The organism is Nonlabens sp. Asnod3-A02, from assembly GCF_045063755.1.
Taxonomy (GTDB): Bacteria; Bacteroidota; Bacteroidia; order Flavobacteriales; family Flavobacteriaceae; genus Nonlabens; species Nonlabens xylanidelens.
This window is the reverse complement of sequence record NZ_JBEFOC010000005.1, coordinates 57,672-173,014: the sequence shown is the minus strand read 5'-3', so window position 1 is coordinate 173,014 and position 115,343 is coordinate 57,672. Positions and strand designations below refer to the sequence as shown.

At 34.1% G+C, this 115,343-nt stretch carries 105 protein-coding genes (2 of these 105 cut by a window edge); 76 read left to right on the top strand and 29 right to left on the bottom strand.

Going from position 1 to position 115,343, the window contains the following annotated elements; all coding sequences use genetic code 11:
- Positions 1 to 1,464 carry the 3' portion of a methylmalonyl-CoA mutase gene (gene scpA, locus ACJJVN_RS00840; RefSeq protein WP_405376773.1) on the top strand. Its footprint begins 663 nt before the window's first position, so only the last 1,464 of its 2,127 coding nucleotides appear in the window; its start codon lies off the left edge, out of view; it ends in the stop codon at positions 1,462 to 1,464.
- A gap of 183 nt (positions 1,465 to 1,647) precedes the next feature.
- The gene (locus ACJJVN_RS00835; protein WP_405376771.1) at positions 1,648 to 2,772 is read left to right on the top strand and encodes an OmpA family protein; all 1,125 of its coding nucleotides are present in this window, start codon (positions 1,648 to 1,650) and stop codon (positions 2,770 to 2,772) included.
- Here ACJJVN_RS00835 and ACJJVN_RS00830 read toward each other — a convergent pair.
- From ACJJVN_RS00830 to ACJJVN_RS00815, 4 genes are all read right to left on the bottom strand, one after another.
- Positions 2,769 to 3,560 (bottom strand): hypothetical protein, encoded by a 792-nt coding sequence (locus tag ACJJVN_RS00830; RefSeq protein WP_405376769.1) that lies wholly within the window; start codon positions 3,558 to 3,560, stop codon positions 2,769 to 2,771. The two genes, ACJJVN_RS00835 and ACJJVN_RS00830, sit on opposite strands and share 4 nt — an antisense overlap.
- Complete coding sequence (locus ACJJVN_RS00825) at positions 3,544 to 4,254, bottom strand: hypothetical protein (protein ID WP_405368272.1); 711 nt, start codon at positions 4,252 to 4,254, stop codon at positions 3,544 to 3,546. Before ACJJVN_RS00825 ends, ACJJVN_RS00830 begins: the two co-directional genes overlap by 17 nt.
- Before the next feature lie 68 nt (positions 4,255 to 4,322).
- Entirely contained in the window at positions 4,323 to 5,039 is a 717-nt protein-coding gene (locus ACJJVN_RS00820) for a DUF6503 family protein (protein ID WP_405376768.1), read from the bottom strand.
- A gap of 124 nt (positions 5,040 to 5,163) precedes the next feature.
- Complete coding sequence (locus ACJJVN_RS00815) at positions 5,164 to 5,514, bottom strand: 4Fe-4S dicluster domain-containing protein (protein WP_104515965.1); 351 nt, start codon at positions 5,512 to 5,514, stop codon at positions 5,164 to 5,166.
- A 35-nt stretch (positions 5,515 to 5,549) separates the two neighbouring features.
- Between ACJJVN_RS00815 and ACJJVN_RS00810 the strand changes: the two genes are divergently transcribed.
- The 8 genes from ACJJVN_RS00810 to ACJJVN_RS00775 all read left to right on the top strand — a co-directional run bounded on the left by ACJJVN_RS00810 (position 5,550) and on the right by ACJJVN_RS00775 (position 12,419).
- On the top strand, positions 5,550 to 6,668 hold the full coding sequence (locus ACJJVN_RS00810) for an acyl-CoA reductase (protein WP_405376766.1): 1,119 nt from the start codon (positions 5,550 to 5,552) through the stop codon (positions 6,666 to 6,668).
- A 75-nt stretch (positions 6,669 to 6,743) separates the two neighbouring features.
- Complete coding sequence (gene serC / locus ACJJVN_RS00805) at positions 6,744 to 7,805, top strand: 3-phosphoserine/phosphohydroxythreonine transaminase (protein WP_104515963.1); 1,062 nt, start codon at positions 6,744 to 6,746, stop codon at positions 7,803 to 7,805.
- A 156-nt stretch (positions 7,806 to 7,961) separates the two neighbouring features.
- Positions 7,962 to 8,915: a D-2-hydroxyacid dehydrogenase gene (locus ACJJVN_RS00800; RefSeq protein ID WP_104515962.1), complete on the top strand. Its 954-nt coding sequence runs from the start codon at positions 7,962 to 7,964 to the stop codon at positions 8,913 to 8,915.
- A gap of 394 nt (positions 8,916 to 9,309) precedes the next feature.
- Positions 9,310 to 9,966, top strand: a complete 657-nt coding sequence (locus ACJJVN_RS00795; RefSeq protein ID WP_405376764.1) for a DUF937 domain-containing protein — start codon at positions 9,310 to 9,312, stop codon at positions 9,964 to 9,966.
- A gap of 153 nt (positions 9,967 to 10,119) precedes the next feature.
- On the top strand, positions 10,120 to 10,533 hold the full coding sequence (locus tag ACJJVN_RS00790) for a DUF6146 family protein (RefSeq protein ID WP_405368263.1): 414 nt from the start codon (positions 10,120 to 10,122) through the stop codon (positions 10,531 to 10,533).
- A gap of 14 nt (positions 10,534 to 10,547) precedes the next feature.
- Positions 10,548 to 11,051, top strand: coding sequence for a DUF6787 family protein (locus tag ACJJVN_RS00785; protein WP_104515957.1), 504 nt, complete (start codon positions 10,548 to 10,550; stop codon positions 11,049 to 11,051).
- A 121-nt stretch (positions 11,052 to 11,172) separates the two neighbouring features.
- Entirely contained in the window at positions 11,173 to 11,670 is a 498-nt protein-coding gene (locus ACJJVN_RS00780; protein ID WP_405376762.1) for a DUF1456 family protein, read from the top strand.
- A gap of 29 nt (positions 11,671 to 11,699) precedes the next feature.
- Positions 11,700 to 12,419: a hypothetical protein gene (locus ACJJVN_RS00775; protein ID WP_405376760.1), complete on the top strand. Its 720-nt coding sequence runs from the start codon at positions 11,700 to 11,702 to the stop codon at positions 12,417 to 12,419.
- A 38-nt stretch (positions 12,420 to 12,457) separates the two neighbouring features.
- On the opposite strand, the gene ccsA is transcribed toward ACJJVN_RS00775, so the two are convergent.
- Positions 12,458 to 15,787: a cytochrome c biogenesis protein CcsA gene (gene ccsA / locus ACJJVN_RS00770; protein ID WP_405376758.1), complete on the bottom strand. Its 3,330-nt coding sequence runs from the start codon at positions 15,785 to 15,787 to the stop codon at positions 12,458 to 12,460.
- Positions 15,788 to 15,874: 87 nt separating this feature from the next.
- Here ccsA and ACJJVN_RS00765 point away from each other — a divergent pair, with 87 nt between their 5' ends.
- From ACJJVN_RS00765 to ACJJVN_RS00750, 4 genes are all read left to right on the top strand, one after another.
- Entirely contained in the window at positions 15,875 to 16,633 is a 759-nt protein-coding gene (locus ACJJVN_RS00765; RefSeq protein WP_405376756.1) for a Rossmann-like and DUF2520 domain-containing protein, read from the top strand.
- On the top strand, positions 16,623 to 17,156 hold the full coding sequence (locus ACJJVN_RS00760) for a KdsC family phosphatase (RefSeq protein ID WP_405376755.1): 534 nt from the start codon (positions 16,623 to 16,625) through the stop codon (positions 17,154 to 17,156). Before ACJJVN_RS00765 ends, ACJJVN_RS00760 begins: the two co-directional genes overlap by 11 nt.
- Positions 17,157 to 17,272: 116 nt before the next feature.
- Complete coding sequence (locus tag ACJJVN_RS00755; RefSeq protein ID WP_405376753.1) at positions 17,273 to 18,193, top strand: geranylgeranylglycerol-phosphate geranylgeranyltransferase; 921 nt, start codon at positions 17,273 to 17,275, stop codon at positions 18,191 to 18,193.
- A 5-nt stretch (positions 18,194 to 18,198) separates the two neighbouring features.
- Complete coding sequence (locus ACJJVN_RS00750; RefSeq protein ID WP_405376751.1) at positions 18,199 to 18,780, top strand: Maf family nucleotide pyrophosphatase; 582 nt, start codon at positions 18,199 to 18,201, stop codon at positions 18,778 to 18,780.
- Positions 18,781 to 18,892: 112 nt separating this feature from the next.
- On the opposite strand, the gene ACJJVN_RS00745 is transcribed toward ACJJVN_RS00750, so the two are convergent.
- On the bottom strand, positions 18,893 to 19,312 hold the full coding sequence (locus tag ACJJVN_RS00745) for a nucleoside-diphosphate kinase (RefSeq protein ID WP_405376749.1): 420 nt from the start codon (positions 19,310 to 19,312) through the stop codon (positions 18,893 to 18,895).
- A 139-nt stretch (positions 19,313 to 19,451) separates the two neighbouring features.
- Here ACJJVN_RS00745 and ACJJVN_RS00740 point away from each other — a divergent pair, with 139 nt between their 5' ends.
- From ACJJVN_RS00740 to ACJJVN_RS00700, 9 genes are all read left to right on the top strand, one after another.
- Positions 19,452 to 20,477 carry a bifunctional oligoribonuclease/PAP phosphatase NrnA gene (locus ACJJVN_RS00740; RefSeq protein WP_405376747.1) on the top strand — a complete coding sequence of 342 codons (1,026 nt, stop codon included), beginning with the start codon at positions 19,452 to 19,454 and terminating at the stop codon, positions 20,475 to 20,477.
- A complete protein-coding gene (gldI, locus tag ACJJVN_RS00735) occupies positions 20,461 to 21,012 on the top strand; it encodes a gliding motility-associated peptidyl-prolyl isomerase GldI (protein ID WP_104515947.1) in 552 nt (183 codons plus the stop codon). Before ACJJVN_RS00740 ends, gldI begins: the two co-directional genes overlap by 17 nt.
- A gap of 74 nt (positions 21,013 to 21,086) precedes the next feature.
- Entirely contained in the window at positions 21,087 to 22,223 is a 1,137-nt protein-coding gene (locus tag ACJJVN_RS00730) for a peptidylprolyl isomerase (RefSeq protein ID WP_405376745.1), read from the top strand.
- A gap of 138 nt (positions 22,224 to 22,361) precedes the next feature.
- Positions 22,362 to 22,760, top strand: a complete 399-nt coding sequence (locus tag ACJJVN_RS00725; protein WP_104515945.1) for a Rid family detoxifying hydrolase — start codon at positions 22,362 to 22,364, stop codon at positions 22,758 to 22,760.
- Position 22,761: 1 nt separating this feature from the next.
- A complete protein-coding gene (locus tag ACJJVN_RS00720; protein ID WP_405376743.1) occupies positions 22,762 to 23,631 on the top strand; it encodes a nucleoside phosphorylase in 870 nt (289 codons plus the stop codon).
- Positions 23,632 to 23,917: 286 nt separating this feature from the next.
- Positions 23,918 to 25,969 (top strand): polyphosphate kinase 1, encoded by a 2,052-nt coding sequence (gene ppk1, locus ACJJVN_RS00715; RefSeq protein ID WP_405376741.1) that lies wholly within the window; start codon positions 23,918 to 23,920, stop codon positions 25,967 to 25,969.
- A 25-nt stretch (positions 25,970 to 25,994) separates the two neighbouring features.
- Entirely contained in the window at positions 25,995 to 26,876 is an 882-nt protein-coding gene (locus tag ACJJVN_RS00710; RefSeq protein WP_405376739.1) for a substrate-binding domain-containing protein, read from the top strand.
- A 104-nt stretch (positions 26,877 to 26,980) separates the two neighbouring features.
- On the top strand, positions 26,981 to 27,928 hold the full coding sequence (locus ACJJVN_RS00705; RefSeq protein ID WP_405376737.1) for a tRNA dihydrouridine synthase: 948 nt from the start codon (positions 26,981 to 26,983) through the stop codon (positions 27,926 to 27,928).
- 83 nt (positions 27,929 to 28,011) lie between these two features.
- Positions 28,012 to 30,213, top strand: a complete 2,202-nt coding sequence (locus tag ACJJVN_RS00700) for a B12-binding domain-containing radical SAM protein (protein ID WP_405376735.1) — start codon at positions 28,012 to 28,014, stop codon at positions 30,211 to 30,213.
- A 312-nt stretch (positions 30,214 to 30,525) separates the two neighbouring features.
- Here ACJJVN_RS00700 and ACJJVN_RS00695 read toward each other — a convergent pair whose 3' ends face one another.
- Positions 30,526 to 31,608 (bottom strand): oxidoreductase, encoded by a 1,083-nt coding sequence (locus ACJJVN_RS00695; RefSeq protein ID WP_104515938.1) that lies wholly within the window; start codon positions 31,606 to 31,608, stop codon positions 30,526 to 30,528.
- A 137-nt stretch (positions 31,609 to 31,745) separates the two neighbouring features.
- On the opposite strand from ACJJVN_RS00695, the gene ACJJVN_RS00690 reads away from it, so the two are divergent.
- From ACJJVN_RS00690 to ACJJVN_RS00630, 13 genes are all read left to right on the top strand, one after another.
- Complete coding sequence (locus ACJJVN_RS00690; RefSeq protein WP_405376733.1) at positions 31,746 to 32,954, top strand: RsmB/NOP family class I SAM-dependent RNA methyltransferase; 1,209 nt, start codon at positions 31,746 to 31,748, stop codon at positions 32,952 to 32,954.
- Positions 32,955 to 33,014: 60 nt separating this feature from the next.
- On the top strand, positions 33,015 to 34,106 hold the full coding sequence (locus tag ACJJVN_RS00685; RefSeq protein ID WP_405376731.1) for an endonuclease: 1,092 nt from the start codon (positions 33,015 to 33,017) through the stop codon (positions 34,104 to 34,106).
- Between the two features lie 142 nt (positions 34,107 to 34,248).
- Positions 34,249 to 34,623 carry a hypothetical protein gene (locus ACJJVN_RS00680; RefSeq protein WP_405376729.1) on the top strand — a complete coding sequence of 125 codons (375 nt, stop codon included), beginning with the start codon at positions 34,249 to 34,251 and terminating at the stop codon, positions 34,621 to 34,623.
- 190 nt (positions 34,624 to 34,813) lie between these two features.
- Complete coding sequence (locus ACJJVN_RS00675; RefSeq protein ID WP_405376728.1) at positions 34,814 to 38,797, top strand: chemotaxis protein CheB; 3,984 nt, start codon at positions 34,814 to 34,816, stop codon at positions 38,795 to 38,797.
- 162 nt (positions 38,798 to 38,959) lie between these two features.
- A complete protein-coding gene (locus ACJJVN_RS00670) occupies positions 38,960 to 39,421 on the top strand; it encodes a response regulator (RefSeq protein ID WP_405368229.1) in 462 nt (153 codons plus the stop codon).
- Positions 39,422 to 39,580: 159 nt separating this feature from the next.
- Positions 39,581 to 40,813 (top strand): acyloxyacyl hydrolase, encoded by a 1,233-nt coding sequence (locus tag ACJJVN_RS00665; RefSeq protein ID WP_405376727.1) that lies wholly within the window; start codon positions 39,581 to 39,583, stop codon positions 40,811 to 40,813.
- Positions 40,814 to 40,949: 136 nt separating this feature from the next.
- A complete protein-coding gene (locus ACJJVN_RS00660; protein WP_405376725.1) occupies positions 40,950 to 42,170 on the top strand; it encodes a hypothetical protein in 1,221 nt (406 codons plus the stop codon).
- A 117-nt stretch (positions 42,171 to 42,287) separates the two neighbouring features.
- Positions 42,288 to 45,929, top strand: coding sequence for a phosphoribosylformylglycinamidine synthase (purL, locus tag ACJJVN_RS00655; RefSeq protein ID WP_405376723.1), 3,642 nt, complete (start codon positions 42,288 to 42,290; stop codon positions 45,927 to 45,929).
- 124 nt (positions 45,930 to 46,053) lie between these two features.
- Positions 46,054 to 46,692, top strand: coding sequence for a hypothetical protein (locus ACJJVN_RS00650; RefSeq protein WP_405376722.1), 639 nt, complete (start codon positions 46,054 to 46,056; stop codon positions 46,690 to 46,692).
- A 90-nt stretch (positions 46,693 to 46,782) separates the two neighbouring features.
- Entirely contained in the window at positions 46,783 to 47,127 is a 345-nt protein-coding gene (locus ACJJVN_RS00645; RefSeq protein ID WP_405368222.1) for a hypothetical protein, read from the top strand.
- A complete protein-coding gene (locus ACJJVN_RS00640) occupies positions 47,128 to 48,021 on the top strand; it encodes a restriction endonuclease (RefSeq protein WP_405376720.1) in 894 nt (297 codons plus the stop codon).
- Between the two features lie 271 nt (positions 48,022 to 48,292).
- Positions 48,293 to 48,862 (top strand): Crp/Fnr family transcriptional regulator, encoded by a 570-nt coding sequence (locus ACJJVN_RS00635; RefSeq protein ID WP_405376718.1) that lies wholly within the window; start codon positions 48,293 to 48,295, stop codon positions 48,860 to 48,862.
- Between the two features lie 61 nt (positions 48,863 to 48,923).
- On the top strand, positions 48,924 to 49,922 hold the full coding sequence (locus ACJJVN_RS00630; RefSeq protein WP_405376716.1) for an NAD-dependent epimerase/dehydratase family protein: 999 nt from the start codon (positions 48,924 to 48,926) through the stop codon (positions 49,920 to 49,922).
- 185 nt (positions 49,923 to 50,107) lie between these two features.
- On the opposite strand, the gene ACJJVN_RS00625 is transcribed toward ACJJVN_RS00630, so the two are convergent.
- On the bottom strand, positions 50,108 to 51,487 hold the full coding sequence (locus tag ACJJVN_RS00625; RefSeq protein WP_405376714.1) for an NAD-dependent succinate-semialdehyde dehydrogenase: 1,380 nt from the start codon (positions 51,485 to 51,487) through the stop codon (positions 50,108 to 50,110).
- A gap of 223 nt (positions 51,488 to 51,710) precedes the next feature.
- Here ACJJVN_RS00625 and ACJJVN_RS00620 point away from each other — a divergent pair, with 223 nt between their 5' ends.
- Positions 51,711 to 52,760 carry a hypothetical protein gene (locus ACJJVN_RS00620; RefSeq protein WP_405376712.1) on the top strand — a complete coding sequence of 350 codons (1,050 nt, stop codon included), beginning with the start codon at positions 51,711 to 51,713 and terminating at the stop codon, positions 52,758 to 52,760.
- Between the two features lie 61 nt (positions 52,761 to 52,821).
- Here ACJJVN_RS00620 and ACJJVN_RS00615 read toward each other — a convergent pair whose 3' ends face one another.
- Positions 52,822 to 53,691, bottom strand: a complete 870-nt coding sequence (locus tag ACJJVN_RS00615) for an AraC family transcriptional regulator (RefSeq protein ID WP_104515927.1) — start codon at positions 53,689 to 53,691, stop codon at positions 52,822 to 52,824.
- Between the two features lie 208 nt (positions 53,692 to 53,899).
- On the opposite strand from ACJJVN_RS00615, the gene ACJJVN_RS00610 reads away from it, so the two are divergent.
- The 3 genes from ACJJVN_RS00610 to ACJJVN_RS00600 all read left to right on the top strand — a co-directional run bounded on the left by ACJJVN_RS00610 (position 53,900) and on the right by ACJJVN_RS00600 (position 56,960).
- Complete coding sequence (locus tag ACJJVN_RS00610) at positions 53,900 to 54,460, top strand: DUF3244 domain-containing protein (protein ID WP_170034608.1); 561 nt, start codon at positions 53,900 to 53,902, stop codon at positions 54,458 to 54,460.
- Between the two features lie 563 nt (positions 54,461 to 55,023).
- Positions 55,024 to 55,584 carry a hypothetical protein gene (locus ACJJVN_RS00605; protein ID WP_146080419.1) on the top strand — a complete coding sequence of 187 codons (561 nt, stop codon included), beginning with the start codon at positions 55,024 to 55,026 and terminating at the stop codon, positions 55,582 to 55,584.
- Between the two features lie 77 nt (positions 55,585 to 55,661).
- Positions 55,662 to 56,960, top strand: a complete 1,299-nt coding sequence (locus ACJJVN_RS00600) for a nitrate/nitrite transporter (RefSeq protein ID WP_405376828.1) — start codon at positions 55,662 to 55,664, stop codon at positions 56,958 to 56,960.
- 90 nt (positions 56,961 to 57,050) lie between these two features.
- Here ACJJVN_RS00600 and ACJJVN_RS00595 read toward each other — a convergent pair whose 3' ends face one another.
- Positions 57,051 to 59,495 (bottom strand): zinc-dependent metalloprotease, encoded by a 2,445-nt coding sequence (locus ACJJVN_RS00595; protein ID WP_405376710.1) that lies wholly within the window; start codon positions 59,493 to 59,495, stop codon positions 57,051 to 57,053.
- A gap of 146 nt (positions 59,496 to 59,641) precedes the next feature.
- Between ACJJVN_RS00595 and ACJJVN_RS00590 the strand changes: the two genes are divergently transcribed.
- The 10 genes from ACJJVN_RS00590 (at position 59,642) to ACJJVN_RS00545 (ending at position 70,879) form a co-directional block, all read left to right on the top strand.
- Positions 59,642 to 60,367, top strand: a complete 726-nt coding sequence (locus tag ACJJVN_RS00590) for a phosphodiester glycosidase family protein (RefSeq protein ID WP_405376708.1) — start codon at positions 59,642 to 59,644, stop codon at positions 60,365 to 60,367.
- 107 nt (positions 60,368 to 60,474) lie between these two features.
- Positions 60,475 to 62,676 carry a bifunctional (p)ppGpp synthetase/guanosine-3',5'-bis(diphosphate) 3'-pyrophosphohydrolase gene (locus ACJJVN_RS00585; protein ID WP_104515921.1) on the top strand — a complete coding sequence of 734 codons (2,202 nt, stop codon included), beginning with the start codon at positions 60,475 to 60,477 and terminating at the stop codon, positions 62,674 to 62,676.
- A gap of 3 nt (positions 62,677 to 62,679) precedes the next feature.
- A complete protein-coding gene (locus ACJJVN_RS00580) occupies positions 62,680 to 63,144 on the top strand; it encodes a Fur family transcriptional regulator (protein ID WP_104515920.1) in 465 nt (154 codons plus the stop codon).
- Between the two features lie 2 nt (positions 63,145 to 63,146).
- Positions 63,147 to 64,418, top strand: coding sequence for an adenylosuccinate synthase (locus tag ACJJVN_RS00575; RefSeq protein ID WP_104515919.1), 1,272 nt, complete (start codon positions 63,147 to 63,149; stop codon positions 64,416 to 64,418).
- A gap of 71 nt (positions 64,419 to 64,489) precedes the next feature.
- Complete coding sequence (locus ACJJVN_RS00570; RefSeq protein WP_405376706.1) at positions 64,490 to 65,449, top strand: DUF368 domain-containing protein; 960 nt, start codon at positions 64,490 to 64,492, stop codon at positions 65,447 to 65,449.
- On the top strand, positions 65,450 to 66,469 hold the full coding sequence (locus ACJJVN_RS00565) for a DUF368 domain-containing protein (protein ID WP_405368203.1): 1,020 nt from the start codon (positions 65,450 to 65,452) through the stop codon (positions 66,467 to 66,469).
- Entirely contained in the window at positions 66,444 to 67,235 is a 792-nt protein-coding gene (locus ACJJVN_RS00560; protein ID WP_405368202.1) for a shikimate dehydrogenase family protein, read from the top strand. Before ACJJVN_RS00565 ends, ACJJVN_RS00560 begins: the two co-directional genes overlap by 26 nt.
- A gap of 64 nt (positions 67,236 to 67,299) precedes the next feature.
- The gene (locus tag ACJJVN_RS00555; protein WP_405376704.1) at positions 67,300 to 69,465 is read left to right on the top strand and encodes a DUF349 domain-containing protein; all 2,166 of its coding nucleotides are present in this window, start codon (positions 67,300 to 67,302) and stop codon (positions 69,463 to 69,465) included.
- A 79-nt stretch (positions 69,466 to 69,544) separates the two neighbouring features.
- Positions 69,545 to 70,246 (top strand): hypothetical protein, encoded by a 702-nt coding sequence (locus tag ACJJVN_RS00550; RefSeq protein ID WP_405376702.1) that lies wholly within the window; start codon positions 69,545 to 69,547, stop codon positions 70,244 to 70,246.
- A gap of 117 nt (positions 70,247 to 70,363) precedes the next feature.
- Positions 70,364 to 70,879 carry a CIA30 family protein gene (locus ACJJVN_RS00545; RefSeq protein ID WP_104515913.1) on the top strand — a complete coding sequence of 172 codons (516 nt, stop codon included), beginning with the start codon at positions 70,364 to 70,366 and terminating at the stop codon, positions 70,877 to 70,879.
- Positions 70,880 to 70,959: 80 nt separating this feature from the next.
- On the opposite strand, the gene ACJJVN_RS00540 is transcribed toward ACJJVN_RS00545, so the two are convergent.
- The 3 genes from ACJJVN_RS00540 to pfkA all read right to left on the bottom strand — a co-directional run bounded on the left by ACJJVN_RS00540 (position 70,960) and on the right by pfkA (position 74,024).
- Complete coding sequence (locus tag ACJJVN_RS00540) at positions 70,960 to 71,826, bottom strand: N-acetylglucosamine kinase (protein WP_104515912.1); 867 nt, start codon at positions 71,824 to 71,826, stop codon at positions 70,960 to 70,962.
- A 70-nt stretch (positions 71,827 to 71,896) separates the two neighbouring features.
- Positions 71,897 to 72,901: a type I glyceraldehyde-3-phosphate dehydrogenase gene (gene gap / locus ACJJVN_RS00535; protein WP_104515911.1), complete on the bottom strand. Its 1,005-nt coding sequence runs from the start codon at positions 72,899 to 72,901 to the stop codon at positions 71,897 to 71,899.
- 136 nt (positions 72,902 to 73,037) lie between these two features.
- On the bottom strand, positions 73,038 to 74,024 hold the full coding sequence (gene pfkA / locus ACJJVN_RS00530) for a 6-phosphofructokinase (RefSeq protein ID WP_104515910.1): 987 nt from the start codon (positions 74,022 to 74,024) through the stop codon (positions 73,038 to 73,040).
- Between the two features lie 116 nt (positions 74,025 to 74,140).
- Here pfkA and ACJJVN_RS00525 point away from each other — a divergent pair, with 116 nt between their 5' ends.
- From ACJJVN_RS00525 to ACJJVN_RS00465, 13 genes are all read left to right on the top strand, one after another.
- Complete coding sequence (locus ACJJVN_RS00525) at positions 74,141 to 75,883, top strand: sodium:solute symporter family protein (protein WP_104515909.1); 1,743 nt, start codon at positions 74,141 to 74,143, stop codon at positions 75,881 to 75,883.
- A 294-nt stretch (positions 75,884 to 76,177) separates the two neighbouring features.
- Positions 76,178 to 76,720, top strand: a complete 543-nt coding sequence (locus ACJJVN_RS00520) for a nucleoside monophosphate kinase (protein ID WP_405376700.1) — start codon at positions 76,178 to 76,180, stop codon at positions 76,718 to 76,720.
- 55 nt (positions 76,721 to 76,775) lie between these two features.
- On the top strand, positions 76,776 to 77,114 hold the full coding sequence (locus tag ACJJVN_RS00515) for a hypothetical protein (RefSeq protein WP_405368196.1): 339 nt from the start codon (positions 76,776 to 76,778) through the stop codon (positions 77,112 to 77,114).
- Between the two features lie 6 nt (positions 77,115 to 77,120).
- Positions 77,121 to 77,534, top strand: coding sequence for a hypothetical protein (locus ACJJVN_RS00510; RefSeq protein WP_405368194.1), 414 nt, complete (start codon positions 77,121 to 77,123; stop codon positions 77,532 to 77,534).
- 29 nt (positions 77,535 to 77,563) lie between these two features.
- Positions 77,564 to 77,929, top strand: coding sequence for a hypothetical protein (locus ACJJVN_RS00505; RefSeq protein ID WP_405368192.1), 366 nt, complete (start codon positions 77,564 to 77,566; stop codon positions 77,927 to 77,929).
- Between the two features lie 18 nt (positions 77,930 to 77,947).
- Complete coding sequence (locus tag ACJJVN_RS00500) at positions 77,948 to 78,208, top strand: hypothetical protein (RefSeq protein ID WP_405376698.1); 261 nt, start codon at positions 77,948 to 77,950, stop codon at positions 78,206 to 78,208.
- Positions 78,209 to 78,354: 146 nt separating this feature from the next.
- Complete coding sequence (locus ACJJVN_RS00495) at positions 78,355 to 78,957, top strand: TetR/AcrR family transcriptional regulator (protein ID WP_405376696.1); 603 nt, start codon at positions 78,355 to 78,357, stop codon at positions 78,955 to 78,957.
- A 55-nt stretch (positions 78,958 to 79,012) separates the two neighbouring features.
- The gene (locus ACJJVN_RS00490) at positions 79,013 to 79,810 is read left to right on the top strand and encodes a haloacid dehalogenase type II (RefSeq protein WP_104515906.1); all 798 of its coding nucleotides are present in this window, start codon (positions 79,013 to 79,015) and stop codon (positions 79,808 to 79,810) included.
- 8 nt (positions 79,811 to 79,818) lie between these two features.
- Complete coding sequence (locus ACJJVN_RS00485; RefSeq protein ID WP_405376694.1) at positions 79,819 to 80,556, top strand: SDR family oxidoreductase; 738 nt, start codon at positions 79,819 to 79,821, stop codon at positions 80,554 to 80,556.
- A 149-nt stretch (positions 80,557 to 80,705) separates the two neighbouring features.
- On the top strand, positions 80,706 to 81,467 hold the full coding sequence (locus tag ACJJVN_RS00480) for a hypothetical protein (protein WP_405376692.1): 762 nt from the start codon (positions 80,706 to 80,708) through the stop codon (positions 81,465 to 81,467).
- Between the two features lie 157 nt (positions 81,468 to 81,624).
- Positions 81,625 to 82,404, top strand: coding sequence for a HipA family kinase (locus ACJJVN_RS00475; RefSeq protein ID WP_104515903.1), 780 nt, complete (start codon positions 81,625 to 81,627; stop codon positions 82,402 to 82,404).
- Positions 82,394 to 82,777, top strand: coding sequence for a DUF3037 domain-containing protein (locus ACJJVN_RS00470; RefSeq protein ID WP_104515902.1), 384 nt, complete (start codon positions 82,394 to 82,396; stop codon positions 82,775 to 82,777). The genes ACJJVN_RS00475 and ACJJVN_RS00470 overlap by 11 nt, the downstream gene beginning before the upstream one ends.
- A 393-nt stretch (positions 82,778 to 83,170) precedes the next feature.
- The gene (locus tag ACJJVN_RS00465; protein ID WP_405376689.1) at positions 83,171 to 85,015 is read left to right on the top strand and encodes a cystathionine beta-synthase; all 1,845 of its coding nucleotides are present in this window, start codon (positions 83,171 to 83,173) and stop codon (positions 85,013 to 85,015) included.
- Between the two features lie 83 nt (positions 85,016 to 85,098).
- Here ACJJVN_RS00465 and ACJJVN_RS00460 read toward each other — a convergent pair whose 3' ends face one another.
- A complete protein-coding gene (locus tag ACJJVN_RS00460) occupies positions 85,099 to 86,139 on the bottom strand; it encodes a flavin-containing monooxygenase (RefSeq protein WP_405376826.1) in 1,041 nt (346 codons plus the stop codon).
- Between the two features lie 320 nt (positions 86,140 to 86,459).
- Between ACJJVN_RS00460 and ACJJVN_RS00455 the strand changes: the two genes are divergently transcribed.
- Together ACJJVN_RS00455 and ACJJVN_RS00450 are read left to right on the top strand one after the other, a co-directional pair.
- Positions 86,460 to 87,479: an SPFH domain-containing protein gene (locus ACJJVN_RS00455; protein ID WP_405376688.1), complete on the top strand. Its 1,020-nt coding sequence runs from the start codon at positions 86,460 to 86,462 to the stop codon at positions 87,477 to 87,479.
- On the top strand, positions 87,480 to 88,397 hold the full coding sequence (locus ACJJVN_RS00450; protein WP_405368180.1) for a sugar kinase: 918 nt from the start codon (positions 87,480 to 87,482) through the stop codon (positions 88,395 to 88,397).
- A 41-nt stretch (positions 88,398 to 88,438) separates the two neighbouring features.
- Here ACJJVN_RS00450 and ACJJVN_RS00445 read toward each other — a convergent pair whose 3' ends face one another.
- The gene (locus tag ACJJVN_RS00445; protein WP_405376686.1) at positions 88,439 to 90,835 is read right to left on the bottom strand and encodes a zinc-dependent metalloprotease; all 2,397 of its coding nucleotides are present in this window, start codon (positions 90,833 to 90,835) and stop codon (positions 88,439 to 88,441) included.
- A gap of 103 nt (positions 90,836 to 90,938) precedes the next feature.
- On the opposite strand from ACJJVN_RS00445, the gene ACJJVN_RS00440 reads away from it, so the two are divergent.
- A complete protein-coding gene (locus ACJJVN_RS00440) occupies positions 90,939 to 91,337 on the top strand; it encodes a hypothetical protein (protein ID WP_405376684.1) in 399 nt (132 codons plus the stop codon).
- Between the two features lie 430 nt (positions 91,338 to 91,767).
- On the opposite strand, the gene ACJJVN_RS00435 is transcribed toward ACJJVN_RS00440, so the two are convergent.
- Entirely contained in the window at positions 91,768 to 92,940 is a 1,173-nt protein-coding gene (locus ACJJVN_RS00435; protein WP_405376682.1) for a GlmU family protein, read from the bottom strand.
- A 96-nt stretch (positions 92,941 to 93,036) separates the two neighbouring features.
- On the opposite strand from ACJJVN_RS00435, the gene ACJJVN_RS00430 reads away from it, so the two are divergent.
- From ACJJVN_RS00430 to ACJJVN_RS00415, 4 genes are all read left to right on the top strand, one after another.
- Positions 93,037 to 94,095 (top strand): DUF3810 domain-containing protein, encoded by a 1,059-nt coding sequence (locus ACJJVN_RS00430; protein WP_405376680.1) that lies wholly within the window; start codon positions 93,037 to 93,039, stop codon positions 94,093 to 94,095.
- Between the two features lie 215 nt (positions 94,096 to 94,310).
- The gene (locus ACJJVN_RS00425; RefSeq protein WP_405376678.1) at positions 94,311 to 97,271 is read left to right on the top strand and encodes an amidohydrolase family protein; all 2,961 of its coding nucleotides are present in this window, start codon (positions 94,311 to 94,313) and stop codon (positions 97,269 to 97,271) included.
- A gap of 1 nt (position 97,272) precedes the next feature.
- Entirely contained in the window at positions 97,273 to 98,586 is a 1,314-nt protein-coding gene (locus tag ACJJVN_RS00420; protein ID WP_405371216.1) for an amidohydrolase family protein, read from the top strand.
- A gap of 71 nt (positions 98,587 to 98,657) precedes the next feature.
- A complete protein-coding gene (locus ACJJVN_RS00415; protein WP_405376676.1) occupies positions 98,658 to 99,248 on the top strand; it encodes an NUDIX domain-containing protein in 591 nt (196 codons plus the stop codon).
- An 82-nt stretch (positions 99,249 to 99,330) separates the two neighbouring features.
- Here ACJJVN_RS00415 and ACJJVN_RS00410 read toward each other — a convergent pair whose 3' ends face one another.
- From ACJJVN_RS00410 to rpsF, 4 genes are all read right to left on the bottom strand, one after another.
- Positions 99,331 to 99,825 carry a DUF6495 family protein gene (locus tag ACJJVN_RS00410; protein WP_348114971.1) on the bottom strand — a complete coding sequence of 165 codons (495 nt, stop codon included), beginning with the start codon at positions 99,823 to 99,825 and terminating at the stop codon, positions 99,331 to 99,333.
- A 78-nt stretch (positions 99,826 to 99,903) separates the two neighbouring features.
- Entirely contained in the window at positions 99,904 to 100,353 is a 450-nt protein-coding gene (gene rplI, locus ACJJVN_RS00405; protein WP_104515893.1) for a 50S ribosomal protein L9, read from the bottom strand.
- Between the two features lie 18 nt (positions 100,354 to 100,371).
- Positions 100,372 to 100,668, bottom strand: a complete 297-nt coding sequence (rpsR, locus tag ACJJVN_RS00400; RefSeq protein ID WP_104515892.1) for a 30S ribosomal protein S18 — start codon at positions 100,666 to 100,668, stop codon at positions 100,372 to 100,374.
- A gap of 3 nt (positions 100,669 to 100,671) precedes the next feature.
- Complete coding sequence (gene rpsF, locus ACJJVN_RS00395) at positions 100,672 to 101,016, bottom strand: 30S ribosomal protein S6 (RefSeq protein WP_104515891.1); 345 nt, start codon at positions 101,014 to 101,016, stop codon at positions 100,672 to 100,674.
- 438 nt (positions 101,017 to 101,454) lie between these two features.
- On the opposite strand from rpsF, the gene ACJJVN_RS00390 reads away from it, so the two are divergent.
- Positions 101,455 to 102,159: a LytTR family DNA-binding domain-containing protein gene (locus ACJJVN_RS00390; RefSeq protein WP_104515890.1), complete on the top strand. Its 705-nt coding sequence runs from the start codon at positions 101,455 to 101,457 to the stop codon at positions 102,157 to 102,159.
- Positions 102,160 to 102,304: 145 nt separating this feature from the next.
- On the opposite strand, the gene priA is transcribed toward ACJJVN_RS00390, so the two are convergent.
- Positions 102,305 to 104,758, bottom strand: coding sequence for a primosomal protein N' (priA, locus tag ACJJVN_RS00385; RefSeq protein ID WP_405376674.1), 2,454 nt, complete (start codon positions 104,756 to 104,758; stop codon positions 102,305 to 102,307).
- 213 nt (positions 104,759 to 104,971) lie between these two features.
- Here priA and ACJJVN_RS00380 point away from each other — a divergent pair, with 213 nt between their 5' ends.
- Positions 104,972 to 105,382: a glyoxalase gene (locus ACJJVN_RS00380; protein ID WP_405376672.1), complete on the top strand. Its 411-nt coding sequence runs from the start codon at positions 104,972 to 104,974 to the stop codon at positions 105,380 to 105,382.
- On the opposite strand, the gene ACJJVN_RS00375 is transcribed toward ACJJVN_RS00380, so the two are convergent.
- The gene (locus ACJJVN_RS00375) at positions 105,377 to 106,042 is read right to left on the bottom strand and encodes a DUF2461 domain-containing protein (protein ID WP_405376670.1); all 666 of its coding nucleotides are present in this window, start codon (positions 106,040 to 106,042) and stop codon (positions 105,377 to 105,379) included. The genes ACJJVN_RS00380 and ACJJVN_RS00375 overlap by 6 nt on opposite strands.
- Before the next feature lie 385 nt (positions 106,043 to 106,427).
- Here ACJJVN_RS00375 and dnaN point away from each other — a divergent pair, with 385 nt between their 5' ends.
- Complete coding sequence (dnaN, locus tag ACJJVN_RS00370; protein ID WP_104515886.1) at positions 106,428 to 107,543, top strand: DNA polymerase III subunit beta; 1,116 nt, start codon at positions 106,428 to 106,430, stop codon at positions 107,541 to 107,543.
- Positions 107,544 to 107,614: 71 nt separating this feature from the next.
- Here the strand turns inward: dnaN and ACJJVN_RS00365 are convergent, their stop codons facing one another.
- From ACJJVN_RS00365 to ACJJVN_RS00350, 4 genes are all read right to left on the bottom strand, one after another.
- The gene (locus tag ACJJVN_RS00365) at positions 107,615 to 108,163 is read right to left on the bottom strand and encodes a type 1 glutamine amidotransferase domain-containing protein (protein ID WP_405368168.1); all 549 of its coding nucleotides are present in this window, start codon (positions 108,161 to 108,163) and stop codon (positions 107,615 to 107,617) included.
- A 119-nt stretch (positions 108,164 to 108,282) separates the two neighbouring features.
- Positions 108,283 to 108,804 carry a DinB family protein gene (locus tag ACJJVN_RS00360; RefSeq protein WP_405376668.1) on the bottom strand — a complete coding sequence of 174 codons (522 nt, stop codon included), beginning with the start codon at positions 108,802 to 108,804 and terminating at the stop codon, positions 108,283 to 108,285.
- Positions 108,804 to 109,277 carry an Lrp/AsnC family transcriptional regulator gene (locus ACJJVN_RS00355; protein WP_104515883.1) on the bottom strand — a complete coding sequence of 158 codons (474 nt, stop codon included), beginning with the start codon at positions 109,275 to 109,277 and terminating at the stop codon, positions 108,804 to 108,806. Before ACJJVN_RS00355 ends, ACJJVN_RS00360 begins: the two co-directional genes overlap by 1 nt.
- An 83-nt stretch (positions 109,278 to 109,360) precedes the next feature.
- Positions 109,361 to 110,446 carry a M14 family zinc carboxypeptidase gene (locus ACJJVN_RS00350; RefSeq protein WP_405376666.1) on the bottom strand — a complete coding sequence of 362 codons (1,086 nt, stop codon included), beginning with the start codon at positions 110,444 to 110,446 and terminating at the stop codon, positions 109,361 to 109,363.
- Positions 110,447 to 110,826: 380 nt separating this feature from the next.
- On the opposite strand from ACJJVN_RS00350, the gene ACJJVN_RS00345 reads away from it, so the two are divergent.
- From ACJJVN_RS00345 to ACJJVN_RS00335, 3 genes are read left to right on the top strand one after another with little or no spacing between them, the layout of a single operon-like run.
- Positions 110,827 to 111,282, top strand: a complete 456-nt coding sequence (locus ACJJVN_RS00345) for a helix-turn-helix domain-containing protein (RefSeq protein ID WP_405368165.1) — start codon at positions 110,827 to 110,829, stop codon at positions 111,280 to 111,282.
- Positions 111,283 to 111,320: 38 nt separating this feature from the next.
- Entirely contained in the window at positions 111,321 to 111,692 is a 372-nt protein-coding gene (locus tag ACJJVN_RS00340; protein ID WP_104515880.1) for a DNA topoisomerase IV, read from the top strand.
- A 13-nt stretch (positions 111,693 to 111,705) separates the two neighbouring features.
- Positions 111,706 to 112,521, top strand: coding sequence for a TerC family protein (locus ACJJVN_RS00335; protein ID WP_104515879.1), 816 nt, complete (start codon positions 111,706 to 111,708; stop codon positions 112,519 to 112,521).
- A gap of 82 nt (positions 112,522 to 112,603) precedes the next feature.
- Here the strand turns inward: ACJJVN_RS00335 and ACJJVN_RS00330 are convergent, their stop codons facing one another.
- The 3 genes from ACJJVN_RS00330 to ACJJVN_RS00320 all read right to left on the bottom strand — a co-directional run.
- Positions 112,604 to 112,912, bottom strand: a complete 309-nt coding sequence (locus ACJJVN_RS00330; RefSeq protein ID WP_405376664.1) for an EF-hand domain-containing protein — start codon at positions 112,910 to 112,912, stop codon at positions 112,604 to 112,606.
- Positions 112,913 to 113,085: 173 nt separating this feature from the next.
- Positions 113,086 to 114,381 carry a hypothetical protein gene (locus ACJJVN_RS00325; protein ID WP_405376662.1) on the bottom strand — a complete coding sequence of 432 codons (1,296 nt, stop codon included), beginning with the start codon at positions 114,379 to 114,381 and terminating at the stop codon, positions 113,086 to 113,088.
- A 322-nt stretch (positions 114,382 to 114,703) separates the two neighbouring features.
- Positions 114,704 to 115,343: the end of a hypothetical protein gene (locus tag ACJJVN_RS00320; protein ID WP_405376660.1), read on the bottom strand. 1,976 nt of this gene lie beyond the right edge of the window; the window shows 640 of its 2,616 coding nt (coding positions 1,977–2,616); its start codon lies beyond the right edge, outside the window; it ends in the stop codon at positions 114,704 to 114,706.

Genomic DNA, 115,343 nt, shown 5'->3' with positions numbered 1-115,343 from the left:
TTCAACTCGATTTCCATATCTGGTTATCACATGTATGAAGCAGGCGCGACTAGTGATATAGAACTAGCCTACACACTTGCAGATGGTCTAGAATATGTACGCAAAGGACTAGCTGCAGGAATGGACATCGATACCTTTGCTCCTCGCCTATCTTTCTTTTGGGCAATAGGAATGAATCATTTCATGGAAATTGCCAAAATGCGTGCGGCACGTATGCTTTGGGCAAAAATGATCAAACAATTTAAGCCTAAAAATGCTAAATCTCTTGCATTAAGAACACACTGTCAGACATCTGGTTGGTCACTTACAGAGCAAGATCCATTTAACAACGTGGCTAGAACTGCTATTGAGGCTAGTGCAGCCGCATTCGGTGGTACACAAAGTTTACACACTAATGCGCTGGACGAGGCAATTGCTTTACCTACGGATTTCAGTGCACGTATAGCTAGAAATACACAGTTATTTTTACAAGAAGAAACAGGAATTACAAAAACCGTAGATCCATGGGCAGGTTCTTATTATGTAGAATCCCTTACAGATCAAATTGCTGATAAGGCTTGGGAACTTATTGAAGAAGTAGAAGAACTAGGTGGAATGACTAAAGCCATAGAGGCAGGAATTCCTAAAATGCGCATAGAAGAAGCCGCTGCAAAGAAACAAGCACGTATAGATTCTGGAATAGATACCATTGTAGGAGTGAATAAATACCCTAGCCCAGACGAGGATAACATAGACACTCTAGAGGTAGATAACGCCGCAGTACGTATTGAGCAAATCGATAGGTTAACCGATATTAAAGCCACGAGAGACACTCAAAAAGTAGAAAAAGCTTTAAAAGCGCTGACAAATTGCGCTAGAACTAAAGAAGGTAATTTACTAGAACTTGCTGTAAATGCGGCAAGAGAACGAGCAACTCTAGGCGAAATTTCAGATGCTTTAGAAGAGGTTTACGGTCGTTATAGAGCGACTATAAAAAGTGTACAAGGAGTATATAAGAAAGAGATTATGAATGATTCCGCTTTCGCGAAAGCGCAACAACTAGCAGACCAATTTGCCAAAATCGAAGGACGTAGACCTAGAATAATGATCGCAAAAATGGGTCAAGACGGACACGATCGAGGCGCCAAAGTAGTCGCTACTGGTTATGCAGATGTAGGTTTTGACGTAGATATAGGTCCATTGTTTCAAACACCAGCAGAAGCAGCTAAACAAGCCGTAGAAAACGATGTACACGTTTTGGGTGTTTCTTCTCTTGCAGCAGGTCACAAAACACTTGTGCCGCAAGTAATGGAAGAGCTTAAGAAATATGGCCGTGAGGACATCATGATAGTAGTTGGTGGCGTTATACCGAGAAAAGATTATCAGTTTCTCTTTGATGCTGGAGTAGCCGCAGTCTTCGGCCCTGGAACTAAAATTAGTGAGGCAGCGATTGATATTTTAGGATTATTGATGCCAGAAGAATAATTCTCATTAAAAACAACATTGAAATTTTTAGACCAATAGATCATCAAATTATTGAAAAGCCAAGTATTACGCTTGGCTTTTTGCATTCTTATAGCCAGCATTATTAAACTTTGAATATTAAATAGTAGCTTTAAACAATATTTTTTCAAAATCCACTTTATAAAAGTAACCAACCTTTATCTCTTGAAATCTAACCTCGCATCTGTCCTATTTGTTTTTTTGATAACTAACATTTGCTTCTCACAAAACCTTGTTTTAAATGGAAGTTTTGAGGAGTTTGAAAAATGTCCAGATGATTACTCCCAATTTAAGGGTAATGTAAAAGATTGGATAGTTCCTACCCTAGCAACTCCAGACTTCTATTCGTCATGTAATAAATTTAGTCCTGCTGGCGTGCCTAATAACGTTAGCGGATGGCAAAAAGCAAAAGAAGGAAATAGCTATGCAGGTATAATTTTATTAAACCACCAAAATTATAGAGAATATATCACTGGTTCTTTGCAAAAAAAATTAATCGAAGGTCAAAATTACAAAATAAAGTTTTTTATCTCACTCGCAGAAAAGTCAGGACTAAGCACAAACTCTATAGGGGTCTTATTTAACTCAAATCGAGAAAACTTTACTACCTATAAAAATTTTGATGGATTAACAATTACAGAAACCAAAAACAGTGTAAATAATATTGACTTTAATGAACAAAAGAAAAAAGATGATTTTTCTTACCTAGTAGACTTATCAACGGTAGAAACTTTCAAAGATTCTAAAAACTGGACCTTAGTTGAAACTGAATTCATAGCAAATGGAACAGAAAAATATTTTACTATAGGTAACTTTAAAAGCAACCTAGAAACTAAATATAAACTGACTAGATCAAGAGTTGAAGGACCTTCATCTTATTATTATATAGATGACGTAAGTATAGAAGAAATAGAAGAGGAAATAAAAGTTGAGAATACTTTTAAACTCAATTCCATCTACACCTTAAAATCAGTGCTTTTTGATTTTGATAAAGCAACATTGATTGAGAAAACTACTCAAGAACTAGATGAACTAGTAACTTATTTAAAATCACATCTTGATTTAAAAGTGACTATAAACGGTCATACCGACTATTTAGGAAACGCTGCATACAATCAAAAACTATCTGAAGACAGAGCAAAAAGTGTTGCAAACTATCTCATCAATAAAGGAATATCAAAAGACAGAATCAATTACAGAGGCTATGGAGAATCACAACCCATCGATCCTAACGAGCCAGAAGATGCGCAAGCAAAAAATAGACGTGTGGAGTTTGTGTTGAGTAATTAATTATTCCTTCTTCTCTCACGTCGCAATCTTCTAGCTTCTTTTTTCTTTAAAAAATAAAGTTTTCTTTTCTCTGAAATACTTAAATCATCACGATCTCTATTTTGCAAATCAATAAGTTCTTGATTATCGGCATCTTTAAGAGGTACATTTCTATAATCTCTAACGTTAAAACGGATACCTAAAGCTAGATTTATAAATTTACCTTTATCAAAAGTATCTACTAATGCTGGAGCACTATTTATATTATAGGAGATAGATTCATAACTAGGGCTTAAATACAATGATGTAGCACTAGATAGGTTGTATTCTATGCTAGTCGTTATTCTAAATACATTTCCAGTATCTCTAAATTTACCACCACCTTGTTCTGTACTTTGTCTATTCTTATTTTGACTGTATCCATAACCTAAATCTGCAGTGATATTCCAGTCGTCATTTAATTGATAATCATAACCTAGAAACAGATAAGCATTGAACTTAGTAGCTCTATTAAACTCTCCTATCACATCTGTATTTTTTACACTGAAAAAGTCTTGACTCAGTGCACCTCCTACATAAATGTTTTTATAAATGTCAAATTGCATTCTTATTCCGTAGCCAGTACCGTCAGATAATCCGTTACCTATGAAGTTATCGCCGCTAGGCAAAGCACGTTGCAAATAAAAATCTACTGCAAAAACACGATCTGGTAAGCTATGAGACTTTTCTGTTGTATTTTCTTGACTATAAGAATAGTAACTTGATAAAACAGTTACTATAATAAGCACTATTCTAGTAATTAATCTCATAACGCTCTGTAGGATTGTTAATGGTAAATTGTTCATTTACTTCGTTTCCGGCAGCATCTCTATAATTCACATCTATAACAGATGGATAAAAGGCTCTAAATTCAAATAAACCATCATCTGTTGTTTGATTTACCAAATCGATGATCTCATCTTCAAACTCACAATTTTCATCTCTTACAAAAGAGTTATTCTCGTACAATTCGTCACAATAAATCGCAAAATAATTAATGGTTACATCATAAACACTTGTAGTACCTGATGTGTTTATAAACTCTAATTCCACATTTGCAATATCTGTCATAGTAATTAATGGAATATCTAGAGTAAGATCTTGATTAAAACTATCACTTGCTACAGCTAGTATTTTACTAGAATCATCAACTCCTTTTATATGAACATAATATCTATAGGCAGTATCAAATAACATGGTAAAAGAAACGGCTCCATTCTCATCGGTTGTTCCCTTGCCTAGTAAAAAATCTCTGTCAGGCTCTGAAGTTTTTGTTAGATTCTGTCCGTTAATTAAAAAGAAATCATAAGATCTATAAGTCGTTACCTCTACCGAGGCGTTGACAAGTGGCAAACCACTAGAATCAACTATTCTAGTTTTAAAAAATGCACGCTTATCGTCGTCTAATCTGGCCTCGCAAGAAATTAAAATAATGGGCAGTAACAGAAAAAGTAACTTCTTCATCTAGGTTGGTTTATAGATAGATGTAGAAGTCTAAAAAAGGTTGCTTATCATTATAAAGAAAAGTTCAATTATTTTGTAATCACGTCTGCACCTAGAAATTTATCATCTTTGTTATAATACCATTTACGTACTTTAGGCATGTGTATTCCATTGATTAAATGGCTATCAGATAATAAAATGTACTCTCCAGAATCAGGTTTTATATTACCTTTTTCATCTGTTCTAAAAAATTGATAGATTTCCATTTTATAAGAAATTGGATCAAAATAAAAGAACCACACATCGCTTCCTACCGCTTCATTATAAGAAGCTTTTACTACTAAGTATTCTTTGCCTTTAAAGGTTTTACGTTCTACTTTAGGATCTATATGAGTTCCTTCATCCTTTAATTTCATCGGTAAACCGTACAAATAGGTATAATAATTCTTCATAAAAACAGCTCTTTCATTGTCTTTATCAGTACTCACCGCTTTAGTTTCAGGAGATCTCAAATCCTTTTTATCTACTGAGGTATTTTCTTTATTTACCTTGTAGACAGTCGTTACACTATCACGAGTAGCAGCTACACTAAATTTTTGAGCAGGTAAGTCTATTAAAATGTCACTCACACGAGCTGGTTTATCTGGCGTAGACATCGTAACCTGTAAATTTCCTTTAAAACTATTCCAGTTTCCACTAGGGTCATGAACTTTGATTGCTTTATCCAGTAGTTGCTGTCCTGTAATTTCTTGCGCAACTCCATTAAAAAAAGCTCCTATAAATAAAAGTGAGAAAAGATATTTCATGGCTATAAATTTTAAGCTAATATAACTAATAACCAGTTTCTCCATAAAATCATAAATACAAAAAACTCCCAAAAGCGATGGCTCTTGAGAGTTTTGAAAATTGTAATTATCGTTTAAATATAACTTAGTCTTTATGCATAAAAGCCTGCTTTTCTAACAGCACTTCTTTAGTCTCTACGACGTCATCATCTGGCACACAACAATCTACCGGACATACCGCAGCACATTGTGGCTCTTCATGAAAACCTACACACTCGGTACATTTATCTGGGACTATATAATAAAACTCGTCACTTACTGGTTCTTGCGTCTCATTAGAATCGACTTCTTTACCGTTAGGTAAAACAACATTTCCATCTAAATCTGTACCATCTGCATAGCGCCAGTCATCTGCTGCTTCATAAATTGCCGTGTTAGGACACTCAGGTTCACACGCTCCACAATTAATACATTCGTCTGTTATGATGATTGCCATAGCTTTTCTTTACTTTTGTGCAAAAATAGTGCCTTGTGAACACATTGTCAATAAATACCACGTTAAATGATCGTATTTCCGCTTTCGCGAAAGCGGGATCTCAACTATCTTCTTACCTAAAAGGTACCCTAGAGTCTCTCACAGACTCAGGTGCTAGCTGGCAAGATATCATAAAACAAAGACTGGAACTAGCAGAACGTAAGAACTCTTGGTTTACAGAAGACACTTTACATTTTTCCATTCAGGAATGGGCAAATGCCTTAACCGTAGAGAATCTAACTAACTGGACACAAGCCTATGAGCTAGAAAAAATAAGCTCTAAAAATGTAGCGCTTATTACCGCTGGTAACTTACCTCTAGTAGGTTTTCATGATGTATTATGTGTCATTATCTCAGGCCATCATGCGATGATTAAAAATTCTAGCAATGATGACGTACTCACTCCTTTATTACTAGAAATAGCAACTTCTTACTGTCCAGAACTGGCTACGTCCTACTCTTATGCAAACGGTAAATTAGAAAATTATGACGCGGTAATCGCTACCGGAAGTAATAATACAGCTCGATACTTTGAACATTATTTTGGTAAAAAGCCTAATATCATACGTAAAAATAGAAATAGTGTTGCCGTTTTAACAGGAAATGAAACACTAGAACAAATGGAAGCGCTTAGTAAAGATGTGTTTCTTTATTTTGGCTTAGGTTGTAGAAGTGTGAGTCATTTAAAAGTGCCCAAAGGATATAATTTTGATCTGTTTTTTAATGGCATGTTTGTTAGAAAAGAACTTATTAAAAATGAAAAATACCTAAATAACTACGACTACAACAAAGCCGTTTATTTAATGAGCGAGTTTGATTTATTAGATAACGAGTTCTTATTAATCAAAGAAGAAAATGACAGCTACTCCTCTCCTATTGCTAGTTTAGGCTATAGTTATTACGATAATTTAGAAGACCTGGCGACAGAGTTTCAAGAAAATGCAGATAAGTTACAATGCGTTGTAGCATCTGGACCAGCAGCCAGTACTGTAAGTAATTTATTAGGAAAAATGACTGCACCACAGACAGTAGAATTCGGTACTACACAAACACCTGGATTACAGGACTATGCAGACGGTGTGGATACTATTCAATTTTTGTTGACATTATCTTAAAAACCTTATCGATTATATAACATAATTTGGCGTTCTATTTTGCATTTTTGTAATTCATTCAAAAGATGACACACAATGCTTAAGCACAATTTTAGCGCAGGACCATGCATACTGCCACAAGAAGTTTTTAAAAAAGCAGCGGCAGCTGTTCTTAATTTCAACGATTTAAGTATCCTAGAAATTTCCCACCGTAGTAAAGATTTTGTTTCGGTCATGGAAAAAGCTCAATCCCTAGCGCTAGAACACTTAGGTTTAACTGGCAAAGGTTATAAAGCATTATTCTTAGGTGGTGGAGCAAGTATGCAGTTTTTAATGGTTGCTTATAACCTTTTAGAAAAAAAAGCAGCTTATTTAAACACAGGAACTTGGGCCGACAAAGCTATTAAAGAAGCAAAAATGTTTGGTGAGGTTATAGAAGTAGCTTCTTCAAAAGCAGATAATTATAATCACATTCCTAAAGGTTATGTAATCCCTGAAGATGTAGATTATTTCCATTTTCAGACTAATAATACCATTTTTGGTACTCAAATGCAGTACACTCCAGATGTGTCTGTTCCATTAATTTGTGATATGAGTAGTGATATATTTTCAAGACAACGTGATTTTGAAAAATACGATTTGATTTATGCAGGTGCTCAAAAAAATATGGGTCCAGCAGGAACTACTTTAATCGTTGTAAAAGAAGATATTTTAGGTAAAGTCTCTAGACAAATACCTTCTATGTTAGACTATAGAACACATATCTCAAAAGATTCTATGTTCAATACTCCACCAGTATTTCCTATTTATGTAAGTATGCTTACACTAGAATGGTTAAAAGAAAATGGCGGTATAGATGCTATAGAAAAATTAAATAACCAGAAAGCCGCATTAATCTATAATGAAATAGATCGCAATGAGTTGTTCAATGGTTTTGTAAAAGAGAAAGAAGACAGATCTGCTATGAATGCTACATTTGTTTTAAATGATAGCGCACACACTGCAGCATTTGATGCTATGTGGAAAGAAGCAGGAATCAATGGTTTAAACGGTCATAGATCTGTAGGTGGTTATCGTGCAAGCATGTATAACGCATTAACTCTAGAGAGCGTACAAACTCTTGTAGATGTAATGCAGCAGTTAGAAAAAAATGCTTAAGAATTAATAATCATAGATTTTTAATAACGAAATCTTTTCTCCAACCTTAAAGGGTGAGATTTCATTAGAACTTAAATTTGACTCAAAGTTTAATATAATAAGTCAACTGTTTCTGCACCCTTTTAAGGTTAGGAAACGGAAACAAAAGAAACTAAAATGAAAATACTAGCAAACGACGGTGTCTCACAAAGCGGAATTGATAAATTAACCGCAGCTGGTCACGAGGTAATTACTACTAATGTCGCACAGGGACAATTAGAAGAATATATAAATAAAAATGAAGTAGCAGTACTTTTAGTAAGATCTGCAACTACGGCTCGTAAAGAGTTAATTGACAACTGCCCAAGTCTTAAGATTATAGGACGCGGTGGTGTTGGTATGGATAATATAGATGTGGCTTATGCACGTGAAAAAGGACTTAAAGTAATTAACACTCCTGCGGCAAGTAGCGCCAGTGTGGCCGAGTTAGTTTTTGGTCACCTTTACGGTGGTGTAAGATTCTTATATGACGCAAACAGAAACATGCCCCTAGAAGGAGATAGTAACTTCAAAGGTTTAAAGAAAGCATATGCAAAAGGTTCTGAATTACGTGGTAAAACTTTAGGAATTATAGGTATAGGTCGCATAGGGCAAGAAGTTGCAAAAATTGCAGCAGGTGTAGGTATGAAAGTAGTTGCTCATGATAGTTTTGCCGATAAGGCTCCTACTGTATCTTGGGATCTTTTTGATGGACAGACAGTACAAGTAGAAATTCCTCTTGTAGAAAAAGAAGAATTGCTTAAAACTGCAGACTTCGTTACTATTCATGTTCCTGCACAAGAGAATTATGTGATAGGCGCAGAAGAATTAGCACAAATGAAACAAGGAGCTGCTATAGTTAATGCTGCTCGTGGAGGTGTTTTAGACGAGGTTGCTCTAGTAAATGCGCTAGAGACAGAGCATATTTCTTTTGCTGCACTAGATGTTTTTGAAAAAGAACCACAACCAGAAATAGTCTTGTTAATGAATGATAAACTTTCATTAAGTCCACATATAGGCGCTGCAACTAATGAAGCACAGGACCGTATAGGAACTGAGCTGGCTGATCAGATTATTGAGATACTGGGATAACAAATCTTAGATAAATCATACTTTTTAAAACCGCATTCTAACCGATTGCGGTTTTTTTTGATTAAAAAATTAAATCTTCAAACAGTCAGTGGGATCTATTATATCTGACCAATATGTGACTTTAATACCTTAATACTGCTCAGATAAGCGTACTTAAAACTAATTAAGATCGATAAGAAACTTAGAAAAACTCTATGTTTATGCATGATTTTGATCGTGCCGTACTCAGAAATCGCAAAATGACAGAATCCATAAAAATGTATTATACCGATTAATTAAGGTTATTGGTCGGTAATAATTGCGCTTTCGCGAAAGCGAAACTAAAATCTAGCCTTTTTTAATACTACCAATAAAATTATGTAAATTGTGCTGTAATTAAAATAAACAACTACTTATGTCATCAATACTAGACTTACTACAATCTGATACTGGAAAAACTTTAATACAAGGACTTTCTCAAAAAACAGGACAATCAGCAGACCAAACTTCTGGTCTATTATCTCAAGCAATGCCTCTTATTTTAGGAGCTATGCAACGTAATGCTGCTACTCCTGAAGGTGCAGAATCTCTTAACAATGCATTAAACGACCCACGTCATAGCGGTGGTGGTGTAATGGATATGTTGGGTGGTATTTTTGGTGATGGTGCAGGTAGCCCAGAGCAATTAGAGTCTGATGGTGCTGGGATATTAAATCATGTTTTAGGTTCTAAACAAACTCAAGTAGAAAATGCTTTATCACAAACAAGTGGTATGGACATGGGATCTGTAAGTCAAATTATTAAAATGGCTGCTCCTGTAGTTATGGGTGTACTTGCAAAGCAAAATCAATCTCAAGCAACTGCTTCTGGATCTAATGGTATAGGTGACCTTATAGGTTCTGTTCTAGGTGGTCAGTCTGGTGCTGCAGCAGGAGAACAAAGCTTTATTGAAAAAATTCTAGATGCAGACGGTGATGGTAGCATTATAGACGACGTTGCTGGAATGGTTCTAGGTGGTGATAAAAAACAAAGTGGCGGTATAGGTGGTATTTTAGGAGGTTTATTCAAATAAGAATCCCAACTCTTTATTATTATAAAAGCGATCACTCCTTTAGTGATCGCTTTTTTTGTACCTTTAATGTAGTAAGTACTTGTTTACTCAACGAGTTGCATCGTTAACTCATTCTTACTTCATTTAAGGAAACAAGCACTCTATTTTTATCCTATGAAAACATTTATATACAGCATTTTTGTGATAGTAGCTATCGTAGGATGCAGCACCATGGATACAGGAAAAAATAAAAAACTGACTTCTAATAGTTCTGTAAAAAACGACACAATACGTATCGTAAACGATAGTCTAGAATACGAGATTATAATTTTTGAACCTGGATTTAATTCTTGGTTAGGTACACAACCACCTAGAGGTTATTATTCTCAATCTGCTATGGAAATAAGTAATGCTTTAAAAGTTACTACTTATAATATTAGATCTAGAAACCCTATAAAATATGGCAGTCATCTTTACCCATTTGCCATAGATTACAATCGTAGAACAGATTATGGCTATGAGGTGAATTATTTACTGTACAACTACTTCCTTTTCTTTGAACAAAAATATAATCAGAAGTTGAAGTAACTTATTTTTGCAATATGCAAAAACTAAAAAAGAATTGGGAGATTACCCAAAACTGGCAATTCATTTACATCCTTTTAGGAATAATAGGTTTACTAGCATGTGGTTATTTTATAGCCGTGCGCATTTTACCTACCACATTTGAAGACATTACCTACGAGTATGCTTTTACCATAATCGTGACTTTAATTCTAGCCTATATATTTTACAAAATAACCATGTGGTTGTTTTCAAAATTAAAAACCAGATGGGAAGTTACATATAGATGGGAATTAATTGCCATGTTTATAGTATTTGCCATCACTGGTTCCTTATCTGCACGTTTATCAGGCCCATTTATGGAATACATAGGCTTGAGCAGAGAATCTATGTCTGGATGGCTATTCTGGCCGTTGCGTATACTTATACTCTTCCCTATTTATCAAATTTTATTAGTAGCAATGGGCTGGTTATTTGGTCAATTTGACTTTTTTTGGAAATTTGAAAAGAAGATGCTCTCAAGATTTGGTATTAAATTATAAAAGTAAAAGCATTATTAATTGATTTCTGCTTACGCAAAAGTGGAACAAACCCAATAAAATAATCTTAAAGGCAATCATAATCGTACCTTTGTAGCCTTAAACTAGTCTATAAATAAAAGAAATGGATAACAACGATATATTAAGAAGATTGAGATTTACTCTAAACTTGAGTGATGATGCGATGATAGATATATATGCCAAAGGTGGTGAACCTGTTTCTAGAGCAGAAATAAGCAACTGGCTCAAAAAAGAAGAAGATGAAGACTTTGATGTAGTCGTAGATGAAAATCTAGCTGTTTTTCTTAATGGACTTATAGTTAACCATAGAGGTAAAAAAGATGGTCAAATTCCTGTCGCAGAGACAGAACTAGATAATACCATTATCCTACGTAAACTTAAAATTGCCTTTAATTTTACATCTAAAGAATTACTCTATATCTGGAAAAAGGCAGATGTTGTGATAAGTGAAACAGAATTGAGTGCCTTCTTCAGAAAAAGAACACATCCTAAATTCAAATATTTAAATGATCAGTATTTACGTAAATTCTTAAAAGGTTTCCAGATACAACGTAAAACACAACGTGAGAAAGAAGCTTTCAGGAATTCATTTAAAGACTAAAGTTATCTAACTATCAGCATAATAATTAAATGAATCAAGAGCAACTTCTTAAACTATATGCCGATTTTTCTGATCGAGAATTGATTCATATTCTTACTATAGATAAAGAAAAATATACTCCAGTCGCCTGGAATGCCGCACAAATTACCTTAGAAAAACGATCCGTAGATGCAAATCAATGGAAAGAATTAAGAGAGTATGACAATGCGTCTAAACACAAATCTGTTAATGAGAAAAGCTCTCTACTAGACGAACTCTATGCAGACGAGCAAGCTAGACTGAGAGAAGAATCTACTTTTGAACAACAGAAAAAGCACAGCTTAGAAACCTCAAGAAAACAACTTCATTTAAATGATGAAGATTTACTTAATCAATTCACATCCATAATTGATGTCTTTTTAAAGAATAAAGAAGACCATCATAACACAGATCAGTTTTCTAAAGAAGAGTTTCTAGCACTATTTGCAGGTATTTATGATCGTGATCTACAAATTCCTCATTCTTACAAAGCTAAAGTTATAGAAGTATTAGACTCGATCCTTAAAAAGATGAAATCTAGGAGAAATATAATGATCTTATTAGGTTTGCTATTAGCTGTAATAGGTATATCTACTACTCTAGCTACTAATATTTCATTAATATTTTATGGTGCAATTATAGTAGGTTGCGGTATGATAATTAAAGCAATAGCAAACTATAGCATGAGCAAAGATTCTATCAAAAAATTAAAGCTCTATACAGATAAATAAATCTATATAGAGCTTTAATGAAAACGGCAGTTGTACTACTATTTCTTTTTACCGTAAATTTTATTCTCTCTGTATCTAGCAATAGCCGCTAGAACTAAAATCACTGATAACGATATCATTGCAAATTTGTAAGAGATAATTTGATCTCCACTGGCATAACTGTGTAATCCTGATAAATAGAAGTTTACACCAAAATAGGTCATCAATACACTAGCAAATGCAAGCACAGACCATAAACTGAAGGTCCATCTACTCTTTAAACCTGGAACAAGCCTTAAGTGCAATACAAATGCATAGATAAATATAGTTATCAATGCCCATGTTTCTTTAGGATCCCAACCCCAGTAACGTCCCCAAGATTCATTTGCCCACATACCTCCTAAGAAGTTACCTATAGTAAGCATGATAAGACCTACAGTAAGAGCTATTTCATTGATATAAGTAAGCTCTTTGATATTAAGATCCATAATCTTCTTATTCTTTTTTGTGGAGAATATCATAAGAATCATAGTCACTAGACCTAAAATCATTCCTAACGCAAACGGACCGTAACTACCTACGATTATAGAAACATGTATCATTAACCAGTAAGAATCTAGAACAGGTTGTAAATTACCTATCGATGGGTCTAACCAGTTCAACTGTGCTACCCATAGAATAATAGCCACTACAAATGCCGTACTAGCTATAGTCATATGACTCTTTCTACCGAACATGAGTCCAAAGGACATCGTTGCCCATGCTACATAAATTAACGACTCATAAGCATCTGACCATGGTGCATGACCACTTAAGTACCATCTCATGATTAACGCAGCTGTATGTACTAAGAATAATCCAAAAATGACCCATTTATGAAATTGAATAGTCCATCCTATCTCTTTCATCGGTTTAATGATCTCTACTATTAAAAGAATCAACATCATCACACCGAACCATGCATACCATTTATACAAGCTCTTAAAGACATTGAACTTATTGTAAAGGATCTCTGCTTCGATCTTGTCCTCGGTTGGAATTATATCAACACCATAAACTTTTTGAAACTCCATCAAACTATTGAGAGCTGCATTTGCGTTTACATAATTGCCATCTGCTTTTCCTCGTATTAATAACGTACTATACGCACCAAGGAAATCTCTTACAAAACGTTTCTGCTCATCATTAAAACCTGCTTCTTCTGCATCTACAGAAGCATACCACTTGTTATTTTCTGCTTGATACTTAGGAAATATTTTAAAAATAGAACCTGTTAAGACTTGGTCTAATAACCCAACAGCATAATTAATATCTATAAAACCTTGATGTATGCTCGACTTCACATCTGCTGCATTTGCTTCGTCTAAATATGGGCTTATTTTATAACTGCCTATCGTATTATCTTCTCTTCTTATAAAGTCCATACCACGAGCATAACTGGTACTTTTATCCACACCTATAATGGTCTTTAAAGAATCATTCTTATAATTCAATTTAATCAACGGTACGTCAAACCATAGATCTCTAAATTGAATCATACTTATCATCGTTTGCTCTGGTGTTAACCTCACAACGCTATCCCCTACTTTAGCTTCATAAAAATCTCTCTTGGAAATCTTACGTAATATCTCACTAGATAAGGTAGACATAGGCTTCATACGTCCATTATCCTGTACTACTATTCTACCGAAACGTTCTGCTTGTACAAGTGGTACCATATTAGCCACTATAATACTATCTGCTAGTTTTAATGGTATAGGTGGCAATTTAGTATCTGCGACATCTATCTCAGGTTTTGTAGTATCAACAACAGCGTCATCCTGATTTGTACTTACACCTTCTCTACTCTCTATAGCTGTAGAATGCTCTCCTGCAGCATGATTATGCCCAGTATGATCTTCTTGTTTTACTTGCGCACCAGCTATACTTATAGAAAACAACATAGCAATCATTACTAGCTGTTTTGCCTTGCGTTTTTTAACACGGTTAATTAATCTTCTTAACTCACCAAATCTGGTATTAGGATCAAATAGCAATGCCATAAGACCTAAATAAAGAAGAAAGTAACCTATATAAGTAACCGTTTTACCCCAGAAATCATGATTAACAGATAAGTGTGTACCTAATTCATCTGGATCAAAACCTGCTTGAAAAAAACGATAACCTTCTTTGTCTAATACGTGATTCATATAAATGCGTTCTGGTGTTTTACCCATAGAATCTATAACAGTAACTTCACTTGCAAAAGCAGAGTACGACTTTTCTGTTCCTGGTTGTTTACTAGCTATAAAATCATTTAATTGTATACTAAAAGGTAATTCTCTCGCAATAGAGCCATACTTTAAATATAACTTAAGGCCATTAATATCGATGTCTTTAAAATTTGATATAATCCCTTTACCGCCTAATAATTCTATTTTTTGAGATTCTTCACCACTAGTTACCGTAGCGAGAATACCGTGTGCCTTTGCCTTAGTAGGTTCAGGGCTTTTAATTATTCCTACCTCACCTTGGGTAACAGGCTCAGGAATCACAAATTGCATTCCAGCAAGAGAATACAATGATCTTAATTTTAATTCTTGTATAGAATCTCCAAAAACTTCTCCTTCTAGCTGGTCTGCCATGCGCAAGTAATTTCCAGCATATGGAGTCTGTATCGTATAACCGTTCCAATTTTCTGTGATATTAATAAGACCTTTTTGGGCAGCCACCACAGGATCTATATTCACACCGAAAAGTACGTTGTGAATACTCGCCTCTTCTCCATCTTTAATTAAATGATCATGTCTCGTTCCCTCACCAGCTTCTACGATCTTTAAATAACGATCGCTATTTTCATCTCCAGGTTTTAAGCCCTCTACAGCATCGTAAATCATGCTGTCTATAGTTACTTTTATATTCTTATCATAGAAATCAAAATCTCTAGAAGTCTTATAATCATATTGCGAGACTAATAATCTTTCTTTTACACTACGTTGCATAGGATTACCGTTTTCATCCTCACCTTGAATAATAGCACTGAAATAAGTCTCGTCACTCAAAAAAGTATTTGCAGTTTGTCCTTCACGTATCAACATCATTCCCTCAAAAGAAATATAACGTGTTATTCCTGCTCCTATAATGATTAGAACCCATGACAAGTGTAAAGTAAGCGTCGCCCACTTTTTCCACTGTAATAAATCATAACGTTTTATGTTCCCTATAAAATTGATCATTAACCAAAACATGATTAATGAAAACCACCACTCATTATATACCCAAAGCTTAGAAGTAGGTGTATCATAAGAGTTTTCTATAAATGTTCCCGCCGCCATACTTGCTGCAAATGCTAGCAGCAAAAATGTCATTGTACGAGTACCAAAAAGCAAGGCAATTAATCTATCTTTCATAGGACTTTTTTACAGGCCGCAAAGATACTTCACAAAAGCCGCAACACCATGTATTGTGAGTCGCTTTGAAGTACGTATTTTTACATTATGATTAAGATTATTATTATAGGAACCGGTAATGTAGGAATGCACTTATGTCATGCCTTTGAAAAAGCTACTTTATCAAATAAAATTTCTCTTGTAGGATATTATAATAGAGCTCAAAAAAAGCTATCAGATATAAAAGCCCCTTTACTTTCTCAAATAGCAAATTTGCCCGCTTGCGATCTTATTATACTTGCAGTACCAGATGATGCCGTAAATAAAACAGCAAACCTATTACCTACCTCACAAGCCATTATAGCACATACCAGCGGTAGTGTATCTATTACAGCCTTAGAAAAACATGAGCGTCACGGCGTTTTTTATATGCCACAAAGCTTTAGTAAAACTAGAAAACCTAACTTTGGGGACATTACTTTATGTTTAGAATCTAACAGTGAGGCTGTAAATGATGTGTTAGAGCAGGTGGCTGTTACGCTTTCGCGAAAGCGAGAACAAATCAATTCTAATCAACGTAAAAAGCTCCATCTTGCAGCTGTTTATATGAATAACTTTGTAAATCACTGTTATACTAAAGCTGACCAAATAATGCAAGACGCAGCCATGGACACGCAGTTGCTAAATGCATTAATGCAAGAAACTCTAGTCAAAGCAATAGATTTATCTCCTCAAAAGGCACAAACCGGTCCAGCGATGAGAAACGACATAAAAACTATAGAAAAGCATCTAGAAATGCTTGATAATGAAGATCGCGATATGTACCGATCTATTACTAACTCCATACAAAAAACACATGGCAACTAGCTATAAAGAATTACTACACGATATCACAACTTTTATTCTAGACGTAGACGGCGTCCTTACCGATGGTCGCATGCTTATTTCTGAATCTGGAGAACTTTTACGTACCATGAATGCAAGAGATGGTTATGCTATGAAAACAGCTCTTAATAATGGATTTAACGTATGTATTATTACAGGCGGTAGAAATGAAGGTGTAAAATCTAGACTAGTAGGTCTAGGCATTACAGACGTTTTTCTAAATGCCAGTGATAAGATGGTGCAAATGCACGAATATGTTGCAAAACATAATTTAAAGCCTCAAAACATAGTCTACATGGGTGATGACATGCCCGATGTACCAGCACTAGAATTTGCTGGTGTGGGCTGTTGTCCACAAGACGCAATTCCTGAAGTAAAAGCGGTAAGTCAATATATATCTCATAAAAACGGTGGCGATAGTTGTGTACGTGACATCATAGAACAAGTCATGAAAGTACAAGGTAAATGGAACGTACAAGATGGTAAAAGCATTAAGTCTACTTAATAAACTTAGAATTTAAAAGATCAAACACAAATACATAAGTTGACATCGTGATTCCGCTATAGAGCGGAATCACTTAGTTTTACCTCAATAGCTTTAAAATTTTCCTTCTATTTAAAATGACTGTTTTCCTTAAAATTATACGCTGGCCCAACGTATTAATGACTATTATAACGCAACTAGTCATTATATACGGCATGCTTATACCATCTAATGTGGTACCTGCTTTAAACTGGTGGCAATTGCTTCTATTAATAGCAGCGACTGCCCTACTCACCGCAAGTGGCAATGTCATTAATGATATTCATGACGTAGAAATAGACAAAGTCAATAAACCAGAAAAGCTACTAGTAACAAAAAGTATCACAGAAAAGAATGCTTATAATTTATACTTTGCTCTTACCATTACTGCTGTTATTTGTGGATTTGTTTTATCAAACAGTTTAGGGAAACCTGTGCTTTCTAGTGTATTTATTGCAGTGGCTTTTGTACTTTACCTTTATGCGAGCTCGCTTAAATCTATTCTACTAGTAGGTAATATTATCATCTCTATATTAGTTGCATTGGTCCTATTAATCACTGGAGTATTTGAAATGTTTCCTGTCATCACTCCAGAGACACAAGTTGCTTTTAGATTTATCATGGCACGCTTATTAGAATTTGCCTTAATGGCATTTTTAATCAATCTAGTTAGAGAGTGGGTTAAGGATTGTGAAGATGTAAACGGAGACAAATCTGGCGGTAGAAACACTCTAGCCATTGCTCTAGGTAGAACTCGTGCAGCAAGGTTTACCTCTATTTTCATAATAGCTATTCTAGTTCTATTAGGCTGGTACGTTTATGAATATATTTACTTAAATGAAATTGCTACCTATTATTTCATATTCTTAATCATGGGACCGTTAATGTATGTCATGATCAAATTATGGACAGCTGCGTCTCAAAGAGAATTTCATATACTGTCTACTATACTCAAGGTAGTTTTACTATTAGGAATACTATCTATAGGAATTTTTAGAATCAATTATTACTTCAATTAACAGCTATGCTAGCAAATAAATTTAAAGATACAGAGATCATTCTCGCGTCTCAATCACCACGTAGACAAGAGCTTTTAAAAGGTTTAGATATAGATTTTAAAATAGAAACCAGACCTGTAGACGAGGTTTACAGTGACCGTTTAAAAGGTCATGAAATCACAGACTACCTTTCTATTCTAAAAGCTAGCGCCTTTAAAAATGATTTAAAGGAAAACGAATTATTAATAACTAGTGACACCATAGTATGGTTTAATGACGCTCCATTAGAAAAGCCTAAAAGTGCTACACATGCTAGAGAGATGTTAAACTCTATGAGTGGGGATTTTCATGAAGTTTACACATCTGTTTGCTTTACAACATCGCAACGTCAGCATGTTATTAATGATGTTACTAAGGTACATTTTGCACCTCTTAGTGAAGAAGAAATAGACTACTACGTTACTAATTACAAACCCTTTGATAAAGCTGGCGCCTATGGTGTACAAGACTGGTTAGGATATGCAGCCGTTACACGTTTAGAAGGTTGCTATTATAACGTCATGGGACTGCCCTTACCTAAAGTGTATAAATTTTTAAAAGAATTTTAATTGTTTCGCTTTCGCGAAAGCGATAAAAACAACCAACAAAAAAAAGCCACTTCTTATGAAGTGGCTTTTCTATATAATTTAAAGTAGTAAACTACTATAAAAAGTCTGTTTCTTAGAACATTTCACGACCAGAGAAGTGGAATGCACTTTCTATAGCAGCGTTCTCATCACTATCACTACCGTGAACAGCGTTTTCACCCATACTCTTTGCAAACATCTTTCTAATAGTACCTTCGGCAGCATCAGCAGGATTTGTAGCACCTATCAAAGTACGGAAATCTGCAACAGCGTTATCTTTTTCAAGAACTGCAGCTACTATAGGACCACGGCTCATGAATTCTACTAATTCACCATAAAATGGACGCTCACTGTGTACTTCATAAAATGCCTGTGCATCTGCAACAGTCATTTGAGTTTTTTTCAAAGCAACGATTCTAAAACCGCTTGCTGTAATCTTATCAAGTATAGCACCTGTGTGACCGTCTTCAACGCCATCAGGCTTAATCATTGTAAATGTTCTATTAGTAGCCATTTTTATATTTTTTAAAATGCGCTGCAAAAGTAATACTTTGACATAAAATTATACCTCCTAAATAAAAAATAAAACTGTCCTCTAGCTTAATGACCATTATACTTGTTAAAGCCTGAGAAAACTTTACTTTTGTTACCCTATGAATAAAGATCAAATTGAAGGCCTGAAAAAAGAGCTTTCCTCTCCTAGAAATATTGTTATTGTACCACATAAAAATCCAGATGGTGACGCTGTAGGTTCTGTAACTGCGCTTTACGGTTATTTAATCCAGCTAGGTCACAAGGTAACTATGATAAGTCCTAACGATTTTCCTACCTTCTTAAAATGGATGGATTACAGTGATTTATTTGTCAATTACGAACAAGAAAGTAAAAAAGCAGATGCTCTTATCAAAGAAGCCGATCTTATTTTTAACCTAGATCACAACGCTTTTCACCGCGCAGGAAATATGGAAACTATTCTTAGCGAGGTAAAATCTACCTTTGTTATGATAGACCATCACCAGCAACCAGATGATTTTGCTACCTATATGTATAGTGACACCGCAATGAGTTCTACCTGCGAGATGATTTATCACTTTCTAGAAATGCTAGGCGACACTGAAAAAATAACTCCTGCCATGGCTACTGCTATGTACACAGGTATATTAACAGATACTGGTAGTTTTAAATACCGTTCTACCACTTCTACTACCCTACGTGTTGCTGCAAATCTGGTAGATAAAGGAGCAAATAGTGAAGGTATAAATCGCAAGATTTATGATGTAAACACACCTTCTAGAATGAAGTTACTAGGTGTTGCACTTAATAACATGGTTATTTTAGAAAAATACCGCACTGCTTTTATCACTCTTACTCAAAAAGAACTGGATGACAATAACTTTAAAAAAGGTGATACAGAAGGTTTTGTAAACTATGCATTAAGTCTAGACGGTATTGTATTTGCACAAATATTAATCGAGAAAAAAAGCGAGTCTATCATTAAAACATCATTAAGATCTAAGGGTGACTTTGATGTGAATCAACTAGCACGAGATAACTGGGAAGGTGGCGGCCACAAAAATGCAGCCGGTGGTAAATCTGATCTTTCTATGGACGATACAGTGAAAAAATTAATTAGTATCTTGCCCTCTTATGAAAAAGAGCTCCATGAAGTGGTTATATAAAACGGTTTTAGTAGTTGTTATTCTAGTTTCTTTTTACGGTTGTAGTAAAAAAGTAGAACCTAGAAAACCTATTACTAACACGACTAGTTCTACCATACAAGAATCTATTGAAATTAATAAAAAACTATACGCTGCCGAAGAGGAAGCGATAGAAACCATTATTAAGGATCTAGATCAACAGTTTGAGCGCGGTTCAACTGGGTTTTATTACATGTTTACTAAAAAAGATTCTGTAAGCGGTATCCAGCCTAAATTTGGTGATCGAGTTACTTTTGAATATGATGTTACCTCTTTAAATGGAGAGGTTATTTATAATAAAGAAGACCTATCTCCTATCACAAAGAGCCTAGAGCAAGAATATGGTGTTTTTAGAGGTATGAGAGAAGCGTTAAAGTTAATGCAAACCAATGAGGAGATGATCGTATTTTTCCCATCTTATGCAGCTTATGGCTATTATGGAGACCAAAATCTAATAGGACCTAACACACCTTTTAAAAGTCGTGTAAGATTATTAGGTATAAATGTAGAAAACTAAAAGTGGGATAAGTGTTCCGCTTTCGCGAAAGCAAAATCCAAAGTAATTTTAAACAAAAAAAATAAATTAGTAAAATGAAAAAAATCCACGGACTACTTGCAATACTTGCCCTAGTATTTATGGCATCTTCTTGTGAAGACAAATATCCAGACGTTAAGGATGGTGTATATGCCGAAATTCAAACGAATAAAGGAACCATGTTTGCAGAATTGTATTACAAGGATGCTCCTGTGTCTAGTGCTAACTTTGTCGCTCTCGCTGAAGGTAAACACCCATTAGTGAACGATTCTCTTAAAGGTAAACCTTTTTATGATGGTCTTATTTTTCATAGAGTTATTAAAGACTTTATGATACAAGGTGGAGATATTACTGGTACTGGAAGTGGTGATGTAGGTTACAAATTTGATCAAGAAGTAAGCGATTCTTTAAAGCACGATTCTAAAGGTATCCTTTCTATGGCAAATGCTGGACCAGATACTAACGGTAGCCAGTTCTTTATCATGCACAAAGAAAACCCTAAACTGGATATGCGTTATAACGTATTCGGTAAAGTGGTAAAAGGTCTTGAAGTTGTTGATTCTATTGCTACTACTCCAGTAAACGGACAGAAGCCTGTAGAAGATATGATCATGCAAAAAATATCTATAATCCGTAAAGGTAAAGAAGCTAGAAAATGGGATGCTGTTAAAACATTTGAAGACGCATTAAGTGCTGCAAAAGCAAAAAGAGAAGAAGCAGAAAAGATTGCTGCCGAAAGAAAAGCTGCTGCACCTGCAAATAAAGCGGCTAAAGCAACTGACCTTGCTGCTCTAAAACTTAAAGCTACTAAATTACCTAATAGCGATGTAATGGTTTATGTAAAGAAAGCAGGAAGCGGTGAAAAACCAGCTGATGGCGTTTCTGTAATGATGGATTATAGTGGTTTCTTTATGGACGGTACTTTATTTGACTCTTCTGTATTAGAGATAGCTCAAAAATATGATAACGTAAACGAGAGAAAAGCACAAATGAATGCTTATGCCCCTATGCCAGTTCAATACAGTTCTTCTGTAGGTATGGTTCAAGGATTTAAAGACGCTATGTTATCTATGAATTACGGTGACGAGATAGTAGCATTTATACCATCTGACCTTGCTTATGGTGAGCGTGGCGCTGGTGGTGTTATACCTCCTAACACTGATCTTGTTTTTGAAATGAAGATCACAAAATAAATCATATAGAACTTAAAGTTCCATATTTAATAGAAAGCGCGTTGTTTTACACAACGCGCTTTTTCATTTAACATAATCTTAAATAAAAACTTATTATACAGTTTCAAGAAGCTCTTTAATAAGTCTTAAATTAGTATCATGAAAAAAATTATCTACACAGACCTTGCTCCTAAGCCTATAGGTCCCTACAATCAGGCTGTATATTACAGTAATGATTTTGAAAAGACATTATACACTAGCGGTCAGATTGCGATAGATCCTGCCACTGGAGAACTTAAAATAGACGATCTTAAAGAAGAGACTCATCTAGTAATGAAACATCTAGAGAGCCTTCTTAAACAGGTAGACATGACTTTTGAAAACGTACTTAAAACAAGTATTTTTTTAAGTGACATGGGCAACTTTGCTACGGTTAATGAAGTTTATGGAAGTTACTTTAAAGAAGAAACAGCTCCTGCTAGAGAAACTGTAGAGGTAGCAAACCTGCCTAAATATGTGAATGTAGAAATTTCACTCATCGCAAAACACGATTTTTAATATGCCTATAGCAAATTCAGAGCTTATCATAAATCCAGATGGTAGCATCTATCATTTAAATTTAAAACCACATCAACTGGCAGACACTGTAATCACAGTAGGTGATCCAGAGCGTGTCAGTGAAGTCTCAAAATACTTTGACGTTATAGAGTTAAAAGTAGGAAAACGCGAGTTTCACACCCATACTGGTGTTTATAAAAACAGACGCATTAGCGTGGTTTCTACCGGTATAGGAACGGATAATATAGACATCGTTTTTAACGAGTTAGATGCGTTAGTAAATGTAGATTTTAAAACTAGAGAAGTAAAAGAAGAGCTTAAATCTCTAGATATCATACGTGTAGGAACAAGTGGTGCCGTACAAAGTGATATTCCCATAGACAGCTTTTTATTATCACAACGCGGGATAGGTTTTGATAGTTTAATGCACTGGTATAAAAGTGATGGTGGCGATCTCGCTTTTGCGAAAGCGGTTACCCAACAAATTCCACGATCAAAATTACACTCTACCCCTTACATAGTAAACTGCGATGCAGACCTTGCAAAGAAATTTCAGACCGTAGAGATGATTAATGGAAATACCATTACTAATGTAGGATTTTATGGGCCACAAAGTCGTAAAATAAGATTACAACCTGCAGAAAATGATTTGAATCAACACATTGCAGACTTCAATTTTGAAGGACATAAAATAACTAATCTAGAAATGGAAACCGCTGGTATATACGCCATGTCAAAGTTATTAGGCCATAGAGCTGTGTCATTAAATGCTATTCTAGCAAATAGAGCTACTGGAGAATTTTCTACAAAACCTAAAGAGTTAGTAGAAAAACTAATTAAGTTTACCCTAGATAGCATCGTCGCACAATAGTCATATTTTCAATAATAATAACTTGTTATCTAGTAGTAAAAACATCATTCAAATAACTTTTTAGAAGGTTCTTTGAATGGTGTTTTTTTACTTGATTACTTAATTAAAACACTTCTTTAAATACCGATTAGTCTTTCATACCTATCACACAACCTTCGTCTTCCATTATTGAACATTCTCAAAGCTTATTTAAAAAATTATTAAAAAATGTCTTTCTAAGTAATACTTACGTTTTTTTAACGCTAGTTTGATAAAATGCACTGCTCGATTTGTGTAAATTTAACAGATGGAGAAACCTCAAAAATATCCTTACCAGCATAGAGACATCAACTGGTTAAGTTTTAATGACCGCGTGCTACAAGAAGCTGCAGATAAAAGCAACCCTCTTTATGAGCGTCTTAAATTTATCGCTATTTTCTCATCAAATCTAGATGAGTATTTTAGAGTAAGAGTTTCTCAAATGCGTCAGCTTAAAAGAGTTGATAAAAGCATTAGAAAAAAACTAGCGTTACGTCCTTCTAAGTTTGTAAAGCAATTACTGGTTAAAGTAAAATCTCAACAAGAAGAGTTAGGTACGATTTTCTTTGATCATATAGTCCCTGAATTAAAGGATAACAACATCCACTTATTAGATCTCAAAACTCTTAAAAACAACCACCTACAGCTAGCCAATGAATATTATAAAACACATCTCAAAAAGATATTACATACCGATATCGTAGAGGCTTCAAAGTCCAGTGATATATTTTTAGAAAACCAACACCTCTATTTATTAGTAACCTTTCAGGATGAAAAAAAATACGGTATTGTAAATATCCCATCATCAGAAACTAGTCGTTTTATAGAACTTAAAAAAGAAGATGATCAACATGTTATAACCTTTTTAGATGATATCATAAAAGCTAATATTGAAGATATTTTCCCTGAAAATATAATATCAAACACCTACTCTATTAAACTATCTAGAGATGCAGAATTATATCTAGATCAAGAGATAGACGGCACTCTGGCAGACTTGATTCACAAATCTTTATCGCAACGTGAGGTAGGACAAGCTACTAGATTGCTCTATGATGAGAGCATGCCTAAAGATGTTAGGAAAAACGTAAGAAAAAGTCTAGGCTTAGGTAAAATAGATATGGTAGCTGGTGGTACGTATCATAACTTCCATGACTTCTTTGGTTTCCCTAACCCAACTAAAAACAAAGAGCTACAGGCAGCTCCTTTAAACACTATAAAGCATAAAGTATTAGAAAAGGAAAGTTCTTACTTTGAAGTAATTGCAAAAAAAGATCAGCTCGTACATTTTCCTTTTATGTCCTTTGATTATGTGCAACGATTTATAGACCAAGCATCACAAGATGAGCAAGTAGAAGAAATAAAAATATCTTTATATCGCGTTGCAAACGAATCTGCGCTTACAGATGCATTATTAAGAGCACTTAAAAACGGTAAAAAAGTAACCGTATTTGTAGAAGCAAAAGCTAGATTTGACGAAGAAAACAATATCAAATGGGGACGGATATTTGAAAAACACGGCGCTCGTGTTATTTATAGTTATCCACGTATAAAAGTACATAGCAAAGTGCTTCTTATCTTACGTAGAGAAAACGATAAGAAAAAAAGATATGCTTACATAGGTACCGGTAATTTTAATGCCAAAACTTCTAAAAACTATTGTGATCACGGATTATTTACCGCAGATAAAAAAATAACTAAAGACCTTTTAAGAACCTTTAAAGTCTTGCAAGGTGATTTAATTATACCACGTGCCAGTAGCCTGCTTATAAGCCCATTTACTACCAGAAGTACTTTTGAATCATTAATACGTCAAGAAATAGAACATTCTAAAAACGGTAAAGGTGGCTACATCACAGCAAAGATGAATCAGCTAGAAGATCGTGGCATGATTCATCTATTGTACCAGGCCAGTCAGGCTGGTGTACATATACGTCTTATAGTACGAGGATTCTCTAGTCTCGTGCCGCAACTTAAAGGTATAAGTGAAAATATAGAAATCACTTCTATAGTAGACAGATTCCTTGAACATGGTCGTATTTATAAATTTCACAATGCAGGAGATCCTATCATGTACACTGGTAGCGCAGACTGGATGAGTCGTAACCTAGATCGTAGAATAGAAGTGTTAACACCTATCAATGATCCAGATATATATGCAGAGCTTGATGATATTCTAGACCTTCAATTGAGAGATAATGTAAAAGCACGCATACATACGCCACAAGAAAACAACCCAATGGTGCAAGCCAAGGATGGGGAGAAGAAAATTCGCTCACAAGAAGAAATTTATAAATACCTAGAACAAAAGCATAGTTAACGCTTCTGTGCTATATTTGTAAGCTATGGAAAAAAAGATAACCATAAAAATAGGCGGTGTACCAGAGCATTTTAATTTGCCATGGCACCTAGCAATTGAGGATAACGCTTTCGCGAAAGCGGGAATAGATCTACAATGGCAAGACGTACCAGAAGGAACTGGTCGCATGAGCAAACTATTGCGTGAAGAGCAACTAGACGTAGCCTGTATTCTAACCGATGGAATCGTAAAAGATATTATCGCTGGGAATAAGTCGCGTATTTTACAAGTATATGTATCCTCTCCTCTACTATGGGGCGTGCATGCACCTGGTAATATAGAAGCAGATAGAACAGAGCAACTAGAAGATGGTAAAATAGCCATAAGTCGCTATGGAAGTGGCTCTCATTTAATGAGTTATCTACTAGCCAAAAGACATGGTTGGGATACCGAAGACATAGAATTTGAGTTAATTAACACGCTCGATGGCGCTGTAGAAGCTCTTAGTGCAAATAAAGCGCAACTCTTTCTTTGGGAACGTTACATGACGCAACCTATAGTAGATCAAGGTATTTTTAAACGCCTAGAAACTATAGCCACACCATGGCCTAGTTTTGTCATCGCTGCTACAGAAAGCTGCATCAAAGAGAAAGAAGAAGCACTTTCAAAAATGCTTCATATTATAAATACCTACACATCAGACTTTAAACATATACCTAGTATAGATCGCACTATTGCATCACATTATGACCTGCAAGTAGGCGATGTGCAGCAATGGCTGTTGCGTACAGAGTTTAGTGATGACCAATTATGGAAAAGTACAGTAGATAAAATCATTGAAGAATTTACTGCTGTAGGCATCATAGAAAAAAAGGTAGACCTAGAAGATTTAGTCTACAACCTTCCTAAAATAGACGAAGAGGAATAAAAGACATAAGTGTCCTAGTTGTGAAACTTGAGCTAATTTAATATTAGTAGAAAGCTATATTTTCTACTTGCGCAAACACTAACTTTGCACTGCAATTATAACACATGTCATTTACCCTACTTTCTTCTCCATTACAAGGTTTTACAGAGTTTAGATTCCGTAATGCGATACACAAATACTTTGGCGGTATCGATACGTATTATGCCCCATATATAAGGTTTAACAACAAACCTGTAATAAGCAGCAAGTATCAACGTGACTTGCAGTTAGAAAATAACGAGGTGCCAGATTTAATACCTCAGGTAATGACTAACGATGCAGACGAGTTTCTTATCGCTGTAGAATACATAAGATCATTAGGTTACAAAGAATTAAATTGGAATCTAGGTTGCCCTTATCCTATGGTAACTAAAAAAGGTATGGGTTCTGGACTTATTTGTGATCCAGAAAAAATAGACCATATACTTGCACGCGTCCATGCAGAAACGGATGTAATAGTCTCGATGAAAATGAGAATGGGATACCTAGAGCCTACAGAGATTTTAGGCACCTTCCCTATTTTAGAAAAATACCCAATTAAAAACATCGCTATACACGCCCGTATAGGCAAGCAACTATATAAAGGTGGTGTAGATCTCGAGTCGTTTCAAAAGTGTCTAGACACTTCAAAACACAAGCTCTATTACAATGGAGATATTACAAGTGTCGCTGGTTTTAGAGCCATGCAAGAGCAATTTCCTAAAATAGATCACTGGATGATAGGTCGCGGCCTCATAGCCGATCCTTTTTTACCCAGTATGATTAAAGCTGATACCGAGATATATCCAGAAAACCGCTGGGAAATCTTTAGAGAATTTCATGACACCATTTACCAACAGTATGATGAATTTTTACAAGGCCCAACGCCTATAAAGATGAAAATGCAAGGGTTTTGGGAGTACTGGTCAGAGACATTTCCTAATCCACAAAAAGCTTTTAAAGCCATTAAAAAAGCAAATAACCCTCGCGCCTATCAACAAGCAGTTAATGATAATTTGAAAACGGTGTCTTAACTGTTATAAGTTTTAGAATAAGAATTCCGCTTTCGCGAAAGCGGAACAACCACAAACCTTAAATTTGCATTCCATAAATATCCATGCAAAAAGATCTACTTCTATTCACGCCACCTTTTACCCAACTGAATACACCGTATCCAGCAACGGCATATATAAAAGGTTTTTTAAATACTAAGGAGATCGCATCCTATCAAATGGATTTAGGGATAGAGGTCATTTTAGAGCTTTTTTCTAAAAAAGGAATGACGCAATTATTTGAATATGCCATAGGTAAAGGCAGTATTCTAAGTGAGAACAGTCAGCGTATTTATGCCTTAAAAGATCACTATTTACAACCACTTGATGAAATCATTTCTTTTCTACAAGGACATAATGATACGTTTGCAAGACAGATTTGTATTGATAATTTCTTACCACAAGCATCTCGTTTTGATCAGGTAGATGATCTAGACTGGGCATTTGGAAATATGGGATTACAGGACAAGGCAAAACATCTAGCCACTTTATATCTTGAAGACCTTTCTGATTTTATAAAAGAATGTATAGATGACAACTTCGGTTTCAGCCGCTATGCAGAGCGTTTAGGGATGAGTGCCAATAGCTTTGACCAGCTATACAACGCACTTCTTGAGCCTTTATCATATATAGATAAGATAACCGTTGCTATTTTAGACGCGCAATTAAAAGAAACGCAGCCTAAACTGGTCGTAGTTTCCATACCATTTCCTGGTAATTTATACAGTGGTTTAAGATCCTGTCAGTATATTAAAAAACACTTCCCTCATATTAAAATAGCCATGGGTGGTGGTTTTCCTAATACAGAATTAAGATCTTTAAAAGATGCACGTGTTTTTGAATTTGTAGATTTTATATGTCTCGATGACGGTGAGTTACCTCTAGAATTGGTAACTGATTATGTATTAAATCATCCTGCAAAACCTAGTCAAGAAATTGAATTAAAAAGAACCTTTGTTCTTGAAAATGATACCGTAGTTTATAAAAATAATGCCACTCAAGCAGATTACAAACAGTTACAGGTAGGCACACCAGATTACAGTGATTTATTACTAGATAAATATATATCTGTAATAGAAGTAGCAAACCCTATGCACAGTTTATGGAGCGATGGACGCTGGAATAAACTGACGATGGCACATGGTTGTTACTGGGGTAAATGCACGTTTTGTGACATCTCACTAGATTACATAGCGCTTTATGAACCGGTTGCGGCAAACGTTCTTGTAGATCGTATGGAGCAATTGATAGAGCAAACAGGAGAACGTGGCTTTCATTTTGTGGATGAGGCTGCACCACCAGCTTTAATGCGCTCTGTAGCATTAGAAATTCTTAAAAGAAAACTTACCGTAACCTGGTGGACCAACATACGTTTTGAGAAAAACTTTACTCAAGATCTGTGTCATTTATTAAAAGCATCTGGTTGTATAGCTGTTTCTGGAGGTCTAGAAGTAGCTTCAGATCGATTATTGAAACTTATTGACAAAGGTGTAACTGTAGAACAAGTAGCCCAAGTAACTAGAAATTTTACTGCTTCTGGAATCATGGTTCACTCCTATCTCATGTATGGCTATCCTACACAAACTATTCAAGAAACTGTAGACAGTCTAGAAATGACTAGACAGTTATTTGAATTAGGTATTATTCAAAGTGGTTTCTGGCATCAGTTTGCTCTTACTGCACATAGTCCCGTAGGTATGAATACGCAGGATTATGGAGTAACACCACATTTAAAAGAAATCACGTTTGCAAATAACGATGTGCAATTTGCCGATTCTACCGGTATAGACCACAGTAAATTTAGTGATGGTTTAAAGAAATCGCTATTTAATTACATGCACGGTATCGGTTTTGATCTATCCTTAGAAGAATGGTTTGACTTTAAAATACCTAGTACTTCTATCGCTCCTTTTTATATTGAAGACTGCCTCAATAAAGAAAATTTTAAAGCCATGAAGTCCAATTCTAAAATAGTGTGGTTGGGTACTTTTCCTCTAGTAGGCTCTTTTACCAAAGTAAAAAAAGGTGTAGAAGTTCCTTATCTAGATCTCATATTTCATGATAAATCGACATCTTTTAATATAGAACTGCCAGAAGACCTCGCAAACTGGCTACTAGATCAACTAGAATTATGGGATCCTAGTCTTAAAATACAAACGTTTTCTCAAGTAAAAGCTTCTTATGAAAATTTATTTGATGCCTTTGATCCTTTCTGGTATGGAGAAGAAATAGAAACTTTGAGAGCAAATGGATTATTAGTTCTATAAAATTATAGAGGGCTATTCAAAAAATAAATTAGAAAATAAATCATCATTTAAGTTTAGCGCAAAAAAAAAGAGAGGACTCCTCCTCTCTTTTTTAAGCAGTCTCCACCGCTTTATTTTTAATAAACAACTTGTCTTTATAACTGCTTGCTTATTTACTTAAACCGTGTTAAAAGTAGTACATACTTCTAGGTTTAAAAAAAATAAAAACACTTTTAAGTGATCTTTTTACCGATTAAAAGTTAAATGATTAATTAACAGTGTTTTGTAAAAATACTAATTATGTATTTCATCGATTAATTATGTCTCTCGACACTATATAGCTGGTACTGAAAGAGTAAAACTAGCTATTTCATTATTACCTGCTAGGTAGCCTTGAGTCTTATTAATCATCTTAACGGTATAGAAGCCTTCGTTAGATAGTTTTTTCCAAGAATCTCCTTCTGTACCACTCCACCATATTCCTTGAGAACCTACTGCAAGAATCTCTTTACCATCTGTTTCTGGAACAAAAATAATGTCACTACTATAACCTGGACCGTTACCATTATCCATAAGTTTCCAGCTTTTACCACCATCGCGAGTAATTGCTTTGTTATACATATTATCTTCTTTCTTATTCCAGTCACCACCTATCATAACACCATGTTGTGCATCTATAAAATCTATAGCATAAATACCTGTCATCTCACTACCTGCTATCATAGGTGTAGAATACTCTTCCCAAGTGGAACCTCTATCCGGACTGTGTAAAATACGTGCTGCCGCACCACCAGTTGCTAGCCATACATTATCTTCATAAATAGCGATATTTGAATTACTTGCTGCAAATGCCGCTTCGTCTTTAATGAATTCTGGTAGGTAGGTACATTTACATTTTGCCCAAGTCTCACCACCGTCAAATGTCTTTATAACCGACAGACAGTCTTCTGTAGCATCACCAAAGGCTATTCCTTCTTCATCATTCCAGAATTTCATACTATCATAAAAAACACGCTCTTCAAATTCTGTGTAAACTAATTTCACCTCGTCATTTGCTTGAGTGATTTTATAAATTAATGCAGGGTTACCTGCACTTAATATATAGGTGTATTGTGGTGTCACCGCGATGGATCTAAATTCTATTTTCTCATCTTCATTTAAAGTAACCCTAGAATTTGTCACCACATTTGTAGCAGCATCTATCCTACCGTACTGCCCATTACTACCAGAGAACCAGTACTCTCCATCTCCATAATCTAGCGCTCTCACACTTATAGAATCATTAGAAACGGTTTCTAACTGCAGTTCTACATCTGTGCGTGTTAAGGTTTTAACTTCTTTAATTTCTTCCTTTTGGGAATCGTTTTTACAGGCTGTGATCGATAAAATCAAAGCCATAAATAGTAATTTTTTCATGTTGTAAAAATAAGTCAGAATTAATAAATAAGGTATTTAAAATTCCGCTTTCGCGAAAGCGAGATCACAATTAAAAATCATTGAAAAAACAGGCCCCTATTCTATAACTTACTGAGGAATAGCTGTACTTTTGCAAAATGAGATTTCACCATAACTTAGTGCAAGCTACTGTAGATGCTTTGCACAATATATTCAACGACGGCAAGTATGCTGACCAAGCTATTCAAAAAATCCTAAAGCGTGATACACGTTGGGGTTCAAGAGATAGAGGATTCATTGCAGAAACTACTTACGACATCGTAAGATACAAGAGATTATACGCTTCTATTGCAAATGTAAATGAGCCATTTAAACAAGAAGACCTATGGAGACTAACCAGTGTCTGGATAGTTTTAAAAGGTTATGATCTTCCTGCATGGGATGAGTATTACAACACACCAGTAAGACGTATAAGAGGTAAACTGGACGAAGTAAGAAAAAATCGCAAGATGCGTGAGTCTATTCCTGACTGGATGGATGAAATGGGTGTAAAAGAATTAGGTAGTCTATGGGATCAAGAAATTACTGCGCTTAACAAACAAGCGTCTGTAGTATTGAGAGCAAACACTCTTAAAACTGATGTAGCCTCTCTTAAAGAAAAACTAGTAGGTGAAGAAGTCATGACTACTACTGACGAGCGTTTTCCTGATGCTTTAATTCTTAATGAGCGAGCAAACGTTTTCCGTACAAAATTATTCACTGACGGTTTATTTGAAGTACAAGATGCTGGTTCTCAATTAATAGCATCTTATTTAGATCCTAAACCAGGTGAGCGTATCATGGATGCGTGTGCAGGTGCAGGTGGTAAAACACTTCATCTAGCGGCTATGATGGAAAATAAAGGGCAAATTATCGCTACTGATATTTATCAAAGCAAATTAAATGAACTTAAAAGACGTACACGCCGCGCAGGTGTGCACAACATAGAAACTCGTTTATTAGAATCTACTAAAACCATTAAGAAGCTAGCTGGTAAAATGGACGGTCTTCTTATCGATGCGCCATGTAGCGGTCTAGGTGTTTTAAGACGTAATCCAGATGCAAAATGGAAATTACAACCAGAATTTATTGATAAAATTAAAGCGACACAGCAAGAGATTTTACAATCTTATAGCCGTGTGGTAAAATCTGGCGGTACTATGGTGTATGCGACTTGTTCTATTTTCCCTTCAGAAAATGAGGTGCAAGTAGACACTTTCTTAAAGTCAGAAGCTGGTGCAGATTTTGAGCTAGAAGACTCTCAAACACTTTATGCACATAGAGACGGTTTTGACGGATTCTTTATGGCTAGAATGAAAAAGAAATAAATTATTTTACTGTAGAGGACAGTTATCCCCTTATACTATTACCGTACAGAATTTTTATATATGAAAAACTTTACCCTATTATTACTATTACTATCTGCAGTGGGTTTTGCACAAATACCTGCAGGTTATTACAATAGCGCTAGTGGCCTTACCGGCTATCCATTAAAGTCTGAGTTGCGCAACATTATAGAAAATGGTCATACAGATCAAGGTTACAGTGCACTTTTTAATTTATACGACACGTCTGATAACGATACCTATTATCCTAATCAAGGAGAAGGTATAACTGACCAGACTACTACCATAGTAGATATGTATTCTGAAAATCCTACAGGGACAGATCCTTATAACTTTACTTTTACCGATAGATGTGGTAATGTAAGTAGTAATGAAGGTTTTTGTTATAATCGTGAACACGTTTTCCCACAAGGTAGATTTAATAGTAGAACTCCTATGCGTACTGATGCACATCATGTAATACCTACAGATGGTCAGGTAAATGGTCGTAGAAGCAGCTTTCCTTTTGGAGAGGTGAACAGTCCAACCTTTACATCTCGTAATGGTAGTAAGGTAGGTCCTAATACAACTGCTGGTTTTTCCACTACTGTATTTGAACCTATTGACGAGTTTAAAGGAGACATCGCAAGAATGTTACTTTACTTTGCTACTAGATATGAAAATGAATATAATGACAGTTCTTGGGACAGCCCCACAGCATTAAACGATCCTAGAGATGGTTCTCAAGGTCAGTATTATGAGCAGTGGTACGTAGATCTTTTACTTTCATGGCACAATGCAGATCCTGTAAGTCAGAAAGAAATAGACCGTAACAATGATATTTATGTATATCAAGGAAATAGAAATCCATACGTAGATAATCCGCAGTATGTGAATATGATATGGACTACTACAGCTAGTAATGAAGACGTACTTTTATCTAACATCTCTATATATCCTAACCCATCTACCGGTACATTTTATATTAAAGATGCAGGAATAGCTATTGAAAACATATCTATTTTTGATATTTCTGGAAGACAGTTAAAACTACAAATAGACAACAACCAGTTTAGAATCAATTCTACTGGAATATTTATAGTTCGCTTAAGAAACGGTGATCAATCTAAGTCTTTTAAAGTAATTGTGAATTAATGCTTATTGAAGAAACAAGATTTTAAAGCCGCTGTAATAAGCGGCTTTTTTTATGGATTGTTTTTGATCTCGCTTTCGCGAAAGCGGAATTTCAACCAACCCTATTCTATTAAAATGTATTTTAGCGACTTTAATAAATTTAATGAGCCTGGTACAACGTTTTACATTTTTAATCTTCTGTATTTCCTGCTTTTTAACTACGGCACAAAAATATTCTTATGGTGGAGAAATCGCTTTGGGTCAAAGCCTGCCATCTAACAAAGAGTTCCCTGATCGCGCTTTACAATCTCAACTTTGGTTTCATGTTTCACAACAAAAAGACAATCCTGAAATTAAGTGGCATCAAAAATTACAGTTTCCAGAAACAGGGATAAGTCTAGGTTATTCTAATTATGGTAATAATGAAATTTTAGGTAGCTCCTACTCCATTTTACCTTTTATAAAATTTAAGAGCTTTAATAATAACAGATTAAAAGGTGCAATAATTCCTAGACAGTATCAAATTAAAGCTGTTTGAATATATAAATCTTATCGCTAGTAATAAATTTTTCTATCATAAAATAAAATGACAACTGTGTATTTCAACTTAGAAATGTAAACTTAAACGCAATAAAGATATTTTTAAGTTTATATTTAAACTTACTTTTGTGAATATTTAACTTTGATTTTTTGGGGTTATTCCTTTAAACATTAATTTAGTTCATTGCATGAGTCAAACAGAGGATTCTTTTTTTATTGTAGGTATAGGTAGCTCAGCAGGTGGGCTTAAAGCTTTAGAACAATTTTTAGATAATTGTCCAAATCATACCAAATTTGCATTTGTAATCGTGCAGCATTTATCTCCACATTATAAAAGTTTAATGCCAGAACTACTTTCTAGGCATACCGAGTTAAATGTTAAGGAAGCCTCTGATGGTGACGTTGTTTTACCAAATAACGTATACTTAATGCCTGGGTCACAAAACATTCAAATAAAAAATGGCCAGCTAAAATTAACGAATAGACAGCCTTCTAACCGTATTAATTTTTCAATTGACATATTTTTCAACTCACTTGCATTAGATCAAAAAGAAAGAGCTTTGGCCATTATTCTTTCCGGTACTGGATCTGACGGGACTAAAGGTGCAAAGTCTATTAAAGAAGTGGGTGGAACTGTATTTGTTCAAAGTCCAGAATCTTCTAGCTTTGATGGTATGCCTAAAAGTGCTATCTCGGAAGGACTTGCTGATTATATTCTACCGCCTAATGAAATGGTTAATGAATTAATCCAATTTGTATCAAATCCACACTATCCTTATCCTAAAGCAACAGGAGATCAAAATAATCTTGAATCTCTTGGTAGGATTTTAAGACTTATAAAAAATTATACTAACTATGATTTTATTTCCTATAAGAAGCCTACTTTATTGAGGAGAACAGCAAAAAGAATAAGCATCACTAAAAATGAAACTGTTGAAGATTATATTGATTACCTCCATAATAATCCAGAAGAAAAATTCTTACTTGCCAATGAATATTTAATAGGTGTTACTAAATTTTTTAGAGATCAAGGTGCATTTGATATTATAAAAAGTAAGATAATACCAAATCTATTTGAAAATAATAATCCTAAAAAGACCTTAAAAATATGGACTGTTGCCTGCTCTACAGGAGAAGAGGCTTATTCTATGGCTATTTTATTACAAAATTATATTGATGAAAATAATTTAAATGTAGCATTTAAAATATTTGCAACAGATTTAGATCAGCGTGGATTAGAGGTGGCTACAAAAGGAATTTATGGAGAAAATATTGAGGCCGAAATACCCCTACATTTTTTAAAGTCTTACTTCATAAAAAAAGATAACAAATACCATGTAATTCCTAAAATTAGGAAAAGCATCATATTTTCAAAACATGATATTCTTCATAATCCGCCGTTTAATAAGATGGATCTTATTTCTTGTAGAAATATGCTTATTTATATGGAGAATGATATCCAACAAGAAGTATTATCTAGCCTTCATTATGCACTAAATCAAAATGGCTATTTATTCTTAGGTAGTTCAGAAAACTTAGGGAATCTCAGTAGAAACTTTGAAGAAACAAGTTCTAAATTTAAAATCTATAAAAATATACAACCAGAGCGACTCATTCTTAAGAATAAGACAAGTGATTTCTGGAGAATTAATACTAAAGACAAAAATAATTTTCAATATAAAACATCTGGTAATTCACTAGATGATAAAATATCAAAATCCATTAATAAATTCATTATGGCGGAAATGAACGCCGTTAGTGTTTGTGTTGATGATAATTTTGAAATTTTACATGCTACAGGAAAACTTAAAAAATACATTCAGTATCCTGAAGAAGGTTATTCTAATAATCTACTTAAAATGTTACCAGATGAGTTGAATATACCGGTAAACTCTGCAATTAGATTGATAAGCCATAATTCAGAGAAAAAGATAGAAAAACTCATTAAATTTCTGAAAGATGAAGAACTGATCAACATAAAGCTAGTTGTGAACAGTGTTGATATGGTTTCTCTTAAAAATCGTTGTTTCTTGGTTACAATTATAGAACAAAATTTACCTAAGAAAAATGATAATACCTTAATTGAGCAAAAACAAATAGTCTCTAACATTGACCAGGTATTAGAACTTAAAGAAGCCTTAAATGAAACTCGTGAAAATTTACAATCTACCATTGAAGAATTAGAAACTTCAAATGAAGAAATGCAAGCTACTAACGAAGAAATGCTAGCCTCAAATGAAGAATTACAAAGTACTAATGAAGAATTACAATCTTTAAATGAAGAGTTACATACAGTAAATGCCGAGTTACAATCAAAAAATGAAGAACTTTTTGAACTTAATGCAGATATTGAAAACCTGATGCAAAACATCAATGTAGGAACAATATTTCTAGACAGAAGATTTCATATTAGAAAATTTACACCATCCGTAACAGAGCATTTTAAATTACAGCAAGAAGATATAGGTAGATCTATTACTGACTTTTCTGGTACCATAGGAGGAGAAGATTTAATTAAACATTCCACACAGGTTATAAAAACATTGCAGCCTTTTCAATGTGAAATTAAAAACAAAGAAGAAATCTGGTTTCATTTACAGATTTTTCCTTATCGCAATCAAGAAGATACTATTCAAGGTGTAGTAATTAATTTTATTAATATCCATAATTTAAAAAATGCAATTTTTGAAAAAGAAAAATTAAATACATTCTTAACATATCTAAATAAATCAAACCCAGCAGTATTATATATTTATGATGTAATAAATAATCAAAATATATATTCCAGTTCTAGTATATGGAATTATGCTGGATACAATGAACAACAAATTATTAATCTAGGAGCAAATGTGCTTTCAGAAATAATTAATCCAGAAGATCTCCCTGCTGTAATTGACCATCATGATAAAATCAAATCTCTTAAAGATGAAGAAGAACTTCAAATAGAATATAGAATTGTTCACAAGGATACAAAACAGAACATTTGGGTTCTAAGCACAGATAAAGTTCACGAGCGAGACGAAGAAGGTAATGTTAATTCCATTATAGGCGTAGCAATTATAACTACCAAGCTTAAAAGAATGGAACAAAAAGTAAGAGATGGAGAGCAACGTTATAGACTAGCACTAGAGAGCACTAATTCTGGCCTATGGGAATGGATGGACATTAAAGAGGATAAATTATGGTGGTCTGATGTAATTTATGATGAAATAGGGGTTTCAAAAAAAACGTACGAACCTTCTTTCAGTTCATTTGTTCAATTAATTGAACCTGATCAACAATCTGATTTTCAAGAAAAAATTCAGGAACATATTGATAATGAACAACCTTTCATACAAGAAGTTTTATTTAAAACAAAAAATAATGGAGATAAATGGTTTAAAATTAATGCCCAAGTTCAAAAAGAAGTAAACGGTAAGATTAAAATGATAGGAACTATTCTCAACATAGATAGCAATAAAGTTTCTCAAAAGAAAATGGAAAATCTTAATATCGAGCTAGAAAGATTTGCTTACTTAGCTTCTCATGATCTTAAAGAACCATTAAGAACAATTACAAGTTTTACCGACCTCTTCAAAGAAGAGTATAGTGATATTTTAGATCAAAATGCTTTTCAATACTTAGATTTTATAGAACAAGCTTCTAGTAGAATGATTACATTAACTAATGATCTATTAATTTATTCTCAACTAGATGACAAATCATTAAATTTTGAAAAAGTAAACTTCAATGATATTGTGCACGATGTTTTAAAAGATTTAAAAACTGCTATTGATGATAATAAAGCTGTAATTAATGTTGATAAACTCCCTGAAGTGGTTTGCGATAAATCACAAATAAGACAATTATTTCAAAATTTAATTGCTAACGGTCTTAAATATAGAGGTGAAAAATCACCATTGATTCATATTTCTCACAAATCATCTGGTGATAACTATGAGTTCACTATAAGTGATAATGGCATCGGGATAGATGATAAATACCAGGACATTATATTTGATGTATTTAAAAGACTTCATAGTCAAGAAGAATATGAAGGTACTGGTATAGGTTTAGCTAACTGTAAAAGAATTATAGATAATCATAATGGAATAATTAATGTGAAATCAAAACTCAATAAAGGTTCTGACTTTATTTTTCAATTACCTAAAAAAGTAAATAACAACGGTTAAATAATTGATATATCACTTATAAAATTCTAAATTAAATAATAATATCTATCATTTAAACTATTAAAAATGTTTTAAAACGTTTATTTTTGACTGCTTAATCAAAAAGCATAAACAATTGTGATTATTTAATTATGATTAAAAAATGTATGCCGCTATAATTTTATGAGAAAAATCGATTGCATTTTATTAATCGACGACAGTCCGTCTACTAATTTTTATAATAAAAAAATAATAGAAAAAGCAAATATTAAAGCAGAGGTATTTGAAGTGTTTAATGGTTTAGAAGCATTAGATTTTCTAAAAAAACAAAATAAATTTGAAGGACAGGACATTTTAAAACCTAACATTATTTTTCTAGATATTAATATGCCCAAAATGGATGGGTTTGAATTCTTAAAAGAATATTCAAAACTTCCTAAGGAAAATAGATGTGACGTTATTGTTGTTTTCTTAACCACAAGTACATGGTCAAAGGATAAAATTAAAGCAATTGAAAATGATTTGATTTATGGATTTATTGAAAAACCACTAACAAATAAAGAACTACAAAAAGTTATCGTTCATTACGATCAACTTGAAGATTTAGACATTAACCCTAGTTTAGTCTCTTTACAAAACATTTAATAGTAATTGTGAATTAATACTTATTGAAGAAACAAGATCTTAAAGCCGCTGTAATAAGCGGCTTTTTTTATGGATTGCTTTTGATCTCGCTTTCGCGAAAGCGGAATTTCAACCTACCCTATTCTATTAAAATGTATTTTAGCGACTTTAAAAAATTTAATGAGCCAGGTACAACATTTTACATTTTTAATTTTCTGTATCTCTTGCTTTTTAACTACGGCACAAAAATATTCTTATGGTGGAGAAATCGCTTTGGGTCAAAGCCTGCCATCTAACAAAGAGTTCCCTGATCGCGCTTTACAATCTCAACTTTGGTTTCATGTTTCACAACAAAAAGACAATCCTGAAATTAAGTGGCATCAAAATTTACAGTTTCCAGAAACAGGAATAAGTCTAGGTTATTCTAATTATGGTAATAATGAAATTCTAGGTAGCTCCTACTCCATTTTACCTTTTATAAAATTTAAGAGCTTTAATAATAACAGATTAAAAACCTATTTAGGTCTAGGGACTTCTTACTTTACAAAGAAATATGATGCCGTAGATAATCCTTTAAATCATGCCATAAGTACTGATGTAACTTGGACATTTAGAGCTCAACTTAATTATCAATTACTTAAAACTGAAAAATGGAATTACAGCACAGGTTTAAGTGTCGTGCATCATTCTAACGGTCATACCAGATTACCCAATAATGGATTTAATTCCTTCTTAGTATCCATAAATGCTACTTACCTACCTAAAGAAGATGTCTCACATCTAGAACCCACTACTTCATCACGTATAAAAACATCTTATCTATCTGTTTACCAAGGTATAGGACTTCAAGTTTTTAGTGATCTTCCTTATTTTAATCGTAAGAAAGAAGTCTATACAGTAGGTGCAGAATACGGTAAAACGTATAACAGAACCTGGAAACTAGGAATAGGAGCTTTTTACAGATTCTACCAGCATTATTACGATTACATTAATGATAATGAATATCTAGTTAGAGAAAATCAGCGGTTTTTTGATATGGATGGAAAAGCTTTTTCTAATGCAACCAACATAGGCGTCTATGTTAAAGGAGAATTATTACTAAACTATGTAGGCATAGAACTAGCTATAGGAGCAAATCTTTATAAACCAGCTTATAAAATAGATTATTCTATAAATGAAGGTTGGGATAATCCACCAAGAGAATTTCCTGATGGATGGCAATTTGCCGATCTAGATACCAGATACAAAATGAGGCATCTTATCAATTCTCGTGTAGGTATCAATTATTATCCATTAGGAACCAATGATTTTAAAAATCATAATTTCTATATAGGCGCACATATTAATGCCAACTATGGTCAGGCAGATTTTACCGAATTGCGATTGGGGTATGTTTATGAGATGGGCAAGTAACCACGTTTTTCTATATGCAAAACAATAACACGATTTGAGTTGCGTTATTTTTTTGAGATGATTTTAAGTTTTGTTTCAAGATAATTAAGAAACAAAGTTGATAAATGATCTCGCAACCTAACCAAAAACCATCCTTATGAGAATTGCAACTGCTCTTATATTTTCTATTTCATTTTTTTATATTGGTAATTCTCAAAACCCCTACAATCCATTTGGTCCTGAAAACAGTGAAGACGTAATTTTTCAATCTCCAATTCCTGAATTTACATATGACAGTCAACTAATTGACGACTTCATTTATAAAAATCGTACTTATAAAAATGGAGAGATAGAATCAGCTGACTCCATACAATTTTCTAAAAATGATTCAGAGAAACTGACTTTTTACTCCATATCTGAAGTTAATGATCTAATCAATCCAAAAGTATTTAACGGTTTAAAAGTTAGCGATACTATCAATTATCAACCTCAAAAAAATGAAGTAATATTTAAAGATTCTTCTATCAAAAAGTTATATGATACTCCTTATGGAATGCATGCTCTAGATGAATTGGTATTTATCAAAGATGGCAAAATTATCGCCACTCATGATGAAAGTTTTTTTACCAAGTTTTCCTACGATAAAAACCAAAATATAACAGAAATAATCAGTTATCAAGCTGTGATTGAATACCATCCTAATAATGATAATGGTGAGCAAGGTATTCCTACATATTGTTTAAGCCCTTACACCTTTATAAAAATAGAATATGATAATCAAAATCGTGTAAGCAGCAAATGGGTTTTTATAAATCAAGAATTCATGATGGGAAGTTCTAACACTGATTATGATGATTCTAAAACGCTATACCATGGTACATTTAACTATGATAAAAAAGGAAGACTTAATAAAAAAGTACTCACGCATTACCACATTACTTTACCAGAAAAAGATAGCGCAACAGAAAAAGAACTGCAACTTTTATACAATAACGCAAGTTCTATTGATTTCATTAAATTGAAAAACTATAGGGTATCCAAAGAGATTATTAACTCCTCAATAAACTTTAATAGAAAAAACCAAATCAGATCTATTGAGAATCGTACTGAAAACTGGATCAAAAGTGAAGGTGAATTTATCAAAGAGTTTGATTACTTGAGTTCCACATGGAATATTACCTATAAAAAAGATAAGATAAATTTCATAGAATCCAGCTCTACACTTTTGCCAAACGGTATAATCGATACATCATGGAAGAAAACAGAGGTAGTACAAGATAAAAATTCGTTTTTGAAAAGCAAAGTTCAATATGTAAAGACAACATCTACCGAAAAATATCAAATTGTTCAAAAAGAAACCATGGATTTCATGAAGTAATTCAAGGTTGATTAAATTGTAAATAAGTCCGTTAATAAATACGTTTTCGCGCAAGCGGAAGAGCTACAATTATCATACTAAAAAAGTATCTTTGCAGCAGCCCAAAAAAGCGCTCAAATGATCCATTTTTACGGAAATCCGTCCAAGTCAGTTTACGCAGTTCAAACCCAAGCACCGATCTCTGCAGAAGATGATCTTAAATTACAATGGCTTTTTGCCGATGCTCCTAAACTAGATGCCAGTACTTTATCTGGTCATTTCACAGGACCTCGTGCGACTACCATTACTCCATGGTCTACAAATGCTGTAGAAATTACCCAAAACATGGAAATTAAGGGTATTTTACGTATTGAAGAATTTCACAAATGTGAAGAAGATTCTTCTTATGATAAAATGTTACTTCAAAAATTTGATGGACTAGACCAGTCTCAATATGATGTAAATGTACAAGCACAAGGTGTTCTAGAAATAGATGACATTGCTGCGTATAATATGCAAGAAGGACTCTCATTAAGCGACGATGAAATCGATTATCTAATAGCTCTTTCAGAAAAACTAGATCGTAAATTAACTGACAGTGAGGTATTTGGTTTCTCACAAGTAAATTCTGAGCACTGTCGTCATAAAATATTCAACGGTACTTTTATTATCGATGGTGAGGAGATGCCTACTTCCTTATTTAAATTAATTAAGGAAACTTCAAAACAAAACCCTAACGATATAGTAAGTGCTTATTCTGATAACGTAGCATTTGTAGAAGGTCCTAAGGCAGAGCAATTTGCCCCTAAAACAGCAAACAAGCCAGATGTCTATCAGACGAGTTTATTCGATTCTGTAATATCTCTTAAGGCAGAAACTCACAACTTCCCTACTACCGTAGAGCCATTTAATGGTGCTGCAACAGGATCTGGTGGAGAAATACGTGATAGACTTGCAGGTGGACAGGGTTCTCTACCTCTAGCAGGTACAGCTGTTTACATGACTAGTTATTCTAGATTAAATGAAGAACGCCCATGGGAAAATGGTTTTGACGCACGTAAGTGGTTGTATCAGACACCTATGGATATTCTTATCAAAGCATCTAATGGTGCGAGTGATTTTGGAAATAAATTTGGACAGCCATTAATCACAGGATCTGTATTGACATTTGAGCACCAAGAAGGCGATCAAAATCTAGGTTTTGATAAAGTGATCATGCAAGCTGGTGGTATAGGTTATGGAAAAAAAGAACAAGCTTTAAAGAAAACTCCAGACGCTGGCGATGACATCATCGTTATGGGTGGAGATAATTATAGAATAGGAATGGGTGGTGCTGCCGTAAGTAGTGCAGACACTGGCGCACTAGACTCTGGTCTAGAATTAAATGCCGTGCAACGTTCTAATCCAGAAATGCAAAAACGTGCTGCAAATGCCATACGTGGACTAGTAGAAAGTGAGCACAACCCAATAAAATCTATTCATGATCATGGTGCAGGTGGACACTTAAACTGCCTGTCAGAACTGGTAGAAGAAACTGGTGGTATTATCGATACCGATAAACTTCCTTCTGGAGACCCTACTCTATCTCGTAAAGAGTTGATAGGTAACGAGTCACAAGAACGTATGGGACTAGTTATGGATGCAAAAGATACTCCTATCCTAGAAGAAATAGCAGCTCGTGAGCGCTCACCATTATATAAAGTTGGTAAAGTAACTGGCGATAATAAATTCACCTTCAGCGAGAAAGATGGACGCAGTCCTATGGATCTTGCTCTAGAAGACATGTTCGGTTCTAGTCCTAAAACTATCATGGACGATAAAACCATAGAACGCAAGTATGCCGCCGTTACTTATAACGCAAGTGATATTAAAACATACATTTCTCAAGTATTACAGCTAGAAGCCGTAGCCTGTAAAGACTGGTTAACAAATAAAGTAGATCGATGCGTTACTGGTCGCGTTGCAAAACAACAGACCTGTGGAGAGTTGCAACTACCGTTAAATAACGTAGGTGTGATGGCCATGGATTATAACGGTAAAAATGGAGTAGCAACCACTATCGGTCATGCTCCTGTTGCTGCATTAATAGATGCAGAGGCCGGTTCTCGCAACGCTATTGCAGAGTCGCTAACTAACCTCGTTTTTGCTCCTTTAGAAAAAGGGCTTAAAGGTGTTAGTTTAAGTGCCAACTGGATGTGGCCTTGCAATAATCCTGGAGAAGACGCTCGTTTATACGCTGCTGTAGAAGCGGTAAGTAAATTTGCCATAGACCTAGGCATCAATATTCCTACAGGTAAAGACAGTCTTTCTATGAAACAAAAATATCCAGATATGGATGTTCTTGCACCTGGAACGGTGATTATAAGTACTGTAGGTTCTTGCGATAACATCAGTAATATAGTAGAGCCTGTTTTACAGCGCAACACCTCAGCGCCTATTTATTACATTAATTTGAGTGGGGACGACCATAAATTAGGTGGTTCTAGCTTTGCTCAAACTCAAAATAAAATAGGTACAGAGTGTCCAGATATTGTTGATAGTTTCGCTTTCGCGAAAGCGTGGACAACCATCCAAAATCTAATAAAAGAAGGAAAAGTACTTGCAGGACATGATATTGCTAGTGGTGGACTTATTACTAGTTTATTAGAAATGTGTTTCCCTTCTCAAAATGTGGGAATGGACATTGATCTAGAAAACGTAAATGAAGATCTTGTAAAAGTATTATTTGCAGAAAATGCAGGTGTGATTTTACAAGTAACAGACACCTCTGTAGAAAGCGCCTTACTAGCCGCAGATGTTGAATACTATCACCTAGGTGAAGCTTCAGATCAACCATTTTTAACGATTAATGACTTAGAACTAGATATCAATGCATTGAGAGATGAGTGGTATCAAACTTCTCACTTATTAGATAGAAAACAATCTTTTAATGGTAAAGCAGACGAGCGTTTTGCAAACTATAAAAACCAGCCGTTAGAATTTAAATTCCCTACACATTTCACAGGTAAATTACCAGAATTACCTCAAAAACGAGTAAAAGCTGCTGTAATACGTGAAAAAGGAAGTAATTCTGAAAGAGAAATGGCACGTGCCATGTACCTCGCAGGATTTGAAGTTGTAGATGTACACATGACAGATCTTATCGCTGGTCGTGAAACGCTAGAAGATGTTCAATTTATAGCCGCAGTAGGTGGATTCTCTAACAGTGATGTACTAGGAAGTGCCAAAGGTTGGGCTGGAGCATTCTTATATAATGAAAAAGCAAATACGGCTTTAAAGAACTTCTTTGCAAGACCAGATACTATGAGTATAGGTGTTTGTAACGGTTGCCAGCTATTTGTAGAATTAGGGTTAATAAACCCAAATCATGATGTAAAGCCTAAGATGTTACATAATGATTCTGGTAAGTTTGAGTGTAACTTTACAAGTGTAGAGATTGCCAAAAACAATTCTATTATGCTACAATCTCTAGAAGGTAGCAAACTAGGAATATGGGCAGCACACGGAGAAGGTAAATTCCAGTTACCTAAAGACCGCAGCGATTACCAAATCCCTGCAACCTATGCTTATGAAGGTTATCCAGCAAACCCTAATGGATCTGACTATAACGCAGCGATGTTGAATAGTGAAGATGGACGTCACCTAGTCATGATGCCACACCTAGAGCGATCTACATTCTCATGGAACTGGGCACACTACCCTACTGACCGCAAGAACGACGAAGTAACACCATGGCTAGAAGCATTTGTAAATGCTCGTGAGTGGTTGGGTCGCAAGTAATATTTTAAGCTTTTTGAGAAACGGATAAGTCGCTTTTAAGTAAGGGCTTATCCGTTTTTTTTGGCCTTATTTGTTTTATATTCGTACTGATGTAACTAATTGCGTGTTATTTGAGAAAAACAAAATGCTAAAAATATTTAAGCGAAATATTAAGTCTAAGTATCAGGAAAGATTAAAAAAATCTTTTCCAAAAGAATTGTATTCAGACTTGAATGAAGTTTTCAAAATATTACCATTCGATAATAATCAAGTTAGATTACGTGATGGACAAACTCACAAAGTTGACAATCTGATTCACGAATCGGAATTGAATATTAAGTTTAATAACGAAAACCTAATAATTCCTTATAGACTATACTTTAACGAACCAAATCCAGAATTGGAAAAGTCTTTGACCGATAAACAAAAAGACATTTTAAATTGTATTTATTTGCGTCATCACAATGGGTATTTGAGAGAAAAACGACTGAATTTAATATCCGCTAGTTCAGAAAACTGGACTGTTCCATTTATAATTCAGTTAGTTGGTGAATACGTCTATGAATTGCTTCCTATTATTGACAAAAAAATAAACGAGAACACTTTGGATTATTACGCTCAATTTAGAGATGAAAACCCTAGATATTGGCAACAGACAGAGAGTAGAATGATAAGCTATTGGAATGCGTATTATAGATATCAATTTCCGAAACTAAAGGAGTATTTGGGTTTTGAAATTATGAACCGAATAAAAAAACAAACGCATAAGAATTGCTATGAATGATTACTTGTACTCACTTACTCCTGAAAATCTTCACGGATTTAGTCGCAAATAAAACCATAGCCAAACGTGTGTATCTAATTTGAAAAAACTTTGAAAGAATCTCTTTATTATAGTAGTAAACTATACAGTTTATTTAATAAAATTTTTATTGAAACTGGTGACGCCAGAAGTAGGTTTATCGAATGTGAACACCAATTTGAATCTGCTTACATGGCCTCCTTATCAGATGGAGTCCCAAATGAAATAAAACACTATTGGCGTGAAATGTGGAATGACTTAAACACAAAAGAAGAGTTAAAAATGAATCAAGGAAAATTTATTCGATCTTCGTTTTATCAAACCATCAAATCTAAAAGGAATAAATCATTAGAAAAATATTTATTATTCATTTTGGAGGAAGAAGCTCGTTTAATAGATACTAAATATTCAAACTAAATGGAATTACCAAAATATCATGAAACTTTTATGCCAATTCTGGAAATACTGAATACTGTTAAAGTCATAAGCAGCAGAGAATTAGCCAGAAAAGTTAGAGATAATTACTATTCAGAACTTCCAAAAGAACTTTTAGATAAAAAGACAAGTTCGGGAGCAAATGTATTGATTGATAGAATACTTTGGGGGAAATCTTATCTGAAAATGGGTAAATTTGTTTCTTACCCAAAGAGAGGTTTAGTTCAATTAGCAGATAAAGGGAAACAAACCCTAATTAGCGGAAAACTTTTATTATCAGACCTTCAAAATGATCCAGATTTTATTAGCCATCGTTCTGCGGTACAAAGTAAAAAGGATGAGATAAAAATGGAAACAATCGATGTTGACAACTCATCTCCACAAGACTTAATTGACAACGGATTTTCTACCATAGAAACTGAAGTAAAAACGGAGTTACTAGATAAATTAAAAGAAATTGACCCATATTTTTTTGAAAAGGTAATTTTAATACTATTAAAAAAAATGGGATACGGAGATTTTATTGAAACCTCAAAATCAGGAGATGGAGGAATTGATGGAATTATAAATGAGGACAAACTTGGTCTTGAAAAAATATATACTCAAGCTAAAAGGTATACAGAAAATAAAGTTAGAGAAAAAGATATAAGAAATTTTATTGGAGCAATGAGTGGCGATACCACAAAAGGAGTATTTATAACGACTTCGACTTTTGATGAGGCTGCAATAAAGAAAGCAAGAGAAGCTCATCATTCAATAATATTAATCGATGGTTCAAAACTAGTTAATTTAATGCATCAGTATAATGTTGGGGTTCAAGTAAAAATAACTTACGAGGTTAAAGAACTTGACAATGACTTCTTTGAAGGAGAGTAACTAACTACAATAAATAACGTAGTTAAAAACAACACAACCTCTCTTTAATTGTATACACTCATATCCTAGGCTCAAAGAATCGATTCATTAATTCTAGAGCCTTTTTTAATTTTCTAGTATCGATAAATTTGAAATTATAGCGCTACTTATATATATGTTAATTTCTGTAACTTTACTTCTTTAAAGAATATTACCTAAAGAGTCTACATGCACCGGCTAAAACGACTCACTCACCTTGTGCTATTGCCGTTAAATACCATTACAAAACAAAATGGAAAATCTAATTAATTACATACAATCGAGAGTTCTTTTAACTCAAAAAGATATTGATCTAATCAAAAAATATTTTGTTTCAGAAGAAGTCTCAGCTAAAACTAATCTATTAGAGGCAGGAAAAGTGGAACGGTATATCTATTTCTTAGACACCGGAATTGTAAAAGGATATCAAAATATTGACGGAAAGCTAGTTGTGCAGCATCTTGTAGCAGAACAAGATTTTTTCACCTCTTTAGATAGTTTTATGACAGAAACACCGTCATTAGATTATTATGAAACTATTACCGAGTCCAGAGTTTTAAAAATATCGAAACCTGATTTTGATATTTTACAAAAGGAAACAAATTCTTGGGCAATCTTTGTCAAAGAAGTAACCAACGAACATTTAAGTTGCAAATTAGAACGTGTTAAAGATTTTCAAACCTTAACTGGTAAAGAACGTTATCTAAAATTTGTAAATCAGTTTCCTAAATTAGCTTTGAATGTATCTATTGATAATATCGCTTCTTTTCTAGGAATGGAACCTCAATCTTTAAGCCGTATTAGAAAACAAATCACTTTCTAACAAATGTTATTTTTAATCTCATGAGAGGTATTGAAATTTGTTTAAACAAAATTCAAGAATTATGAGCGAAGAAATTTCATTAGTAACTGGTGGAAATGGACATTTAGGAAACAACCTAATTAGACTTTTACTTTCCGAAAACCAAAAAGTAAGAACTACTGTAAGAAACATAAATAACACTGACCCTTTTAATGGATTAGACTGTGAAGTGGTACAGGCAGATCTTATGGATAGAACATCACTTAAAAAAGCATTTCAAGGAGTTACCAACTTATACGCAGTAGCTGCTAACTTTAGTATGTGGGCTAAGAATCCAAAAGAGGAAATTTATAATAACAACATGCAAGGAACACAAAATGTGTTTGAAATGGCAAAAGAATGTGGTGTTAAAAACATTGTTTATGTAAGTTCAGTAGCTAGCTTGGATTTTACAAAATTACCAGCAAATGTGGACAATGGATATAACAAAGACAGAAGAAACTGGTATTACAACTCTAAAAATGATTCAGATAAATTAGCATTAGAATTGAGTGAAAAATACGGAATCAGAACCGTTGTAATTTTGCCTTCTGCTATGATAGGAAGTGAAGCTCATAAATTAAGTTATAGTAATAATTTAGTACACCAAGCTTTAAATGGAGAGATTCCTGTGGATACAAACATGACATTAAATTGGGTGGATGTAAAAGACGTTGCTTTTGGTGCTTATCAAGCAATGCTAAAGGGTAGAAATAGAGAACGTTATATTTTATCCAACGAACATCACACTACGATGCAAGAAACCGTAAAAATAGCATCAGAATTATACCCTGAACTAAAACTAAAAACACCTAAAAAAGTACCAAAATGTCTACTGTATTCTGTTGCTGGATTAATGGAATTTAGCAGTAAGTTGACAGGAAAAGAACCTTTACTAATGAGACATTACGTAGATATGTTTTATGGCTTAAAACAAGATTATGATATTAGTAAATCTAGAAAAGAATTAGGTTATAACCCAAAGTCTTCAAGAAAAGCTTTGGAAGATGCTTTGGTTTATTTAAAAAATGACTGGAAATAAAGTTAGGAATGTAATTATCACAGGAACTTCTGGTATGGTTTTAATTATCTATCAGGTACTGGAATAGATAGTGTCTATACTGTCGTGATAAAATAACCGGATTACGCTTTCGCGAAAGCGAAATTATAAACACAAAAAAAACCACTGCTCTCACAGTGGTTTTTTCTATTACTGATGTGCAATCATTATTTTAAAATACTGATTCCTTTTGCATTAACAAATTCTTTAATACCGAATCCTCCGTGTTCTCTACCGAAACCTGAATTTTTTACTCCACCGAATGGCATATCAACTTGAGCGATACCGAATGAATTGATAAACACCATACCTGTGTCAAAGTGATTTTGAGCTAACTCTATTGCTTTATCTTCATCTTTACTGAATATTCCGCCACCTAGTCCAAAACGACTGTCATTTGCTATGCGCATGGCATCATCTTGGTCTTTTGCTTTAATTAATGAAGCAACAGGACCGAATAGCTCGTCATCATAAGCTGGTTGTCCTGGTTTTACGTTTCCTAAAACTGTAGATGGGTAATAATATCCATCACCTTCAGGTATTTCACCACCGCACAATACCTCAGCGCCGTTTTCTATACTTTCTTTAACTTGATTGTGAATTTTCTCTCTCAAGTCTTTTCTAGCCATAGGACCTAACTGCGTATTCTCGTCTGTTGGATCACCTAACTTTATATTATTCATGCTTTCTACAAAGCCTTTTTTAAACTGATCATACACAGCATCTACTACAATAAATCTTTTTGCTGCGACACAGGTTTCTCCGTTGTTATAGATACGACCTTCCGTACATGTTTTAATAGCTAGCTCTACGTCTGCATCTTCTAATACTATATAAGCATCGTTACTACCTAACTCTAATACAGTCTTCTTAATATTTTTACCAGCTTGCTCTCCTATTTTACGACCAGCACCTGCACTACCAGTAAAAGTTACACCTCTTACTAGGTCATGCTCAATTATTTTTTCACTTACATCATGATCAATAATTAGTACGGTAAATAGATCTTTAGGTAATCCTGCTTCTTCATAAATCTCTTTCAGTTTCAATGCACTACCAGTAACATTTGCTGCATGCTTAAGTAGTATACCATTACCTGCCATTAAATTAACGATAGAATATCTCACAACTTGATAGGCTGGGAAATTCCATGGTTGTATACCATAGATAACACCTAGAGGTGAGTAAGAAACAATTCCTTTACCACCGCCGGCAAGTCCCTTTTCTTCATCTGCAAGTTCTTCTGCTCCTGTTGCTGCGGTATATTCACAAATTGCTGCACAAAGATCTAACTCATCATTTCCATGGGCTATAATCTTACCCATTTCTTCGGTCATTAATTGTGCAAACTCTTCTTTATGTTCTTTGAATTTTTCTCCGATTTTCTGAATAATTTTACCTCTTTCTTCTATAGGAGTAGCTTTCCACTTAGTAAAAGCATCATGACATTTTTCCACAGCTTTTAAAGTCTGTTCTTCTGTCATTAATTCATATGTTTTAATCTCTTTTCCTGTTGCTGGGTTTATTGTTGTTACGTTAGTACTCATGTTGTTTTTTATTTAAAGGTATGGGTGGAATTGCGGTAATAGCGTTAATAAAAAATCAAGACTTCTTATTATAGTCTTTAATTAACAAGCTATTAAAACACTATTAACAAAGGTGATGTGAATCGTTAATGGATTTAAGAATTCATTTTATACAATCGTGTGTAATGGGACGCAACCATTACAATGAGTTTTATACTATAAGATGTAACCTAAATTATAAGCTATGAAAAACCTTAAAAAAATTATCCTTTTACTCATAACTGTATTAAGTATCGTTTCCTGTACTTATGAAGATTATGACGACTCCATATCAAAAGATTTAATAGCAGTGGACTCTGAATTATATGAATTGCTAACAGATGTTGCCAGTGATCCTGAAACTGATGAGGATACGATATCTTGTATACAGGTTATTTATCCTATCAATATATTTACCTACGATTCCAACGATATTGAAATCGCTAATACCTTTATTATAGGAAATCAAGCCTTCCGTGATTTTTTAGATGTTCTACCTAGTACCAACTCTATAAGTATAAGCTACCCTATCGCTGCTACATTAACAGATGGAAGCTCTATAGACATAACCACTAACGAGCAATTAAAAGAAAGTATAGATAATTGTATTGAAGAAGAGTTAGAACTTATACGTTACTGTCAGGGCTTATTAGATGAATGTGTTTGGGAAGTAGGATATTCTAAAATCTCTTCTAACGACTACCTAGGCGGCTCATTCTTTGTAGATAATGGAGTGATGAACTTTAGTTACTACTCTGAAACCGCTATAGGGTCATGGACATCTATCATGATAGAAAGTCAATTACACGTAAACATAAGCTTAAATGGCGATGTGGATACAGAAACACAATTTAACCGCAACTGGAAAGCTGAAATTCTAGATTCAGATTCCATGAGACTTACTGACGGACTGGATGAACTGATTATACACAAATACTGTAACGTACCTAATGATGATTGTTATGACTTTAATTTTACAGCGTGTGAAGATGTTGCTACACCAGGTTTTACAGAATTGACTTTGAGTGAATACGATAACTGTATCTATGAAATTTTACAAGAAGACGATAACTTAATAGATATTACCTACTACAGTTCTGAGGCAGATGCTGATATGGAAACCAACCCAATAGATAGTACTGTTCCTTTTATGAACAGTATAGAAACAGAAATCTTCTATGTAAGAGTTTATGATACTGTAGAAAACACCTTTTATGTTGTAGAAATAAGTGTTACTGTAGAAACCTGTCCTTAATTAAATTAAAACGTAAACGATTATTAGCATGCTCGGTCTACAGACTGAGCATGCTTTTTTATTAATTTAAAATCTGCTTTAATTCTTTGCGGTATTTACTAGCACTCTTACCAGTTATCTCTTTAAATATTTTATTAAAGTGCGAGAAGTTATTAAAACCACATTCAAAACAAATATCAGTTATACTCATTTGAGATTCAGATAATAACTTTGTGGCGTGCACTACTCTATATTCATTTACTATTTTAGTAAAGGTCTTACCAGATGTCTTTTTAAAGTACCTACAGAAAGCAGGAACTGTCATACTTACCTTACTTGCTATCTCTTCTAGTGGTATTTGCTCTTTATAATTCTGGTTGATGTATTTATATATGACTTCTGTTTTAGAATTGTCTTGTAATTCTGTTTCAAAAGTGAAGGTTTCTGCATTTAATATTTCATAATCATCAGTAGTAGCGAGATCATGTAAGATTTTCAATAACAGAATAGTTCTTTCAAAACCATGAACCTCGTTTAAATCGTGTATTTGAGATCCTAATCGTTCTATTGTTTCCTTTTTAAATAGCAACCCATTCTTTGCACGTTCAAATAATTGTTTAATTGGCATCATTTCTGGCACGGTGAAAAAACCTTCTCCTAGAAAATCAGGAAGAAACTGCACCAGTAATTCAGATCCATGATTAGGTCTGTCTGTATAACCTATATGTGGTAACATAGAGCCTATAAGTAATAACTGGCTGTCATTATAATAGGACATATGGTTTCCTATATGTCGTTTTCCTTTTCCCTCGTTTACATAAACCAGCTCTATCTCTGGATGAAAATGCCAGAAAGGCTTGTTCTCACCTCTTTCTGTTGTACTTTTTTGTACAAACACAGAACCACCGAATTCTGGTTGTATTTTTTTTAAGGTAGCTTTCTTATATAACATGTAAAATCTAGATTAAAACGATCAATTATACCACTGCAAATATCGTTTTTTAATTTTATAATTATGTTATATTCACACTATAACGTTATAGTTGTTTTCATAAAGTTAATATAGTATACAATTAGGACAAAAATGTTGTTTTCTAAACCTTACTCCTGCTCTAAATTTGTCATGTAAATCATCAGTAAATAATAAAAAGATGAAAGCAATGAAAAACCTATTATTTATAGCACTTATGTTAACCGCGTTAACAGGCTATGCAACAGACGTAACATCTATCGTACCACCTAAAAGTGTTACTGTAGTACAATTTGACAACGTAAAGAAAGGTCATCAATTAACTATTAAGGATACAGAAAACGTTACTTTATATAATGAGACTATTAAGTCTACTGGTAACTATACAAAACAATTTGACTTAACTACTCTAGAAAATGGTAGTTATACTATTGAATTAAATAAAGATAGTGAGGTATTAACTCGATCTTTTAATGTAGAAAACGGAATTGTAAACCTGTCTACAGAAATGACATTTTACAAGCCTGTAGCAACTAAAAGAAATAATCAATTATTTGTTTCTCAATTAAGCTCTAATGACGAAGTTCTTGATGTATTGATTTACTATAATAATGAATTAGTGCATAAAGAAGCTATTTCGGACTCATCTGATCTAAAACGTGTATTTCAATTATCTCCAGACAAAAAAGGTGAATACTTTATTATAATGAAATCTGCTGGGAAATCATTTTATAAGACATTTACTTTATAGGAAATAATAAAAATTTTAGGTGAAGGCTACTTTTTTAAGTAGCCTTTTTTTATGCCTATATTTTTGAGTTTAAAATTTAATACCACCTTATAGAGTAATTACCTACTTCATATAGAAAATAAGTAATAGTTTACTGTACCTTCTTTATTCACTGAGCATCTATTTGTATTTAACACCTCTCTTTCCCGCCTTCTTTTCTTCTCGACTCTTTTCTCTAATTAATCTAGTAAATGAGCTAGCTCTTTTAGCTATATAGATAATAGTTCATCTTTCACTTTATCCACCTTCCTTATTTCTCCATTATTAAATAGAAACACACCTTAATCTTACCGTAAATAATTAAGATTTTTTCTAAGAAAATAATGAATAAAACTATCAATTTAAACATTAACAAAAATGGATTTCAGCTCCATAATTACACTATATTCACACTATAACGTTATAGATGTTTTAATAAAGTTAATATAACATATAATTAGATCAAATACGATGTTTTCTAAACTTGCATACTGTTCTACATTTGTCATGTAAATCATCATTAAAATATTAACAAGATGAAAGCAATGAAAAACCTATTATTTATAGCACTTATGTTAACCGTGTTAACAGGCTATGCAGCAAACGCAACATCTATCGTACCACCTAAAAGTGTTACTGTAGTACAATTTAACGACGTGAAAAAAGGACATCAACTGACTATTAAAGATGCAGCTGATATTACTTTATATAGTGAGAAGATTAAAGAAAACGGTAATTATACACAACAGTTTGATTTAACAACTTTAGAAAACGGTACTTATAGTATTGAATTAAATAAAGACTGTGAGATCCTTACTAAATCTTTTAATGTAACAAATGGTATTGTAAAATTCTCTGTAGAAAACACTTTTTATAAGCCTGTAGCAGTTGCTAGAGAAAATCAATTATTTATCTCTCAACTAGCCTCTAATGACGAAGTCCTTGATGTAAACATATATTACAACGATGAGTTGATACATCAAGAAGCGATTTCTAACTCTTCTAATTTAAAGCGTATATTTCAATTATCTCCAGATAAAAAAGGAGATTACTTTATCATAATGAAATCTGCAGGAAATACTTTTTATAAGTCATTTACTTTATAAGAACACATTATCCATTTAAAAAAGGCTACTTGTAATGAGTAGCCTTTTTTGTGCCCTATTTTCTGTGATAACTATTTATTACATTTACCCTAAATAGAATTCATATTTTAAGTAAAGGACAAAAATTAATTAATATCATTCTCCTCATTCTAGCAGGAGAAGCTAACTTTATACTTCCTTTTGTACTAGCACGTATTTTTAGGCCTACCGTCTTAGATGTTTTTGAACTCACTAACCTGGAACTAGGAGCCTGCTTTTCCATATACGGTATAGTAGCATTTGTATCCTATCTTATAGGTGGTAGCCTTGCAGATAAGTACCAACCGCGTTATCTCATGGCTATTTCTTTACTCCTTACCTCACTAGGCGGTATTTATATGTCTACTTATCCTTCCTATTTAGGACTCAGCATACTTTATGGATATTGGGGATTTACCACAATATTTTTATTCTGGGCAGCTATGATTAAAGCAACTAGAGTCTGGGGTGGTACATCTAGACAAGGACTAGCTTTTGGACTGTTAGATGGCGGTCGTGGTTTAGTCTCCTTTGCATTCGGCTGGCTAGGTATACTTATATTCTCCATTCTTTTTATAGATGGAACAGAAACCGCAAGTCTATTAGAACGTAAAAGCGCATATCAATATGTAGTCATTATAACCTCTATAATTGTCGCACTAATAGCTATTTTATTAATAATTATTTTAAAAGATAATGATAGCGATACCGCACGATCTCCTAAGATATCTAATAGACAAATTCTTAAAAATTATATAGCCGTATTAAAAATCCCATCGGTATGGTTATTAATGGTCATTATTCTATGTGCTTACACAGGTTATAAAATTACCGACATATACTCACAATATGCAAACGAGGTCATGGGATATAGTGAAACAGAGTCTGCTGCTATAGGTAGTAACCTCTTAGGTATACGTATTATTATAGGAATTATCATAGGTTTACTGGCAGATAAAACTCGTTCTTCCTTTATGATGATAATAAGCTTTGCCATAACCATTTTAGGCGCTTTAATATTTGCTTCTGGTCAGATAGAACCTCAGACCACGCTCCTATTTGGTTTTACCATTATCACCGTTGCAACAGGTGTTTATGCCTTTAGAACCCTATATTTCTCTGCTATACAAGAAGGTAAGATACCTATGGCAGTCACAGGTACTGCAGTAGGTTTAATGTCTATAGTAGGATTTACTCCAGATATATTTATGGGCCCTATCATGGGGATTTTAATAGATAATTCTCCTGGAGAACTCGGTTTTCAAAAGGTTTTTTTAATGCTTTCCATATTTGCACTCATTGGTTTTATAGCCTCTTATGCTTTTCATTATATCAATACTAAAAAAGTGTCTAGTTAGATGGATGTTTATTCCGCTTTCGCGAAAGCGGAACACAAAAAAAGCAACCTTCTCAGATTGCTTTTTAAATAATAAAATAAGTTTTTATCTCTATCTAGGATTCAAAATTAAATCTACACGAGCTAATAAATCTTCATAGTGGTAACGGTTTACCTTACTCGACGAAGCATTTCTTTTGCTACGCAATGTAGACTGTAATGCTTTAAGCTCTCCTCTTACTAGCGCTCTCACATCGCTTTGTGCTACATTATACGTAGAACGTCTAGGCGTTTCTGTCATTAAATAGTTCAGTCTATCTACGTATGCTCTTTGAATATTTCTCTTATAAATATCTACTTTAGAACTAGAAAATACTGCTTTTCTTACATCTTGTAACATATCTAGTGCGCTGTAATAATCTGTATCTACAGTCTCAGAGTTGATCAATCTACCTATACGATCATGGCTCAAAAGACTATTTAAATGTCTTACTTGTACAGACCTAAGTACATCAAAATATCCATCTGGATTTATGTTTTGAACGATTTTCTTATCTACTAACCACGTAGGTGTTTCTATCACATTATTTTTAATCCACTCTACAGACTCTTTTTGAGTTTTCTTATCTACTGTGCTGTACACTGCACCTGATTGTGTAGGTTTTTTAAGATCTTCATTTACACCACCTACATTAGTTACTACATGACCTACATATCTAGAGTACACACCTAAAAGCTCTCTGTAAAGCTCTTCCAGGTCGTCATAGTTATCAGTTTTTTGTGATGTCCATTGCGGTAAATTTAAAGCTACATATTTTAAGTTTTTCACACCATAAGTACTAGCTTTAATAGGATCATTACCTATAGCTTCAGTCTGTGATTGTGGATCAAATCTACTGCTCTGACGACCAAATTTATACACAGGATCGTTTGCCTTTTCCATAATCCAGCTATTTAACGTTGCCGTTTCTTGCTCTGGAGACGTTGCGTTAGGTATAACTCTATAACCCCAGTTTGCAGCATAATGATCATAAGGTCCCATCTGGCGCACAAATCTTATGTTCTTATCACCTGGTTGTGCGATATAATTATAACGTGCATAATCCATAAGACTTGCTGCGATACCGTTCTTTTGAGTAAACTCACCATCTCTATAATCTTCTACATCATAAGCATAACTAGCTGCCATGTTATGAGGAAAACCTAGTGCGTGACCTACTTCATGCGCTATTACCTGGCGCATCATCTCTCCTATTTCCTTAGCATCTGTATCCAGCGTTCTTGCACTTGGGTTTGCAGCACCAGTTTCTAGTAAATATCTATTTCTATAAGATCTTAAATGGTTGTGGTACCATATAATATCACTCTCTATTATCTCACCACTACGTGGGTCACTTACAGATGGTCCTACCGCATTACGCGTTGTACTTGCTACATAACGCACTACAGAGTAACGTATGTCTTCTGGGCTAAATTCAGGATCTTCCTCAAGTGTAGGTGCATCTTTTGCTATAATAGCATTCTTAAATCCTGCAGTTTCAAATGGTTTCTGCCAGTCTTCAATACCTTGTTTAATATATTCCTTAAGATTCTCTGGAGTACCAGGATCTAGATAATAAACGATAGGTTTAATAGGTTCTACTAACTCACCACGAGCATAAGCCTCTGGGTCTTTAGGTTCTAGTCTCCATCTACGTATGTATGTTTTCTCGTCTGCTTTAAGAGCCTTGCTAGAGTAATCTATTTGCCCTACCGTAAAGAAACCTACCCTAGGATCATATAATCTAGGCTGCATGGCTACTTCTGGCAATAAAATCATAGATTGATTTACTTGCATACTTATAGAACCTACAGATCCATTAGATGGCGGCTCTGAAGCTGTGAATGTAAAATCTTGCTTTACCTCTATATTTTCTGGAAATGATTTAACCGAATTAATAAAACTCCTGCTCTTATCCAGGCTTCTTACTTTATATTGTTTTCTCAATCTAGGACTTAAACCACTTATAGAAGGTACATCAGAATTGAAAAACTTAGTCACATTAACTACTACAGCTGTAGAATCTTTACTGAAAGCCTGTATATCAAACGCATACATAGTAGGCTCATAATTATTAACCTTAACCGAGTTGTTAATCGCCGCAGTTTCATCTAGTGCAACTTCAGAATAAGACTTGACCTTAAGTAAAATCTTATCTTGAAAACGCTGCCATGACACCACCTGCTGGTTAGTTTTACTACCGGCATTCATATAACCACCACCTAAGTTAGAAGGAATTTGTGCAATACGAGTAACCCATAACATGTCTTTTTCTAATAAGTCAGTTGGGATCTCATAGAAAAAATCTTCATCTACTTGGTGCGTTTTAAATAAACCGTCATCAGTAACGGCATCGCTCGTAATAACTTTAGAATACGATTTAAACTTAGGCTTCTTCTTACTACTTTTTTCGGTAGATGGTTTACTTTTTGCAGCAACAGCATCTCTAGTCGTTTTACAACTACTCGATAATAAAACGAGCGATAGCAACATACTAGTAATAATAGTTCTTTTCATTTGTATAGGGTAAAGTTTAATTGGATGACAAAATAGAGCATAAATCTCATCTATAATTTGAGATGTTAAAAGCTTAACAAAAATCTAAGAAATGCTCTACCATTTGGCAGATTTTTCTTATAAATTTAGAACCTCGATCTTGTGATATGAAAACGAACTACTTCATTTTAATTCTAAGTCTTACCCTACTATTACACTCTTGTGCCCAAGAAAAAGAAGAGCTAACCATAAAAGACCCTAGATTCCATTTGAAAACAGTAGACCTAGATAATGAAAATCTAGCCTTTTACTGGAAAGATGATAATGGAAACAAGATCAACACTTTTACCAATCTTGAAAAGCACTTAAAACTTAAAGATCAAAAACTCAACTACGCCATGAATGGTGGTATGTACCTAAAAGACCACTCACCACAAGGTTTGTACATTGAAAACGGTCACATTATTAAAGCACTCGACACTGTTCAAAAAGCCTTTGGTAACTTTTATCTTCAACCTAATGGAGTTTTTGGGATTCAAAAAAATGGTAAGGCAATTATACAAAGCAGCACCGCTATTCAAATAGAAGATTTAAAATATGCCACACAATCTGGTCCCATGCTTGTGATAGATGGAAAAATACATGACGCATTTAATGAAGGTTCAAAAAATGTTCATATACGCAATGCAGTAGGTATTTTACCAGATGGCAAATTGCTTTTTGCTCTTTCTAAGGAAAAAATAAACTTTTATGACCTGGCTACATTTTTTAAAAAACAAGATTGTAAAAATGCTTTGTATCTAGATGGATATGTGTCAAGAGTTTACGACTTAGATAACAACATAAAACAAATGGATGGTAATTTTGGTGTGCTGATAGCTGTTTATAAATAAGATAAATAGTATGTCGGTTCCGCTTTCGCGAAAGCGGAATAAAAATACCTATCTAGAAAGCATAAAATAATTGCTCATATCCACAAAGTAGCTTAACTTTACTATATATGACTGATGTCGAGATTAAAGAAGAAAACAAGCAGATAGCTAAAGGTTATAAAGACCTATTAAAGATAAGTTATCAAATGCTCACCGATGAAGATAAAAAGCTGATTAGAAAGGCTTTTGACATCGCGGTGGAAGCACACGCACCACAGCGCCGTAAATCTGGAGAGGCCTATATCTTTCACCCTATTGCGGTTGCAAAAATAGTTGCAAAACAGATAGGTCTAGATGCCACTGCTATCGCTGCAGCGTTACTACACGACGTTGTAGAAGATACAAAGTACACGTTATCTGATATTGAACAACTATTTGGTGAGACCATAGCACGTATAGTAGACGGACTTACTAAAATAGCGCACCTTAAGAAAGATGCAGATATATCGCAACAGGCAGAAAATTTCCGTAAGATGTTGCTTACTCTTAATGATGACATACGTGTTATTATTATTAAGATAGCCGACAGGCTGCACAACATGCAGACTATGGACAGCATGCCTGATTATAAACAGGTTAAAATAGCTAGTGAGACTTTATACATCTACGCTCCTATTGCTCACAGACTAGGTTTATATAATATTAAAACAGAATTAGAAGATCTAGGTTTAAAATATACAGAACCAGAGGTTTTTAATGATATTCAAAAATCGATAGTAGAGAGTAAAGAAGAACAAAAAGCATATATAGAAGATTTTAGTCACGTTATAGATGACAGTTTACAAAGAGAAGGTCTAGAATACCGTATTTCTGGTAGACCTAAATCTGTTTTTTCCATACGTCGTAAGATGTTGAAACAAGGAGTCACCTTTGACGAGGTGTACGATAAGTTTGCGGTACGTATCATTTTTAGAAGTGATCGTGCAAACGAGAAGTTTCTTGCATGGAAAATATACTCTGTAGTTACAGACCACTTTACACCTAATCCGGTACGATTAAGAGACTGGATAAGTTCTCCTAAATCTACAGGTTATGAGGCATTACACATCACTGTAATGGGACCTGATGGAAGATGGGTAGAAGTACAAATAAGATCTGAGCGTATGCATGAAATAGCCGAAAAAGGTTATGCTGCACATTATAAATATAAACAAGGTAGTAAAGAAGACGGTCTAGAAGAGTGGTTAAACAGACTGCAAGAAGCTCTAGAAAATCAAGATGGCAATGCAGTAGATTTTGTAGAACAATTTAAATTGAATCTTTACAGTAAAGAGATATTTGTCTTTACACCAAAGGGAGAATTAAAGTCATTACCTAAAAATTCTACACCACTAGACTTTGCTTTTTCTATACACACAGAAGTAGGCTTGCACACTCGTGGTGCACGTGTTAACGGTAAATTAGTCCCACTATCGCATGAATTAAAGAGTGGTGATCAAGTAGATATTATCACGTCCGAAAATCAAAAACCTACAAAGAACTGGCTGGACTATGCTACAACAGCAAGAGCTAGGGCAAAAATAAAAGGTGCTCTTAAAGAAGATCAAAAGCTTATCGCGGCAGATGGTAAAGAGATTTTAGCAAGAAAATTAAAATCTCAGAAAATCAACCTAGATGAGACTAGTGTGAACCAGATGGTTACTTTCTTTAAGTTAAAAACCAGTCACGATCTTTTTTACAGAGTTGGAAATGGAACGATAGATAACAAAGCTATCAAAGAATATGCGAGTAGCCGCAGCAATGCTCTTTACTCCTTTCTTAAAAATAAGATTAGAAAACCAAAAGAAAATCCCGACCTTAATAAAGAAGAAGTAACAGAGAATTATGATGCTCTAGTCTTTGGGAAAGAAGGTGCTACACTAGATTACACCTTATCAAAGTGTTGTAACCCTATTCCTGGCGATTCTGTTTTTGGTTTCACAACAGTAAGTGAAGGGATAAAAGTACATAAGAATAACTGTCCTAATGCTATAAGTTTGCAAAGTAAATTTGCTTACAGAATTATCAGTGCAAAATGGATAGATTCTACTCAAAGAGAGTATAAAGCAGAATTAAAATTAACAGGTATAGATAGAATGGGACTGGTACAAGAAATTACCAAGCTCATCTCAGAGAGTATGCATGTAAATATTAGAAACATTTCTTTTAATAGTAATCATGGCATATTTACAGGAGAAATCACCGTAGTAGTTCCTAACAAGAATTTACTTACGTCTCTTATACAAAACATAAATAAAATAAATGGTATCGATAAGGTAACCAGATCATAAAATATGAGTGAAATTATTAACACACTGGAAAAAGAACAGGAAATAGTAAGGAATGTTTTTACTCAATTTCTAAGTGAAAACAAGCATCGCAAGACACCAGAACGTTATGCGATTCTAGACGAGATTTATGCTAGTGAAGAGCACTTTGATGTAGAGTCATTATACGGTAAAATGAAAGAACAAAACTACCGTGTAAGCCGCGCTACTCTTTACAATACCATAGAATTATTATTAGAAAGTAAACTGGTAAGAAGGCATCAATTTGGTCAAAATCAATCTCATTATGAGAAGTCATATTTTGACAGACAGCACGATCATTTAATTCTTACAGATACTAGTGAAGTGATCGAATTTTGCGATCCAAGAATAGAGTCGATAAAAAAGACAATTGAAGAGGTATTTAATGTAAAGATTACCAATCATTCTTTATACTTTTACGGCGTTAAAAACACAACTGAAAAACAGTAAAAATGGCAGTAGATTTATTGCTCGGTCTTCAATGGGGCGACGAGGGAAAAGGTAAAATTGTAGATGTTCTAACTTCTAATTATGACATTATTGCAAGATTCCAAGGTGGTCCAAACGCTGGGCACACACTAGAATTTGACGGTATTAAGCACGTATTAAGAACTATTCCTTCAGGTATTTTTCATGAGAAATCTACTAATGTGATAGGAAATGGTGTGGTTATAGACCCTGTAGTTTTTATACAAGAACTAGATGGGTTAAAACAATTTGATTTAGATATCAAGAGTAAATTGATTATTTCAAGAAAAGCTCACATCATCTTGCCTACACACCGTTTACTAGATGCAGCATCTGAAGCATCTAAAGGAAAGGCAAAAATAGGTTCTACTCTTAAAGGAATAGGTCCTACTTATATGGATAAGACTGGTCGTAACGGTATTAGAATAGGTGATCTAGAACTAGACAGCTGGAAAGAAAAATATAGAGCTCTTGCTAACAAGCATGAAGAACTTATCGCTTTTCACAACGTAGATATTCAATACAATCTTGTAGAGATGGAAGAAGAATTCTTTAAAGCAGTAGAATTGCTTAAAGAACTTACCTTCATAGATTCTGAAGAGTATTTACAAAAAGCACAAAAGAATGGTAAAACTATTCTTGCCGAAGGTGCTCAAGGATCTTTATTAGACATAGACTTTGGAACATATCCATTTGTAACATCTTCTAACACCACTGCTGCTGGAGCATGTACTGGTCTAGGTGTTGCACCTAATCAAATAGGTGAAGTTTATGGAATCTTTAAAGCATACACAACTCGTGTAGGTAGTGGACCATTCCCTACAGAGCTTTTTGATGAAGTAGGTGCAGAAATGGCAAAGGTAGGTCATGAATTTGGCGCTGTAACTGGTCGTGCACGTAGATGTGGATGGTTAGATCTTGTAGCTCTTAAATACACTTGTCAAGTAAATGGGGTAACTCAATTAATGATGATGAAGGGTGACGTACTTTCTGGTTTTGATAAACTTAAAATCTGTACGGCTTATGAATATAAAGGAGAAGTAATCGATCACTTACCTTATAACATAGAACCAGAAAATGTAAAACCTATTTATTCTGAGTTTGAATGCTGGAAAGAAGATCTTACTAAAATGAGAGAACCTTCTCAGTTTCCTAAAGAATTAAACGACTACATAGCCTTCTTAGAAAAAGAATTAGAAATTCCTATCAAAGTAGTAAGTGTAGGTCCAGATAGAACACAAACTATCCATAGATAAACCGTTCTTTCTTATATAACTATTTTAAATCCCAAGCGTCAAAACTTGGGATTTCATTTTAAACAACCATTATGTCTTTAAATAAAAATATCACTACCGTATTAAAAGGACTACTCATGGGCGCGGCAGATGTTGTTCCAGGAGTATCTGGTGGTACCATAGCGTTTATAACAGGGATCTATGAAGAGTTAATAAAAACTATAGATGGACTCGATTTTAATGTGTTTAAAGATCTCTTTAAAGTAGGAATTAAGAACACCTTTGTAAAATACAATCTCGGCTTTTTATTGAGTCTTCTCGCAGGTATAGCCATAAGTATATTGAGCCTTTCTAAGCTTATCACTTACTTACTACACACCTTTCCTGTATTAGTTTGGGCATTTTTCTTTGGACTTGTACTTGCAAGTGTGCTATATATAGGTAAACAAATTACTAAGTGGAACATAACCGCGTTAATAGCTATTATTATAGGTACCGCGATTTCTTATTACATTACCGTTGCAGAGCCTTTAGGATCTCCAGATAGCTGGTGGTATATTATCTTTTCTGGTTTCATAGCCATTATAGCTATGATTTTACCTGGAGTCTCTGGTGCTTTTTTACTATTACTATTAGGTAGTTATAAAACCGTTTTAGGCTCTATATCTGGCTTTCTAGAAGCTATTCTTGCTGGAGACTGGACCGCGGCATGGGATTATTTTGTAAATTTATTTCTATTTGCCATAGGTTGTGTAGTAGGATTAAAAGTCTTTTCTAGAATACTAACCTGGCTATTTGAAAATCAGAAGAACCTAACTCTAGCCTTACTTACTGGTTTTATGATAGGTTCTCTAAATAAATTATGGCCTTGGAAACAAGTCATTAAGACACGTATAGATAGTCATGGTGTAGAAGTACCATTTTTAGAAAAAAGCATATCACCTTCTTCATTTAATGGCGATCCACAAATATTATATGTAATTTTACTTACCATCACTGGCTTTTTATTGATACTTGCCCTAGAAAAATGGGCTCATAAAAAAACGGACTAATTGAGACAATCCACGAGAAGCTTTACCGATAAACTATTCCTTATTCTAAAAGGAGTAGCCATGGGAACCGCAAATAAGGTTCCTGGTATAAGCGGTGGTGTAGTAGCTTATGTAGGTGGTTTTTATGAAGAATTTATCTACTCTCTTCAAAAACTCAATCTCAAAGCTTTTAAATTACTTATTTCTGGAAGGTATGCGACATTCTTCCATTATATAAATGGTCGTTTTCTCACTCTATTAATTTTAGGAGAAGCACTAAGCTATTTTACCGTAAGTAAAGGTTTTGATCTATTGATACAGTATTATCCTATACTCGTATGGGCTACTTTCTTCGGTATGATTTTAGGCTCTATTTATTATATATCTAGAAGTTATGGAGAGTGGACACGCAATAATGTAATCATTCTTATAATAGGTATAGCCATAGGTGTAGGCACTTCCCTACTCGACCCAGCTAGAGAAAACCCCAATCTTATATTTGTTTTCTTTTGCGGTATGGTGAGTATTTCTGGGATGACTCTACCTGGCCTCAGTGGTAGCTTTATACTAATTTTATTAGGCAATTATGTCTTATTATTAGTAGACAGCATCAACACCTTTTTTGACACTATGGTCGCTGTTGTACAAGGTGATTTTTCATGGTGGTATAACACAGCACACATGGATATGCTGGCTATACTTACCTCATTTGTTCTAGGTTCTATAGTAGGCCTTATTAGCCTTTCCCATCTCTTAGGCTGGACTATTAAACACTATCGCAATGAGACTAATGCCATGATTATAGGTTTTATAGCAGGATCTTTGGGCGTAGTATGGCCATGGAAAAAAGAAATATATCAGCTCACTAACTCTGGCAGTATAGCCATAGATGCTAGTGGTGAAAAAATATTAGAAAACTACAGCCGTTACTGGCCAGAAATTAATGAAACTCAAACCTGGATAGCCATAATAATGGTTATAATAGGGTTTTTAAGTGTATACATATTAGACCGTTATGGAAATAAAGCAAATCCCATCTAGTGTTTTTGGATTAGTAGGAGAACGACTGGATTACAGTTTTTCACGCGCCTACTTCTCAGAAAAATTTGAGAATTTAAAACTAGATGATCATCATTATAGAAATTTTGAAATGAGTAGAGAGTTTTTGCTGTCTCGCTTTCGCGAAAGCGTAACCTACAACAAAGAATCTCGCACCACAAATGGCAAATCTGAAATTATAAGAGGTCTCAATGTGACTATTCCTTATAAAGAAGACATGCTAGAAGTGGTAGATGTGCTAAGTGACGAGGCAAAGACAATAGGCGCCATAAATACTATCACTATAGAAGATAACGTATGGACTGGTCATAATACAGACTGTTATGGATTTGGTAAAAGTCTAGAACCTTTTCTACCTATACAAAAAAATGCTCTGATTTTAGGAACTGGCGGTGCCTCTAAGGCAATAGCCTATACTCTAGAGGCGTTACAAGTACCATATCTTTTTGTGAGTAGAGACCCAAAAGACGAATTTACTATAGATTATAAATCTATTACTAAAGAAGTTATGGAAATGGTAAGTCTAATAGTAAACACAACACCACTAGGTGTGACGCCAGATGTAGAATTAAGACCTAATATTCCTTATGAATATCTTAATGAATCTCACGTTCTTTATGATCTGGTGTACAACCCTGCGTTAACCATGTTTATGAAATTGGGACAGCAAAAAGGGGCTCGAGTGACTAATGGATATCAAATGTTAGTTCACCAAGCAGAAAAAGCTTGGGAACTATGGAATAAGTAAACAGCTATAGAATTGTGGTTCAAGAAAATCTATTTATCTTGCCACTACTATTAAAAAATAGATAATGGATAAGAATGACAACCTGCACAACGCAGACGGAAACCAACCAGAAATGGATAATGTACATATGGAAGCACAAGATTCTCTTGAAAATGCAATGGTAGAAGAATCTACCACGCCTAGGCAAACACTTGAAGGTCAAGAAACAACAGACAGTGACGGCTTAAATGACGAGCCTGTTAAAGAAGGTAGTAATAAAGCAGAAGAAAAGGTAGAAGATGTCTCTACTACTCATGAAGATGCTATTGTAGAAGAAAAAGATACTGTTGCAAACACGACAGATCCTATCGTAGAAGTGGATGAAGATGATGATAACGAGCCACAAGATGATAGTATAAAAGAAATTCCTGAAAAGGATTATTATGCAATGGAAATGCCAGCTCTTATCGCAGAGCTTAGAGAGTTAATGCAGGAATACCCTATCAACAGTTTTAGAACACAAGCTGATGATATCAAAAAAGCATTTGAAACTGCAGATGCTGATGCAAAAAAAGAAGCGCTAGCAAAATTTACAGAAGAAAATCCTCCTGTAGAAGACGAGCCTGCACCTGTATTTGAATACAAAAATGAACTAGCAACTCAATTTTATGAGCTGCATTCTTTATATAGAAAACAAAAAGGTCAATTTCAAAGAGATAAGCGCAAGCAGCAAGAAGATAACCTTGAGAAGCGTCGCCAGATCATTGAAGGAATCAAGCAATTGATCAACCAAGAAGAAAACATAGGGACTACATTTAAAAAGTTCCATAATTATCAAGATGAATGGAAAGCTACTGGTAACATACCACACGATGCTTATAACATTACTTGGGAAGATTACAGACTTGCTACTCAGAATTTCTATGATTACATCGATCTAAGTAAAGAGTTAAGAGATAAAGATTTTGAACGTAATCTTGATTTCAGAAAGAAAATTATAGCTCGTGCTGTAGAATTAGGTGCCGAAGAAAATATACACAAAGCACTTAGAGAGTTACAAGAGTTACACCGCATGTGGAAAGAAGATGCAGGCCCTGTTGCAAAGGAAGAGCGTGACCCTATATGGGACGAATTCAGCGCTGCTACAAAAATTATTCATGATAAGAGACAAGCTTATTATGAAGAGCGTGATAAAATGAGTGCTCAAAACCAACTAGTAAAAGAGAATATCGTTGCCGAAATTCAGAAGATTACGCACCAAGGTGCCAAAAATCATAAAGAATGGCAGGACAGACTAGAAGAAATTAATGTTTTAAGAGAATTATTTACTAAAACAGGTCCTGCACCTAAAGCGGTAAATAATGAATTATGGAACCAGTTTAGAAACGGTACTAGAGAATTCAATAAAGCAAAAAATGATTTCTATAAAGGTCTTAAGAAAGAGCAACAAGATAATCTAGACGCAAAAATGAAGTTAATCGCGATCGCTGAAGAGCATCAAGATAACGAGAATTTTGCTGAAGGACTTCAAATCATGAAGCGTATACAGGCAGAGTGGAAACAAATAGGTCATGTCCCTAGAAAAGACAGTGATAAAATCTGGAAACGTTTTCAAAAGGCATGTAATGGGTTCTTTGATAAGAAAAGTGCTCAAAAGAAAGAGGACAGTAAAGAAGAGCTTGAGAACTTTGATGCAAAGATGAAAGTCTATGATGCATTAAAAGAAATGATTCCTCAAGATGATAAAAAAGCAATGCTTGCAGATGTTGAGCAACACATGTCGCAATGGGCTGCTATAGGTCGTGTGCCTTATAACAAACGCATGATTCAAGAAAAGTTTGAAAAACTGCTTCATGCAAAGTTAAAAGCTGCCGGCTTAAATGCTGTAGATGCTGAAATGTTGAAGTACCAGAATAAACTAGCTAGTCTAGAAAATGGTGATGCAAATGATTTCAAAAACGAGCGTTTTTACCTAAAGAAAAGACGTGATGAAATACAGGATGAAGTTAGACAACTGGATAACAACCTGCAGTTTATCAACGCAAAGGATGATAAGAATCCATTCTTAGTTCAAACTAAGAAAAACATTGCAGAGCTTTCTAAAGAACTAGATGTTATCAAAGAAAAGCAAAAGCAATTGAACATTCTTCAAAGACAAATGGTAAAACAGGAAGAAGAAGCAGCAGCAGCTGCTGAAGCTGAAGCGGCAGAAAAAGCTAACGAAAGTGAAGCTTCAGAAGAAAACGAGTAATATTTATTAAAAATGTTTCAAAAAGCGCTGATTTACATCAGCGCTTTTTTTAGTTTTAAACCTCTTAAAGCAGATCACTATGTTTAAATATTTAGAAAAATTATTAGGTAAACCCATTAGGTATTATGAAAACTTAATGGCTAGTAAAAAAGAACATACCGAGATTACTGCTTTAGAGATAGAAACTGTAGTAAATGCATTGAAACCTCATGTTCTAAAAGCATACGCCTTAGAAAAGGAAACCATGTCCTTTGACTCCTATCCTCTCGCTGATATTTATCCTATCCCACAGAATAAAAAAGAAATAGCATTTTTATACACAGGTACCTATCTATTTGAAAATGTAGCTATAAGTTTATACATAGATCTAACTAAAGGTTTTAATGATAAAAAGAAATATGACTATGTGGTACATAAAAAAGAAAATCTACCTGATAGCTTAAAACAAGAGCTGTCTAATATTGAGAAAATAGAACAAGAAAGTCTTCCTATTTGGGAAGAAGTAATTCACAGATTCCCAGATATACATAAAGCTATAACTACTATGGAACCTAACCATCCATGGACACTTTACAAGAAAGTTAAAGAAACTTTTAAACCTACTACTGCACCTGTTTTAATGGGCGGTTATCCTCAATGGCGTGTAAATGATGTAGATTTTAGAAAGTTAAAAAATCTAGAATTTTTAATGGAATATAGAGTGAATGAAAAGGAATACTCTATTTATTTTTTTAAAGATCTCACCACCCAAGAACTATTAATAATGGAACAAAAAGCCTAGTTTATTAAGGATAATTTACGATTAGAACATACAATGTTGATGATTTATAAACGTTAGACTTGTATAACGTGAAGTTGTGGAGTAATTTTGCACACCCCTAATTTTAAATTCCCCTGAATGATTAAAGTTAATAAAATCGTTCCTACCGAGATTACATTTGGTAAGGAGCAATTGAGATATCAATGGTTGCCCTTTGATGATCGAGTAACTGGAGGTAAATCTTCTAGTATAATAGAACAGCATGATAACCACATTACTTATAGTGGTACCATAAGAAATATAAACAATAGTGCATGGAGCTGCATAAGGTCTAATAAAATAGATCAAGATTTAAGTCAGTACACTTCTATAGAAATAAAACTTAAGACAGATGGACGTCCTTATGCGTTTGAAATAGAATACAATGAAGGATGGCAACATGAAAAAATAGGTTTCATGATACATACTTTACCAGATAACTGGACTACCGTACATTTTCCCATTGCAGATTTTCAACATGTAAAGTTTGGTGAAATAGTAGATTATGACGTAGATCTTTCTGTTTTAAAACATATTCTTAGGTATAATTTCTATGTAGCCGAAGGAATAGTAGGTGATTTTAAAATAGAAATAGAGTCTATTAAATTCTTCTAATCACTCTATTTACTATACATTATAAAACAAAAGCCGTTTCTAAAAATAGAAACGGCTTTTGTTTTTAATAGGTATGAAAACTATTGTTTTGTTTTCAATTTATTGATATGGTATTTTACTAGACCATCTATAGGTCTACGTACTATATTACCTACTTCATAATCAAACTCGTCTGCAACTTGTTTGATACGTCGCTCTGCAAAATGTGCTATACTGCCTACAAAGTGAACTTTATATTGTTTTATCTCTTCATGAAATTGAAGAATCATATTTCTAGAGAATTTTCTCAAACCACGACGTAATACCTTTTTAATATAAGGTTCGTCTAGATTTTGAAAAATAAACTCAGCATGAGAAGCTAGAAATGCATTAGGATTAGGTTCTTTATAAAGATTACGTTTCATATAATCACATTCTAGATTATAGTTTGCTGCAAATCGCTCTCTAATAATTTCTGGCATTCTTTTAAAACTGTAATCTCTTATCAGTTCTTTACCATACCAGTTTCCACTAGCCTCATCCATAATTGTATATCCCAGAGATACTACCTTTTGATGGATTTTTTTACCGTCAGAATAACAACAGTTAGATCCTGTACCTAGAATACAAACGATACCAGGCTTGTCTCCTACCGCTGCAAACACGGCCGCAGCTGTATCTTCTCTCACGACTACCTCGCTTGCCTTATTAAAATAGGACTGTAGCAAACCTTCTAGTGTAGCACGTGGTTTTTCAGTACCACATCCTGCTCCATAAAAGTAAACCCTTTCTACCTTTTCTTTTACAGCAACTAGCTCATCACTAGCCAGAATACGTTCTTGTAGTTGCTCAACAGTTAAAATAGCTGGATTTAAACCTTGAGTACGTACTTTAAATAACTGCTCACCATCGTTATTAATGGCTATCCAGTCACATTTAGTAGAACCACTATCTGTTATGAGGATCATAAGTAATATTTAATTTTGTGTAAAAATAAAAAAGCTGCTAGATGATTACCTAACAGCTTTGATAATTATTTTATAAAGAGTTAACTTTCTCTGCTAGGTCAACTAGTTTGTTAGAATAACCAAACTCGTTATCATACCAGCTTACCAATTTAAAGAAAGTAGGATTAAGCTCTATTGCAGCACTTGCGTCATAGATACTTGTGCGGTCATCACTTACAAAGTCTTGAGATACAACAGCCTCAGTAGTATAACCTACTACACCTTGCATATCGCCTTTAGAAGCTTTTTCAAATGCAGCATTAATTTCTTCTATGCTAGTTTCTTTTTCTAACTTAACAGTAAGATCTACTACAGATACATCTACTACAGGCACACGAAAAGCCATACCAGTTAATTTACCAGCTAATTCTGGAATTACCTTAGTTACTGCCACAGCAGCACCAGTAGTTGCAGGAATGATGTTATTTAAAGCACTACGTCCTAGACGGTAGTTCTTCTTACTAGGTGAATCTACAGTTTGTTGAGTCGCTGTAGCTGCGTGTATAGTAGTCATTAATGCTTCTTTGATACCAAAGTTGTCATTAAGAATCTTTGCCATTGGCGCAAGACAGTTAGTGGTACAAGATGCATTTGAAACGATCTTATGGTCTGCAGTTAATTCAGAATCATTAACACCCATTACAAACATAGGAGCTGTTTTTGATGGAGCAGATATTACTACCTTCTTTGCACCAGCATCTAGGTGAGCTTGTGCGCTATCTAAATCTGTAAAGATACCTGTACAGTCTGCAACCACATCTACGTCCACTTCATTCCATTTAAGGTTCTTAGGATCGCGCTCACTAGTAACACGTACTTCAACACCATCGATAACTAGGTTACCATCTTTAATTTCTATTGTACCACCGTATTTACCGTGTACAGAATCATATTCAAGTAAGTATGCAAGTTGCTCAACATCTACAAGGTCATTGATAGCTACTACTTCTACATTTTCTCTTTTTAATGTAGCTCTAAAAACGATACGACCTATACGACCGAATCCGTTAATTCCTAATCTAAGTTTTTTACTCATCTTTTTATATTTAAATTTTTTAACAATCTTTTTTAAGTACTCTATAAAGCAGCAAAACTGCCTTTTACTTTTTTAGTTTCTCCTTTTTATACAGTTAGAGTCTGTTAATTCATTGTACTAGTTATTAGCCCCTTTTTTAAGTGGTCATGATATCACTTACACGCAATAACTCTAGATTTATGTCTGTTTTACCTTTTACCGCCTTATCTATAGGACATAAAACCATTTTAGTATCTTTTATACCTACCATAAAATTAGTTTTACCTTCTAGCAAACTTTCTACAGCCTTCACACCCATTCTACTAGCAAGAACACGATCCCAACAAGATGGAGAACCACCACGCTGCATGTGACCTAATACAGATACTCTTACCTCATACTCAGGTAAATTTTCTTCTACATAATCCTTAAGTTCAAAAACATTCTCACCAGTCTTATCACCTTCGGCAACGACTACTATACTAGAAGACTTACCAGATAATCTAGATCTTTTAAGACTTTCTATAAGACGTTCCTTACCTAAATTTTCTTCTGGGATTAAAATCTCTTCTGCACCAGCACCTACACCAGCATTAAGAGCTATATAACCTACATCACGACCCATTACCTCTACAAAGAATAGTCTATTATGAGAACTAGCCGTATCACGTATTTTATCTATCGCCTCGACAACAGTATTAAGTGCTGTGTCATATCCTAGAGTAGAAGACGTTCCATAAATGTCATTATCAATAGTACCAGGAATTCCCATTACAGGAAAATCAAATTCTTGAGAGAATACCATCGCACCAGTAAAACTACCATCTCCACCTATTACTACTAGAGCATCTAGCTCTTCTTCTTTCGCTTTCGCGTAAGCGGTAACACGTCCCTCCTTAGTCATAAATTCTTTAGAACGAGCACTCTTTAATATAGTACCACCTTTATTGATGATATTATTAACGCTACGAGCATTCATTTGTTTAAAATCACCTTCTATCAGACCTTGATAACCTCTGTAAATACCTACACATTCTATTTCATGAAATGCGCACGTACGAACTACGGCTCTTATCGCGGCATTCATACCAGGAGAATCACCTCCAGAAGTCATCACACCTATTTTATTTATCTTGATATCCATTGTTTTTTTGATAATAACTACGCTAATCTATTAAAGTTTTGCGATTATAAACAGTCATTTATTCTATATTTAGCTTTTTAATAAAATTCAAACGTTATCGTTAATAACTTTTATTCATGAAATTAGAATTAATCGACATTTGCATCATTATTGTCTTCTTTTTAATATCACTAGCCATAGGGCTAATAGTCTCTAAAAAAAGTTCCAAAGACAGTTCTTCCTTTTATTTATCTGGTAGAAATATGCCGTGGTGGCTTCTCGGCGTTTCCATGGTCGCAACCACATTTGCGGCAGACACGCCCAACCTTGTTGCAGGTCTCGTGCGATCAGACGGTGTTTCTGGTAACTGGGTCTGGTGGGCATTTTTACTTACCGGTATGCTTACCGTCTTCTTTTATGCTCGATTATGGCGTCGCAGCGGTATCACTACAGACCTAGAGTTCTATGAAATGCGATATAGCGGTAAGAGCGCTGCATTCCTACGTGGTTTTAGAGCCCTTTACCTAGGTGTAGTCTTTAATATCATCATTATGGCTACCGTATGCCTTGCTGCTATTAAGATAGGACACGTTATGTTCGGTTTTGATGCGTGGACCACACTTACCTTTGCTTCTATCATTACACTAGCCTATTCCTTATTAGGCGGTTTAAAAGGTGTTCTAATAACAGATTTTGTACAGTTTATCATCGCCATGGTAGGTTCTATATGGGCTACATGGTACATACTCGACCTGCCAGAAATTAATGGAATGGCAAATCTTATCACACATCCTAATGTACAAGGCAAACTAGATCTACTACCAGATTTCTCAAACACAGATTTACTCATGGGTATATTTATAGTTCCCATAGCCGTACAATGGTGGAGCACCTGGTATCCCGGAGCAGAGCCTGGCGGTGGTGGTTACATCGCACAACGCATGCTCGCTGCAAAGGATGAAAAAAACGCCACTTGGGCAGTACTTTTCTTTAACCTAGCTCATTATGCCCTACGTCCATGGCCGTGGATTATCATAGGACTCGCGTCACTAATCATTTATCCCAACCTAGAATCACTTGCCATAGCATTTCCAGAACTAGAACCAGGTTTCATAAAAGACGACCTCAGTTATCCAGCCATGCTTACCTTTTTACCAGCAGGACTATTAGGATTAGTCGTTACCTCATTAATCGCCGCCTTTATGAGCACCATTTCTACCCATTTAAACTGGGGTTCTAGTTATGTAGTAAACGATTATTATGCCCGATTTATAAATAAAGACGCCACCGAAAAGGAAAAAGTAATCACAGGACGCCTCTCCATGATAATCATGATGGCAGCCGCAGCAGCACTATCCTTTGTGTTAGAAGAAGCAAAATTTGCCTTTGACCTTATTATACAAATAGGCGCAGGATCAGGATTATTATTTATCCTTAGATGGTTCTGGTACCGCATTAACCCATGGTCAGAGATCACCGCTATGGCAGTATCCTTTACCATGGCAGTACTTTTCTTTATCAACTCTAGCGAGCTATTAGGGCTAGAAGGACAGTTATTTGGTGAGTTGCTCAACTGGCACATGATATGCATTAACGTACTTATTACCAGTATCGCATGGCTAGCCGTAACCTTCATCACCGAAAAAAGCGACCAGAATACCCTAGATAAATTTCAAGCAGCCATTTTTGGGGCAGAATCTAAATTTCATAATTTCCAGTACAAGACCCTAGGTTTCTTACTAGGCGTTATAGGAATCTATAGCCTTTTATTTGCCACCGGTAAATTACTCTATGGCGACCTGACCATGGGACTGTCCCTACTCGTCGTTTTTACTGTATGTGCCACCAGTGTCATAGCATTAAGAAAAAAGTTGTTTTAGAAAAATTCCGCTTTCGCGAAAGCAGAACACCATCCATCACCTTGCCCTTATCCTATTCCATAGATAAGACCAATTATAAAAGCACTCCTTTAAGTAGTAATACTTATAGGAGTGTATTTTTTTTTAATTTACTTACTTTTAAAGCTGCTACGCATAACCCATTGCGGAAAACCGTAAATGCAATTTGGGTTAAATAGGTATATTGCTGGGGTTAAAATAAATTTAGAACTGCTGTTTTTAATTAATCGGTATTTTTATAGTAAAATTTATAAATATTGTCTTTGAAAAAAGTATATGAAACAGTGTCATTTAATAATATCAGCTTCATTTATAACACAAGAAGTATTTGCTAAACAATTGATAGATTGTTTTAATTTATCCAAAATTCGAATGAAAGATTTACTAATTAATGAATTGCGTAATGAATCTAAATTATCAGATTCAATAAATGAGTACTTAAAATCTGGTAAATTGATTCCTACATCTTTAATTACAGCACTATTACGTAAAAAAATTAGTGTAATTAAAAATGATCTATTGATTATAGGATATCCTAAAACAAAAGAACAATTCACAACTTTAAACGATTTATTATCGAATTCAGGATATAAAATTAGTAAATTATGGATATTAAATTTTCAAAACGTAGACAAACAATTTTCTATATCAAATGATAGAGAAATGACTAAGAAATTTATTGAACAAGCTAAAAAAAGTAAATTAATTGAAGAGTTAGTCAACGACTCAACTATTACTTCTAAAATTAATATTGAAACAATAAATACTTGGGATTCAGAAACGATGAAACAAAAAATAATCTCGATGCATAGAATTTAACATACGCAAATAATAACTATTAATAGTAACTACAAAAACTAACTATCTTTAAACAATGAGAATATTTTTAAAAATTCTATCTTTTGTATTATTAATTGTTCTAACTACTATTTCTGGTTGGCAATTCAGAAAGGAACTCTCTAAATCTCAAAATTTTGGTGATAAATATATTGGTTTAAATAAAGAACAAATAATAGCTGAATTCGGTAAACCTGATTATTTAAATCAAAAATTAGTAACAGAATACGATGACGATTTTAAACATTTCTTTAAAGACATATATTGTGAGGCAAATACTAAAATTCTTTATTTAAAATATGAGAAAATATGGTTTACGTACGAATTTTGGCTTGTAAATAACGATAATTCTGAAATTGTACTCTTAGTAAAATAAATAACCATGTTTGGAATAATCATTGTTTTTATCCTTATCGCTAATTTCTTATTGTTTAAAAAAATAATATTTAAAATTATAGGAAGTGGAATCATAGTTATCTTCTTTGGCTTTTCATTTATTTTTTCTCAACGATACATGAAAACCCAATCCATTAATTATCAAGCTAAGAACCAATTGTATTCTATTTTAATAAATAATACAAAATCCTATAGAGTGGATAGTATTAAAAAGTATCCGTTACATTCTATACAAGACTTTGATGTTCCTAAAAGAATAAGCATATTATCTACACTTACAAACAATTGTAATCAAAATGATACCATCATAGAGTTAAATGTAACTGGACACATTCATAAAAGTCAATTTTGGTACGTTAAAAAAGATAGTTTAGAACCTTTGGGGATTTTAAAATATTAAAATGTAATCCACTAATAAAATCATATAACATGAATAAATTCTTATTGCTATTCTTAATGACAGTATCCTACTCTGTATTTGGGCAGTCTAATTTTAGTGTCTATGATCAAGACAAGGAAACTATTATAGAGTACTTTAAACAAGAAACTATAGGTGGAAAACTGGATTTTGAGTTAAAAATGAAAGATGTCTCTACACCATTTTATCGCGTGGAAAACACTCTTTATAACCGTAAAGACATGGGCATTTTACTATGGGCAAAAGCTATTAAAATGACTGAACAATTTACAGAAGAAGAAGCCTACAAACTTTGGGAAGAAATACAAGAAAGAAAACTAACTGAAGCGGAACAAAGAGCATTTGAAAAAGGCTTCAGTATGAAATCTGAGAAATAATTTGCTGATACTATTGAAATGCCTAAAAGAAAGAAACCGATAGTTTTAAGCATTATTGAACTAGAGAAAAAGGGAACGAAGGAGTTATTAGGATACCTTACAAAATTAAGACATTGTGAAGAAACACTAGAAAAATCTGATTTCATTACAAACCCAGAATTACTAGATGACTCAATAATTTACTTTAAACAGACTGATAAATGGAAAATTGCTTACCACAATGTCAAAGTTATTTTGGATCAACGAGAAAATATAGACAGAACCAATAACAAAAACTAAAATAACAACTACCTCCACCCTATTCCACTCACAAAATCTAGTACTAGATTCTGTGAGTTTTTTTGGTCGCGCTTTCGCGAAAGCGAAATTATTTTAATTAACATAACAAAAACATACTAACTGGTATTTTTATATACCTTTACCGCATGCAACAAGAATTAAAATCTGAGTTTACTAAGCAACTTATTATAAATAAGGCATTTAACCTTTTCTATGAACATGGATTTAAAACGACGAGCATCGATAAAATAATGAAGGAAACGGCATTGAGTAAAGGTGCTTTTTACCATCATTATAAGAGTAAAAAAGAACTGGGTCTAGAGGTGATTCAGCTTAAGGTACAAAAGAGAGTTGTAGACGGTATGATAGCTCCTTTAAAAGAGCCTGGTAACGCATTTGATATCTTAGAGTCTGTTTTTATTAATAGACTTAAGGAGTTCCCTTTTTATGATAAGCAGCATGGTTGCCCCATGAATAATTTTATTAATGAACTGGGTGATAACGAGGTTTTATATCAAACTGCGCTTAAAAGTATTATTGAAAAATGGAAAGCTGCCTTAATAGAACTTATAGATAGAGGTAAGCGAGAGAATAGTATAAAACAAGAAATATCTAATCAGGCAGTTGCGGTGTATTTGATAAGCTCTTTTGAAGGTATAAGAGGTATCAGAAAACTATATGATAACGACGCTATTCTAGTAGACTATCTATCTGGTTTACAACTGTATCTAAAACAAATTAAAGTCTAATATTTTTTTTAACTAAAAACATACCACTAGGTATGTTTTAAAAAACAGCGTATAAATGAGTAACAATAGAAGGGATTTTATCAAGAAAACTGCCGTATTAGGAATGGGTCTAGCAGCAGCCCCAGCAATGGCGGCTACCTCAACGAGAACAGCGTCTAATGGCTTAGAAAACACAACGAGACCTAAAGTGTTATTCTTTGATGTTAACGAGACATTATTAGACTTAACGACCATGAAGACTAGTGTAGGAAATGCACTAGGTAATAGACCAGATTTATTGCCTTTATGGTTTACGACTATGTTACAGTATTCTCTAGTAACTACGGTGGGGAGACAGTATAATGATTTTGGTATTATAGGTGCGGCTGCATTACAAATGGTTGCTGCTAACCATGGAATTAAGATAAGCGAAGAAGAGGCAAAAACTGCTATTTTAACCCCATTGCGTTCTATACCTGCACATCCTGAGGTAAAGGAATCTCTTGCTCGTTTAAGAAAAGCTGGTTATAAGTTAGTTTCTTTTACTAACTCTTCTAACATAGGTGTAAAAACACAGTTTGAAAATGCTGGTTTAATAGAGTATTTTGATGAGCGTTTAAGTATAGAAGACCTAGGTAAATATAAACCGCATACAGATGCTTATGATTGGGCAGCTAGAATGATGGGTGTACAACCTGAAGAGTGTATGTTAATAGCGGCGCATGGTTGGGATATTGCTGGTGCTTTATGGGCAAAATGGAGAGGTGCTTTTATAGGTAGACCTGGGGCACAGTTATATCCGCTTGCTCCTAACCCTGAATTCAATGAAAAAGATTTAAAGTTAATTACAAATCAATTAATCGCATTAAAATAATAGAAATTATGAGTGATGTAAAAAACAAAGTAATTATAGTTACTGGTTCTTCTAAGGGAATAGGTAAAGAAACGGCTATTCTATTAGGTAAAAATGGCGCCAAAGTTATTGTTAATCATTCTAACAGTGAGGAACAGGCAAATGATACGGTTGCTACTATTATTAAAAATGGTGGTGATGCCATTGCGATTAAAGCAGATGTAAGCGATAGAGAACAGGTAACGATGTTATTTGACAAAGCGATTGAGGCATATGGCAAAATAGATGTACTGGTAAACAATGCTGGCACCATGATCTCTAAAAAATTAAAGGATACTACTCAGGAAGATTTTACAAAACAATTTGACGTTAATGTGAGAGGTATTTTTAACACACTACAAGAAGCAGATAGCAAACTAGCTGATAACGGTATTATTATCAACTTCTCTTCTAGTACTACAAAATTAATGTTGCCCACCTACTCTATTTACTCAGCTACCAAAGCTGCGGTAGAGCAAATGACTCGTGTATTTTCTAAGGAAATAGGAAGAGGTATTTCTGTTAATGCACTAGCACCTGGAGCAACAGAAACTAAATTATTTCTAGACGGTAAGTCGCAAGAACAAATTGATAAATTAAGCTCTATGAATGCGTTTAATAGACTAGCAAAACCTATGGACATTGCAAAGGTGGTATTATTCTTAGCCTCTGACGATTCTAAGTGGATCTCTGGACAAGTGATAGGTGCAAATGGCGCTTTAGTGTAATAGATATCTCAGGTAGGCTGCTCTTACCCATTTTAGTTAGTAAGCTCATAAAATCATTTCCTTGATTTTATGAGCTTTTTAATTAGATCACCGCTACTGTTTAAACCTTTCTATTAATCTAGGGTCTCATAGAATATAAAAAACATTTTATGAAGTTTCTGTTATTCCTATCTATTGCCTTAGCATCATTTACAACTCCTGAAACAAGTGATAAAACACCTCTAGTTACAGATCCTGTAGTGGTTACAAATGATCGTGTTGTTTATAAAGTACATGATGACGCAGACTATGTATATGTGAACATAAGTACAGAGGATAAGAAAACCTCTATGTCTATTTTAAGACATGGTCTATCGATTTACTTTGATGTAAAAGGAAATGAAGATAAGGGTGTTTATGTAAAATATCCATACGATTCAAAACCGGTGCGCATGCCTAAACCATCTAAAGAAGATAGTGACAGCGACGAAAAGCCATCTATAGATTTAAATACCATTATAGCAGACTTACCTGGTGAGGCTGAATACGTTTACTTTGAAGAAAGACAGCAGTTTCATAAAGATCTTAATGCGTATGACATCGCACTAGGTTATAAGGTTACAGGAGAACTTTTTGAATATGATTTAAAAATTCCTAAAACAAGAATAGATGCTAACGGTACAGCAGATTTTTCTCAACTATTAATAGGTGTTATGACTAATAAGCTGGAAAGAAAGTCTGAAGGGCAAAATAAAGAAGGTGCATCTCAAGGTAAAAGAAGCGGCAAAGGTGGCGGCGGTCGTGGTCAAGGCGGCGGTGGACGCGGACAAGGTGGTCGTGGTCAAGGTGGCGGCAGTCGTGGCGACAGAGCACAATCGCAAGGAGAACCGGTCTCTATAGAGTTTTGGTTTAAAGCTCCTTTGAGTAAATAATGAGCAAATTATAAATGCTTTAAAAGCTCTAGTTTTTACATAGTATTTTAATTCATCACTCACCGTTTCTTTTATTAGATACGGTGAGTTTTTTTATGCCTTATAAGAATACTAAAAATCAGAATAAGCACTTCTAAATTTAGTAATTTTGGTTTCTATGAATAAAATTGATATTCGCACTGTAAATGTGGTGCAATATGTACAGCCTTTGAGAGAAGGCGGCTCATTGCCTGCTATTGTAAAAGCAGACGATGGCTTTCTATACGTAATCAAGTTTAGAGGCGCAGGACAAGGTAAAAAAGCACTTATATCAGAGTTTATAGGTGGTGAACTAGCTCGCACATTAGGTCTACACGTTCCTGAAATAGTTTTCATGAATCTAGACGACTCTTTTAGTAAAACCGAGCCAGATGAAGAGATACAGGATTTATTAAAATTTAGCGTAGGTTTAAACCTAGGGCTTCACTTCTTAACCGGTTCTATAACCTATGATCCACTAGTTAGTGAGGTAGATTCTTTAACTGCTTCTAAAGTCGTTTTACTGGACAGCATTATAAGCAACATCGATAGAACCGCAAAGAATACCAATCTATTGCAGTGGAATAAAGAACTGTGGATTATTGATAACGGTGCTAGTTTCTATTTTCATCACGATTGGAAAACATGGGAAAATCATTTGACCAGAACATTTCCTTTGATAAAAGATCATGTGCTTTTAGAAAAAGCTACCCAATTAGAAGACGCTTCTAAAGAAATTATACCGCTTTTTACTCCAGAAAGAATTAATGAAATAATCTCTAACATACCAGAAGACTGGCTTATAAATGAGTCTGACGCTATGACTAGCGACCAGATAAGAGAGGCGTATAACCTGTTTTTAAACACGCGCCTATCTAAGATAGATTTACTTATTAAAGAAGCTCAAGATGCAAGATAAATTTACATTTGAGTATGCTACGATAAGAGTGGTACCTAAGGTAGAGCGAGAAGAGTTTATTAATGTAGGTGTTATTTTATTTTGTAAACGCAAGAAATTTGTGGGCATGAAATATTACATCAATCCAGAAAAATTAAAGGCTTTTTCTCCTGATGTAGATATAGAAGTTTTTGAGGATTATTTAAATGCTTGGATAAAAGTATGCGATGGCTCGCCTGCTGGTGGCAAAATAGGCGCAATGGAATTATCTGACCGTTTTAGATGGTTAACCGCTTGTAGAAGCACGATTATCCAAAGCTCAAATACACACTCCGGACTGTGTGAAGATCCACAACAGACGCTAGAAGAATTATTTAAAAAACAAGTTCTCTAGATCATATCGTTAGGTAAATGATGCTACTGGCCTACTGGATTACTGTTATGAGTTTTAAATTAAAAAAAAAGGTTGTTATGAGGTCCGCTTTCGCGAAAGCGAATCTAAAACCAACTAAGAGACCAGTATGATGAGAAAAGGCAGTTATGTCTAACGTTTAAATACGACTCTATAAGTCAATGATTTAAAACACTAGTTTTGACAGGTGATGATTAGATAAAATAAACATTAGGAAAAGTTTAAAAGTCCTCGCTGGGTAACTAAAATAAATTAGCTTCCCTTTGTAAAATAAATGGCTATCAAAATGAGTAATGATAAGTATTTCAAAGCTTATATACTGGATGGTAACAATTGAAATTAACGTATATTATTGACCATTAATATGGTAAAATTATGGAAAAGAATAAAATGCTAGATTATATTAAAGACGTATTAGAAAATATGCCATCTGGTTGGGTGGATATTACAACGCATAGACTAGATATTTATAATGAAGAACTTGCAAAAACTCAGTTTCTAGAGCAATTTGAAGCTTTATATAATGATAATAATTCAGAGAAGTCTGCACTAGAAATATTACCTACAGCTTATGATTATATAAGATTAGGGCATCCATTATCTTGTGTTCTAGAATGGGGAATTGCACAATTAGATGGACTTAAATCTGAGAACGTAATTAGCTTTTCTTCAAAGACAGTACCTGTTCTAGCGGTGTTGAGAAAAAATCTTTTTGACCATAAGAATACCCAAATTATTTATACTGGTACTTTACCTGACTCCTTTGATGCACAAGCAATAGAAAGAGTTTATGGATACCAGTTTGAATTAAAAAAGGTAGATTCTATTAAAGATGTTCCAGCCTTTGACGGTAGTACGATCTTTATCAAGAATGAAGAACAAATAGGTGCTATAGAGCTGCATGAAAACATAGATTTTTATATAAGTCTACACGGTAAGTTAGGTAGTGTACTGGTTATAAATGGTCAGGAGAATGAAAGTTATGTTGCAGACATACAACATGTGCGTAGAAGAGAAACGATTGCGATGACTCCTGCAAACTCTGTTATAGCTATACAATCCCTAGTATCACAAACTGCTTTTAAAGTAGAAGAAACTACTGTAGATAGTGACAAAGCAAGCGTTTTAAACTCTATTAAAGAGATTACAAGATCGAGTACTACACCTCTAGTAGGTTCTAGTGGTTTATCGATTCAGTATGCTATAATGATGGGGCTTATTAACGATGCCAAGGAAAATCATAAAGGAAAAGCGATTAAAATAGTTGTACCACCTAACTGTTATGGTGGTACAAATGACCAGGCAAGAAGAGTCGCGGCATGTATTGATAATGTAGATATTGTAGATTTACTAGTAGATGGTGATAATGATATGGTACAAAGTATCGATACCGTTTTAAATCAAATTGCTAAGGAAGACGCGATACCTTACATTATTGCCGAAATACCTACTAATCCTAGAGTTGAGGTACCGGACCTGGTTCAATTAAAAGAGGTTTTAACAAAAGAACGTAAAACACCTCATGAAGATCTTGCGATAGATCCTGTATTTATTCTTGATCAAACATTCTGTCCTAATGTTCACTTTTTAGGTGAAGACGATATGTTATCAGGTGTGCGAACTATCTCTTTTGCTAGTGGTTCTAAATTCCCTAGTGGTGGTCGTTGTACGGCTGGTTACTGTGTAGGAAATAAGAAAACTACTGCTTTAATGGAAAAAATAGAATTGCACCTAGGTATTTGTGATAATGAAGCTACAGATCTTCAATATGAAATACTTGCAGAGCAACTGCCGTCCATGAATCAAAGAATTACAGATGCGTATAAGAATACTCGCGAATTTGTAAATTATATTCACGAGGCTCTACCTGGTGCAAAAATCAATTTTGTATCAGAAGAACTAGCGCAGCAAGGGTTTACTCCTTCTGTATTTTCACTAGACTTACCTACAAAAGGCGCTAATGCTGAAGAGAAAGAAGCTTATAAAAGGGAATTAAACCTTAAGTTAATTAACTTGATGATTACAGAGATTCCTGACGAAAGTAAATTTTGTGTGAGCTATGGACAGTTAAAAGGTTGTTACTGGACTATACCAGCAACGTCTACACAAGGAACTACTAAAGAAGGTGATAAAGATTACATCGTACGTGCATCACTATCTCCTAACCTAGATCTTGAATTACATAAAAAAGTGTTTTCTAAATTTGTAGATTCTATCTAAGAGTTTTTAACCTTTTACTTAAAACGCCGCTTCATGTAAAATGAAGCGGCGTTTCTATTTTCTATTAATAAGAAGATTATTTATTACTTTTTAGACATGATACCTGCTAGATAGCTAGCATCTTTAGAAACTCCACCTAGTGTTGCAGACCCACGAGTGTACATCCATGGCAAGCCCATAAAATAAAGTCCTTCTATATTACTGACACCTCTATAGTTTTTAGGATAATTATCTGCATCGAGTTCTAGACCTTCTATCCATGAAAAGTTAGGGCGGTAACCAGTAGCCCAAATTATATTTTTAATGGTAGAAACGTTTTTAGATTCAAAGAAAATCTTTTCCTTCAAAGCATCTTTTGTTCTCCCTACAGGAAATACATTCTCTCTAGCTAGAATACCCTTTACGTCAGTACCTATAACTGGTTGCGTAGAAGAATTGATCTTCTTCCCTATCCAGCTGTATTTGTTATAGCTTAAAAAACCTATTTTAGTAAACCACCACCATAGCGTTTTACCTAAGAAATTTTGAGGTAAAGATTTTACAGTCGTATCACCAGAAAAATAGACCTTGCGCGTACCGTCTTTAGATAGTTCATTAAGAATTTGATAACCAGAATCTCCACCACCTACTACTAGTGCATCACCATCTTGTAATTGATCGATTCCTTTGTAATAGTTACTGTGCATTTGCAATATACTGTCTGATGCTTTTACGTGACATGGTGGTGTGTACGGTATATGAAAAGGACCAGTTGCTACGATAACATTTTTAGTTTCTATGACACCATCTTTATGTTCTACACAAAAAGTTTTCTCTTTCTTTTTTACAGAAGTAACTAGCGTGTTTAACTGTACAGGAATTTCAAATTTATTTACGTAATTTTTAAAATAGTTGGCTACCTCAAATTTAGATGGATAATGATTTTTAGGAGCGTCAAAGTCTAGTCCTGGTAGGTGATTATATTCTGTCGGAGTAAATAGCTTTAAGGAATCCCATCTATTTAACCAGGAAGCACCTATTTCATTTTCTCCATCAAGAACTATGAACTTTTTATTCATTTGTTTTAAATGATAAGCCATAGCTAGACCTGCTTGTGCACCACCTATTATCACATAATCTAACATCTTACTATTCATTACAATTTTATAAAAGTTCTTGCAAAATTAAGAATCCTTTGATGATACCCTAATTAAACAGACATTTTAAGTAGATTAAATAATAAATTGATAACAACAAGTTGAAATAGTTGAATAATCTTCATGTTAAACAGAAATATATAAAATCTTCTGTGTTTCTAATCATGTAATAATGGTTTATAATTTAATTTTCAATAGTTATATATTCCTAATTTTAATGCCTGCTGTTTTTGTATCTTTATTTAATGATAATTATGCTACTAATAAAACGTAATTATTAAGACAACCAATTTAAAAATAGAAAGTTTATGTTCGGAATTAAACATATAAAATTTGACTCAATGACCTATGTACTTCATTTTAAAAATGGAGCCATAAATAAAGAAGGTCGAGGACTTTCTTTTTTCTATTTTTCGCCCAATAGTTCCATAGTCGCTATACCTATGGGAAGTAACGACCTTCCTTTTGTATTTAACGAGTCCACTAACGACTATCAAACCGTTACCATTCAAGGACAGATTAGTTATAAAATAAATGCACCAAAAACACTGGCTGATGTATTAGATTTTACTGTGCAAGATAACGGACAGTATAAAAAAAATGATATTGAAAAATTAAATCAGAGAATCATAAACGAAGCGCAAACGGCAACTTCAGCTTATATCCATGGTATAAAATTAAAGGAAGCCATAAGGTCTGCCAAAGCAATTGAAAATAACATAACTGAAGGTCTTAAATCTTCAGCAGCAATAGGAATGTTAGGGATAGAAATTCTAGGAGCAAATATTCTCGCTATTCAGGCTACTCCAGAAATGGCTAGAGCTCTAGAAACTGAAACACGTGAAAAATTACAACAAGAAGCCGATCAAGCTATTTATGAAAGACGAAATTTTGCTGTGGAACAAGAGCGTATAATTAAAGAATCTGAATTAAATACAGAAATTGCTGTAGAAGAAAAACAAAAGCAAATAGCAGAAAAGAAAATGGAGTCAGATGTTCAAAAATCTGATAATCAAAGAAAGTTAAGAGAAATGAAAATAGAAGCTGATATCTCAGTAGAAAATCAACGTAAATCTCTTATCGAACAGAAAACTGAAAATGATAAGAAGGAAGCAGAAACTAAAGGTTATGTTTTAGAAACAACACTAAAGCCGTATCGAGATATGGATTGGAAAACATTAACTGCTCTGAATAATAATTCAGATCCACGATTCAACATATCCCTTGCTTTTAGAGAATTAGCTGATAATGCTGGTAAAATAGGTAATTTGAACATTAGCCCTGACCTATTAGATTCCATCTTAAATGATAAAAATAACTCTAAATAAATGGGTTATGAATATGCCATTATTGTAAAAAGTAAAACGCGATTAGAAGATCTAGTTGACAGATTTAACACTAAAGCTCAAGCTAAGTTTTACATCGAACGATTAGGAGGCGATTTCAATGAATATGAAGTTGAAGATGAAATATTTAAAAAATCTTTAAACTCTTTGCAAACACAATTATCTAAGATTATAAAAAATAAAACTATAGATAAGCAATTTGTATCCTCCTATATATTCTCTAATAAAAACATTATTGTCGTTATTGGGCAAGATGGACTTGTGGCCAACACAGCAAAATATTCTAATAACCTACCCATAATTGCGGTTAATCCAGATCCAGAGAGATATGACGGAGTATTATTACCATTCACTACAAATAACTTTATAGAGGCCGTTGATAACGTTATGAAACAAACTCACCGCTATAAAGTAATGAGTTTTGCTGAGGTTATTTTAAATGACGGACAAAGATTACTTGCTTTTAATGATCTTTTTATTGGTGCTTCTTCACATGTTTCAGCGCGGTATAAATTAACTTTCAAAGATAAATCAGAACAACACTCTTCAAGTGGTATTATAGTCTCTACACAAGCTGGCTCTACTGGATGGCTTAGTTCTGTATTTAACATGGCATATGGTATCACAAATTTATTTGAAAGAAACCAACCTGTAAAACAACCTAAACTTAGGGAAAATGATTTGCTCTTTGTTGTAAGAGAACCTTTTAAAAGTATCAGAACGCAAACTAAAATTACCGCTGGTATTATTAGAAAAAACACATTAACAATAGAATCCTTTATGCCTAATAACGGCGTTATATTTAGTGATGGTGTAGAAAAGGACTTCCTAAAATTTAATAGTGGTTCTATAGCAACTATTGGTATAGCCAAAGAGACGGCAACCATTGTACAGAAATAACGTTTTAATTTTAAAAACATTCCTCATACTCTCTCAATTACCTAATAACCGCATCCTATCGGACTACCATCTGGGATGCTAGGTAATTGCTTCACTTTAAACAATTCTGGATGCGTGTTGAAATTTTTGATTTGAGAAAGTAGTTGGTTTTCAAAAGAATCACGCTTATTCAACTCTTTTTCAATAGAATTCAACTCATTTCTTGCCGCAGCTTTTACTTCTATATTAGTTCGTGTACTTGCTATCAAGTTCATTAAGTGATTTAAGAACAATTCTTGACTTCTATGTGCAATGGATGTTTCATAAGAATCAATTCCATTATTAGAATCAAAAACAATCTCTGATACACCTTTAATCACAGTAGATAAGTCCAAGTAATTATCATTATTGCCGCTCATTCTTGTTGAATTCTGCGTTGCTATTCTATTCACACGTTGTGGATGGAACAATAAATCAAAAGTCATATCTACACTAGTTGCTGCAGCATTAAGTGCATCAAAGGTAACTCCAGTTTCAGACTTAAAGCTTTCTCTAGTTCTTCCATACCCATAAGCTCTTGGTGGGAATAATTGGAGAACAGAACTTGGTATCTTTAATGTTTCTGGTTCTATACTTCTCAAGATACTTTGTAGAGCCTCACGTTGTAAGGTTACATCTACGGCTTTAAAATTTTGTGACTCTTCTTTAGTTAAATACCCATACTCTACCCCACCTATTAATTTTACCGTAGCCTCCACTTGATAGCGGTGTGCAAAATAAACTGGTACAAAAACATCTTCTAAAACACTTAAAGGTTCACCTGACTTTATGTTATGAATAGAAAATTGATTCATCGCGATTTCACGTACTCTTAATATATGGTCCAACTCTTCACTAGGGTTAGAACCATTATCCCATAAATGGCCACTCGCACTCGCACCACCGGTAGCTCTTGCGTCACTGTCAGATATGAATTTTAAACCAGCAACATCAGCCTTTTTAATAACAGATTTTAAATAATCTGCCTCAGACTGGTTACCATTTGGGTTTCCATAAGAATATTGAACGATAAGGTCATCCCAACTTCCTATACCTACTCCATAAGCATCATCTAGTGCTATCTCTCCATTTACGATGTCGTACTTAGGATGCGGATAATCCATAACACTAGCGCGATCGTTTACACTTGCGGCAAAATTATGTGCAAAACCTAGTGTATGACCTACTTCATGAGCGCCTAACTGTCTGATTCTAGCCAGCGCCATTTCCATCATAGGTTTATAATTATCATCACTATTCTTAAAAGGTTCTTTAAGTAAACCTTGTGCAATTAAAAAATCTTGCCTTATTCTTAAACTACCTAGACTTACATGACCTTTAATAATTTCTCCTGTACGTGGATCTGTAATACTACCGCCATAACTCCAGCCACGTGTACTGCGATGTACCCACTGAATCACGTTATATCTCAAATCCATAGGATCTGCATTTTCTGGTAACATTTTTACCTGAAAAGCATCTATATAACCAGCACTTTTAAAAGCCTCGTTCCACCATCCTGCACCTTCTAATAATGCTGCACGTATAGGTTCTGGTGTACCACGGTCGAGATAATAAACAATAGGCTCAACAGCTTCACTTTGTGCTGCATTAGGGTTTTTCTTTTCTAGTCTATGTCTGGTAATAAATCGTTTCTGTATAGGTTCAAAAACTGGTGTACTGTAATCCATATAACTGGTATAAAAAGAACCACTACGTGTATGAAATTCTCTAGGTTCATAACCAGCATCTGGTAATTTTACAAAACTATGGTGTTGAATTACAGATATACTACTCGCATCTGGCGCAACACTTCTTACATCACGACCTGTAGGTGTACCTGTAAAAGTGAGCATAGCTTCAAACTCCGAATTCTTTGGAAAACTCTTGGTATTCTCCATCCATAAAGCACTACGAGATTTATCAAGTTTATATGTTCCTTGTCTGCGATCTTTTAAACGTTTTGCCACGCCGTGAGCATCTTGCATTAAAAATGGTGTCAAATCAATGGTATAAGCACCATTTTTAGATTCCTTAATTTCAAAACCAAATAATACCGATCTTGCAAATGCCTGCTCAATAGATGCTTTTTCATCAACATTAGAAGAACTCGCACGGTATTTTAAATTGGGTTGCATGAGTAATAGTTTATTACCACTCTTCACCCATTTGACTACCACGCCACCACCTAATTGTCCTCTATCCAGTCCTATATCATTAGATCCTAGACCACTAGTTAAAGAATGTACATATAGAAACTCTTTATCTAGATCTTTGACCACTAGCATTATACTACCTTTATCTTCTTGATAAGTAAAGTTATAATAGCCTGTAAATTGTTGAGTGTTAGATGTAGATTGCGCTTTCGCGAAAGCGGAAACCAATAAAAACAAAGAGAAAATATAACAGGTGCTTTTCATGTATAGGTATTTAAGGTCAGAAAGATAAATCATAAAAATAAAAAATGAATCTAACCACGCAACCTATTATTAGGATTTGCATCTTATTATAAACTCAACCGCCATGAAATACTTGAAGAAAATTTTAATCATCTTAACTATTGCAATAGCTTTTATCTCCTGCAATAATGATGATGGTAATGACAGTATAACACCGTTAAGTATAGTAGGAAACTGGAATCTAACTGCAACTCTTGCAGATCCTGGCGATGGTAGCGGCACCTTTCAACCAGCTAGTGGTAAAAGTTTAAATTTTACAGATCAAGGTGTGGTAAATTGTAATGTAAGTTTCTGCTTCGGTAGTTTAACACAAGCTACAAGCACCGGTACTTATGACGTAATGACCACAACTATCGATGTAGAAAATTGTATAGGAACCTACATTTTTATTGATGCAAATACGATAGAAATTTCACACTTGTGCATTGAACCTTGTGGTGAGCGCTATGTTAGAGTAAATTAATCCTTCTTCTATATCTAAAATAAATTAGATAAAAGAGGTAAGTTATCAGTAAATACGGCATATAAAAGATTATTCCAAAAACTGCTTTCAAAGGCCATCCTATACCTGATTGAGAAATCAATAGATTTTCAATGACTTCATTATTGTTCGTTGAAACATCTGTAAATCTTTCAGATATTGATATGCCATCATTATTATAACCGTAATGTGTTAGTAAAAAACCGTTTGATAAATGAACATAATAAGCAAAAGATGAAATGATAACCGAGCCTACTATTAAAGTGACTATAAAATAAATCCAAAACTTAAATTTTAGATTATTTCTCTTTAAAATACTTTGAAGAATTAAAAATGGAATTACGGATAATAGTAGTAGAAAAATCCACGATAGTATGTGTATCAGTAATTCCAATTTATATAAAATTCATAATTAATCCTTGCGATACTGAGCAGTTTTCTCAAAAACTTGATCTAGAATATCGATATCGATTTGTTCTAATGAAAGACCGCGACGTTTCATAACCACATCGGCCACTTCATATGCTTTATTAGTTTTATAGGTCATATTACCTTGTGGACCACCCCAATTAAAGGAAGGAATAAAATTACGTGGATAACCAGCTCCATAAATGTTTGCGCTCACTCCTATTACAGTCCCAGTATTGAACATAGTATTGATACCACACTTAGAATGATCACCCATCATGAGACCACAAAACTGCAATCCTGTTTTTGCAAAACGGCTAGTTTCATAATTCCATAGTTTTACTTCGGCATAGTTGTTTTTAAGGTTACTTGTGTTAGAATCTGCACCTATATTACACCATTCTCCTAGAACAGAGTTTCCTAAGAAACCTTCATGTCCTTTATTAGAATAACCAAAAATCACAGAATTACTCACCTCTCCACCTATCTTAGAATGTGGTCCTACCGTAGTAGGTCCGTATACTTTAGTCCCTAACTTTGTTGCACTATTGTTACATAAAGCAAATGCACCACGTATGATAGAGCCTTCCATAACCTCTGCATTTTTACCTATGTATATAGAACCAGTAGAAGCATTTAAGATAGCAAACTGTAATTTTGCACCTTCTTCAATAAAAATGCGGTCTTCATTTATAGACTGAACCGTTGCTGGTATAGGCTGCGATTTTCTACCTTGTGTAATAAGGTCATAATCTGCCTCTAGAGCTTTTCCATTTTTAGAAAAAATATCCCAAGTAAAATTAATAGCATCTACCTCTTCTTCTAAGAAAAGTACCTGTTCTAACTCTATAGTAGGCGTGTGTAAATCTTTAACTCTATAAGCGATTATAGCATCTCCTGCTAGTAATTTCTGTTGAGGTTTTAATGCCTTAATAGCTTTACACAATGAAGCAGTTGCAAACACATTTCCTGCGATTACTACATTATCATCTGTCTCTACCAGTGGATATTTAGCCTGTAAATAGTCCTCTGTCTGGAAACTCACGCTCTCTCCTAGTTGCTTTTCCCATTTCTCACGTAGTGTAATAATTCCACAGCGTATCTCGCAAGTAGGTCGTGTATAAGTAAAAGGTAATAATGCTTGGTGTTTATTAAAGTCTGCTAGGATAAAATTCATGATGGTCATTCTTTTCAGAATTCAAAGGTCGTAAAACTATTCTCATTTTACATTTTCATTTCCTACTTATTCTACTTTAATTAATAACTTAGCCCTATGCATAAAAATAGATCCTTACTTCTTGCCCTATTTCTACTATTAGCACAACTTGCATTTTATTACAGTTTAAGGTTTTTTCCCGCTGTAGTAGAGTCGTTATATAGTACAGGTATTTATCCTTATATATCCAAAGCTATGAGATTTGGGTTAGGCTGGTTGCCGTTCTCCTTTGGCGATTTTGTGTACAGCATTGCTATTATCATGATCATAAGATGGTTGTGGATAAGTAAGAAGGATTTGATCTCGCTTTCGCGAAAGCGGTACACCCAACTATTCCTTTCCCTAAATATAATTATCGCATTATTTCATTGCATGTGGGGTTTTAATTATTACAGAGAACCACTGCACAAAGTACTAGAACTAGATAACGAATACACTACCGAAGAACTGAAAACCGTGGTACAACAACTGGTTTACACCTCTAATAAATTACACGAGCAATTACAAAAAATAGATTCATTACCAGTCGCATTTACACGTCCTCAGTCAGAAATTTTTGATCTCGCACCACAGGGTTTTGAAAAGATAAATCATGTTTACCCTGCACTGGATTATGGAAATGCGAGTATTAAAAAATCATTGCTCACCATGCCACTTTCTTACATGGGATACAGCGGTTATTTAAATCCTATTACTGGAGAGGCGCATACTAATGCCTGGATCAACAACTATAAAACACCAGTCCTTACTTTACATGAAATGTCTCACCAGTTAGGGTTTGCAAAGGAAAATGAAGCCAATTTTATAGCCATAATAGCAGGTATGAATCATGACGACCTTCATTTTCAATACAGCGCGAGTATTTTTGCCTTACGCTATTGTATTAATGACTTGTACCGCCGTGATCCAGCAGCTTATGAAGAAATAAGACCTATAATTAAAGATGGTATTTTTAAGAATTATAAGGAGTTGCGAGATTTCTGGGTCCAATATGAAGGCGTTATAGAAGATGTATCACAAGCTACTTACAATACTTATTTAAAAGCTAATAATCAACCGGGCGGTATGGAGACCTATAGCTATGTAGTAGCCTTATTAGTTAATTATTATAAGTAAATCTAGACTACTGCATCGGTGAGTTTTCTCTCTTTAAGTTATGAAGTATAAGTTAGACACAAGGACTTTATACCGTTTAACGTCATAAAAAAAACGGAAGAGATTGTACAGAACACATTTGTTAATTACTTCATATAACTATTGACTTTTTATGAAATCTTTAAGAAACGACTTTATAGGACTTTGATCTATCTTTATGGACTAAACCTATATTCATGAAAAGATTATTATCTCTCATGCTTTTGGCTTGTTTTTCCATGCAGGCTCAAGAGTATTTTCCTAACAACGATGACATAAGTGCGGTAAGCAATGTCACTCGTGCAATTACTAACGCTACCATAATCACCAGTCCTGGTAAAATGATATCTAATGGTACTATTATCATTAAAAATGGTAAGATAGAAGCTATAGGTAATGGTATTTCTATTCCTAAAAATGCTGTTATTGAAGACGCTGCAGGTAATTACATCTACCCTTCTTTTATAGAGTCTTATGGAAACATAGCTATGAAATCTCCTAAAAGAGCTGCTGGTAGTAGAACAGCGCAATATGACGAAGGTCGCAAAGGATATTACTGGAATGATCACATAAGAGCAGAACAAAGCGCTATGGATCATTTTGAATACGATTCTAAAGAAGCTAAGAAGTATATTGATGCCGGTTTTGGTACCGTACAAACTCACTTTCAAGATGGTATCGCTCGTGGTAATGGTATGTTAATCGCTCTAGATAACACAGGAACTGATGCAGACCGTATTCTTAAACAAGAGAGTGGTAACTTCTTTTCATTGAGTAAAAGCCGTCAGTCTAGACAGAGTTATCCTACATCTCTTATGGGTGCGCTGGCTTTATTACGTCAGACACATTTTGATGCAGACTGGTATGCAAATGGACATTCTAAAACAAAAGATCTATCTCTAGAAGCATTAAACACAAAGAAAAATCTTGTTCAGATAATTGAAGCTGGAGATAAAAAGAATGTACTAAGAGTAGACAAACTGGGTGATCGTGTAGGTAAACAATTTGTTATTGTAGGTGGAGAAGATGCTTATGAAATGATAGCAGATGTAAAAGCTACTAACGCAGCACTTATTGTACCTATTAATTTCCCTGATGCTTATGATGTTTCTAACCCAAATCTAGAGTGGTTTGTAAATCTAAGCGACATGAGAGAATGGAAACAAGCTCCTGGTAATTTAATGATGTTATCACAGGCTGGTATTACTTATGCTGTTACTACTAAAGACTTAAAATCTCCAGCAGATTTAATGAAGAAACTAAAAATAGCTATGGAATATGGTCTTACAGAAGATCAGGCTCTAGCTGCTCTTACTACGACTCCTGCAAGCATATTAAAAGTAAATGATATGGTAGGTACTCTTGAAAAAGGAAAACTAGCTAACTTTATCATTACCTCTGGAAAATTATTTGAAGATGATACTGAAATCTATGAAAACTGGGTTAAAGGATCTAAACAAGTAATTAAAAATAGAAGCATTAAAGATATTGATGGCTCTTATGTAGCTACCTTAAATGGAGTAAAATATGATATATCTATTAAAGGAAACGGTAAAAAATCTACAGTAAAAATAGACAGTACGACTCTAGGTTCTAAAATAACTTATGACGGTAACTGGATCAATATTATCACTACTCAAAAAGATAAAGAAGATAAATCTTATACTAGATTATTAGGTGTAATAAGTGATGATAATAATTTTCATGGTATCGCTTACCTACCTAATGGTCAGGAACCTGCCTTTGTAGCTGTAAAAGAACCTACAGATTCAAAAACAGATGGTAAGGATAGAAATAAAAAAGGTGATTCTAAAGAAATCAAAAAAATGGGTCGCATGACTTTTCCTAACGTAGGTTACGGTAGTGAAACCCAACCTACCGTAGAAACTATCTTATACCGCAATGCTACGGTATGGACTAATGAGAAAGATGGAATTTTAGAAAATACGGATGTACTCGTTAAAGATGGTAAAATATCTAAAATAGGTAAAAATCTAAGTGCTGGTAATGCAAGAGTAATAGATGCTACAGGAAAACACTTAACTAGTGGTATAATAGATGAGCACAGTCACATCGCTATAGATAACGGTGTAAATGAAGCTGGTCATAATTCTACTGCCGAGGTTACCATAGAAGACGTCGTAGACCATGAGGATGTAAATATTTATAGAGACCTTGCTGGTGGTGTTACTACCTCACAACTGCTACACGGTAGTGCAAATCCTATAGGTGGTCGTAGCGCTATTATTAAATTAAAATGGGGTTACAAAGCAGACGAGATGATCTATTCTAACTCTCCTAAATTTATCAAATTTGCTCTAGGTGAAAATGTAAAACAATCTCGTTATCAAAACGGTGTGCGTTTCCCACAAACTAGAATGGGTGTAGAACAAGTTTTTGAAGATTATTTCTCAAGAGCTCGTGCTTATGCAAATGCTAAAGGAAGTAAAGACTTCCGTTATGATGAAGAGATGGAAGTACTTCTAGAAATTTTAGAAAGTGAACGTTTTGTTTCTTGCCACTCTTATGTACAAAGTGAGATCAATATGTTAATGAAAGTAGCAGAGAAACACGGTTTCCGTATCAACACATTTACACACATTTTAGAAGGTTACAAAGTAGCAGATAAAATGGCCGAACATGGTGTAGGTGGATCTACCTTCAGCGACTGGTGGGCTTATAAATATGAGGTGAATGACGCTATTCCTTATAACGGTGCCATTATGCACTCGCAAGGTGTGGTAGTTGCTTTTAATTCTGATGATGCTGAGATGTCTAGACGTTTAAACCAGGAAGCTGCAAAAGCTGTGAAATATGGTGGCGTTAGTGAAGAAGATGCATGGAAGTTTGTGACTTTAAACCCTGCAAAACTTTTACACATCGATGACCGTACAGGTAGTATCAAAAAAGGAAAAGATGCAGATCTTGTTTTATGGAATGTTAATCCATTGAGCGTGACTGCTAGGCCAGAAATCACAATGATAGATGGAATTGTGTTTTTTGATAAAGAACGTGACTTACGCTTTCGCGAAAGCATAAAAGCAGAAAGACAAGAACTTGTTAATGAAATGATCATGGCCAAAAACAAAGGGATGAAAACCCAAACGCCTAAAAAGAAAGACAAGACATTATATGAATGCGAAACTATTCACTGGTAATATGAAGACAATGAAAAACTTATTTTATACGATTTGTGCCTTGTTTGCCATGACTGCAACTGCACAACAGACACCAGCACCTGCACAAACAGGTATTTACACGATTATGAATGCCACTGCCCACATAGGTAATGGTGAGGTTATAGATAACTCTATAATAGTTTTAGAAAACGGTACTATTACTGCAATTGCAGACGCGACAGTGGTTAAAATGGATATTAAAGGAGAAAGAATAGACGCATCTGGAATGCATGTTTATCCTGGATTAATTGCTATGAATGCCACTATAGGTCTAGTAGAAATAGATGCGGTAAACGCGAGTTCTGACGTGCGTGAGATGGGAACCTATAATCCACACATAAGATCTATTATCGCTTATAATGCAGAGAGTAAAGTGATAGAGTCTATGAGACCTAATGGGGTACTTATCGCTCAAATCGTACCTCGTGGAGGTCGTATTTCTGGAAAATCTAGTGTCGTACAATTAGACGCTTGGAACTGGGAAGACGCTTCTATACGTACGGATGACGGTGTACATGTAAACTGGCCATCTAGTTTTAGAAGAACTGGTACATGGTATGAGCCAGGACCTATAGAGCCTAGTAAAGATTATGAAAAGCAAGTCACAGAATTAACAGATTTCTTAAATAATGCAAAGGCCTATAATGCAACGACAAAACCAGTTGGTTTAAACTTAAAATATGCTGCATTACAACCTGCTATTAATGGTACTGAGAATTTTTACATCCATGTAGATGGAGAAAAAGCCATCAGAGATGTTTTGAAATTTATTAAAGCAAACGGAATTAAGAAACCTGTTATTGTAGGTGGTCGTGAAGGTGATAAAGTAGCAACAGAACTTGTTGCAATGAATATTCCTGTTCTAGCAGGTCGTGTACACGATCTTCCTTCTCGTGAAGATGAAGACTTTGACATGCCTTATAAGTTTCCTAAACTACTAGCTGACAAAGGCGTTATGGTAGGTCTAGAAAATTCTGGAGATATGGAAAGACACCAAACACGTAATTTCCCTTTCTATGCTGGTACCGTTGCTGGTTATGGAATGGATATGGAACAGGCTTTAAAAATGATAACTCTTACACCTGCACAAATATTAGGTATCGATAAAGAATATGGTTCTTTAGAGCAAGGTAAAAGTGCTACTCTATTCATTTCTAAAGGAAATGCATTAGACATGCGTGGTAACCAAATTACACGTGCATTTATAGACGGTAGAGACATTTCTCTTAATTCTCATCAAACAGAATTATATGAGCGTTACATGAATAAATTTGGCGCTGAGATTAAAAGATAATCTCATTTATAGTATATTAAATCGTTCATTATTCATTTAATGGACGATTTTTTTATTTAAAATTATCTAGTATGAAACATACCATAAACCAAGAAGAGAAAGTATTTGATCAGTTTCTTAAAATATATAAGGCTCAAGTTACTCAATATAGCTTTGATGGTAAAAAAGAGATTAACAGCACTCGCCTAGCCTTAGACCGTGGTAATGCGGTTGCTGTGTTACTTTATGAAAAAGATACCGATAGCTTTCTTTTTATACGTCAGTTCCGCTATCCTAGTTCGCGTCGTGATCAAGGCTGGATCGTAGAAATACCAGCCGGAGCTATTGATAAAAATGAATCGGCAGAGAAAGCTGCTATTAGAGAAGTTAAGGAAGAAATAGGCTATGAAATAGAAAGCCTTGAGTTTATAATAGAATACTTTCCATCACCTGGAATGCTGTCAGAACAAATAAGCATCTTTTATGGTGAAGTTACTTCTAGTCAAAAAACACTACGAGGTGGAGGCGCGACTTCAGAAAATGAAGATATAGAATTAATTAAAATACCTAGAAACGACATTAAACAGAAGCTTAATAATCGATTTTTCAATAATTCTATAAGTATTATAAGTTTACAATGGTATTTGTTGAATAAGGTTCAGTATAATAAAATCAACTTGTAGAATAAGTAAACACCTAGCATTATTAAATAACAAAAGCCGACTCATGAGAGTCGGCTTTTGTTATAATAAATTCTTTTCATATTTAGAAACCATTAGTTTCTTTACCTAGCTCCATCAGGTCGTCAAAGTAGTTGAACAATTGACCTTTGGTAATAATTGCACCAGACTCAATCAGTTTAAATTTATCAGCATTAGGATCTTCTCCATACGCTTTTTTTGCAGTAAAAATTTTCACTTCATCATCGAGCAGGTTTTTTTGAAGCCACTTATAACCTTCTGGTGTGGTAATATCAATTAGCTCGTCTCCTACCATAATTGATATCAATTCCATTTCTTTTTCTCCTAGAGAGAATAAATTCATGGTCCTAGCAGATATATGTTCTAGAAACTCTGCTTTGTTTAGAACACCTTCCCAGACAAGGTCAGAGAATACGTCTATTTCTTGCTCTGCTACTTCTGGTTGATTAGTTTTTAAATCATCCCATTCTTTGGCTGTAATAGTTTGAGTAGCAAGGAAGTTAATGAATTCTGGATGCATTTCATCCAGTTGTTCTTTAGTAAGTCTTCTATATTTCATAAAACCCTTAATTAAAAGTTGAAATTAAAAAAGCCGTTTCAATCTAATGAAACGGCTTTATAATGATAAGAATAAGTCTTATTTATCTTCTACAACAGTAAAAGTAACTTTAGCAGTCACATCCCTGTGAAAACGTACATCAGCATCATACTGACCTAATCTCTTGATAGAACCACCAGCAACAGAGATGAATTTCTTCTCTATTTCGATACCGTTCTTTGCAAGTAAGTCAGAAACATCTGCAGTAGTAATAGAACCAAATAATTTGTTTCCGTCACCAGTTTTTGCAGCTATTTTTAATTCAAGAGCAGCAAGTTGATCAGCTTGCTCTTGAGCAGCTTTTACATTTGCAGCTTCTTTATGAGCTCTTTGCTTAAGTGTTTCGGCTAGCATTTTCTTAGCACTTGATGTAGCCATTACAGCCATACCATTAGGGATTAAGAAGTTGCGACCATAACCAGGCTTAACACTCACTAAATCGTCAGTAAAACCTAAATGTTCTACATCTTTCTTTAATATAAGTTCCATATTGTTAATCTGATTTTATTATTTAAGTAAATCACCTACATAAGGCATGATAGCGATGTGACGAGCACGTTTTACAGCTACTGCTACTTTACGTTGGTATTTTAAAGAAGTTCCTGTAAGGCGACGTGGAAGTAATTTCCCTTGCTCATTTACAAATCCGAATAACCAATTAGCATCTTTATAATCGATGTATTTGATACCACTACGTTTGAAACGACAGTATTTCTTTCTTTCTTGAGTCTCGATCTTTAAAGGAGAAAGGTAACGGATGTCACCATCTTTTTTTCCTTTAGCTTGTTGTTGTAATGATGCCATGTTTTAAGCTTTAGATTTTTTAGACATTTTCACTCTTCTCTTCTCTGCCCACTCAACAGCATACTTGTCAAGTTTTACAGTAAGGTATCTCATGATACGCTCATCACGACGGAATTCTACTTCGAAGTCGTTGATTACCTCACCAGGTACGTCAAATTGAAAAAGGTGGTAAAAACCACTTTTTTTGTTTTCGATTGCATAAGCCAGTTTTTTTAGGCCCCAATCTTCTTTGGCTATCATTTTAGCACCACGGTCAGTAAGGAAATTTTCAAACTTCTTTACTGTTTCCTTTACCTGATCATCAGATAAAACGGGATTCAAAATGAAAACAGTTTCGTATTGATTCATAATTAATATTGTTTTAAACGGCTGCAAAAATACTCTTTTTCCTTTATACACACAACTTTACTTTAAACCATTATTACTTATTATTCATTACCTTATAATAACATCATTAAAAAAATCTTTCAAAACACAATTAAAAACAAAAGTTAAACAGCTTTTAAAGAATGATAAAAGATTATTTAATTAACATAAGTTAAATATAAAGTTATCTAAAGACTTGTTTTTCAGTAATTTCATACATTCATTTAATGAAAACTAAAATTATCTTCATTAAAAACATCGACGAAACACACCTCTAACACTCTACAAACTAAATATTTACATCTTACAAAAACTGTGATAAATTCGCTAAGTCGTTAAAATATCCGACAAAAAGATAAATTAACTTGTATTTCATCTGTAAACAGTTTAATATTGTCTTATAACTATTGATAAATAATAATGAGTAACACCATCCTTAACTGTTTTGTAGTTGACGACTCTAGTATACAGAGACTGGCTATCGTAAAGATGATAGAAGGTCACCCTAATTTAAAATTAGTAGGTGAATTTAGTAACGCTGTAGAAACTAAAGCCGCCTTAAAGGAAACTACCGTTGATCTAATTTTCTTAGATATTGAAATGCCTATTCTAACAGGGTTTGATCTTTTAGACGATATTACTGAAAAACCAGGTGTTATCTTTGTTACTGGTCAGACTAAGTATGCATTTAAGGCATTTGATTATGCCGCAATAGATTATTTACAAAAACCTATTAAGAAAGATCGTTTTCTTTATGCTGTAGAGCGCGCTCTTCTATCTCACAAGATGAAGACAGAAATGATCGAAGATCGTGGTGAATTCATCTTTGTAAAGAGTAACCTTAAGAAACGTAAGGTTTATCTTAAAGAATTAAGATACATACAGGCTCTAGGTGATTATGTAAAACTAATTACCGATGAAGACAGCCTTATCGTACTTTCTACTATGAAATCATTTGAAGGCACTCTACCATCCGAAGATTTTTTACGTATTCACAAATCATATATCGTAAATCTAAGAAAAGTAGAAAAATTCAACTCTAAAGCCGTAGAATTAGGCTCTGAGGTACTTCCTTTAAGTCGCAATAGAAAATCAGAACTGGTTGAGGCATTATCTCAATTCTAGTTACATATTTCATTTATACAATAAAAAGCCACTCTAAAGAGTGGCTTTTTTGTGTTTTAAAAATGCCACCTAGATAGCTTTTTATTTTATAAGATACTTGTTTTAATTCCGCTTTCGCGGAAGCGGACTCTCAACAACCAATAGCCTAGTAACTATCTACATCTATATTACAACGTACAGACCTATACAATTTAATAGATTCAAAACTCCTCTTAACTCTGGTGATATAGTTTTTAATAACATCAGGTTTTTGCTGTCTGTTCATTTTAATAATCACATTTATATTATACAAATTGCGCACACGAGATACAGCAGGAAACTCTGGCCCTAACACCACTACTCCATGTGGTATCTGGTTTAAAGCATCTACAAACCACTGACTAGAATCTAGTGTGGTCTGATAATCTCTATGTTTAAAAGTGATTTTAATTAACCGTTGAAACGGCGGATATTTAAATTGATAACGCTCCTCTACTTGCTCCCTATACATAGTACCATAATCATAAGAACTGACCTGTTGCAAAATCATATGATCTGGATTATAACTCTGTATCAACACTTTGCCTCTTTCTTTAGTACGACCTGCACGACCAGCTACTTGAGTAAGTAATTGAAAACACCTTTCATGTGCCCTAAAATCAGGAAAATTAAGCATAGAGTCTGCATTAAGAACACCTACGAGACTTACATTTCTAAAATCTAGCCCTTTAGTAATCATTTGTGTACCTACCAGACAGTCTATCTCACCAGAATCCATTTGATTAATTATCTTTTCATAGGCATTTTTACCTCTGGTAGTATCGAGATCCATACGCGCCACCGTATGATTAGGAAACAACATTCTAAACTCCTGCTCTATTTGCTCTGTCCCAAATCCTTTGGTATCTATAGCTGTACTTGAACAAGCAGGACACTCCTTAGGGACAAATGTGTGGTAACCACAATAATGGCATCTTAACTGACCTTTATATTTGTGATACGTAAGACTAACATCACAATTAGGACACTGTGGTGCGTGTCCACAAGTATCACACTCCATAATAGGCGCATAACCTCTTCTATTCTGAAATAAAATGACTTGCTTTTTATCCTTAAAAGCCTCTGTCATATGCTCAATAAGCGTATCAGAAAAATGACCATTCATTCTTTTACGTTTATGCTTTTCTTTAATATTCACCATATTAATTTCGGGCATAAGAACGTTACCATAACGCCTTTTAAGCTCTACCAACTGGTACTTTCCCGTACTTGCATTGTGATAACTCTCTAAAGATGGTGTAGCACTACCTAAAAGAATATTTGCTTTTTTCATGTACCCTAAAACAATAGAAGCATCTCTTGCATGGTATCTAGGGGCTGGATCAAATTGCTTAAAACTACTCTCGTGCTCTTCATCAATAACGATAAGTCCTAATTTTTGAAAAGGCAGCAACATCGCACTACGCGCTCCTATAATAACATAAGGTTCTTTTTGTTCTAGAACATGATGCCAGACTTCTTGTCTTTCATTAAGGTTGTATTTTGAATGATAAACCAACACTTGGTGCTTAAAAAAAGCTTTGAGCCTAGATATCAATTGTGTAGTAAGCGCTATCTCAGGAAGTAAATAAAGTGCCTGATTTCCCTTTTCTAATTGTTCTTTAATAAGCTGCACATATAACTGCGTTTTACCACTAGAAGTCACTCCATGCAACAATACCGTTTTATTAATCTTAAAACTAGATTTAATTTGCGCTAGGGCGCTTACCTGGTCTTCATTAAGATTATATAAATCCTGACCATCTTCTACATCATCCTTAACTCGATCTACATCTTTTTCTATCTCTATTAAAATATCTTTATTGATAAGACTTTTAATGACAGTACTGGTCACATTTGCACGCTCAATAAGATCTTTTTTTGCAATATCCTTAGTCGCTCCAGTTTGCATCATGAATAAAGTCATGACAGCATCCCTTTGCTTAGGCGCCCTACTTAAAGTATCTAAAAGGGTTTTAAGTGCATCTTCTTCTTTAAAATCCTGATGTAAGTAGATGAATTTTTTCTTTTTTGCTTTATAAGTACTGTAAAGTTCTTCTTGCAAGAGAATCAAATCCTTATTAATCATTTTTTGAAGTATAGGAAGAACCGTTTTACGGTCCAGAATATCCATTACCTCTTGCACTTTTAATGCATTGCGATTATTAAGAGCTTCCATAACCAAGTACTCACGATCGTCTAGATCTAGTTCTTCTATAGAACCAGAATCTTTCTTGAGTATTATGGTTTCACTTTCTAATAGAAAAGATTTAGGTAACGCCGCCCTCATTACTTCTCCTACAGCACATAAATAATAAGAGGCTATCCATTCCCAAAATTTGAGTTGACCTGCAGTTACCACCGGCTGCTCATCTATTATAAACTCTATGTCTTTTACCTCATAAGTCGCTGTGTTTTCTTGATGGACTTTATGCACTATACCTGTATAGATTTTTGATTTACCAAACGGCACAGCCACTCGCATTCCAGGTTTAAGAAACTCAGATTCTACAGGGTTAATAGTGTAGGTAAAAAAGCGCTCTAATGGAAGCGGTAATATGACATCAATGAAGTGTTGCATAAGATGTAAAAATAAGAAGCACTTTTTACATTTAAAGCCACAGTAAGAAAAATTATATAGTAGTTTTTAATAGTTCCGCTTTCGCGAAAGCGAGACCTCCATCAAAACTATTTACACTATAAATATCACTGTTAAAAACATGTTGAGAAAACTAGATCAATAGCATATACAATTAGAACACAGCTTTACTACCTTTATTAAAACCCTAAAACTATGAATAATCGAGACGAGTATCTAGTCGCATTAAGACCAGAAATACCCAGTATACGTGTAGATGAGCAAATGAGTGAAGAAGAACGTTTTCAAAATATAACCTTGCGTCCTATCGCAAAATTACAACACGATCTTATCATTGCGGTTTTTAGAAACTACATAAAAAAGCACAAAAATGTCTTTTATGGCCTGACTGCTCATAAACGTATCGATTATATAGAAAACGCTGTAAATAGAGATCAAAAATTTAGAAATTCTCTAAAAGGAATCATGATGGGACATTTTACTATTGCAGAATACAGTACTTACATCACTAATTCTAGCGCATTGAATAAACGCATGATGAATTTAGTACGTGAAAGATTAATAAGTAGTATTCAAGTATTTGAAAAGCCGCAATTAGATTTATAACAGCGATTCTCCGTTTAAATCTGTAGTAAGTAAATCTGTCATGTAATCAAGAAATGTACGGCCAGTATGGAAGGATTCTATGACTTTATCCATGAAATCAGGAGATGTAACTTCTTTATCTGTATAGCTTTTCATAAAATAAAAAGCTTTGAACCTAATTAAATCAATGTCTGGGTGGTTTTTATCAAAATTTCTAGGTGCTGTTTTAAGCTGCTCTCCTTGTAATTCTCCCCAACAAGATTTAAATGAAGGGCTAGAAATAATATCTCTCATTTCTTGAGCATCTAATTCTAGCTCTTTTCTTATTCTTAAAAGATCTTCTTTCTCTGGTCCAAAAAAACCTATCCCTATTACATTTTCATTAGGTTTTATACGCATATAATAACTACCGCGCCTATCTGCTCCTGCTCTTAACCAGTTCACACTGCGATGTGCTTTAAATGGTGTTTTATCCTTAGAGAATCTAATATCTCTATAAATTCTATATTTTTTTGCTTTTTCGATCACATCGTTTTGATTCAACTCTACCATTACGGCAGCCGTGAAATCCTTAAACTCATTATCTAGTTTTTTAAAATCTGCTTTGCGCTCTTCAAACCATGGCTTGTTATTATTTTGCGCTAGTTCTTTTAAAAATTCTAATAATGCTGGATCTATCATAATAAAGAGACTTTACTTAACAAATGGCAAGTTATTGATTATTTAAAATGTAGGGAGTCTATTTAACAAGTTTGTAATAATAAAAAACTCCTTTCTATACAGCTTAATCACAAGATAGAACTCTTAAAATCTACCAATTAAAAAACCATAAGCTCAAGAAAAATGATCGCAAAAGAACTGTATCTCGTAAAGACACCTTGCAAGTCATGAGTTTATTTATAAAAAGGGCTTAATTGTTAATAAGTATGTTATGTTACTAATTATATATAAAATATCTTTGTAATTGCAGAACAGACATTGAATACACGTATTTTATGGAGTTCTATTTTAATAATTCCGTTTAATTAAATAGCCGGAATTATCATCACAAAATAACAACACCAAGATGAAATTTATAGTATCTAGTTCATATTTACAAAAACACCTGCAGTTATTAGGTGGAGTAATTAATAACAATAATACCTTACCTATTCTAGATAACTTTCTTCTAGAATTAACAGGTAGTGAGCTTAAGGTTTCTGCCAGCGATATGGAAACTACCATAGTTAGTAAACTAGAGGTAGAAAGTGAAGATGACGGTAGCATCGCCTTACCAGCAAAATTACTTCTAGACACTTTAAAAACATTTCCAGAACAACCATTAACTTTTCATGCAGTAGGCACTATGATTACTGTAAGTCATGATAAAGGTAAATCTGAAATAGCATGCGCTGCTGCTGAAGAATTTCCTAAAGCAGTAACTATATCTGAGCCTAGCAGTACCACTATAATGGGTGATACATTAGCAACTGCGGTTAACAAAACCATATTTGCAGCTGGTAATGACGATTTAAGACCTGTAATGAGTGGTGTATTCTTTCAGTTTACAAGTGATTCACTAACATTTGTCGCTACAGACGCACATAAACTTGTACGTTATAAAAGAGAAGATATCGCTGCAAGTGAAACTGCAGAGTTTATCATGCCTAAAAAACCTCTTAACTTGCTTAAAGCAATGCTGCAAGGAAGCGAGTCTGAGGTATTAGTAGAATATAATGATAGTAATGCACAATTCAGCTTTGATGGTACAACTATCATATGTCGTCTAATCGATGGAAAGTACCCTAATTACGAGGCAGTTATACCTAAAGAAAACCCTAACAAACTTACTATTTCTAGAACGCAACTTCTTAACTCTGTAAGACGTGTTAGCATTTTCTCTAACAAAACAACACACCAGATAAGACTTAAAATGGCTGGTGCAGAGCTTAATATAAGTGCTGAAGATCTAGATTATAGCAATAAAGCAGACGAGCGCCTAACTTGTGACTATCAAGGAGATGATATGCAAATAGGTTTTAATAGTAGGTTCTTAATAGAAATGCTAAATAACCTAACTTGTGACGACGTATCTCTAGAAATGTCGCTACCTAACCGTGCCGGTATTTTAACACCTGTAGATGGACTAGACGAAGGTGAAAACGTAACTATGCTTGTAATGCCAGTTATGCTTAATCAGTAAACTGACATAATTTATAAAAATAAAAAAGGCTCGCAATTTGCGAGCCTTTTTAAGTTTAAAACTATTTATAATTACGCATGTTGTAATTCATGTTTTCCTTCACGCACTTCTTCTACCATTTTTGCATTAAACGCATCTAGGTCATCTGGCGTCCTGCTAGTGGTAAAACCTTCATCTACTACCACTTCTTGATCAACCCAATTACCTCCTGCATTTTCTACATCTCTTTGTAAAGAAGGATATGAGGTTAATTTACGTCCATTAAGCACGTCTGCATCTATTAACGGCTGTATACCGTGACATATAGCACTTACAGGCTTTTTCTGTTTAAAAAAGGCTTTAATAAACTCTATAGAATCCTTATCCTGTCGCAACTGATCTGGGTTTAAAACACCACCAGGAAGCATTAATGAATGATAATCATTTGCATTTGCCTCACTCACTTGTTTATCTACCTTGTAAGTATCGGACCAGTTATCATTATCCCAAGCTTTTATAGAATCCTTTTTAGGACTTATAATATCCACCTCTACTCCTGCGTCTTCTAGTGCTTTTTTAGGACTAGTTAACTCTATTTCTTCAAATCCGTCTGTGGCTAAAATTGCTACTCTCTTTTTCATGTCTATATATTTGTTTAAATTATTATAGTACAAAGATGAAAAGATAGAACTCTTTTAAATAACAAGAGCCTGCTAAGATATTCTTAGCAGGCTCTTAAATATGAGATGTTTTTCTTAATTTAACTTAAATAACGATCTCTTATAACATTCTCGTGATGCAAGTTGTGTCCAGCTATTAAAAATGGGATCACTCTTGCGGTCATTATATTTCCGCTAGCATTTCCTTTGAATAAGAGGGAATCTGTAGTTACGTTTTCAAATAAAGCTATAGTTGCATTTCTAGTACTCTCTGTTGTTTTTAAAAGTTCCGCTTTCGCGAAAGCGTAATCTCCTAAACTATCAACAAAGACATCTTGATCAAAACCAGATAACGCTGTATCATCACCTCTAAGGAAACGTAATGCACGATATGCAAAGACACGCTCTGTATCAATATTATGCTGGATTACTTGCCCTATAGACCATTTACTAGATTCGTAGCGATAGTCTAGCGGCTTGTCAATAGAATTTATAAAATCCAGTGTTTTATCTAACGACTGTTGCAATACATTATTTATGTTACTCTCTTTATCAACAAGATTCAAGTAAGTATCAAAATATGAAGTGTACTCGTCAGACGGTATATCTTTTAAATACACCATTATAGATCTTGAAATACTTTGTGTAACAATCTCTTTTTATCATTAATGCTTTCTTCAAGACTAATCATAGTCTCTGTACGACTCACACCATCAATATCATCTAACATGAAGATAATTCTTTTTGCATGAGTTGTGTCTCTAGCACGTATTTTACAAAATATATTGAATTTACCTGTTGTAATATGCGCTACTGTTACAAATGGAATCTCTTTAATTCTACTCAACACAAACTGTGTTGCACTAGTTTTCTCAAGAAAGACACCTATGTAAGCGATAAAGGTATAACCTAACTGGTGGTAGTCTACTGTAAGAGAAGATCCATGGATAATACCAGATTCTTCCATCTTCTTAACTCTAACGTGCACTGTACCAGCACTTATACTCAATCTTTTAGCTATATCTGTAAATGGGGTTCTCGTATTTTCTATAAGCACGTCTAAAATTTGCTTATCTATATCATCAATCTTTGCCATAATTAGTCTTTTACTGTCAATTTTCTGCAAAATAAAGACAAAAGCTGATAATAAACTAACAAAATTCGTGATTTCACAAATTATTAGTAAAAAATTTCGATATCCAAAGATTTAGACCTTATTTCTAGGTTTCCTTCAATGATTAAATCGTCATTATAATGAGGGAAATCGTTTAAATCTATTACTCTGTGACCGTTTAAAACATCTTCTCTATTTATACCTATTAATATAGGTACAAAGTAAAGGACACCTTCTTTAACCTGTTCATGGTATTGCACACTTAGTGTCTGTAATCCAGATACCGATCTATAGTTCTTAACTAGAACATCTACATAAGCTTTACTCATATGCGGTATAGAGTTATAAGCATCTACCACATTAGATTCATTTACAACGAGACTATCTTGAATAGTCTTAAAAGCTATTTTTAAAGACTCATACATAAGGTCTGTAACTTGATCTCTAGAATAATCATCTCCAGAATGACCGGCTTCAAATAAGACAGTAGGCACCTGTTTACTGGTCATATAATCACCGACACAATTAATATTAAAGTCATCACTGTATCTACCTATTATACCACTAACCCTATTATTAAGTTGGCCATGGATAGCATTAATAATCTGCATAGACTTTAAACGAGCCTGAGAAATGGTTTTTTCTAAATCTCCTGCAGGGGCTAAAAATGAAATTTGAGCAGGCTGGTCTCCATCTAAAGATCCAAAAATGGTACGCTGACCATGAAGATTAAGACAATAATCTGGAGCAAAATCATCAAAAACAGATCTTAAAATTTGACTTTCTGGCTGAGTTAAATCTATCGCATCTCGATTAAGATCTACATTATTTGCATTTACACGTGTCCACTTTTCAGATCCATCGGGATTTAAAATAGGAATAATATACAATGATATATTTTTAAGTAAACTATTAAAACTATCGCTTTTAAACAGTTTAAAAAGCGCTCTAGTAGTGCTGGATTCATTACCATGCATTTGCGACCACACTAACACTTTAATTTTTCCAGTACCCAATTTTACACCATATACAGAACGTCCATTAACTGATTTACCTATCTCAATATCTGACAAGCTTTTTTGTCCAAGAGTCTCTAAGATCGTTTTTAAAGCATCTTCAAATTGAAGGTAAGAGTAGTATCTAGATAGCATAAATGATAAAAGTTTATAAGAGTTGAAAAATCGCCTATACACAACTGTAATCGGACTATACAAATGTAAACCCTTTACTGTTTCCAAATGTAAACACCACGCTTGTTACAATTGTAAACAAGATCAAGCCTTAGTCTGTTTACAATTGGAAACATGTCAGATGTTGATTAATGTAACAATCGATTCTATTTAGTATATTTTAACAATAACAATATTCTTAATAATCATTTACTACTATTTTTCAGTTTATTACAGCATCTGAAGTAAGGTAATACATTATACATAAGTAACTATAAGTACATAGATACAGATGTAACTTTTTGATATGTTTACAATAATAAACACATTTGTAAACTTGATTTAGTTTACTTTTGTAACCTATGGTGAATTCAGTAGATTTTTCAAAAAGATTGCAAAAAATCATGGATAGAAACGATTTAAACGCTTCATCCTTTGCAGAACGTATTAATGTAGGACGTAGTTCTATCTCTCATATACTGTCCGGTCGTAACAAACCTAGTCTTGATTTTGTAGTAAATACCGTGAAGGAATTTCCAGAAGTAGACCTATACTGGTTACTTAACGGTAAGGGTACTTATCCTAAATCTGACGAGGCTCCTATCTCTCCACCTACAAGAAACAATCCTGCTCCAACACCTTTACAAAAAGAACCCAGCACTACAAAAACAGAACCTATATCTACAGAGACTAACGACCTGTTCTCTGCTCCTTATACAGACAATAACCCTTTACCTATTAAAAAAAATAAAGGGAAAAATATACAAAAGGTAATTTTACTATATGACGACGGAAGTTTTGAATATTTTATACCATAACTCACCTTCCAAGAATTAACTTTGTGAAAAATTATTACATGAAGTATGCACCTCTATTTTTACTACTCCTATTTTCTTTAACCAGCTGTTATGAAAACACAAGAGACTGTACAGATTTTCAAGTAGGTACTTTTATATGGGAACAAGAAAGTGGTGGTAAACTATTAAAGACAGAATTTACTAGAACCAAAGATTTACAAATCGAGAGATTTGAAAATAAAGTAGACACATCGAGAATAGAGTGGATTAATGATTGTGAATGGAGAGTCATTCCTATCGACCCTAAATCAAATGCAGAAAGTCGTGCATACCTCTTTAAAATATTGACAACTAGCAAAGATTCATATACCTTTGAATTTAAGCAGTCCGGTCGCGACCAGATTTACAAAGGAACTGCCGTTAAACAATAAACAACCCTATATAATGTTAGAAAACATTTTTACCCTACTTATGTTAGTCCTATTACAAGCTGTTTTAGGATTTGATAATCTTTTATACATTTCATTAGAATCTAAGAAAGCTCCTCAGGCAGACCAGAAAAGAGTACGTAAAGTGGGTATTCTTATAGCCATCGTTTTAAGAATCGTTTTACTCTTTGTATTGGTTTCTATTATTGACTTTTTCCAAGATCCTTTTTCATTCTTATCTGGTGGAATAGATGATATCGTGCACTTTGCTTTTAATGGTCATAGCCTTATAGTTCTTGCTGGTGGTGGTTTTATAATCTATACCGCTATTAAAGAAATATGGCACATGATCTCCTCTCCTGATTTATCTATAGGAGAAAATCCAGATGGCAAATCAAAGAAAACCGCAAATGCTGTAATTACTAGTATCGTTATTATGAACCTAGTTTTTTCTTTTGACTCTATTCTAGCCGCTATAGGACTGACTAGTGATATTGAAAACTCTGTAGTAGCATTTATTATTATGGCTATAGCGATAGTATGTAGTGGTTTACTAATGTTATTCTTAGCAGATAGAATTTCTATATTCTTAAACAAAAACAGAATGTATGAAGTACTAGGGTTATTTATACTTTTTATAGTAGGTATCATGCTAGTAACTGAAGGTGGCCATCTAGCTCATCTAGAATTCTTTGGTAATGAAATAGTCCCTATGAGTAAGACGACTTTCTACTTTGTAATCGTAGTATTAGTTATCGTGGATGTCGTACAAGGTCGCTATCAAAAGAAGTTGATAGCAGAGAATGAAGCTAAGAACAATATATCTTCATAAATACATTTCCATTAAACTAAAAAAGCGTCAGATAGTATCTGACGCTTTTTTTTATGCGATATGATGTTGAGTTATCATATTACTATCTACCACCTCTAGGCGGCCCCTGACGGTTGCCACCACGTTCTGGCTTGGGTGCATTATTTAATTCTTCTAGACTTATGTAACCATCCTCATTGGTATCTATTTTATCAAAGTCATTTGATAAAGGTCCTTTTACTTCATCTTTAGATAACTTACCATCTTTATTGGCATCCATTTTAGTCATTAATTCTGTAGTTGCTTTAGAAATCTTAGAGTTGGCCGTTTTAGACGCTACTTCATCTTTTGAGCCACATGATGTCATAATAGCTACTGCAGCTGCACAAATAGTTATTTTTAAAATTTTCATAGTTAGAGTGTTTTATTATAATTAAGACTTTTTAATTAGTGTAAAGTTTAAAACAGGTTTGGTATATATTCCGCTTTCGCGAAAGCGAATCTTTAACATAAAAAAAAGAGCAGTATCTAGGATACCGCTCTTAACTTATATTCAGAAAGAATAAACTTTCATTTTTCTATTTCTTAAGGTTGTTTCAATTCAATAACCTTATTTAAAAGAGCTTCTAATTGTTCTATTCTTTTATTTTGTTCTTTTATTTTTGAATTGAGCTCTGTTATATACAAGAACTGCTCTTCTATTTTTTCTAAATTTTTAAGTGACGTCTCAGCTACATCTACCGTCATTCCTTGAGACTGTATATCTTCTATAGACTTTACTCCTATTAGGTGACCATTAGCTATGGCAAAAGACTCTGCCTCTTCTAGAGTTGGAAAATTATAGGTTTTATTAAGATCAGAAGTACCATCATAATACATATCAAAAACATAATCTGCATAATTAGAATTAGACGCAGTTGCCAAAAAATTACGAGCTCTTACGGTTGCTTGCTCTGCACTAATTTCTTTAATATCATTAGACACCATTAACTGGTTGCTTTTATTCACATTTGCATTTACTCCTAAGGCTATTGATCTAGAATAATTAGATGATACTTTTGCATTTACTCCTATAGCAATAGATTCACCAGTTTGGGTAACAGCTCCTTTACCTATGCTTATAGCTCCATTTCTAGTAGCTTCACTCAGGTAACCTATCGATATAGCTTCTGTTGCGGTACTTTGAGCATCTCTACCTATAGAAATACCGTCTGTAGTAGCTCTAGATCTACCAGAACCTATTAAAATAGAATTATTTCCGTAAGTTTTTAGATTATTACCCAATATGACAGTCTCTGTATAACCAGTACTGTTAGTATCTGCATATTGACCTATGATAACATTATCTCTACCTCCAGAAATGTTCTCTCCTGCATTTCTACCGATAAGGATATTATTGAAATTAGACAAGATTTCAAATTGCCCTTTTTGAGACATTCTAAATATTTCTTGATTATTAACCCTAAAGTCTAATTCTACAGCATCTGTTGTACCTATAAAATTTGTTCCAGATGATAGTCCATCATTTCCTTTTACTTTCCAACCTTCAGAAACATTACTTGATGAGCTATTAAAAGGTATCCAGTTACTTAGGTTATTATCCCAATAGTAAAAGCCTCTTTCATAAAGTTCATTAGAACCAGTTATATTTCTAGTTATATTATTATTTAAATATACAAGCATAGAATGCTGTGCCACTCCAGGATTTGTATTAGGAAAATTACTTATTCTAGGTATCAATATCCCAGTCTCACTTGTAGGAGAGCCTGGAACCGTTGCTACTATTTCTAAATCTGCTTTAGGATTAACAGTGTTAACTCCTACCTGACTGATACTTAGAAGCGGTATAAATAATAAGAACGATCTTAATAAAGTTTTCATTTAAATAGTTTTGATTCTCTGCAATCTAATGCCCTTACATTCTTTTAATAAAAAAGAGAATTCTGAAATATAAAGATGCGATTAAACGTGATTTTAATCGGTTGAAGTGACCTAATCTAACCTTTTTATAAAACCGTTTAAAGACTAGGAAATCGTACAATTAGATAATTGTGTTGTATTTTAATAATTCAACACAAACCATTTTATACTATTTTCATCATCAAACAGATTACTTTTAATTAATTATAAGTAAGGTTTGAAACAAAAAAAAGGACAACATCAATGAATGATACTGTCCTTTTCTCTTTGAGAGAATGAAATCTTATTTAGATTCTAAAGCCATTATACGCTTCTCTAATTCGCTTACCTTATCTAATTGATTTTCTAAAGCTTCTATTCTTAGATTTTGTGTTTTTATTTTAGAATTAAGTTCTGTTATATATAAAAATTGCTCTTCTAATTTTTCTAAATTTTTAAGAGCCGTATCAGTTACATTAACCGTCATACCTTGAGCCTCGATATCTTCTATGGATTTTACACCAATTAAGTGACCATTTGTTTTAACGAAGGCTTCTGCTTCTTCTAGAGTTGGGAAACTATAGGTCTTACTAAGCTCAGAAACACCATCGTAATAGATATCAAAAACGTAATCTGCATAAGTAGTGCTAGATGCAGTAGCTACATAACTATTTGCAGTTATAGTTCCTGTAGTTTTAATATTTGCTGCATTCGCTTGTATTTCTGAAATATTACCTAACATTAATTGATTATCCTTAGTAGTTATCGCTCCATCACCTAAAGCAATAGATCTTTTGTGTTTTACCTCTGTATTTGCTCCTAATGCCATGGCATTTTCAGAATTAGAGGTTGCTTTTGCATTTGCTCCTATCGCAATATTTCTATTACCTGTAACACCGCTGCTTTGACCTATTGAGATACCATCAATACCAGTAGAAGTAGCA

Coding starts and splice junctions, on each gene's coding strand:
- gap (WP_104515911.1), bottom strand. CDS start 72,901: ATGAGTAAAAAACTTAGATTAGGAATTAACGGATTCGGTCGTATAGGT.
- ccsA (WP_405376758.1), bottom strand. CDS start 15,787: ATGAAAGATAGATTAATTGCCTTGCTTTTTGGTACTCGTACAATGACA.
- ACJJVN_RS00435 (WP_405376682.1), bottom strand. CDS start 92,940: ATGAATTTTATCCTAGCAGACTTTAATAAACACCAAGCATTATTACCT.
- ACJJVN_RS00360 (WP_405376668.1), bottom strand. CDS start 108,804: ATGGTGTATTTAAAAGATATACCGTCTGACGAGTACACTTCATATTTT.
- ACJJVN_RS00610 (WP_170034608.1), top strand. CDS start 53,900: ATGAAAAACCTATTATTTATAGCACTTATGTTAACCGCGTTAACAGGC.
- ACJJVN_RS00590 (WP_405376708.1), top strand. CDS start 59,642: ATGAAAACGAACTACTTCATTTTAATTCTAAGTCTTACCCTACTATTA.
- ACJJVN_RS00450 (WP_405368180.1), top strand. CDS start 87,480: ATGGGTTATGAATATGCCATTATTGTAAAAAGTAAAACGCGATTAGAA.
- ACJJVN_RS00720 (WP_405376743.1), top strand. CDS start 22,762: ATGCCTATAGCAAATTCAGAGCTTATCATAAATCCAGATGGTAGCATC.
- ACJJVN_RS00375 (WP_405376670.1), bottom strand. CDS start 106,042: ATGATAGATCCAGCATTATTAGAATTTTTAAAAGAACTAGCGCAAAAT.
- dnaN (WP_104515886.1), top strand. CDS start 106,428: ATGAAATTTATAGTATCTAGTTCATATTTACAAAAACACCTGCAGTTA.
- ACJJVN_RS00820 (WP_405376768.1), bottom strand. CDS start 5,039: ATGAAATATCTTTTCTCACTTTTATTTATAGGAGCTTTTTTTAATGGA.
- ACJJVN_RS00680 (WP_405376729.1), top strand. CDS start 34,249: ATGAGCCTGGTACAACGTTTTACATTTTTAATCTTCTGTATTTCCTGC.
- ACJJVN_RS00710 (WP_405376739.1), top strand. CDS start 25,995: ATGGAAAAAAAGATAACCATAAAAATAGGCGGTGTACCAGAGCATTTT.
- ACJJVN_RS00570 (WP_405376706.1), top strand. CDS start 64,490: ATGTCTTTAAATAAAAATATCACTACCGTATTAAAAGGACTACTCATG.
- ACJJVN_RS00745 (WP_405376749.1), bottom strand. CDS start 19,312: ATGGCTACTAATAGAACATTTACAATGATTAAGCCTGATGGCGTTGAA.
- ACJJVN_RS00355 (WP_104515883.1), bottom strand. CDS start 109,277: ATGGCAAAGATTGATGATATAGATAAGCAAATTTTAGACGTGCTTATA.
- ACJJVN_RS00510 (WP_405368194.1), top strand. CDS start 77,121: ATGTTTGGAATAATCATTGTTTTTATCCTTATCGCTAATTTCTTATTG.
- ACJJVN_RS00785 (WP_104515957.1), top strand. CDS start 10,548: ATGCAAAAACTAAAAAAGAATTGGGAGATTACCCAAAACTGGCAATTC.
- ACJJVN_RS00505 (WP_405368192.1), top strand. CDS start 77,564: ATGAATAAATTCTTATTGCTATTCTTAATGACAGTATCCTACTCTGTA.
- ACJJVN_RS00800 (WP_104515962.1), top strand. CDS start 7,962: ATGAAAATACTAGCAAACGACGGTGTCTCACAAAGCGGAATTGATAAA.
- ACJJVN_RS00500 (WP_405376698.1), top strand. CDS start 77,948: ATGCCTAAAAGAAAGAAACCGATAGTTTTAAGCATTATTGAACTAGAG.
- ACJJVN_RS00775 (WP_405376760.1), top strand. CDS start 11,700: ATGAATCAAGAGCAACTTCTTAAACTATATGCCGATTTTTCTGATCGA.
- ACJJVN_RS00630 (WP_405376716.1), top strand. CDS start 48,924: ATGAGCGAAGAAATTTCATTAGTAACTGGTGGAAATGGACATTTAGGA.
- ACJJVN_RS00780 (WP_405376762.1), top strand. CDS start 11,173: ATGGATAACAACGATATATTAAGAAGATTGAGATTTACTCTAAACTTG.
- ACJJVN_RS00725 (WP_104515945.1), top strand. CDS start 22,362: ATGAAAAAAATTATCTACACAGACCTTGCTCCTAAGCCTATAGGTCCC.
- ACJJVN_RS00670 (WP_405368229.1), top strand. CDS start 38,960: ATGAGAAAAATCGATTGCATTTTATTAATCGACGACAGTCCGTCTACT.
- ACJJVN_RS00485 (WP_405376694.1), top strand. CDS start 79,819: ATGAGTGATGTAAAAAACAAAGTAATTATAGTTACTGGTTCTTCTAAG.
- ACJJVN_RS00555 (WP_405376704.1), top strand. CDS start 67,300: ATGGATAAGAATGACAACCTGCACAACGCAGACGGAAACCAACCAGAA.
- ACJJVN_RS00550 (WP_405376702.1), top strand. CDS start 69,545: ATGTTTAAATATTTAGAAAAATTATTAGGTAAACCCATTAGGTATTAT.
- ACJJVN_RS00515 (WP_405368196.1), top strand. CDS start 76,776: ATGAGAATATTTTTAAAAATTCTATCTTTTGTATTATTAATTGTTCTA.
- ACJJVN_RS00675 (WP_405376728.1), top strand. CDS start 34,814: ATGAGTCAAACAGAGGATTCTTTTTTTATTGTAGGTATAGGTAGCTCA.
- ACJJVN_RS00525 (WP_104515909.1), top strand. CDS start 74,141: ATGAAATTAGAATTAATCGACATTTGCATCATTATTGTCTTCTTTTTA.
- rpsR (WP_104515892.1), bottom strand. CDS start 100,668: ATGGCATCATTACAACAACAAGCTAAAGGAAAAAAAGATGGTGACATC.
- ACJJVN_RS00685 (WP_405376731.1), top strand. CDS start 33,015: ATGAAAAACTTTACCCTATTATTACTATTACTATCTGCAGTGGGTTTT.
- ACJJVN_RS00605 (WP_146080419.1), top strand. CDS start 55,024: ATGAAAAACCTATTATTTATAGCACTTATGTTAACCGTGTTAACAGGC.
- ACJJVN_RS00795 (WP_405376764.1), top strand. CDS start 9,310: ATGTCATCAATACTAGACTTACTACAATCTGATACTGGAAAAACTTTA.
- ACJJVN_RS00695 (WP_104515938.1), bottom strand. CDS start 31,608: ATGAAAAAATTACTATTTATGGCTTTGATTTTATCGATCACAGCCTGT.
- purL (WP_405376723.1), top strand. CDS start 42,288: ATGATCCATTTTTACGGAAATCCGTCCAAGTCAGTTTACGCAGTTCAA.
- ACJJVN_RS00465 (WP_405376689.1), top strand. CDS start 83,171: ATGGAAAAGAATAAAATGCTAGATTATATTAAAGACGTATTAGAAAAT.
- ACJJVN_RS00635 (WP_405376718.1), top strand. CDS start 48,293: ATGGAAAATCTAATTAATTACATACAATCGAGAGTTCTTTTAACTCAA.
- ACJJVN_RS00705 (WP_405376737.1), top strand. CDS start 26,981: ATGTCATTTACCCTACTTTCTTCTCCATTACAAGGTTTTACAGAGTTT.
- ACJJVN_RS00410 (WP_348114971.1), bottom strand. CDS start 99,825: ATGAAATATAGAAGACTTACTAAAGAACAACTGGATGAAATGCATCCA.
- ACJJVN_RS00420 (WP_405371216.1), top strand. CDS start 97,273: ATGAAGACAATGAAAAACTTATTTTATACGATTTGTGCCTTGTTTGCC.
- ACJJVN_RS00460 (WP_405376826.1), bottom strand. CDS start 86,139: ATGTTAGATTATGTGATAATAGGTGGTGCACAAGCAGGTCTAGCTATG.
- ACJJVN_RS00415 (WP_405376676.1), top strand. CDS start 98,658: ATGAAACATACCATAAACCAAGAAGAGAAAGTATTTGATCAGTTTCTT.
- ACJJVN_RS00585 (WP_104515921.1), top strand. CDS start 60,475: ATGACTGATGTCGAGATTAAAGAAGAAAACAAGCAGATAGCTAAAGGT.
- ACJJVN_RS00595 (WP_405376710.1), bottom strand. CDS start 59,495: ATGAAAAGAACTATTATTACTAGTATGTTGCTATCGCTCGTTTTATTA.
- ACJJVN_RS00390 (WP_104515890.1), top strand. CDS start 101,455: ATGAGTAACACCATCCTTAACTGTTTTGTAGTTGACGACTCTAGTATA.
- ACJJVN_RS00625 (WP_405376714.1), bottom strand. CDS start 51,487: ATGAGTACTAACGTAACAACAATAAACCCAGCAACAGGAAAAGAGATT.
- ACJJVN_RS00540 (WP_104515912.1), bottom strand. CDS start 71,826: ATGATCCTCATAACAGATAGTGGTTCTACTAAATGTGACTGGATAGCC.
- ACJJVN_RS00335 (WP_104515879.1), top strand. CDS start 111,706: ATGTTAGAAAACATTTTTACCCTACTTATGTTAGTCCTATTACAAGCT.
- ACJJVN_RS00490 (WP_104515906.1), top strand. CDS start 79,013: ATGAGTAACAATAGAAGGGATTTTATCAAGAAAACTGCCGTATTAGGA.
- ACJJVN_RS00560 (WP_405368202.1), top strand. CDS start 66,444: ATGGAAATAAAGCAAATCCCATCTAGTGTTTTTGGATTAGTAGGAGAA.
- ACJJVN_RS00445 (WP_405376686.1), bottom strand. CDS start 90,835: ATGAAAAGCACCTGTTATATTTTCTCTTTGTTTTTATTGGTTTCCGCT.
- rplI (WP_104515893.1), bottom strand. CDS start 100,353: ATGGAACTTATATTAAAGAAAGATGTAGAACATTTAGGTTTTACTGAC.
- ACJJVN_RS00660 (WP_405376725.1), top strand. CDS start 40,950: ATGAGAATTGCAACTGCTCTTATATTTTCTATTTCATTTTTTTATATT.
- ACJJVN_RS00815 (WP_104515965.1), bottom strand. CDS start 5,514: ATGGCAATCATCATAACAGACGAATGTATTAATTGTGGAGCGTGTGAA.
- ACJJVN_RS00325 (WP_405376662.1), bottom strand. CDS start 114,381: ATGAAAACTTTATTAAGATCGTTCTTATTATTTATACCGCTTCTAAGT.
- ACJJVN_RS00345 (WP_405368165.1), top strand. CDS start 110,827: ATGGTGAATTCAGTAGATTTTTCAAAAAGATTGCAAAAAATCATGGAT.
- gldI (WP_104515947.1), top strand. CDS start 20,461: ATGAAGTGGTTATATAAAACGGTTTTAGTAGTTGTTATTCTAGTTTCT.
- ACJJVN_RS00750 (WP_405376751.1), top strand. CDS start 18,199: ATGCTAGCAAATAAATTTAAAGATACAGAGATCATTCTCGCGTCTCAA.
- ACJJVN_RS00545 (WP_104515913.1), top strand. CDS start 70,364: ATGATTAAAGTTAATAAAATCGTTCCTACCGAGATTACATTTGGTAAG.
- ACJJVN_RS00790 (WP_405368263.1), top strand. CDS start 10,120: ATGAAAACATTTATATACAGCATTTTTGTGATAGTAGCTATCGTAGGA.
- ACJJVN_RS00470 (WP_104515902.1), top strand. CDS start 82,394: ATGCAAGATAAATTTACATTTGAGTATGCTACGATAAGAGTGGTACCT.
- ppk1 (WP_405376741.1), top strand. CDS start 23,918: ATGGAGAAACCTCAAAAATATCCTTACCAGCATAGAGACATCAACTGG.
- ACJJVN_RS00380 (WP_405376672.1), top strand. CDS start 104,972: ATGAATAATCGAGACGAGTATCTAGTCGCATTAAGACCAGAAATACCC.
- ACJJVN_RS00760 (WP_405376755.1), top strand. CDS start 16,623: ATGGCAACTAGCTATAAAGAATTACTACACGATATCACAACTTTTATT.
- ACJJVN_RS00475 (WP_104515903.1), top strand. CDS start 81,625: ATGAATAAAATTGATATTCGCACTGTAAATGTGGTGCAATATGTACAG.
- ACJJVN_RS00700 (WP_405376735.1), top strand. CDS start 28,012: ATGCAAAAAGATCTACTTCTATTCACGCCACCTTTTACCCAACTGAAT.
- ACJJVN_RS00650 (WP_405376722.1), top strand. CDS start 46,054: ATGCTAAAAATATTTAAGCGAAATATTAAGTCTAAGTATCAGGAAAGA.
- ACJJVN_RS00425 (WP_405376678.1), top strand. CDS start 94,311: ATGAAAAGATTATTATCTCTCATGCTTTTGGCTTGTTTTTCCATGCAG.
- ACJJVN_RS00740 (WP_405376747.1), top strand. CDS start 19,452: ATGAATAAAGATCAAATTGAAGGCCTGAAAAAAGAGCTTTCCTCTCCT.
- ACJJVN_RS00665 (WP_405376727.1), top strand. CDS start 39,581: ATGAGCCAGGTACAACATTTTACATTTTTAATTTTCTGTATCTCTTGC.
- ACJJVN_RS00575 (WP_104515919.1), top strand. CDS start 63,147: ATGGCAGTAGATTTATTGCTCGGTCTTCAATGGGGCGACGAGGGAAAA.
- priA (WP_405376674.1), bottom strand. CDS start 104,758: ATGCAACACTTCATTGATGTCATATTACCGCTTCCATTAGAGCGCTTT.
- ACJJVN_RS00430 (WP_405376680.1), top strand. CDS start 93,037: ATGCATAAAAATAGATCCTTACTTCTTGCCCTATTTCTACTATTAGCA.
- ACJJVN_RS00755 (WP_405376753.1), top strand. CDS start 17,273: ATGACTGTTTTCCTTAAAATTATACGCTGGCCCAACGTATTAATGACT.
- ACJJVN_RS00620 (WP_405376712.1), top strand. CDS start 51,711: ATGAAAAACCTTAAAAAAATTATCCTTTTACTCATAACTGTATTAAGT.
- serC (WP_104515963.1), top strand. CDS start 6,744: ATGCTTAAGCACAATTTTAGCGCAGGACCATGCATACTGCCACAAGAA.
- ACJJVN_RS00350 (WP_405376666.1), bottom strand. CDS start 110,446: ATGCTATCTAGATACTACTCTTACCTTCAATTTGAAGATGCTTTAAAA.
- ACJJVN_RS00340 (WP_104515880.1), top strand. CDS start 111,321: ATGAAGTATGCACCTCTATTTTTACTACTCCTATTTTCTTTAACCAGC.
- rpsF (WP_104515891.1), bottom strand. CDS start 101,016: ATGAATCAATACGAAACTGTTTTCATTTTGAATCCCGTTTTATCTGAT.
- ACJJVN_RS00690 (WP_405376733.1), top strand. CDS start 31,746: ATGAGATTTCACCATAACTTAGTGCAAGCTACTGTAGATGCTTTGCAC.
- ACJJVN_RS00495 (WP_405376696.1), top strand. CDS start 78,355: ATGCAACAAGAATTAAAATCTGAGTTTACTAAGCAACTTATTATAAAT.
- ACJJVN_RS00520 (WP_405376700.1), top strand. CDS start 76,178: ATGAAACAGTGTCATTTAATAATATCAGCTTCATTTATAACACAAGAA.
- ACJJVN_RS00455 (WP_405376688.1), top strand. CDS start 86,460: ATGTTCGGAATTAAACATATAAAATTTGACTCAATGACCTATGTACTT.
- ACJJVN_RS00580 (WP_104515920.1), top strand. CDS start 62,680: ATGAGTGAAATTATTAACACACTGGAAAAAGAACAGGAAATAGTAAGG.
- ACJJVN_RS00365 (WP_405368168.1), bottom strand. CDS start 108,163: ATGAAAAAGAGAGTAGCAATTTTAGCCACAGACGGATTTGAAGAAATA.
- pfkA (WP_104515910.1), bottom strand. CDS start 74,024: ATGGATATCAAGATAAATAAAATAGGTGTGATGACTTCTGGAGGTGAT.
- ACJJVN_RS00330 (WP_405376664.1), bottom strand. CDS start 112,912: ATGAAAATTTTAAAAATAACTATTTGTGCAGCTGCAGTAGCTATTATG.
- ACJJVN_RS00480 (WP_405376692.1), top strand. CDS start 80,706: ATGAAGTTTCTGTTATTCCTATCTATTGCCTTAGCATCATTTACAACT.
- ACJJVN_RS00615 (WP_104515927.1), bottom strand. CDS start 53,691: ATGTTATATAAGAAAGCTACCTTAAAAAAAATACAACCAGAATTCGGT.
- ACJJVN_RS00440 (WP_405376684.1), top strand. CDS start 90,939: ATGAAATACTTGAAGAAAATTTTAATCATCTTAACTATTGCAATAGCT.
- ACJJVN_RS00765 (WP_405376756.1), top strand. CDS start 15,875: ATGATTAAGATTATTATTATAGGAACCGGTAATGTAGGAATGCACTTA.
- ACJJVN_RS00730 (WP_405376745.1), top strand. CDS start 21,087: ATGAAAAAAATCCACGGACTACTTGCAATACTTGCCCTAGTATTTATG.
- ACJJVN_RS00830 (WP_405376769.1), bottom strand. CDS start 3,560: ATGAGATTAATTACTAGAATAGTGCTTATTATAGTAACTGTTTTATCA.
- ACJJVN_RS00825 (WP_405368272.1), bottom strand. CDS start 4,254: ATGAAGAAGTTACTTTTTCTGTTACTGCCCATTATTTTAATTTCTTGC.
- ACJJVN_RS00640 (WP_405376720.1), top strand. CDS start 47,128: ATGGAATTACCAAAATATCATGAAACTTTTATGCCAATTCTGGAAATA.